Source organism: Streptomyces manipurensis, from assembly GCF_049570255.1.
Classification (GTDB): Bacteria; Actinomycetota; Actinomycetes; order Streptomycetales; family Streptomycetaceae; genus Streptomyces; species Streptomyces manipurensis.
On sequence record NZ_CP186950.1, the window covers coordinates 6,395,735 to 6,511,077 of the forward strand.

The 115,343-nt window shown below is 72.7% G+C and carries 87 protein-coding genes and 2 pseudogenes (2 of these 89 running past the window's edge); 38 read left to right on the plus strand and 51 right to left on the minus strand.

All coding sequences use genetic code 11. The features are described from left to right. From ACPU2J_RS29080 to ACPU2J_RS29095, 4 genes are all read right to left on the minus strand, one after another. Nucleotides 1-3,695: the 5' portion of an amino acid adenylation domain-containing protein gene (locus ACPU2J_RS29080; protein WP_423835018.1), read on the minus strand. The gene continues 3,481 nt to the left of window position 1, outside the view; only the first 3,695 of its 7,176 coding nucleotides appear in the window; its start codon is at nucleotides 3,693-3,695; its stop codon lies off the left edge, out of view. Between the two features lie 20 nt (nucleotides 3,696-3,715). Next, complete coding sequence (locus ACPU2J_RS29085; RefSeq protein ID WP_423834337.1) at nucleotides 3,716-18,025, minus strand: amino acid adenylation domain-containing protein; 14,310 nt, start codon at nucleotides 18,023-18,025, stop codon at nucleotides 3,716-3,718. 192 nt (nucleotides 18,026-18,217) lie between these two features. Further along, a complete protein-coding gene (entS, locus tag ACPU2J_RS29090) occupies nucleotides 18,218-19,546 on the minus strand; it encodes an enterobactin transporter EntS (protein WP_420078926.1) in 1,329 nt (442 codons plus the stop codon). 78 nt (nucleotides 19,547-19,624) lie between these two features. Beyond that, on the minus strand, nucleotides 19,625-19,927 hold the full coding sequence (locus ACPU2J_RS29095) for a phosphopantetheine-binding protein (protein WP_420078925.1): 303 nt from the start codon (nucleotides 19,925-19,927) through the stop codon (nucleotides 19,625-19,627). A 105-nt stretch (nucleotides 19,928-20,032) separates the two neighbouring features. Here ACPU2J_RS29095 and ACPU2J_RS29100 point away from each other — a divergent pair, with 105 nt between their 5' ends. Then, on the plus strand, nucleotides 20,033-20,482 hold the full coding sequence (locus tag ACPU2J_RS29100; RefSeq protein WP_420078924.1) for a GNAT family N-acetyltransferase: 450 nt from the start codon (nucleotides 20,033-20,035) through the stop codon (nucleotides 20,480-20,482). Between the two features lie 45 nt (nucleotides 20,483-20,527). Here ACPU2J_RS29100 and ACPU2J_RS29105 read toward each other — a convergent pair whose 3' ends face one another. The 9 genes from ACPU2J_RS29105 to ACPU2J_RS29145 all read right to left on the minus strand — a co-directional run bounded on the left by ACPU2J_RS29105 (nucleotide 20,528) and on the right by ACPU2J_RS29145 (nucleotide 31,811). Beyond that, on the minus strand, nucleotides 20,528-20,743 hold the full coding sequence (locus ACPU2J_RS29105) for an MbtH family protein (RefSeq protein WP_361593411.1): 216 nt from the start codon (nucleotides 20,741-20,743) through the stop codon (nucleotides 20,528-20,530). 86 nt (nucleotides 20,744-20,829) lie between these two features. Further along, nucleotides 20,830-23,556: a condensation domain-containing protein gene (locus tag ACPU2J_RS29110; protein ID WP_423834338.1), complete on the minus strand. Its 2,727-nt coding sequence runs from the start codon at nucleotides 23,554-23,556 to the stop codon at nucleotides 20,830-20,832. Nucleotides 23,557-23,559: 3 nt separating this feature from the next. After that, on the minus strand, nucleotides 23,560-24,981 hold the full coding sequence (locus tag ACPU2J_RS29115; protein WP_420078922.1) for a lysine N(6)-hydroxylase/L-ornithine N(5)-oxygenase family protein: 1,422 nt from the start codon (nucleotides 24,979-24,981) through the stop codon (nucleotides 23,560-23,562). 411 nt (nucleotides 24,982-25,392) lie between these two features. Further along, nucleotides 25,393-26,313 (minus strand): acetylglutamate kinase, encoded by a 921-nt coding sequence (argB, locus tag ACPU2J_RS29120; protein WP_420078921.1) that lies wholly within the window; start codon nucleotides 26,311-26,313, stop codon nucleotides 25,393-25,395. Beyond that, nucleotides 26,310-26,891, minus strand: a complete 582-nt coding sequence (locus ACPU2J_RS29125; protein ID WP_420078920.1) for an isochorismatase family protein — start codon at nucleotides 26,889-26,891, stop codon at nucleotides 26,310-26,312. Before ACPU2J_RS29125 ends, argB begins: the two co-directional genes overlap by 4 nt. A gap of 71 nt (nucleotides 26,892-26,962) precedes the next feature. Continuing rightward, the gene (locus ACPU2J_RS29130; RefSeq protein WP_423834339.1) at nucleotides 26,963-27,634 is read right to left on the minus strand and encodes a hypothetical protein; all 672 of its coding nucleotides are present in this window, start codon (nucleotides 27,632-27,634) and stop codon (nucleotides 26,963-26,965) included. A gap of 153 nt (nucleotides 27,635-27,787) precedes the next feature. Then, nucleotides 27,788-28,984 carry an FAD-dependent oxidoreductase gene (locus tag ACPU2J_RS29135; protein ID WP_423834340.1) on the minus strand — a complete coding sequence of 399 codons (1,197 nt, stop codon included), beginning with the start codon at nucleotides 28,982-28,984 and terminating at the stop codon, nucleotides 27,788-27,790. Next, complete coding sequence (locus ACPU2J_RS29140) at nucleotides 28,981-30,378, minus strand: FAD-dependent oxidoreductase (RefSeq protein WP_423834341.1); 1,398 nt, start codon at nucleotides 30,376-30,378, stop codon at nucleotides 28,981-28,983. The genes ACPU2J_RS29135 and ACPU2J_RS29140 overlap by 4 nt, the downstream gene beginning before the upstream one ends. Beyond that, a complete protein-coding gene (locus ACPU2J_RS29145) occupies nucleotides 30,375-31,811 on the minus strand; it encodes an FGGY family carbohydrate kinase (RefSeq protein ID WP_423834342.1) in 1,437 nt (478 codons plus the stop codon). Before ACPU2J_RS29145 ends, ACPU2J_RS29140 begins: the two co-directional genes overlap by 4 nt. A gap of 402 nt (nucleotides 31,812-32,213) precedes the next feature. Here ACPU2J_RS29145 and ACPU2J_RS29150 point away from each other — a divergent pair, with 402 nt between their 5' ends. The 3 genes from ACPU2J_RS29150 to ACPU2J_RS29160 all read left to right on the plus strand — a co-directional run bounded on the left by ACPU2J_RS29150 (nucleotide 32,214) and on the right by ACPU2J_RS29160 (nucleotide 35,620). Continuing rightward, on the plus strand, nucleotides 32,214-33,194 hold the full coding sequence (locus ACPU2J_RS29150; protein WP_399816637.1) for a hypothetical protein: 981 nt from the start codon (nucleotides 32,214-32,216) through the stop codon (nucleotides 33,192-33,194). Between the two features lie 188 nt (nucleotides 33,195-33,382). Next, on the plus strand, nucleotides 33,383-34,915 hold the full coding sequence (locus tag ACPU2J_RS29155) for an amino acid permease (protein ID WP_423834343.1): 1,533 nt from the start codon (nucleotides 33,383-33,385) through the stop codon (nucleotides 34,913-34,915). A 138-nt stretch (nucleotides 34,916-35,053) separates the two neighbouring features. Beyond that, the gene (locus tag ACPU2J_RS29160; protein WP_423834344.1) at nucleotides 35,054-35,620 is read left to right on the plus strand and encodes a DM13 domain-containing protein; all 567 of its coding nucleotides are present in this window, start codon (nucleotides 35,054-35,056) and stop codon (nucleotides 35,618-35,620) included. 1,004 nt (nucleotides 35,621-36,624) lie between these two features. Here the strand turns inward: ACPU2J_RS29160 and ACPU2J_RS29165 are convergent. Then, complete coding sequence (locus ACPU2J_RS29165; protein WP_423834345.1) at nucleotides 36,625-37,719, minus strand: hypothetical protein; 1,095 nt, start codon at nucleotides 37,717-37,719, stop codon at nucleotides 36,625-36,627. Nucleotides 37,720-38,214: 495 nt separating this feature from the next. Here ACPU2J_RS29165 and ACPU2J_RS29170 point away from each other — a divergent pair, with 495 nt between their 5' ends. After that, complete coding sequence (locus ACPU2J_RS29170; protein ID WP_423834346.1) at nucleotides 38,215-43,461, plus strand: AAA family ATPase; 5,247 nt, start codon at nucleotides 38,215-38,217, stop codon at nucleotides 43,459-43,461. After that, nucleotides 43,458-44,654 (plus strand): hypothetical protein, encoded by a 1,197-nt coding sequence (locus tag ACPU2J_RS29175; protein ID WP_423834347.1) that lies wholly within the window; start codon nucleotides 43,458-43,460, stop codon nucleotides 44,652-44,654. Before ACPU2J_RS29170 ends, ACPU2J_RS29175 begins: the two co-directional genes overlap by 4 nt. A 198-nt stretch (nucleotides 44,655-44,852) precedes the next feature. Here the strand turns inward: ACPU2J_RS29175 and ACPU2J_RS29180 are convergent, their stop codons facing one another. The 9 genes from ACPU2J_RS29180 to ACPU2J_RS29220 all read right to left on the minus strand — a co-directional run bounded on the left by ACPU2J_RS29180 (nucleotide 44,853) and on the right by ACPU2J_RS29220 (nucleotide 49,694). Then, complete coding sequence (locus ACPU2J_RS29180) at nucleotides 44,853-45,266, minus strand: NUDIX hydrolase (RefSeq protein WP_423834348.1); 414 nt, start codon at nucleotides 45,264-45,266, stop codon at nucleotides 44,853-44,855. 60 nt (nucleotides 45,267-45,326) lie between these two features. Next, nucleotides 45,327-45,962 (minus strand): GNAT family N-acetyltransferase, encoded by a 636-nt coding sequence (locus ACPU2J_RS29185; RefSeq protein ID WP_423834349.1) that lies wholly within the window; start codon nucleotides 45,960-45,962, stop codon nucleotides 45,327-45,329. Nucleotides 45,963-45,979: 17 nt separating this feature from the next. Next, on the minus strand, nucleotides 45,980-46,333 hold the full coding sequence (locus ACPU2J_RS29190; RefSeq protein ID WP_423834350.1) for a VOC family protein: 354 nt from the start codon (nucleotides 46,331-46,333) through the stop codon (nucleotides 45,980-45,982). A gap of 47 nt (nucleotides 46,334-46,380) precedes the next feature. After that, complete coding sequence (locus tag ACPU2J_RS29195; protein ID WP_423834351.1) at nucleotides 46,381-47,250, minus strand: hypothetical protein; 870 nt, start codon at nucleotides 47,248-47,250, stop codon at nucleotides 46,381-46,383. Next, on the minus strand, nucleotides 47,247-48,746 hold the full coding sequence (locus ACPU2J_RS29200) for an MBL fold metallo-hydrolase (protein ID WP_423834352.1): 1,500 nt from the start codon (nucleotides 48,744-48,746) through the stop codon (nucleotides 47,247-47,249). Before ACPU2J_RS29200 ends, ACPU2J_RS29195 begins: the two co-directional genes overlap by 4 nt. A 95-nt stretch (nucleotides 48,747-48,841) precedes the next feature. Then, complete coding sequence (locus ACPU2J_RS29205) at nucleotides 48,842-48,976, minus strand: hypothetical protein (protein ID WP_281277923.1); 135 nt, start codon at nucleotides 48,974-48,976, stop codon at nucleotides 48,842-48,844. A 164-nt stretch (nucleotides 48,977-49,140) separates the two neighbouring features. Next, on the minus strand, nucleotides 49,141-49,344 hold the full coding sequence (locus ACPU2J_RS29210; protein WP_423835019.1) for a DUF6415 family natural product biosynthesis protein: 204 nt from the start codon (nucleotides 49,342-49,344) through the stop codon (nucleotides 49,141-49,143). Nucleotides 49,345-49,347: 3 nt separating this feature from the next. After that, nucleotides 49,348-49,491 (minus strand): hypothetical protein, encoded by a 144-nt coding sequence (locus tag ACPU2J_RS29215; RefSeq protein WP_423834353.1) that lies wholly within the window; start codon nucleotides 49,489-49,491, stop codon nucleotides 49,348-49,350. Then, nucleotides 49,488-49,694, minus strand: a complete 207-nt coding sequence (locus ACPU2J_RS29220; RefSeq protein WP_423834354.1) for a hypothetical protein — start codon at nucleotides 49,692-49,694, stop codon at nucleotides 49,488-49,490. The genes ACPU2J_RS29215 and ACPU2J_RS29220 overlap by 4 nt, the downstream gene beginning before the upstream one ends. A gap of 157 nt (nucleotides 49,695-49,851) precedes the next feature. On the opposite strand from ACPU2J_RS29220, the gene ACPU2J_RS29225 reads away from it, so the two are divergent. Both ACPU2J_RS29225 and ACPU2J_RS29230 read left to right on the plus strand, forming a co-directional pair. Next, nucleotides 49,852-51,165 carry a helix-turn-helix domain-containing protein gene (locus tag ACPU2J_RS29225; protein WP_423834355.1) on the plus strand — a complete coding sequence of 438 codons (1,314 nt, stop codon included), beginning with the start codon at nucleotides 49,852-49,854 and terminating at the stop codon, nucleotides 51,163-51,165. Continuing rightward, nucleotides 51,162-51,983: a class I SAM-dependent methyltransferase gene (locus ACPU2J_RS29230; RefSeq protein ID WP_423834356.1), complete on the plus strand. Its 822-nt coding sequence runs from the start codon at nucleotides 51,162-51,164 to the stop codon at nucleotides 51,981-51,983. Before ACPU2J_RS29225 ends, ACPU2J_RS29230 begins: the two co-directional genes overlap by 4 nt. A 26-nt stretch (nucleotides 51,984-52,009) precedes the next feature. On the opposite strand, the gene ACPU2J_RS29235 is transcribed toward ACPU2J_RS29230, so the two are convergent. Further along, entirely contained in the window at nucleotides 52,010-52,939 is a 930-nt protein-coding gene (locus tag ACPU2J_RS29235; protein WP_423834357.1) for a hypothetical protein, read from the minus strand. 232 nt (nucleotides 52,940-53,171) lie between these two features. On the opposite strand from ACPU2J_RS29235, the gene ACPU2J_RS29240 reads away from it, so the two are divergent. Both ACPU2J_RS29240 and ACPU2J_RS29245 read left to right on the plus strand, forming a co-directional pair. Beyond that, complete coding sequence (locus ACPU2J_RS29240; RefSeq protein ID WP_423834358.1) at nucleotides 53,172-53,876, plus strand: restriction endonuclease; 705 nt, start codon at nucleotides 53,172-53,174, stop codon at nucleotides 53,874-53,876. Nucleotides 53,877-53,938: 62 nt separating this feature from the next. After that, nucleotides 53,939-54,781 carry a PE-PGRS family protein gene (locus ACPU2J_RS29245; protein WP_423834359.1) on the plus strand — a complete coding sequence of 281 codons (843 nt, stop codon included), beginning with the start codon at nucleotides 53,939-53,941 and terminating at the stop codon, nucleotides 54,779-54,781. 307 nt (nucleotides 54,782-55,088) lie between these two features. On the opposite strand, the gene ACPU2J_RS29250 is transcribed toward ACPU2J_RS29245, so the two are convergent. From ACPU2J_RS29250 to ACPU2J_RS29275, 6 genes are all read right to left on the minus strand, one after another. Beyond that, nucleotides 55,089-56,360 carry a PE-PGRS family protein gene (locus tag ACPU2J_RS29250; protein WP_423834360.1) on the minus strand — a complete coding sequence of 424 codons (1,272 nt, stop codon included), beginning with the start codon at nucleotides 56,358-56,360 and terminating at the stop codon, nucleotides 55,089-55,091. A 130-nt stretch (nucleotides 56,361-56,490) separates the two neighbouring features. After that, a complete protein-coding gene (locus ACPU2J_RS29255; protein WP_423834361.1) occupies nucleotides 56,491-56,991 on the minus strand; it encodes a hypothetical protein in 501 nt (166 codons plus the stop codon). A 288-nt stretch (nucleotides 56,992-57,279) separates the two neighbouring features. Next, nucleotides 57,280-58,617: a hypothetical protein gene (locus tag ACPU2J_RS29260; RefSeq protein WP_423834362.1), complete on the minus strand. Its 1,338-nt coding sequence runs from the start codon at nucleotides 58,615-58,617 to the stop codon at nucleotides 57,280-57,282. Nucleotides 58,618-58,750: 133 nt separating this feature from the next. After that, nucleotides 58,751-59,743 carry a thioredoxin-disulfide reductase gene (gene trxB, locus ACPU2J_RS29265; protein WP_423834363.1) on the minus strand — a complete coding sequence of 331 codons (993 nt, stop codon included), beginning with the start codon at nucleotides 59,741-59,743 and terminating at the stop codon, nucleotides 58,751-58,753. Between the two features lie 10 nt (nucleotides 59,744-59,753). Next, nucleotides 59,754-60,173 carry an arsenate reductase ArsC gene (locus ACPU2J_RS29270; protein ID WP_382641125.1) on the minus strand — a complete coding sequence of 140 codons (420 nt, stop codon included), beginning with the start codon at nucleotides 60,171-60,173 and terminating at the stop codon, nucleotides 59,754-59,756. A 49-nt stretch (nucleotides 60,174-60,222) separates the two neighbouring features. Further along, nucleotides 60,223-60,852, minus strand: coding sequence for a low molecular weight phosphatase family protein (locus ACPU2J_RS29275; protein ID WP_423834364.1), 630 nt, complete (start codon nucleotides 60,850-60,852; stop codon nucleotides 60,223-60,225). A 76-nt stretch (nucleotides 60,853-60,928) separates the two neighbouring features. Here ACPU2J_RS29275 and ACPU2J_RS29280 point away from each other — a divergent pair, with 76 nt between their 5' ends. From ACPU2J_RS29280 to ACPU2J_RS29290, 3 genes are read left to right on the plus strand one after another with little or no spacing between them, the layout of a single operon-like run. After that, nucleotides 60,929-61,243 (plus strand): ArsR/SmtB family transcription factor, encoded by a 315-nt coding sequence (locus tag ACPU2J_RS29280; protein ID WP_053625536.1) that lies wholly within the window; start codon nucleotides 60,929-60,931, stop codon nucleotides 61,241-61,243. 49 nt (nucleotides 61,244-61,292) lie between these two features. Further along, entirely contained in the window at nucleotides 61,293-62,078 is a 786-nt protein-coding gene (locus ACPU2J_RS29285; protein ID WP_423834365.1) for an aquaporin, read from the plus strand. Further along, nucleotides 62,075-63,133 carry an ArsO family NAD(P)H-dependent flavin-containing monooxygenase gene (locus tag ACPU2J_RS29290; RefSeq protein WP_423834366.1) on the plus strand — a complete coding sequence of 353 codons (1,059 nt, stop codon included), beginning with the start codon at nucleotides 62,075-62,077 and terminating at the stop codon, nucleotides 63,131-63,133. Before ACPU2J_RS29285 ends, ACPU2J_RS29290 begins: the two co-directional genes overlap by 4 nt. Nucleotides 63,134-63,184: 51 nt before the next feature. Here the strand turns inward: ACPU2J_RS29290 and ACPU2J_RS29295 are convergent, their stop codons facing one another. The 4 genes from ACPU2J_RS29295 to ACPU2J_RS29310 form a co-directional block, all read right to left on the minus strand. Beyond that, nucleotides 63,185-64,000, minus strand: a complete 816-nt coding sequence (locus ACPU2J_RS29295) for a sulfite exporter TauE/SafE family protein (protein ID WP_423834367.1) — start codon at nucleotides 63,998-64,000, stop codon at nucleotides 63,185-63,187. A 174-nt stretch (nucleotides 64,001-64,174) separates the two neighbouring features. Beyond that, complete coding sequence (locus ACPU2J_RS29300) at nucleotides 64,175-64,663, minus strand: N-acetyltransferase family protein (RefSeq protein ID WP_423834368.1); 489 nt, start codon at nucleotides 64,661-64,663, stop codon at nucleotides 64,175-64,177. Nucleotides 64,664-64,668: 5 nt separating this feature from the next. Next, a complete protein-coding gene (locus tag ACPU2J_RS29305; RefSeq protein WP_046776627.1) occupies nucleotides 64,669-65,037 on the minus strand; it encodes an ArsR/SmtB family transcription factor in 369 nt (122 codons plus the stop codon). A gap of 41 nt (nucleotides 65,038-65,078) precedes the next feature. After that, nucleotides 65,079-66,137 carry a flavin-containing monooxygenase gene (locus ACPU2J_RS29310; RefSeq protein ID WP_423834369.1) on the minus strand — a complete coding sequence of 353 codons (1,059 nt, stop codon included), beginning with the start codon at nucleotides 66,135-66,137 and terminating at the stop codon, nucleotides 65,079-65,081. A gap of 370 nt (nucleotides 66,138-66,507) precedes the next feature. Here ACPU2J_RS29310 and ACPU2J_RS29315 point away from each other — a divergent pair, with 370 nt between their 5' ends. The 6 genes from ACPU2J_RS29315 to ACPU2J_RS29340 all read left to right on the plus strand — a co-directional run bounded on the left by ACPU2J_RS29315 (nucleotide 66,508) and on the right by ACPU2J_RS29340 (nucleotide 71,970). Then, nucleotides 66,508-67,872 carry an NAD(P)-binding domain-containing protein gene (locus ACPU2J_RS29315; RefSeq protein WP_423834370.1) on the plus strand — a complete coding sequence of 455 codons (1,365 nt, stop codon included), beginning with the start codon at nucleotides 66,508-66,510 and terminating at the stop codon, nucleotides 67,870-67,872. Between the two features lies 1 nt (nucleotide 67,873). After that, nucleotides 67,874-69,121 (plus strand): MFS transporter, encoded by a 1,248-nt coding sequence (locus tag ACPU2J_RS29320; protein ID WP_423834371.1) that lies wholly within the window; start codon nucleotides 67,874-67,876, stop codon nucleotides 69,119-69,121. A 463-nt stretch (nucleotides 69,122-69,584) separates the two neighbouring features. Beyond that, a complete protein-coding gene (locus ACPU2J_RS29325) occupies nucleotides 69,585-70,196 on the plus strand; it encodes a DUF5753 domain-containing protein (protein WP_423834372.1) in 612 nt (203 codons plus the stop codon). A 291-nt stretch (nucleotides 70,197-70,487) separates the two neighbouring features. Next, entirely contained in the window at nucleotides 70,488-70,910 is a 423-nt protein-coding gene (gene panD / locus ACPU2J_RS29330; RefSeq protein ID WP_420078882.1) for an aspartate 1-decarboxylase, read from the plus strand. Nucleotides 70,911-70,975: 65 nt separating this feature from the next. Continuing rightward, the gene (locus ACPU2J_RS29335) at nucleotides 70,976-71,335 is read left to right on the plus strand and encodes a GNAT family N-acetyltransferase (protein WP_423835020.1); all 360 of its coding nucleotides are present in this window, start codon (nucleotides 70,976-70,978) and stop codon (nucleotides 71,333-71,335) included. Further along, nucleotides 71,332-71,970 carry an aspartate/glutamate racemase family protein gene (locus ACPU2J_RS29340; protein ID WP_423834373.1) on the plus strand — a complete coding sequence of 213 codons (639 nt, stop codon included), beginning with the start codon at nucleotides 71,332-71,334 and terminating at the stop codon, nucleotides 71,968-71,970. The genes ACPU2J_RS29335 and ACPU2J_RS29340 overlap by 4 nt, the downstream gene beginning before the upstream one ends. A gap of 318 nt (nucleotides 71,971-72,288) precedes the next feature. Here the strand turns inward: ACPU2J_RS29340 and gndA are convergent, their stop codons facing one another. Further along, entirely contained in the window at nucleotides 72,289-73,734 is a 1,446-nt protein-coding gene (gene gndA, locus ACPU2J_RS29345) for an NADP-dependent phosphogluconate dehydrogenase (RefSeq protein WP_423834374.1), read from the minus strand. Nucleotides 73,735-73,918: 184 nt separating this feature from the next. On the opposite strand from gndA, the gene ACPU2J_RS29350 reads away from it, so the two are divergent. Next, complete coding sequence (locus ACPU2J_RS29350) at nucleotides 73,919-75,211, plus strand: transglycosylase family protein (RefSeq protein WP_365132455.1); 1,293 nt, start codon at nucleotides 73,919-73,921, stop codon at nucleotides 75,209-75,211. Between the two features lie 90 nt (nucleotides 75,212-75,301). On the opposite strand, the pseudogene ACPU2J_RS29355 reads toward ACPU2J_RS29350, so the two are convergent. After that, nucleotides 75,302-76,048, minus strand: a pseudogene (locus tag ACPU2J_RS29355) (DMT family transporter); the annotation flags it as partial. Between the two features lie 270 nt (nucleotides 76,049-76,318). Here ACPU2J_RS29355 and ACPU2J_RS29360 point away from each other — a divergent pair. Next, entirely contained in the window at nucleotides 76,319-77,806 is a 1,488-nt protein-coding gene (locus ACPU2J_RS29360) for an SDR family NAD(P)-dependent oxidoreductase (RefSeq protein WP_423834375.1), read from the plus strand. A gap of 15 nt (nucleotides 77,807-77,821) precedes the next feature. On the opposite strand, the gene ACPU2J_RS29365 is transcribed toward ACPU2J_RS29360, so the two are convergent. Continuing rightward, complete coding sequence (locus ACPU2J_RS29365; RefSeq protein ID WP_420078878.1) at nucleotides 77,822-78,319, minus strand: metal-dependent phosphohydrolase; 498 nt, start codon at nucleotides 78,317-78,319, stop codon at nucleotides 77,822-77,824. A 313-nt stretch (nucleotides 78,320-78,632) separates the two neighbouring features. Here ACPU2J_RS29365 and ACPU2J_RS29370 point away from each other — a divergent pair, with 313 nt between their 5' ends. After that, nucleotides 78,633-78,806: a hypothetical protein gene (locus ACPU2J_RS29370; RefSeq protein WP_423835054.1), complete on the plus strand. Its 174-nt coding sequence runs from the start codon at nucleotides 78,633-78,635 to the stop codon at nucleotides 78,804-78,806. Between the two features lie 185 nt (nucleotides 78,807-78,991). Then, nucleotides 78,992-79,975, plus strand: a complete 984-nt coding sequence (locus ACPU2J_RS29375; protein ID WP_420078877.1) for an NAD-dependent epimerase/dehydratase family protein — start codon at nucleotides 78,992-78,994, stop codon at nucleotides 79,973-79,975. On the opposite strand, the gene ACPU2J_RS29380 is transcribed toward ACPU2J_RS29375, so the two are convergent. Next, nucleotides 79,961-81,400 carry a lipase maturation factor family protein gene (locus ACPU2J_RS29380; protein ID WP_423834376.1) on the minus strand — a complete coding sequence of 480 codons (1,440 nt, stop codon included), beginning with the start codon at nucleotides 81,398-81,400 and terminating at the stop codon, nucleotides 79,961-79,963. The genes ACPU2J_RS29375 and ACPU2J_RS29380 overlap by 15 nt on opposite strands. A 157-nt stretch (nucleotides 81,401-81,557) precedes the next feature. Here ACPU2J_RS29380 and ACPU2J_RS29385 point away from each other — a divergent pair, with 157 nt between their 5' ends. The 4 genes and pseudogenes from ACPU2J_RS29385 to ACPU2J_RS29400 form a co-directional block, all read left to right on the plus strand. Next, nucleotides 81,558-82,757, plus strand: coding sequence for a DUF6777 domain-containing protein (locus ACPU2J_RS29385; RefSeq protein ID WP_423834377.1), 1,200 nt, complete (start codon nucleotides 81,558-81,560; stop codon nucleotides 82,755-82,757). Nucleotides 82,758-82,764: 7 nt separating this feature from the next. Next, complete coding sequence (locus ACPU2J_RS29390) at nucleotides 82,765-84,828, plus strand: SpoIIE family protein phosphatase (RefSeq protein ID WP_361593481.1); 2,064 nt, start codon at nucleotides 82,765-82,767, stop codon at nucleotides 84,826-84,828. A 119-nt stretch (nucleotides 84,829-84,947) separates the two neighbouring features. Beyond that, nucleotides 84,948-85,808: an Fpg/Nei family DNA glycosylase gene (locus ACPU2J_RS29395; protein ID WP_423834378.1), complete on the plus strand. Its 861-nt coding sequence runs from the start codon at nucleotides 84,948-84,950 to the stop codon at nucleotides 85,806-85,808. Between the two features lie 26 nt (nucleotides 85,809-85,834). After that, nucleotides 85,835-86,203 (plus strand): annotated as a pseudogene (locus ACPU2J_RS29400) (hypothetical protein); the annotation flags it as partial. A gap of 76 nt (nucleotides 86,204-86,279) precedes the next feature. Here the strand turns inward: ACPU2J_RS29400 and ACPU2J_RS29405 are convergent. The 5 genes from ACPU2J_RS29405 to ACPU2J_RS29425 form a co-directional block, all read right to left on the minus strand. Then, a complete protein-coding gene (locus tag ACPU2J_RS29405) occupies nucleotides 86,280-89,372 on the minus strand; it encodes a WD40 repeat domain-containing protein (RefSeq protein ID WP_423834379.1) in 3,093 nt (1,030 codons plus the stop codon). Next, nucleotides 89,369-90,220, minus strand: a complete 852-nt coding sequence (locus ACPU2J_RS29410) for a serine peptidase (protein WP_399816613.1) — start codon at nucleotides 90,218-90,220, stop codon at nucleotides 89,369-89,371. Before ACPU2J_RS29410 ends, ACPU2J_RS29405 begins: the two co-directional genes overlap by 4 nt. Then, a complete protein-coding gene (locus tag ACPU2J_RS29415; protein WP_399816611.1) occupies nucleotides 90,217-92,241 on the minus strand; it encodes a hypothetical protein in 2,025 nt (674 codons plus the stop codon). The genes ACPU2J_RS29410 and ACPU2J_RS29415 overlap by 4 nt, the downstream gene beginning before the upstream one ends. 233 nt (nucleotides 92,242-92,474) lie before the next feature. Next, nucleotides 92,475-92,939 carry a hypothetical protein gene (locus ACPU2J_RS29420; RefSeq protein WP_361593645.1) on the minus strand — a complete coding sequence of 155 codons (465 nt, stop codon included), beginning with the start codon at nucleotides 92,937-92,939 and terminating at the stop codon, nucleotides 92,475-92,477. Between the two features lie 240 nt (nucleotides 92,940-93,179). Next, the gene (locus ACPU2J_RS29425) at nucleotides 93,180-93,725 is read right to left on the minus strand and encodes a sigma-70 family RNA polymerase sigma factor (RefSeq protein ID WP_361593487.1); all 546 of its coding nucleotides are present in this window, start codon (nucleotides 93,723-93,725) and stop codon (nucleotides 93,180-93,182) included. Nucleotides 93,726-94,090: 365 nt separating this feature from the next. Between ACPU2J_RS29425 and ACPU2J_RS29430 the strand changes: the two genes are divergently transcribed. Then, nucleotides 94,091-95,296, plus strand: coding sequence for a CapA family protein (locus ACPU2J_RS29430; protein ID WP_423834380.1), 1,206 nt, complete (start codon nucleotides 94,091-94,093; stop codon nucleotides 95,294-95,296). A 42-nt stretch (nucleotides 95,297-95,338) separates the two neighbouring features. Here ACPU2J_RS29430 and ACPU2J_RS29435 read toward each other — a convergent pair whose 3' ends face one another. Then, nucleotides 95,339-95,812: a universal stress protein gene (locus ACPU2J_RS29435; protein WP_420078871.1), complete on the minus strand. Its 474-nt coding sequence runs from the start codon at nucleotides 95,810-95,812 to the stop codon at nucleotides 95,339-95,341. 79 nt (nucleotides 95,813-95,891) lie between these two features. On the opposite strand from ACPU2J_RS29435, the gene lysX reads away from it, so the two are divergent. Together lysX and ACPU2J_RS29445 are read left to right on the plus strand one after the other, a co-directional pair. Then, nucleotides 95,892-99,194, plus strand: coding sequence for a bifunctional lysylphosphatidylglycerol synthetase/lysine--tRNA ligase LysX (gene lysX, locus ACPU2J_RS29440; RefSeq protein WP_420078870.1), 3,303 nt, complete (start codon nucleotides 95,892-95,894; stop codon nucleotides 99,192-99,194). Nucleotides 99,195-99,295: 101 nt separating this feature from the next. Beyond that, nucleotides 99,296-100,180, plus strand: coding sequence for a polysaccharide deacetylase family protein (locus ACPU2J_RS29445; RefSeq protein ID WP_365071038.1), 885 nt, complete (start codon nucleotides 99,296-99,298; stop codon nucleotides 100,178-100,180). A 75-nt stretch (nucleotides 100,181-100,255) separates the two neighbouring features. Here ACPU2J_RS29445 and ACPU2J_RS29450 read toward each other — a convergent pair whose 3' ends face one another. Beyond that, nucleotides 100,256-100,918 (minus strand): class F sortase, encoded by a 663-nt coding sequence (locus ACPU2J_RS29450; protein ID WP_420078869.1) that lies wholly within the window; start codon nucleotides 100,916-100,918, stop codon nucleotides 100,256-100,258. A 374-nt stretch (nucleotides 100,919-101,292) separates the two neighbouring features. On the opposite strand from ACPU2J_RS29450, the gene ACPU2J_RS29455 reads away from it, so the two are divergent. Next, on the plus strand, nucleotides 101,293-101,811 hold the full coding sequence (locus ACPU2J_RS29455) for a hypothetical protein (RefSeq protein WP_399816602.1): 519 nt from the start codon (nucleotides 101,293-101,295) through the stop codon (nucleotides 101,809-101,811). A 144-nt stretch (nucleotides 101,812-101,955) separates the two neighbouring features. Here the strand turns inward: ACPU2J_RS29455 and ACPU2J_RS29460 are convergent, their stop codons facing one another. The 3 genes from ACPU2J_RS29460 to ACPU2J_RS29470 all read right to left on the minus strand — a co-directional run bounded on the left by ACPU2J_RS29460 (nucleotide 101,956) and on the right by ACPU2J_RS29470 (nucleotide 103,720). Beyond that, nucleotides 101,956-102,609: a hypothetical protein gene (locus ACPU2J_RS29460; protein ID WP_420078868.1), complete on the minus strand. Its 654-nt coding sequence runs from the start codon at nucleotides 102,607-102,609 to the stop codon at nucleotides 101,956-101,958. A gap of 183 nt (nucleotides 102,610-102,792) precedes the next feature. Then, nucleotides 102,793-103,563 (minus strand): hypothetical protein, encoded by a 771-nt coding sequence (locus ACPU2J_RS29465; protein ID WP_420078867.1) that lies wholly within the window; start codon nucleotides 103,561-103,563, stop codon nucleotides 102,793-102,795. A 31-nt stretch (nucleotides 103,564-103,594) separates the two neighbouring features. Next, the gene (locus ACPU2J_RS29470; RefSeq protein WP_360880681.1) at nucleotides 103,595-103,720 is read right to left on the minus strand and encodes a hypothetical protein; all 126 of its coding nucleotides are present in this window, start codon (nucleotides 103,718-103,720) and stop codon (nucleotides 103,595-103,597) included. Nucleotides 103,721-104,640: 920 nt separating this feature from the next. Here ACPU2J_RS29470 and ACPU2J_RS29475 point away from each other — a divergent pair. Together ACPU2J_RS29475 and ACPU2J_RS29480 are read left to right on the plus strand one after the other, a co-directional pair. Further along, complete coding sequence (locus tag ACPU2J_RS29475) at nucleotides 104,641-105,486, plus strand: SAM-dependent methyltransferase (RefSeq protein WP_420082310.1); 846 nt, start codon at nucleotides 104,641-104,643, stop codon at nucleotides 105,484-105,486. Further along, nucleotides 105,483-107,726 (plus strand): putative bifunctional diguanylate cyclase/phosphodiesterase, encoded by a 2,244-nt coding sequence (locus ACPU2J_RS29480; protein ID WP_389070846.1) that lies wholly within the window; start codon nucleotides 105,483-105,485, stop codon nucleotides 107,724-107,726. Before ACPU2J_RS29475 ends, ACPU2J_RS29480 begins: the two co-directional genes overlap by 4 nt. Before the next feature lie 91 nt (nucleotides 107,727-107,817). Here the strand turns inward: ACPU2J_RS29480 and ACPU2J_RS29485 are convergent, their stop codons facing one another. After that, nucleotides 107,818-108,894, minus strand: coding sequence for an FAD-dependent monooxygenase (locus ACPU2J_RS29485; RefSeq protein ID WP_365138517.1), 1,077 nt, complete (start codon nucleotides 108,892-108,894; stop codon nucleotides 107,818-107,820). 127 nt (nucleotides 108,895-109,021) lie between these two features. Between ACPU2J_RS29485 and ACPU2J_RS29490 the strand changes: the two genes are divergently transcribed. Further along, nucleotides 109,022-109,663 carry a TetR/AcrR family transcriptional regulator gene (locus ACPU2J_RS29490; RefSeq protein ID WP_423834381.1) on the plus strand — a complete coding sequence of 214 codons (642 nt, stop codon included), beginning with the start codon at nucleotides 109,022-109,024 and terminating at the stop codon, nucleotides 109,661-109,663. A gap of 48 nt (nucleotides 109,664-109,711) precedes the next feature. On the opposite strand, the gene ACPU2J_RS29495 is transcribed toward ACPU2J_RS29490, so the two are convergent. Beyond that, a complete protein-coding gene (locus ACPU2J_RS29495) occupies nucleotides 109,712-110,590 on the minus strand; it encodes a LysR family transcriptional regulator (protein WP_420078864.1) in 879 nt (292 codons plus the stop codon). A gap of 95 nt (nucleotides 110,591-110,685) precedes the next feature. On the opposite strand from ACPU2J_RS29495, the gene ACPU2J_RS29500 reads away from it, so the two are divergent. From ACPU2J_RS29500 to ACPU2J_RS29515, 4 genes are all read left to right on the plus strand, one after another. Continuing rightward, nucleotides 110,686-111,390: a succinate dehydrogenase gene (locus tag ACPU2J_RS29500; protein WP_420078863.1), complete on the plus strand. Its 705-nt coding sequence runs from the start codon at nucleotides 110,686-110,688 to the stop codon at nucleotides 111,388-111,390. A gap of 2 nt (nucleotides 111,391-111,392) precedes the next feature. Next, on the plus strand, nucleotides 111,393-113,342 hold the full coding sequence (locus ACPU2J_RS29505; protein ID WP_423834382.1) for a fumarate reductase/succinate dehydrogenase flavoprotein subunit: 1,950 nt from the start codon (nucleotides 111,393-111,395) through the stop codon (nucleotides 113,340-113,342). Next, nucleotides 113,339-114,085, plus strand: a complete 747-nt coding sequence (locus ACPU2J_RS29510) for a succinate dehydrogenase/fumarate reductase iron-sulfur subunit (protein WP_136231111.1) — start codon at nucleotides 113,339-113,341, stop codon at nucleotides 114,083-114,085. Before ACPU2J_RS29505 ends, ACPU2J_RS29510 begins: the two co-directional genes overlap by 4 nt. A gap of 157 nt (nucleotides 114,086-114,242) precedes the next feature. Next, nucleotides 114,243-114,896 carry a hypothetical protein gene (locus ACPU2J_RS29515; protein WP_389070856.1) on the plus strand — a complete coding sequence of 218 codons (654 nt, stop codon included), beginning with the start codon at nucleotides 114,243-114,245 and terminating at the stop codon, nucleotides 114,894-114,896. Nucleotides 114,897-114,957: 61 nt separating this feature from the next. On the opposite strand, the gene ACPU2J_RS29520 is transcribed toward ACPU2J_RS29515, so the two are convergent. After that, nucleotides 114,958-115,343 carry the 3' end of an ABC transporter gene (locus ACPU2J_RS29520; protein WP_423834383.1) on the minus strand. 2,026 nt of this gene lie beyond the right edge of the window, so 386 of the gene's 2,412 nt are visible here — the last part of the coding sequence; its start codon lies off the right edge, out of view — the gene reads right to left on this strand; it ends in the stop codon at nucleotides 114,958-114,960.

A 115,343-nucleotide genomic window follows, 5' to 3' on the forward strand; every position in this document is an offset into this window, starting at 1 on the left:
GACTCCGCGCCCCGGGCGCCGTACAGGGCGAACAGCTCCTCGAAGAACAGCGACTCCGACCAGCCGTCGGTCAGGATGTGGTGCTGCGTCACGCACAGGATCCACCGGTCGGCGGCCATCCGGACGAGCGTCACGCGCACCAGCGGCGGCGCCCCCAGGTCGAAGCGCTCACCGGCGTCCGCGAGGGAGAACTCCCGCAGCGCCGCCTCCTGCCCGTCCCGGTCCAGGTCCGACCAGTCCAGCTCCCGCCACGGCAGCTCCCACGTGTCCGGCACCACCTGCACGGGCTGCGGCAGCCCTTCGTGCCGGAAGCCGGAGCGCAGGTTCGGGTGGCGGCGCAGCAGGGCCTCGAAGGCCTCCCGCAGCGCCGGCGCGTCGACCTCGTGGAGCAGCTCCACGAAGTTCTGCATCAGGTACACGTCCAGTGCCCGGTCGTCGTACTGGGCGTGGAAGTACAGGCCCTCCTGGAGCGGGGACAGCGGCAGCACCTCCGCCACCGAGCTGAACGCCGCCTCCAGCGAGGCCCGTTCGGCCTCGGACAGGTGCACCAGCGGGCCGGTGGCGGCCAGCAGGCCGGAGCCGTCCGCCGCGTCGCCGGCGGTGCCCGCGGACGCCGCCATGCGGGCCGGCGTACGGTGCTCGAACACGTTCCGGGGGGTGAGCAGCAGGCCCTCCTTGCGGGCCCGTGCCACCAGCCGGATCGAGACGATGCTGTCGCCGCCGAGGGCGAAGAAGTCGTCGTCGGCGCCGACCCGTTCCACTCCGAGGACCTCGGAGAAGACCGCGCACAGCGCCTCCTCGCGGGGGCCGCGCGGGGCCCGGGAGGAGGCCCTGCCGGTGAGGACCGGCGCCGGGAGGGCCGCGCGGTCCAGCTTGCCGTTGACGGTCACGGGCAGCGCGGGCAGGACCACGACGGCGGACGGGACCAGGAATTCGGGGAGGCGCTCCGCGAGCAGCTCGCGGGCCCGTTCCGGGTCGGCGGTGCCGGTCACGTAGCCGACCAGGCGCTTGACGCCCGGGGTGTCCTCGCGGACCACCACGGCGGCCGCCGACACCCCGTCCAGGGCGGCCAGCGCCGCCTCGGCCTCGGCCGGCTCCACCCGGTGCCCGCGGATCTTCACCTGGTCGTCGGCGCGGCCGAGGAACTCCAGCTCCCCGTCGGGCCGCAGCCGTACCAGGTCGCCCGTACGGTACATGCGCCCGCCGGCCGGGCCGAACGGGTCGGCGAGGAAACGTTCCGCCGTGGCGGCGGGCCGCCGCAGGTAGCCACGGGCCTCACCCGCGCCCGCGAGGTACAGCTCGCCCGGGGTGCCCTCCGGCACCGGCCGAAGCGCGCTGTCGAGCACGTACGCCGCGGTGTTCCCGATCGGCCGGCCCACGACCGGCGTCGCGGACGCGGACAGGTCCGCCGCCAGCGCGTCGACCGTGTACTCCGTCGGCCCGTACAGGTTGACCGACATCACCCCGGGCGTCTCCCGGACCTGCCCCCACAGCGCGTCCGGCACGCCCTCGCCGCCGAGCAGCAGCAGCCCCGGCCGGTGTGCCTCCCGGTCCAGGAGTCCGCACTCCAGCAGGGCCTGGGCGTGGGTGGGCGTCACGTCGAGGGCGTCGATGCGCCGGTCGCGGACGTACGCCACGGTGAACTCGGCGTCCCGCCGCTCGGCCTCGTCCAGGACGTGCAGCTCGTGCCCCAGGACCAGCCAGAACAGCTGCTCCCAGGAGGTGTCGAAGGAGAACGACGCGGTGTGCAGGGCGCGCAGCCGCCGCCCGCCCGCCGCGGCCACCGCCGGGCCGAACACATGGGCCGCGTGGTGGGCGTACAGCGCCGCGAGGCCGCCGTGGGTGACCACGACCCCCTTCGGCACACCCGTCGAACCCGAGGTGTGGATCACGTACGCCGGGTGCCCCGGCAGCGGGCGGCGGCGGGCCGGGACACCGGCGGCCGCCGCGGCCTCCAGCGCCGCACGGGTCCCGGCGGCGTCCAGCACGATCCGCTCGGCCCCCGGGCCGTCCGCCGCGGGCAGCAGCGCCTGCGCCGCCTCCGTGGTCAGCACGCACACGGGACGGGCGTCGTCCAGCATCAGCGCCAGCCGGTCGGCCGGGTGGTCCAGGTCCAGCGGCAGGTAGGCGGCGCCCGTCTTGAGCACCGCGAGCAGGGTGGCGACCGCGTCCGCCGAGCGGGGCACCGCCAGCGCGACCACGTCCTCCGGCCCGACCCCGCGCCCGGCCAGCAGTCCGGCCAGCGACTCCGCGCGGGCGTCCAGCTCGGCGAAGGTCAGCCGCCGTCCGCCCGAGACCACCGCGACCGCGTCCGGGTCCGCCGCGGCCCGCTCCGCGAAGCGGTCCGCGACCGTACCGCACGGGACCTCGACGACCTCGCCGCGCAACCCCGGCCGCAGCGCCGCCGGTTCGCCGTCCGCGAGCAGCCGCAGCGCGCCCACGGGCGTCTCCGGGTCCCCGGCCAGCTGCTCCAGCAGACCCGCCAGCCGGTCGGCGATCCGGGCGGCTGCCCGCGCGTCGAACAGGTCCGGCCGGTACTCGACGGCCAGCTCGGCCCGCTCGTCCAGGTTCACGGCGAGCGTCAGCGGATAGTGGGTGCCGTCCCGGGCCTCGACCCCGGCGACCCGCACCCCGTCGGACAGCGCCGGCCGGGCCGACGGGTCCACCGGGTAGTTCTCCACCACGACGAGCGTGTCGAACAGTTCGCCGCCGCCCGCCTGCTTCTGGATCAGCCGCAGCCCCAGGTGGTGGTGGGCCAGCAGGCCGTTCTGCTCGTCCCGGAAGCGGCGCACGAGCCCGCCCACGGTGTCCCACGGCCGGGCCGCCAGCCGTACCGGCACGGTGGTGATGAACAGGCCGACCATCGACTCGACCCCGGGTATCTCCTCGGGCCGCCCGGACACGGTCAGCCCGAACACCACGTCGTCCCGCCCGGTCAGCGAGCCCAGCAGCAGCCCCCAGGCCGCCTGCACCAGCGTGCTCGGGGTGGTGCCCAGCCGGCGGGCCGCGCCCGTCAGCCGGGCGGTGGCCTCCGCCGACAGCTCCAGCCGGTGCACGCCCGGACGCACGGCCATCCGGCCGGTGTCGGCGGCGGCGACCAGCGTCGGCCCCTCCAGACCGGTCAGCGCCTGCCGCCAGGCCGCCTCCGCGGCCGGCGCGTCCTGCGCCTTGAGCCACCGCAGGTAGTCCTTGTACGGGCGCACCGGCGCGGGCCCGCCCGGCCGGCCGTCGGCCTCGTACAGCGCGAGCAGGTCACCGACCAGCAGCGGCATCGACCAGCCGTCCACCAGGATGTGGTGGACCGTCACCACCAGGAGGTGGTCCTCCGGGCCGCGCCGCGCCAGCAGCAGCCGCAGCAGCGGCGGCCGGTGCAGGCTGAACCGGCGGTTCAGCTCGGCCCGCTCCGCCCGGCGCACCGCCGACGGCGACGGGTCGTCCGACAGGTCCACCCGGTCCAGCGTGAACGGCACCTCCGCCGGCACGAACTGCACCGGCTGGGGGACGCCCTCGTGCCAGAACCCGGCCCGCAGGTTCGGGTGCCGTCCGAGCAGCGCGGCACCCGCCCGCTCCAGCCGGTCCGCGTCCACGGGCCCGGCCAGGGACACCGACACCTGCACGGTGTAGACGTCCGGCGCGGCGCCGTCGTAGAGGGAGTGGAACAGCATGCCCTGCTGCAAGGGGGACAGCGGGAGCATGTCCTCGATCTTGGCCTGGGTCACTGCTGGGCCCTCCACATGTCTTCGAGCATCGTGATCTGGTCCTGGTCGAGGTCGACCAGGTCGAGGTCCGAGGGGGTGTACCCCCCGGTGGTGCCGTGCGCCGCCCATGCGGCCAGGGCGTCCACGGCAGCCAGGAAGCCGTCCGCGAGCTCCCCGACGGCGTCCTGCGGGACGGCCTCGCCCGCCCACGTGAACGTCGCGGTCAGTTCCGGCCCGTCCGGGCCGTCACCGATCTCGGTGGTGATCTCCAGCGGGTGCGACAGCGGCAGCAGCGGATCGGGCCGCGCCGCCAGGGCGTCGCCCTCCGCCGCCGGACCCCAGTCGGGATCCGCCGTCCCGGTCTGCCGGCCCAGGTAGTTCCACAGCACCTCGGGCCGGGCCGCGCCGTCGAACAGCCGCGCCGTCGCCGGGTTCGCGTAGCGCAGCAGACCCGCGCCGACCCCGCCGTCCGGTACCTGCCGCAGCAGCTCCTTGACCTCCTTCAGGGCCGCACCCGCGTCGTCCCGCCCGGCCAGCACGCCGGCCGCGTCGTAGGACCGGGCCGTCACCCGCAGCGGATGGATCGCCGTGAACCAGCCCACCGTCCGCGTGAGGTCGGCGCCCGGCAGCAGCTCCTGCTCCCGGCCGTGGCCCTCCAGGTCCACCGTGAAGCCCTCGCCGTACGCGAGTCCCCTGCGGGCCGCCAGGTCGCCGACCGCCAGGGCCAGCGCCGTCAGCAGGGTGTCGCCGACCGTGCCGTGGAAGGCCGTCGGAACCTCCCGCAGCAGCGGCGCCGTCCGGTCCGCGGACGCGCGGACGGTCAGCTTCCGGGCGGTGGCCACCGTGTCGGTACGGGCGTCCAGGGCCCGGTGCGCCAGCAGCGGGGCCGTGGCCGCGGAGGCCGCCAGCCAGTGGTCCAGCTCGGCCGTCCGGCGCGGGGCCTGGGCCTCGGCGAGGAGGTGCCCGGTCCAGGTCCGCAGGGAGGTCGGCACCGGCTCCGGCTCGGGCCTGCGGCCCGCGGCCGCCGCCTCGTACGCCGCCCGCAGGTCCGGCAGCAGGATCTGCCAGGACACCTCGTCCACCACCAGGTGGTGCGCGGCCAGCAGCAGCCGGCCCGAGGCGTCCGGACCACGGTCGAAGTGGACCGCCCGCAGCATCACGCCGGACTCCGGGTCGAGCAGCCGGGACACCCGGCCGGACTCCCGCGCCAGCAGCTCGCGCAGCGCCCCGTCGTCCGCCCCGGCGGCGTCCACCGTGTCCAGTACGGCCTCGGCCGTCACCGCGCCCACGGGCCGTACCTCGGCGCTCCACACCCCGGCCCGGGCCACGGTCAGGGTCTGCCGCAGCCCGTCGTGGTGGTCCAGGACGGCCTGGAGCGCGGCGCGGAGCGCCGTCCGGTCCGTGCCGACCGGCAGCCGCACCAGCCTGGCCTGCGCGAACGAGGCGAACGGGCCGCCGCGTTCGGCCAGCCACTGCGCCACCGGCGGCAGCGCCAGCGGGCCGGGCCCGCCGTCGGCGGGCCGCACCGGGGCGGCCGTCGCACCGTCGCGTCGGACGGCGACCCCCGCGAGGGCGGCCGGGGTCGGGTGCTGGAACACCTGCCGGGCGGAGATGGTCAGCCCGGCCTTCCGGGCGAGACCGACGAGGCGGATGGAGACGATGCTGTCGCCGCCCAGCTCGAAGTAGTTGTCGTCCGGGCCGACCGCGGGCAGTCCCAGCACCTCGGCCACCAGGGCCCGCAGCACGTCCACCGGCTCGGCGCCGGCCAGGGGGGCCGGGGCGGCGGCGGTAGCGGCGGCGGCCACGGCCGCGGCCGCCGCCGCGGGCAGGGCGGGCGCGGGGAGCGCCTTGCGGTCGAGCTTGCCGTTCGCGGAGAGCGGCAGCCGCTCCAGGGTCACGAACGCCGACGGGACCATGTACTCCGGCAGCCGGGCGGCGGCCAGCGCCCGCAGCTCCTCCACCTCCACGGTCCGGCCCTCGGCGGGCACCACGTAGGCGACCAGCCGGCGCACGCCCGGGGTGTCTTCGCGGAGTTGGACGGTGGTGTGGGTGAGGTGGGGGTGGGTGGTGAGGGTGTTTTCGATTTCTGCGGGTTCGATGCGCAGGCCGCGGAGTTTGATCTGGTGGTCGGTGCGGCCGAGGTAGTGGAGGGTGCCGTCGGGGGTCTGTCGGACGAGGTCGCCGGTGCGGTACATGCGGCTGCCGGTGGGTCCGTGGGGGTCTGCGGTGAAGCGTTCTGCGGTGAGGTGGGGTCGGGTGAGGTAGCCGCGGGCGAGTTGGGTGCCGGCGAGGTAGAGCTCTCCGGGGGTGCCGGGGGGTACGGGGTTGAGGTGGGTGTCGAGGACGTAGGTGCGGGTGTTCCACACCGGCGTACCGATCGGAGCGGTCGCCTCGGAGCAGTCGCGCGTGGTGCCGTGCGCGGTGACGTCCACGGCGGCCTCGGTGGGTCCGTAGAGGTTGGCCAGCTCGGCGTCCTGGGCGTTGTGCTCGTGGAACTGCGTGGTCAGGTCGGTGGTGAGGGCCTCGCCGCTGCACACGACCAGGCGCAGGGCCGGGGTGCTGCCGACGGTGTGCTCGGCCAGGTAGGCGCCGAGCATCGAGGGCACGAAGTGGCAGACCGTGACCCGCTGTTCCGCGATGAGGGTGTTGAGGTAGTCGGGTTCCTTGTGGCCCTCGGGTCGGGCGATGACGAGCGGGACGCCCTGGGCGAGGGGCCAGAACAGCTCCCAGACGGAGACGTCGAAGCCGGTGGGGGTCTTCTGCAGGACGCGGTCCGCGTGCGTCAGCCGGTAGGCGTGCTGCATCCACTCCAGGCGGTTGACGATCGCCTCGTGTTCGACGAGCACGCCCTTCGGCCGTCCCGTTGAACCACTCGTGAAGATGACGTAGGCGGGGTGGCGGGGCAGCAGCGGCCTCGTCCGTTCCGCGTCCGTCACCGGACCGTCGGCCCGGCGGGCCAGCTCCGCGTCGGCCTCGGCCGAACCGAGGACCACCCGCGGAATCTCCGGACCCGTCGGCAGCAGCGCGGCCGAATCCCCGTCCGTCAGCGTGAGCACCGGGCCACCGGTGTCCAGCAGGTACGTCAGCCGGTCCCCGGGGAGGGACGGGTCGAGGGGGAGGTAGGCGCCTCCGGCGCGGACGACGGCGTGGAGGGCGATGAGGAGGTCGGTGGAGCGGGGGAGGGCGACGGCGACGATGGACTCGGGTCCGACGCCGCGGTCGATGAGGAGTCGGGCGAGGCGGTTGACGGCCGACTCGAAGTCGGGCCGGGACAGTTCGGTGCCTTCGAAGACGAGGGCGGGGCCATGGGCCGCGGGGGCTCCGGCGCTGACCAGGTCGGCGAGGGTGGCCGGTCCGTCCAGGGTGACGGCGGTGTCGTTGAAGCCGTGCAGGACCTGCTCGCGCTCGGCCTCGTCCATCAGCGCGATCGCGGACAGCCGGACCGTCGGATCGGCGGCCACGACGTCCAGGAGGCGCACCAGCCGGCCCGCCAGGGCGGCGACCGTCGGCTCGTCGAACAGGTCCGTGGCGTACCGGATCCCGCCCTCGAAGCCGCTGTCCGCCCGGAAGGTCCCGAAGGCCAGCTCCAGGTCCACCTTGGCGCCGCCGGTCTCCACCGGGAACTCCTCGGTGGGCACGCCGAATAGCTCGCGCAGCTCGGCCGCCGGCTCCGCCGAGTGGTAGGTCACCATCGTCTGGAAGAGCGGATTGCGGGACCGGGACCGCTCGGGTCCCACCGCCTCCACCACGGCCTCGAGGGGCAGGTCGGCACGGGCGAACCCGGCCAGCGCCGTGTCCCGCACCCGGCCCACCAGCTCGGCGAAGCCCGGGTCCCCGGACACGTCCGTCCGCAGGACCAGGGTGTTCAGGAAGAAGCCGACCAGACCGTCCAGCTCCTGCCCGCCGCCGCGTCCCGACACCGGGCTGCCGAGCGGGATGTCCTCACCCGCGCCCAGCCGGTGCAGCAGGGCGGCCACCGCCGCGTGCACCACCATGAACGGGGTCGCACCGGCGCCCCGGGCCAGCCGGATCAGCCCGTCCGCGGTCGCGGCGCTGACGGCGAAGGGCACCACACCGCCCCGGAAGGTCGGCTCCGCCGGGCGGCCGCGGTCGGCCGGAAGGGCCAGCTCCGCGGGGGCGCCCGCCAGCGCCTCACGCCAGTACGCGGCCTGCGCGGCCGCCACCGACCCGGCGTCGGAGGGCTCGCCCAGCAGCTGCCGCTGCCACAGCGCGAAGTCCGCGTACTGCACCGGCAGCGGGGCGAACTGCGGCACCCGGCCCGCCGTACGGGCCGCGTAGGCGGCCGATAGGTCGGCCAGCAGCGGGCCGGTGGACGCCTCGTCGGTGGCGATGTGGTGCAGCAGCACGAGCAGCACCGCCTCGTCCGGGGCCGCCCGCAGCAGCGTCACCCGCAGCGGCAGGTCCCGCTCCAGGTCGAAGACGTGGCCGCCCGCGGCCACCGCCTCGGCGCCGAGCCGGTCGGCGGGGACCTCCCGCACGTCGAACGGCACCACGGCCCGTTCCGCCGGCAGGACGCGCTGGTAGGGCTCGCCCTCGTGCTCGGCGATCACGGTGCGCAGCACCTCGTGCCGCGCCGCCAGGTCCTGTACGGCCTCGCGCAGCGCGTCCGTGTCGACGGGTCCGCGCAGCCGCACCGCGACCGGCACGTTGTAGACGGTGCCGGTGCCGCGGAGCGCGTCCAGCAGCCACAGCCGGTGCTGGGAGTACGACAGCGGCGGCCGGCCGGCGCGCAGGGCGGGCGCCCCGGCCAGGACGGGCAGCGGGCGGGCGTCGCCCGCGGCCCGTCCGGCCGGCCGCGCGGCCAGCAGGGCCGGGGTCCGCAGCTCGAACACGTCGCGTACGGCGCAGTCGCCGCCCAGGGCCTCGCGCAGCCGGGCGGCCACCCGGGCGGCGAGCAGCGAGTGCCCGCCGAGCGCGAAGAAGTCGTCGTCCGCACCGACCGCCTCCCGGCCCAGGACGTCCGCGAACACGCCGACGGCGATCTCCTCGCGGGCGTCGCGCGGGGTCCGCGAGACGGTGGCCCCGGGCAGCTCGGGCGCGGGGAGCGCCTTGCGGTCGAGCTTGCCGTTCGCGGAGAGCGGCAGGGCGGGCAGCGTCACGAAGAAGCTCGGCACCATGTACTCGGGCAGCCGGTCCGCCGCCCACGTGCGCAGCTCCGCCGCGCCGGGCTCCGCCAGCCCGGCGGCCACGACCACGTACGCCACCAGGTGCTGGACCCCCGGGGTGTCTTCGCGGAGTTGGACGGTGGTGTGGGTGAGGTGGGGGTGGGTGGTGAGGGTGTTTTCGATTTCTGCGGGTTCGATGCGCAGGCCGCGGAGTTTGATCTGGTGGTCGGTGCGGCCGAGGTAGTGGAGGGTGCCGTCGGGGGTCTGTCGGACGAGGTCGCCGGTGCGGTACATGCGGCTGCCGGTGGGTCCGTGGGGGTCTGCGGTGAAGCGTTCTGCGGTGAGGTGGGGTCGGGTGAGGTAGCCGCGGGCGAGTTGGGTGCCGGCGAGGTAGAGCTCTCCGGGGGTGCCGGGGGGTACGGGGTTGAGGTGGGTGTCGAGGACGTAGGTGCGGGTGTTCCACACCGGCGTACCGATCGGGGCGCTGGGAGACTGCGCACCGGCGGCGGCCGTCATCGCGGTGACATCCACGGCGGCCTCGGTCGGGCCGTAGAGGTTGGCCAGTTCGGCGCCGTGGGTGTTGTGGGCGTGGAAGAGCTCCACCAGGTCGGTGGTGAGGGCCTCGCCGCTGCACACGACCAGGCGCAGGGCCGGGGCGCTGCCGACGGTGTGCTCGGCCAGGTAGGCGCCGAGCATCGAGGGCACGAAGTGGCAGACCGTGACCCGCTGTTCACCGATCAGCTCCGCCAGGTACGCCGGCTCCTTGTGGCCCTCGGGTCGGGCGATGACGAGCGGGACGCCCTGGGCGAGGGGCCAGAACAGCTCCCAGACGGAGACGTCGAAGCCGGTGGGGGTCTTCTGCAGGACGCGGTCCTCGGCGGTGAGCCGGTAGGCGTGCTGCATCCACTCCAGGCGGTTGACGATCGCCTCGTGCTCCACGAACACGCCCTTCGGCCGTCCCGTCGAACCACTGGTGAAGATCAGGTACGCGGGGTGGCGGGGCAGCAGCGGCCTCGTCCGTTCCGCGTCCGTCACCGGACCGTCCGGCAGGGCCGCGGTCTCGGCCGCCGTCCCCGCCGCGTCCAGCAGCACCACGTCCATCCCGTCGGCCGCCGGTACGGCCGCCGCCGAAGCGGTGTCGGTCAGCAGGCACACCGGACGGGCCGTCGCCGTCATGTACGTCAGCCGGTCGGCCGGCAGCGACGGGTCGAGGGGGAGGTAGGCGCCTCCGGCGCGGACGACGGCGTGGAGGGCGATGAGGAGGTCGGTGGAGCGGGGGAGGGCGACGGCGACGATGGACTCGGGTCCGACGCCGCGGTCGATGAGGAGTCGGGCGAGGCGGTTGACGGCCGACTCGAAGTCGGGCCGGGACAGTTCGGTGCCTTCGAAGACGAGGGCGGGGCCATGGGCCGCGGGGGCTCCGGCGCTGACCAGGTCGGCGAGGGTGGCCGGTCCGTCCAGGGTGACGGCGGTGTCGTTGAAGCCGTGCAGGACCTGCTCGCGCTCGGCCTCGTCCATCAGCGCGATCGCGGACAGCCGGACCGTCGGATCGGCGGCCACGACGTCCAGGAGGCGCACCAGCCGGCCCGCGAGGGACATGACCGTCGGCTCGTCGAACAGGTCGACGGCGTACCGGATCCCGCAGCTCATCCCGACCGGGGTGCGCCGGAACAGCACCTCCAGGTCGAACTTGGCGGCGCCCGCGCCGACCTGGCGCTCGGCCGCCGTCACGGCCTCGCCGAACAGGCCGGACGGCATCGGCGTGCCGCCCTCGTAGGCCACCATCGTCTGGAACAGCGGGTGCCGGGACAGCGAACGCTCCGGTGCCACCGCCTCGACCACCGCGTCGAACGGCAGGTCCCCGTGCTCCAGGGCCCCGGCCGCCGCCCGCGACGTGCGCTGCAGCAGCTCCGCGAAGCCCGGGTCGCCCGACAGGTCCGCGCGCAGCACCAGGGTGTTGACGAAGAAGCCGACCAGCGGGTCCAGGGACTCCGCCGTCCGCCCCGACGCGGGGAAGCCCAGCGGCACGTCCTCGCCGGCGCCCAGCCGGTGCAGCAGCGTCGCCAGCGCCGAGGACACCACCGTGAACAGGGTGGTCCCGGTGGAGGAGGCCAGCTCCTCCAGGCGGGCGGCCAGGTGCTCGGGCAGGCCCACCGTCACCGTGCGGCCCTCGTGCGAGGGCACCGCCGGACGGCTGCGGTCCGCGGGCAGCGCGAGCTCGGCCGGGATCCCGGCGAGCGTCCCGCTCCAGTACGCCGCCTGCGCCGCGGCCACCGAGCCCGGTGCGGCCGCGTCGCCCAGCAGCCCGCGCTGCCACAGCGCGTAGTCCGGGTACTGCACCGGCAGCGGGGCGAACTCCGGCGCCCGGCCCGCCGTACGCGCCGCGTACGCCGCGGCCAGGTCCGCCAGGAACGGGCCCGTCGACCACTCGTCGGAGGAGATGTGGTGGAACAGCACGAGGAGGGTGTGCTCCGACGGGCCCTCCGACAGCAGGGTCACCCGCACGGGAAGTTCCCGCTCCAGGTCGAAGGCGTGGCCCGCGGCCGCGTCGAGCGCCGCCTCGGTCTCCTCGCCGCCGACCGCCGTCACGGTGAAGGGCACCTCGGCCGCGGCCGGCTCCAGCACCCGCTGGAAGGGGCCCTCCGCGTCCTCGCCGAACACCGTGCGCAGTGCCTCGTGCCGGGCCACCACGTCGGTGACCGCGGCCCGCAGCGCGTCCGCGTCCACCGGCCCCGACAGCCGTACCGCCAGCGGCACGTTGTACGTGGCCGACGGGCCGTCCAGCCGGTCCAGGAACCACAGCCGCGCCTGGGCCGGCGCCATGGGCAGCCGCTCCGGGCGGACGGCGAGGGCGACCGGCTCCGTGCGGCCGCTGCCGCCCCGGCCGGTCAGCCGCTCCGCGAGCCCCGCCACCGTGCGCGCCTCGAAGACGTCCCGCACCGAGCAGGCCGTACCGGCCGCCCGGATCCGCGCCACCAGGCGCGTCGCCAGCAGCGAGTGCCCGCCCAGGCGGAAGAAGTCGTCCTCCGCACCGACCGAGGCCAGCCCGAGCACCTCGGCGAACACCGCCGCGACGCGCTCCTCGGCCGCCCCGCGCGGCGCCCGGGACTCCCCGGCGGCACGCGGGCCGGGCACGGGCAGGGCCGCCCGGTCCAGCTTGCCGTTCACGTTCACCGGCAGCTCCGGCACGACCACCACCGCGGCCGGCACCAGGTGCTCGGGCAGCACGGCGGCCAGGGCGCGCCGCAGCTCCTCCGGGTCCGCCGACGCGGAGGCCGCGTAGCCGACCAGCTCCGGCAGTCCGGCCGCGCCCGGCAGGTCCTCACGGACCAGCACGGCCGCCGCCGAGACCCCGTCCAGGGCGGCGAGCGCCGCCTCGACCTCGCCCGGCTCCACCCGGAAGCCGCGGATCTTCACCTGGTCGTCGGTGCGCCCCAGGAACTCCAGCAGGCCGTCCGCACGCCACCGTGCCAGGTCGCCCGTGCGGTACATGCGGGTGCCGGGCGCGCCCAGCGGGTCGGCGGTGAACCGCTCCGAGGTCAGCGCGGCACGGCCCAGGTAGCCGCGGGCGTTCTGCTCGCCGGCCAGGTACAGCTCGCCGGGCACGCCCGGCGGCACCGGTCGCAGCCGCGCGTCCAGGACGTGGGCCCGGGCGTTGTCCAGCGGCCGGCCCACCACGGGCGACGGGCTGTCGCCCACCCGCGCGACCAGCGCGTCCACGGTGAACTCGGTCGGCCCGTAGTAGTTGACGGTCTCCACGCCGGAGACCTCGCGCAGCTCGGCCCACAGGCCGGGCGGCACGGCCTCGCCGCCGAGCAGGAACAACGCGGGGCGCCATTCGCCGGCCAGCAGGCCGGCGTCCACCAGCTGCCGCCCGTACGAGGGGGTCACGTCCAGGGCGTCGATGCGGTGCTCCCGCACGTAGCCGACGACGGCCTCGGCGTCCCGGCGGCCGAACTCGTCCAGGACGTGCAGCTCGTGGCCGGCCACCAGCCACAGCAGCTGCTCCCAGGAGGAGTCGAAGGAGAAGGAGGCCGTGTGCACGGCCCGCACCCGGCGGCCCAGCCGCTCGGCGACCGGCCCGTACAGGTCGCGCTGGTGGTCGCGGAAGAGCCGGGTCAGGCCCGCGTGCCGCAGCACCACGCCCTTGGGCAGGCCCGTGGAGCCGGAGGTGTAGATGACGTACGCGGCGTGCTCCGGGTGCACCGCGGCCTGCGGCAGCGGCGCGGCCACGGCCAGCCGCTCCACCGTCTCCGGGGCGTCCAGGACCAGCGCGGGCACGCCGGGCACCCGGCCGGCGGCGGAGCCGGTGGTCACCACGCACACGGGCGCGGCGTCGTCGAGCATGAAGGCCAGCCGGTCGGCCGGGTGGTCCAGGTCCAGCGGCAGGTACGCGGCCCCCGCCCGCAGGACGGCGAGCAGCGCGACCACGGTGTCCGCGGAGCGCGGCACGGCCAGGGCGACGACGGTGTCCGGGCCCGCGCCCGCCTCCACGAGCAGGGTCGCCAGGCGGGCGGCCCGCTCGTCCAGCGCGGCGAAGGTCAGCCGGTCCGCGCCCGCCACCACGGCGAGGGCGTCGGGGTGCGCGGCGGTGCTCGCCGCGAGCACCTCCGTCACCGATTCGGGGGCGACGGGACGGCCGGTGGCGTTCCACCGCTCCAGTGCCGCGAGCTCGGCGGAGTCCAGCAGCTCCCAGGCGGAGACGGGCCGTTCGGGGTCGGTCACGGCCTCGGCGAGGATCCGCAGCAGCCGCTCGGTGAACGCCTCCGCGGTGGCCGCGTCGAAGAGGGCGGTCGCGTAGAAGACCTCCAGCTCCAGGCCGGTGCCGTGGGCGGAGTCGGAGAAGGTGACGTCGAGGTCGAACTTGGCGGCGCCGGGGTCGATCCGGTCCACGCGTGCAGGCAGCCCGAAGAGGGTCCGCAGGTCCTGGCTGATCGTGCTGTGCGAGACCATCGTCTGGAACAGCGGGTGCCGGACGGGGGACCGCTCGGGCGCCACCGCCTCCACCACCGCGTCGAACGGCAGGTCGGCGTGGTCCAGGGCGGCCAGGTCGGCGGCCCGCACCCGGGCCAGCAGCTCGGTGAAGGTCGGGTCGCCGCCCAGGTCGGTGCGGAGCACCAGGGTGTTGACGAAGAAGCCGACCAGGTCGTCGAGGGCGCTGTCGGAGCGGCCCGCGACCGGCGTGCCCAGGACGATGTCGTCGCCCGCGCCGAGCCGGTGCAGCAGAGCCGCCACGGCCGCGTGGACCACCATGAACACACTGGTGCCGCTCTCGCGGGCCAGGTGCCGGATGCCGTCGCCGACCGCGTCCGGGACCGGCCGGTAGACCATCGCGCCGGCCGCCGCCTCGGCCGCCGTCGCGGGCCTCCCGCGGTCGGCGGGCAGGGCCAGCTCCTGCGGGGCGCCCGCGAGCACCTGCCGCCAGTGGGCGGCCTGGTCCGCGGCCAGCGACTGCGGGTCGGCGGGCGAGCCCAGCAGCTCGCGCTGCCACAGGGCGTAGTCGGCGTACTGGACGGGCAGCGCGGTGGACTCCGGGGCGCGGCCCTCCGTCCGCGCGGCGTAGGCGGCCGTCAGGTCGGCCAGGAAGGGGCCCATCGACCACTCGTCGGAGGCGATGTGGTGCAGCAGCACCACCAGCACGTCCCCGGCGCCGTCCGTGCGGACCAGGGTGACCCGGACGGGGGCGCCCGCCGCCAGGTCGAAGCGGTGGCCGAGCGCCGCGTCCACGGCGGCGTCCACCCCGCCGCCGTCGGTCTCGGTCACGCGCAGCAGCACCCCGGAGGCGTCGGCCGGCAGGATCCGCTGCGCGGGAACGCCGTCGTGCTCCTCGAACACCGTGCGCAGGGACTCGTGCCGGGCGACGGTGTCGGTGAGGGCCGCGGCCAGGGCGGCCGCGTCGAGCCGGTCCTCGAACCGCACCGAGAACGGGATGTTGTAGGTGGTGGAGGGTCCCTCCAGCTGGTGCAGGAACCACAGGCGCTGCTGCGCGTACGACAGGGGCAGCACCTCCGGGCGCTCGGCCGCGGCGGGGGAGCGGCGGGCCGGCGCGGACCGGCCGGCCAGCCGGGCGGCGAGCGCCCGCGCCGTCCGGGCCTCGAACACGTCGCGGATCGCGCAGCCGGTGTTCAGCGCCGACCGCAGCCGGGCGGCGGCCCGGGAGGCGAGCAGCGAGTGCCCGCCGAAGGCGAAGAAGTCGTCCTCCGCGTCGAGTTCCGGCATCTCCAGGACGTCGGCGAGGACACCGGTGACGATCTCCTCCCGGGCCCCGCGGGGCGCCCGCCCGCCACCCTGGCCGGCGGCTCCCGCAGAGGGCGCGGGCAGCGCCTTGCGGTCCACCTTGCCGTTGGCGGTCAGCGGGAAGGAGTCCAGCACGACGACCGTGGCCGGGACCATGTAGGCGGGCAGGACCTCCGCGGCGGCGCGCCGCACCGCACCCGGGTCGGGGGCGGTGCCGTCCGCTCCGCGGGTGACGTAGCCGACCAGCAGCTGCCGGCCGGGCTCGTCCTCCCGTACGAGGGCCACGGCGCGGCCGGTGCCGGCGGCCGCGGCGAGCGCCGCCTCCACCTCGCCCGGCTCGATCCGGTGCCCGCGCAGCTTCACCTGGTCGTCGGCGCGGCCGACGAACTCCAGCCGCCCGTCGTCGTCACGGCGCACCAGGTCGCCGGTGCGGTACATCCGGGAGCCGGCCGGGCCGAACGGGTCGGCGGTGAACCGCTCCGAGGACAGGGCCGGGCGGCCCAGGTAGCCGCGGGCCAGCTGGGTGCCGGCCAGGTACAGCTCGCCGGCCCGCCCGGCGGGAACGGGGCGCAGGGCCGCGTCGAGGACGTGGGCGCGGGTGTTCCAGAACGGCACGCCGATGGCCGGCACGCCGATGTGGTCCGCGTCGAGGTCGGCCGAGGTGGCCCACACGGTGGCCTCGGTGGGGCCGTAGACGTTGGTGACGGACCGTGCGGTGCGGGCGAGCCGCTCGGCGAGCGCGGCGGGCAGCGCCTCACCGCCGACGAGGACCCGGGTGCCGTCGAGCGCGGTGGGCCGGCCGTCCTCCAGCAGGGCGTGCCACAGGGAGGGGGTGGCCTGCATGACGGCGGGCCGGTGGGTGTCGACGAGGGCGGCCAGGGCGGCCGGTTCGCGGACGGTGTCCCGGTCGGCGAGGACGATGGTGGCCCCGCACAGCAGGGGGGTGTGGATCTCCAGGACGTGGATGTCGAAGGAGACGGTGGTGACGGCGACCAGCCGGTCCGCGGGGGCGAGCGCCAGCACCTCGGCCTGCATGTGCAGGAAGTTGGCGAGGGCGTCGTGCGGGACCACGACCCCCTTGGGCCGGCCGGTGGAGCCGGAGGTGTGGATCACGTACGCGGGGTGGGCGCCGGTCAGCGGCGCGCGGCGGTCGGCGTCCGTGACGGGGCCGTCGGCGAGGTCGGCCAGCGCGGCCAGGGTGTCGGGGGCGTCCAGCACGATCTGCTCGGTGCCGGGCGCCAGCGGGGCGAGGGCGGCGCTGTCCAGGGTGGTCAGGACGCACACCGGGCGGGCGTCCTCCACCATGAACCGCAGCCGGTCCGCCGGGTACTCGAGGTCCAGCGGCAGGTAGGCGCCGCCCGCCTTGAGCACGGCGAGCAGGGACACCACCAGGTCGGCGCCGCGCGGCAGGGCGAGCCCGACGAAGGACTCGGGGCCCACGCCCCGCCCGATGAGCAGCCGGGCGAGCCGGTCGGCGCGCGCGTGCAGTTCGGCGTGGTCGAGGACGGTGTCCCCGGCGATCACGGCGGGGACGTCGGGGTGGCGGCGGGCGGCCTCCGCGAAGGCGGCCACCACGGGCCCGGCCGGGACCGCGCGTTCGTCGCCGCCCCCGACGGCGGTCACGAGGGCGGCCGGGCCGAGCAGGTCGGGACGGCCGACGGGGGAGTCGGCCCCGGCTTCGGCGCAGCCGGTCAGGAAGTGGGCGAACTCGGCGACGAGCTGCGCCGCGGCGGCCGGGCCGTAGGCGTGCGGATTGGCATCCAGCTCCAGCCGGATCCGGCCCTCGGCCTCGTCGTGGTACACGCCGAGGGTGAGGTCGTCGACGGGGCCGGCGGCCACGTTGTGGACGGTGGCGGGTGCGCCGGCGAAGTCCAGGCCGTAGTCGAAGGCCTTGACGTTGAGCATGGGACCGAAGGTGGCGGAGCCGTCCGCGTGCCCCGCTCCCAGGGCGCGGCGGATGTCCTCGGCCCGGTGGTGCTGGTGGCGGCGCAGGTCGCGCACCCCGGCCGCGACGTCGGCGACCAGCCGGCCGAAGGGGAGTCCCGGATGCACGGCCACCCGTAGCGGCAGCACGTTGACCACCATCGCGGGCACGCGCAGGGCGGCGGAGCCCAGACGGGCCATGGCGGGCAGGGACAGGACGACGTCACGGGAGCCGCCGGCCCGGTGCAGCCAGGCCGCGAACGCGGCGGTCACGGCGTCGGCCCAACTGGCCCGCACGGTGCGGGCGGCGGCCAGCAGCAGGCCGGTGGGGCCGGGGCCCAGTTCGGCGTGCGCGCGCAGGAAGGAGTGCGCGGCGGGGTGCGCGGCGCCGCTCAGCGGGGACGGTTCGGGGAGTCCGGCCAGCCGGTCCTGCCAGTGGGCGAGGTCGGCGGCGTGCCGCTCCGAACCCCGGTAGGCGGCTTCCTCGTCGAGGACCGCGGACAGGCCGGGGAACGGGGAGGGGCCGGGGTCGCGGCCCTCGGCGAGCGCCGTGTACACCTCGGCGGTGCGCCGGGACACGAGCGAGAACCCGTAGGCGTCGAGGGCGATGTGGTGGACGCGCTGGTACCACAGCGTCCGGTCCGGGGCGACCCGGTGCAGGCTGAAGCAGTACAGCGGGTCCCGTGCCGGGTCGACCGGGGTGGCCATGTCACGGTGCATCAGGGACAGGGCCGTGCCGTACGGGTCGTCCTGCTCGGCGTGGTCGAGCACGGGGACCACGACCGGGAGGCCGGCCGGGTCGGCCGGGACCACCTGGTACGGCTCGCCGTCGGCGTCCTCCCCGAAGGCCGCGGTGAGGGCGTCGCACTCGGCGACGGTGCGCCGCAGCGCGGCGGTGAACAGCTCAGGGTCCACCGGGCCCTGGATCTCGACGTACTGGCCGACGTTGAAGACCGGGGATTCCGGGTCGAGCCGCTGGCCGTACCAGACGCCGGTCTGCGCCCCGGTGAGGGGGAGACGCTGGGGGATGCGGTCGCTCATGGATGGTGCTCCAGTGGTCGTCGGCGGGACCGGGACGGCGGTCGGCCGGGGTGTACGGGGGCGGTGCCGGGGTGCGGCCGCGCGGGGTGCCCCGGGGCGGCGTCGCGGACCGGCGGTGCCGGTGGGCGTGCGGGGCCGCGGTACGGGCGGGGCGGGCCGTGGTGGTTCGGGTGGGGTGGGCGGGGCCGGCGGTCAGACGCCGGCCGCGGCGGGGGCGGCGGTGCCGGGCGGGGCCTCGTCGCCGCGCGGGCCCTGCTCGTCCTCGTCGAGGGCCGACCGGGAGGGGAGGGTGGCGTTGCGCAGACCCGGCACGGCCACGGCCACCGCGACGGCGGCGACGGCGCAGACCGCACCGTTGACGATGGCGGCGCCGGCGGGGCTGAACCAGCGGGCGATGGCAGCGACTTCGGCGTCGCCGGCGATGCCGCCGGTGGTGCCCTGGGCGGTGATCACGCTGATGACGCGGCCGCGCATCGCGTCCGGGGTGTGGTGCTGCACGAGGGCGTACTCGAGGATCTCGTAGACGGTGCCGGCGGCGCCGCCGACGGCCAGCAGGGCGAAGGCGAGCACGGCGCTGCCGCTCAGTCCGAAGCCGAGAGTGGCCAGGCCGCCGGTGAACGCGGCCATCAGCAGGAGGCGTCCGGGGCGGGCGGCGCGGCCGAGCCAGCCGCTGGTGGCGGAGACCAGGACGGCGCCGACGGCCGGGGCGGTGTAGAGCAGGCCGAGCATGACCTCGCCGCCGCCGAAGCGGCGGTCCACCATCTCGGGGAAGAGCACGACGGGCACGTTGAAGATGGCGGTGACTCCGCCGAGCAGGACCAGGCCGCCGACGACGCGGTCCTTGAACGCGAAGCGGAAGCCGGCCAGCGGGGAGCGGGAGCCCTTGCCGCCGTCCTCGTCCTCCTCGTCGGCGCCGCCGGGGGGCAGCGGCCGGACCCGGGTGATCAGGAGCGTGGTGACGGCGGTGGTGACGGCGGTGAAGGCGAAGACCGGGCCGGTGCCCCACAGGGCCAGCAGCACGCCGCCGAGGAACGGGGCGGTGACGGAGCCGATCTCGCCGGTGAGGGACATCAGGGCGCCGGCGGCGGGCAGCTGGTCGTCGCGGACCAGGCCGGGGGCGGCGGCCATCAGCGCGGTGACGCTGACGCCGGAGGCCAGCCCGTCCCAGGCCACGCAGAGGTGGATGGCCCACAGGGAGGGGTCGGGCAGGAAGGCGTTGACGGCGAGGCCGGCGAAGGCCAGCGCCGCGGCGCCGCGCGCCCAGAGGATCAGCGTGCGCCGGTCGGTGCGGTCGGCCATCATCCCGCCCCACAGGGAGCCGACCAGCACGCTGATGCTCATGATCATGCTGACCACGGCCACCTGGAAGGTGGACCGGCTCATGTCCCAGACCTGCGCGGACAGCGCGACGGTGGCCATGCCCAGGCCGAACAGCGACACCACGCGGGCGATGAAGACCGCGCGGAAGTCGGGGGAGGCGCGCAGCGGTTCTATGTCGATGACGAGGTCGCGCAGGGACACGGCGGGCTCCGATGGAAGGTCGGGGACGGGGGCGGGTCGAGAGGTGGGGCGAGCGGTGGGGCGAGCCGGCCGGTCCGGTCAGGACGCCGGCGCGAGGAGGTCGGCCCACTCGCGGAGGGTGGGACGCTCGGCGAGGTCCACGAACGCGATCTGGGCGCCCTCGGTCCGCCAGCGCGAGACGAGGGACATCAGACGGATCGAGTCGAGACCCTGGTCGAGCAGGTTCTCGTCGGGGTCGATCTCCTCGGGCTCGGCGCACAGGACGTCGGCGACGTCCTGGATCAGCCGGTCGAGTCCGAACGGGCCCTCGGGGAGCGGGTTGTCGCCCGTGTCCGCGGTGGCGGCCTGGAGGGCGGTGGTGTCGGGGGACGTGGTGGTCATGGCGGGTGGCTTCCTCGTTCGGGGGACAGGGGCGGCCGCCTCACCATCAGATGACTTAGGTAAGGCTAACCTAATTCTGTGATTCCAGTTGCAGCAGATCTCCCCGTGGTTCCGGTCAGGCCGGCCCACCTCGGAGACGCACACGCTCTCTTCGCCCTCTCCCGGACCTTCGTGGCCTCCGGAGAGCTGCGCCCCCGCCCCCTCGGTCACTACCTCGCGAGCGTCGGGGAGTTCCTCCTCGCGGAAGGCATCACCCCCGGCACGCCGGCCGGGTGCGTCGCCGTACGGGACGAGGGCGCGGGAGCGGCCGTGCTCCACAACTTCTGTGTGGCGCACGGCAGTCAGGGCATGGGGATCGGGTCGGCGCTGTTCCGGGCCGCGCTCGCGCGGGCCCGGCGGTACTCGGCCGCCCGGGTGTTCACGGCGACGACGGGGTCCGCCGTGCTGTTCGTACGGCACGGCTTCGTCCCCGTCGTACCCGAGCAGGCCCCGGCCGCCTGGGCGGCGGCCCTGGACCCGGCCCGGGGGTCACGGGTCTACGCGCTGACCCTCTGACGGGTGTTCCGGGGGCGGGGTACGGGACCCCCGCCCCACGGAGGCTCAGCGGGCGGCGTCCGCCGCGACCAGGGAGGCCGGGCGCATGTCCGTCCAGTTCTCCTCGGTGTAGGCGGCGCAGCCCTCACGGCTGTCCTCGCCGTGCACGACGCGCCAGCCGTCGGGCACCGCGGCGAAGGCGGGCCACAGCGAGTGCTGGTTCTCGTCGTTCACCAGCACGAAGTAGCGGGCGTCGTCGTCCTCGAAGGGGTTGGTGGCCATCGGGGTGTCTCCTCGGGTGGGTCGGTGGATCGTCAGGGGGGAAGGAAGGGCGGGCCGGGCGGCGGTGCGCCGGTGCGGCCCGGCCCTCAGGATTCGGCGGCGAACCGCGCGGCGAGAGCCGTGGCGGCCTCGGACAGCGCGGCCGCCTCGGCGGCGCCGAACAGGGCGGTGGACCAGCGCCACCGCACGGTCACGTGGTGGCCCCCGCCGGGGGCCGGGCGGACCTCGGCGGTCAGCTCCACGGGCCCGGTGAGCGGCGGTTCCCCGCCGGAGGAACCGGGCGCGGGCCACTCCTCCTCCGGGGCGGGGCCCCAGCCGGGAGCGGCGTCCGGGGCGCACGGTGCGGTGCGCCGCCGGTACACGACGCCGCGGCCGGGCGAACCGGCCCGCAGCGCCGAGGTCTGGGGGTTCAGGTGCCGCAACTGCTCCTGGCCGCGCCCCTCGTCCGGTACGGCCGCCAGCAGCAGCCGGACGGCACCGGGACCGTCCGGACCCAGGGGGAGCCGTACGCCGTGCACCGTGGACAGCGGACCCATCGTGCGCGGGGCCGACGGGGGACGCGGGAGCTCGACACCGACCGGCAGGCAGCTGCCGTCGTGCAGCCGGGCCCGGCCGACGGCGGCCCGGGCGAGCGCGGCCAGCAGGGCCACGTCGACCGGGTGCGGCTCCGCAGGGCCGGCCGGGACCTCCAGCCGGGTGACGGTCCGGTGGCCGCCCTCGGCCGCGGGCCAGGACCGTGCCGCGGGACCCTCCGACAGCCGCGTCCAGTACGGCAGCTCCCCCACCCGGGCGGGCGACTGCGCCCGCGTGGCCAGGGCGGCGGCCCAGGCGGTCAGGCCGCCGGGCTCGCCGAGCGCGGCCGGCGGGGCGCCGGCTCCCGTGCCCGCGAACCACGCGTACAGCACGGGCAGTTCGTCGAGGACCAGCTGCCACGAGGCGTCGTCGACGCACAGGGCGTGGGCGGTCAGCAGCAGCCTGCCCGGCTCGGCCGGACCGGCGTCGAACCAGGAGGCCCGCAGGACCGCGGCCGAGGACGGGTCCAGGGCCGCCCCGGCGGCCCGCGCCGCCGCCGTGGTCAGCCGCTCCCGGGCGGCGGCGTCCAGGCCCTCCGCCGGGTAGCGGCGCAGGATCGCGGGGTCGGTGACGGCGGGCGCCGCGTCGGCGGCCCGTACCTCCTGGCTCCAGACGCCGTGCGCCCGGTGCAGGGCCAGCCGCAGCGCCGGGTGCCGGCGGGCCAGGGTGCCCAGGGCGCGGCGCAGCGGAGCCGTCCGCAGGCCCGGGGGGACGGTCAGCAGGACGTGCTCGTGGGCGCGTTCGGCCGGACCCGCGGCCTCGCGCAGCCGGTGCGCGGCGGGCAGCAGGGTCAGCGGCCCCTCCTCCCGGTCCCCGGCCGGAACGGCCAGGGCGCGCGGGGCGGCCGTCGCGACGGCGTCCGCGGCGGGCCGGCCGGTGGCCGCGATCCGCCCGGCGGGCGTCCGCGGCTGCCGGGCCAGGCCGGTGAGCAGGGCCGCGAAACCGGCGGCCTCGGACTCCAGTTCGGCGAGCCGGTACAGCGCGGGGTTCGCGTCCAGGTCGAGGCGGAGCAGGCCCTCGGCGGAACGGGAGGCGGAGACCGCGAGGTCGTCCACCGGCCCGGAGGCCAGGCTGACGACCCGGCCCGGAACCCCGGCGAAGTCGAGCTCGGTCTCGAACGGCCGCAGGTTGACCAGCGGACCGGGCACCCGGGAGCCGGCGTGCCCGGGCCAGACGGCCCGGGCCACGTCCGTGCCGCGGACCCGCTGGTGGCGCCGCAGGAAGGCGGTCTCCGCCGCCGCCCGGGCCAGCAGCTCCCCGAAGGTGTCGTCCGGTCCGGCGGCCACCCGTACGGGCAGGATGTTCACGGCGGCGGCCGGGACCCGCAGGGTGCCGGGCGCGGTCCGGGCCGCGGCGTACACGGCGAGGACCGCCTCCAGTGCCCCGGTCCGCGCGGTGGTGTGCGCGGCCGTGGCGGCGAGCACCGCCTCGCCCCAGGTGACCCCCGCGTCACGGGCGGCGGCCTCGACGGCGGCGGTGTCGGCCCGGTCGAGGACCACGGTGGCGCGCAGCGCCGTGTCGGCGGGCGGCGCGCTGCGCCCGCGCAGGGGCGCGGGCGGCAGGACTCCGGCCAGATGCCGGGTCCAGGCCGCCAGGTCGGTCCGCCGCTCTTCCGAGTCGGCGTACGCGCTCTCCGCCTCGACGAGGGCGGTCACCGGGGCGAACGGCGAGGGGCCGGGGGGCAGTCCGCGGACGGCCGCCGTGTAGAGCTCGGCGATGCGGTGGCCCAGCAGGGCCAGTCCGTGCCCGTCCACGGCGAGCTGGTGGAAGAACTGCACCAGCAGGTGGTGCTGCGGCCCGACGGCGACCAGGACGCTCCCGGCCAGGTCGGGGACGTCGTCCGGGGCCGGCGGATCGGTGAGCAGGTCCAGCCGGGGCGGGCAGGCGAGCTGTCCGCGCACCAGGCCGAGGGCGGCGGCCACCGGGTCGGCGGCCCCGGAGGTGTCGAGCAGGGCGGGCCGGCGCGGGCGTCCCGGGGTGCGTACGGGTGACTGCCGCGGGCCGTCGTCGCCGTGGGTGAGCCGGAAGCGCAGCCAGGGGGCCTCGTCGAAGGCGCGGGCGACGGCGTCGCGGAGGGCCTCGGTGTCGACGGGGCCGACCAGTTCGACGTACTGCCCGACGTTGTGGCCGGCGTAGTCGGGGGCGGCGGTCTGCGCCGCCAGGAACTCGGCCTGCGCGGCGGTCAGGGGCACGGCCTCGGCGGCGGCGGGGGCCGGGGCGGGGGAGGAGGTGGCGGACACGTGTCAGCTCCGGGAACCCGTGGGGTGGGGGACGGCCGCCGCTGCCGCGGCGGGCCGGTTGCGGCCGGTGCGGACCGCGCGTTCGGCGCCGCTCAGCAGCAGGGAGTCGCAGATCTCGCCGGACCGGACGGCCAGGGTGGACAGCAGGGAGGAGGTCAGGCCGTGGGTGTGCTCGGTCCCGGCGCCCTGGAGGTAGATGCCGGCGCGCAGCCGCGGGGTGGTGGCCACGCGGTGGTCCCGGCCGATCCGCAGCCGTCCCCGGCCGTCGGTCAGACACTCCTCGACCAGGTCGCCGAGGAGGTCGCGCGGGTCGGGTGCGCGGTAGCCGGTGGCGTACACCACGGCGTCGCAGGGGAGTTCGGCGGTGGTGCCGTCGATCAGGGAGCGGACGGTGGCGACCGCCCCGGCGGCGTCCGTGCGGACGTCCGCGACCTCGCTGGTGTTGAGGATCCGCAGCCGTTCGGTGCCGGAGACCTTCTCCTGGTAGACGGTGCGGTAGAGCTGGGTGATGAGGTCGCCGTCCACGACGGAGTAGTTGGTGTTCGCGTGGTAGCCGAGGAGGCGGTCCTTCACCTCGTCGGGGGCCGTGTAGAAGGCGTCCACGGCCGCCGGGTCGAAGATCCGGTTGGCGAAGGGGCTGTCGTCCGCCGGGCTGTAGCCGTAGCGGGCGAACACGGCGCAGACCTCGGCGTCGGGGAAGGTCCGGTGCAGGTGCTCGGCGGCCTCGGCGGCCGACTGGCCGGAGCCCACGACGGCGAACCGGCGGTGGGTGAGACCGGGCAGGGAGCGGGTGCGGTGCAGCAGCTCGCTGTTGTGCCAGATGTGCTCGCCGCGCTGCACGCCCCCGGGGAGTCTGGGCACCAGTCCGGTGCCGAGGGCGATGTTGTGGGTGTACAGGGGCGTGTCGGCCCCGTCCGCGCCGGTGCCCCCGGCCGGGTGGTGGTGGACCGCCAGCACCTCGACACCGTCCCCGTCCCCGTCGCCGTGGCCGGCGGTCACGCGGGTGACCTCGCTGCCGTAGGAGACCCGGTCGGTGAAGTTCTCGGCGCACCAGCGGAAGTAGTCGTGGAACTCGATCCGGGTGGGGAAGAAGGTCTTCTGGTTGATGAAGTCGGCCAGCCGGCCGTGCTCCTGCAGGTACTGCAGGAAGCTGTACGGGCTGGCCGGGTTGCGCATGGTCACCAGGTCCTTGAGGAAGGACACCTGCATGGTGGCGCCGTCGAGGAGCATGCCCGGGTGCCAGCCGAAGGTCTCCTGGCGTTCGACGAACGCCGCCCGTACGGCCTCGCCGGCGGGCCGCCCGGCGTTGTGTTCGGCCACGGCTATCGCCAGGGCCAGGTTGGCCGGGCCGAAGCCGATGCCCACCAGGTCTCGGACATCGGGGAACCGTTCCCCGGACCCGGTGTGCGTATGTGGTGCGGACATGCCCATCCTTCCTCGGACTTACCCGGATATTTAGGTAAGGCTGACCTAACGTCACTGATGGTGGCGGGTGTGTCAAGCCACCCGGAGCCACTGGCGGAAGGCGTGGCGAAGTCGCCAACTGCCTTTGATTACATGGCAATTCGCTGATGTGGAAGATCCGTCCGAAGGGCGGGGCGGCGTGCCGCCCGGACTCCCTCCGGGCCCGCCGAGCGGCGGGAATCAGCCGCCGGAGATCCCCGGAAGCCGGGAACCACGGGCCTGCGGCCGGCGCGGGGCGCCCTGGGCGCGCCCGCTCCCGACCGTGCGGCGCGCGCCGTCCGCCCTTCCGGTGGAAGCCGATTTCGGGACGTCCCGTTGGATGTGGTCGGCCTCCGGCTTGGACGGCCCGGGGGCTTCGCCCCGGGCCGGGCCTCAGTGCCGCCCGGGTGCCGGGTCGGGCACCACGCGGGTTCCCGGGGGAGTCTCGCCGAAGACCCCCAGCAGGGTGTGTGGCACCCGCCCGTCCAGGACGTGCGCCGTCGCCACCCCGCCCCGGACCGCCCGCAGGCAGCCCTCCATCTTCGGGGCCATGCCCCCGTCCAGTGAGGGGAGCAGCGCGGCCAGTTCGCCGGCGGTGAGCCGGTCCACCACGGTGGTGCCCCGCGGCCAGTCGGGCACGAGCCCGGCCACGTCCGTGAGCACCACCAGCTTCTCCGCGCCCAGGGCCGCGGCGAGGGCGGCCGCGGCGAGGTCGGCGTTGACGTTGTAGATCTGGCCGTCCGTGCCCCGTGCCACCGGCGAGACCACCGGGATCCTGCCGCGGTCCAGCAGGGCGCACACGGTGTCCGGATCCACGTCGGTCACCTCGCCGACCAGACCGATGTCCACTTCGCACCCGTCCACGAGCGCCGGGCGCCGCACGGCCGTGAGCGTGCGGGCGTCCTCGCCGGTCATGCCGACGGCGAAGGGGCCGTGCTCGTTGACCAGCCCGACCAGTTCGCGCTGGACCTGGCCGGCCAGCACCATGCGCACCACCTCCATCACCTCGGGCGTGGTGACCCGCAGGCCGGCGGTGAACGTCACCTCCAGGTCCAGCCGTCGCAGCAGCGCGCTGATCTGCGGGCCGCCGCCGTGCACCACGACCGGCCGGAGCCCGGCGTACCGCAGCGAGACCACGTCCGCGGCGAACGCCCGTTTCAGCTCCTCGTCGACCATCGCGTTGCCGCCGAACTTCACCACCACCGTGCGGTCCCGGTGGCGTTCCAGCCAGGGGAGGGCCTCGATCACGGTGCGCGCCGGAGCGGCACCCGGGGTGCCGCCCCGCGCCGCGGGTGAGGGGTGACGGATCGTCATCGGCCTGCCATTTCCTGGATGAGTGAGCGGGTGGTGCGGACCACGCCCCAGCGGGAAGCGGTCCAGCGGAGGGCGAGGGCGTGGTCCTCGGGACCCGCGTCGGCGACGGCGTCCGCGGCCACGAAGGGCTGGATGCCGTGCATCCGGGCGTCGGCGGCCGTCAGCAGCACCCCGCCCGCGGCGTGCAGGCCGCACAGGAGCAGCTGGTCGCGGCCGGTGACGGCGAGGACGCGGCCGAGGTGGCTGCGCAGGAAGGCGTTCTCCCGGACGTATGTGATGACGTGGTCCCCGCGCTCGGGGACCAGCGGGCCGTCCGGGGCCGGTCCGGGGTCGCCGCCCGGTGCGTGACCGAAGACCACGGGCATCCGGCTGTTGCGGGCGGCCCGGCGCAGCGCGGCGGCGTTGGCGAGCAGTTCGGCGCCGGGCGCGGCGGTGGCCGGGAACGCCCGCAGGAACTGCGGCTGCATGCCGAGGATCAGCAGGGCGGCCCGGCCCGGTTCCACGGTCCAGGCCTGCGCCGACGGCGGGACGGTGGCCTCGGCGGGCATCGGATAGGGCGTGACGTCGGGCAGGTGCATGACCGGGGCTCCCCCTCGTGCGGGGCAGCCGGTCGCCGCCGCCCCATCTTGTTAGGTAAGCCTAACCTAACCTACTCGGTGGGGGAGAGCATCGGATCGTCCAGCCGCACGAGCCGGTAGCGGCGCTCGCCCGCCCCGCCCTCCGCCTCCGTACGGCGGGCGGCGCCCACCGCACCCGCGCGCGCCGTACGGGCCTCCCTGGCCCCCCGCGCCGTCCGGGCCGTCCGCGCGCGCATCCGCTGGGCCGCCTCCAGGAGCGACTCCACACCGGGGGTGGTCTGCCGCAGCCGGTTGAACCGGCGGATCGACAGGCCCGCCAGCCGTCCGGCCACCGGCCAGGACGCGCCCCGCCCGACCGCGTCCAGGACCACTCGGAGCATCGCGGGGGTCGCCCCGCCGTCGGCCGTCAGTCCGTGCCCGGCCGCGAGCGCGCTCGCCGCCCGCAGTGCCGTCGCGAACGCCGGATCCTGCTCCATCCAGCCGCGCAGCATCCGTTCCGGAACTCCCGCCGCGACGGCGATCGCGGGTTCCCCCAGCCCCTGGGCCGCCGCCCGCAGGGCCTCCGCCATCCGGGCCACGGTGTCGTCCCGCTGGCTCGGCGGACGCCCCAGGGCGTCCCGCAGGGCGTGCTCGACCTCGTCCCGGGCGGCCAGCCAGGCGACGACCCGCGCCGCGCTCTCGGCCCGTTCGGCCGGTCCCGCCGCCCCGGCCCGTACGGCCGGGCCGGCCATGTTCTCGTACACGGTCAATCCCCGTTCGGTCAGGTTCACCTGACACTCAAGAATCGGCCGTCGGCACCCCTTCTGTCCGCCGGATCGCCGTCCGGGGGCCACGCGGACAAGGCGGTTGGAGGAATCTGGCCTCTCCGTTGTCCGGGCCGTACGGGCGCCGGGACCTCAGCCGAGCCCGAGGACCACGGGCCCGCCCGTCGGGTCGACCCGCTCCGACCAGCCCGGCACCAGCCGCAGCGAACGCGACGGCGACGTCCGGCCCGGCACCCGGCGCCGCCACAGCAGCCGGCCGTCCTGGGCCACCGTGACCACCGGCGCGCTCACCGCCGTCCCGGAGCGGAGCAGCAGCGGGCGGCCGGCCGTGCCCGGGTGCCGGTTCGGGGACACCCACACCAGCGGGGCCCGCACCAGCAGGGCCGGTCCCGGATCCGGCCACGCCGTGCCCGACAGGTGTTCCAGCACCGCACCCGCGGCGGCGGCGCCCTCGGCGGCCGCGGTACCGGCCCGCTCGATCCCGCGCAGGGCGTTGCCCACCGCGAACACCCCCGGCACGGCGGTGCGGAAGCACCCGTCCACGGACGGGCCGCGGGTGCCCGGGTCCAGCGGGACGCCGCCGCGGCGGGCCAGCTCGTGGTCGGGGATCCAGTCGCCGGTGAAGACCACCGTGTCACAGGCCAGCCACCCCGTGCGGCCGTCCTCGTGCCGCAGCCCCACGCCCGACAGCCGTCCCCGGCCGCGCAGTTCGGCCACGGCCGTGCGGGTGAGCAGCGGAACCCCCGCCGGGGCGGCGCCGCGCGGCCGCTCCGTGACCACCGCCACCACCTCCGCGCCCGCCCGCCGCAGGGTCCGTACGGCGTTGCGGGCCACCGGCTCACCGCCCACCACCACCGCGCGGCGGCCGACGTCCTGCCCGTACAGGTGGACGGACTGCTGCAGCTCCCCGGTGGTCAGCACGCCCGCCGGGCGGGAGCCCGGCACCAGCCGAGCGCTGCGCGGCCGTTCCCGGGCACCCGTGGCCAGCACGACCGCCGGGGCCGTGATCCGCTCCAGCCCGCCGGGCCCCGTCACCTCCAGGGACAGCGGCCCCGCCCAGCCGGTGGCGGTCACCCCGGTACGGACCACGGCTCCGGCCTCCGTCGCGGCACGCACCGCACGGCGGGCGTACTGCGGACCGCCCAGCACGAGCCTCTCCGGCAGGGCGCCGAACCCGCCGTACAGGCAGTGCCGCGGCACTCCGCCCGCCTCCTGCTCCCGTTCCAGGACCTCCACCCGGACGGCGCCCGCCAGCCGGGCGGCCAGGGCCAGCCCGGCCGGTCCTGCGCCGACGACCAGGACGTCGACCGTACGGTCGGCACGGCTCACCGGCGGAACTCCTCGAACAGCGCGCGGACGGCGGCCCCGCAGTGGAAGCCCTGGCAGCGGCCGGCCCGCGCGCGGGTGCGCCGCCGCAGCCCGTCCGGTGAAGCGGGCGGGATCGTCCCCGCCAGCGCGTCACGGATCTCCCCCCGGGTCACGCGCTCGCAGTGGCACACGATCCGCCCGTACTCCGGGTCCGCCGCGATCAGCCGCGCGTCCCGATAGGGCCGCGGGAACGCCTCGCCCAGGTTCGGCATCCGCACCGGCTCCAGCTCCCGGGCGCCCGCCACCGGCAGGCCGCCCTCCGCGAGCAGCTCCACCACGTGGGCGGCGATCGCCAGGGACGCGGTCAGGCCGGTCGACCGGATCCCGCCCACCGCGACGTAGCGCTGCGCCGGATGCGAGCGGATGGCGTAGTCCTCGTGCTCGGTCGCCGCCCGCAGCCCCGCGTACACGGCGGTGACCTCCTCCTCCAGGAGCGCCGGGAGGATCCGCCGGCCCTTCTCGCGCAGCAGCGCGAGCCCCTCGGCCGTCGATCCGGTGGCCGTCCGGTCGTCCAGGTCCTCGGCGGTGGGGCCGAGCATGACGTTCCCGTACACGGTCGGCGACACCAGCACCCCCTTCCCGAGGGCCCCCGGCACCGGCAGCAGGATGTGCCGCACCAGCGGGCGCGCCAGCTCGTCGAAGACGATGAGCTGGCCGCGCCGGGGCGTGACCGTGAAGTCCGCGTGACCGAGCATCCGGTCGACCGTGTCGGCGTGCAGACCCGCCGCGTTGACCAGGTGGCGGGTGCGCAGGGCGCCCCGGCCGGTCCGCAGCACGTGCGGAGCGCCGGGGGAGACCGACTCCACCCGGCAGCCGAGGTGGAGGTCGACACCGGCGCGGACCGCCTGCGTCGCGTAGGCGAGCGTGGTCGTCCACGGGCAGATCACCGACTCTCCGGGGACGTCCAGCGCCCCGAGCACGCCCGGCCCCAGCCCCGGCTCCCGGGCCCGCACCTCCTCGGCCGGGACGATCCGGGCGGCGCGGTAGCCGTTGCGCTCCGCCTTGGCGGCGAGGCCGGGCAGTGCGGCACGCTGCTCCTCGTCCCAGGCCACGAGCAGCGCGCCGAGCGGCTCCACCGGGATGCCGCTCTCGGCGGCGTACGAGGCCAGCAGCCGCTGTCCCTCCCGTACGAGCCGTGCTTCCAGGGAGCCGGACACCGCGTCGAAACCGGTGTGCAGGATCGCGGTGTTGGCCTTGGAGGTGCCGTCACCGACGTCGTCCGCGGCGTCGAGCAGGGCGATCCGCAGCGGCAGCCGGGCCAGCTCCCGGGCGATCGCGGAGCCCACCACCCCGGCGCCCACGACCGTCACGTCGTACGCGCCGTCCGGCAGGGCGCCCCCGGTGGTGACGGTCACGGTGTCGCGTCGAGCAGGGCCGCCACCGCCGTACGGAACCGCTCGCGCCGCCCGGCGGCCGCCTCGGCCCCGCAGCGCGGCTCGTACACCGCGGACGGCTTCCACCGCGGTACGGCCTCGGCGACGCGCAGCGAGGGGTCCAGCCCGAGACGGGCCACCGCGCCGACGCCGAGCGCGGTCACGTCCGGCAGCGCCGAGACCTCCACCGGGATCTGCAGCAGATCGGCCTGGGCCTGCATGAGGAGCGCGGAGCGGGTCAGCCCGCCGTCGACCCGCAGGGCGGTGAGCGGAGTCCCCAGGTCGGCGGCGGCCGCGTCGGCGAGCTCCGCCACCTGGGCGGCGATCCCGTCGCACAGGGCGTGCACGAGGTGCCCGGCCGTGGTGTCCAGGCCCAGACCGGTCACCGAGCCCCGGAGATCGCCCCGCCACCAGGGGGCGGCGAGCCCGGCGAGCGCCGGGACGAAGGTGACCCCGCCGGCGTCGGCGACCCCGGAGCCCACGGCGTCGATGTCCTCGGCGCCGGAGATCACGCCCAGGTCGGTGAGCCACCGGACGGCGGAGGCCGCGGTGAACACCTGCCCGTCCAGGCAGTAGTCGGTCCGCCCGGACAGCCGCCAGGCCACGCAGCCGACCAGCCCGTGGGAGCTGTGCCGGGGTGCCGGGCCGGCGTGCGCGAGCAGGAAGGCCCCGGTGCCGTACGTGCACTTGGCGGTGCCCGGAGCGGTCACGTCCTGGGCCAGCAGCGCGGCCTGCTGGTCCACGAGCAGCCCCGTCAGGGGGAGTTCGGGTCCGAAGGCGGTGGTGGTGCCGACCCGGGTGTCCGCGTCGACGACCTCCGGCAGCCGCTCGTCGGCCAGACCGAAGGCGTCGAGCGCCGGCCCCGACCAGCCGACGGTGTCGAGATCGAGCAGCTGGGTGCGCCCCGCGGTGGCCGCGTCCGTGACGAACGCTCCCGTGAGGCGGTGCACCAGCCACACGTCGCTGGTCGTCACGACGCCTCGCCCCGTGAGGTGGCGGCGGATCCAGGCCATCTTGGGGGCGGCGAAATAGGGGTCCAGCGGCAGGCCCGTGATCTTCCGCAGCGCCTCCGCGTGCGGCTCCAGCCCGGTGCAGAGCTCCTCGGCACGCCGGTCCTGCCAGACGATCGCGTCGGTCAGCGGCTCACCGGTCGCCGGGTCCCAGGCGAGCACGGTCTCACCCTGGTTGGCGAGGCCGACCGCCACCACCGGTTCGCCGGCCGCCGCCAGCGCCGCGCGTCCGGCGTCGACCACGGAGCGCAGCAGCTCGCGGGGGTCGACCTCCACCCGGCCGCCGGGCAGGTGGCGCGGGCGTACGGGCGCGGAAGCGGAGCCCACGACCCCGCGTACCGGACAGACGACGAGGGCCTTGGTCCCCGACGTTCCTTGGTCGACGGCGAGCACCGGACCCGTCATCACCGCTCCGTCCCTGGTGTGTCGGCATGGTCGATCTTCGCCGGGAAGCCTTCACCAGCGGATCCCGCGCGTCAAGATCCGCCCGGAGCGCCGGGCCCTTGCTGACGCAAGTTCATATCCCCGCAATGGCCTGAAAGTTGCGTTCGGACAACTCTCCGCGTGCGAATGCTCACACTCGCTCTATAGTGATCGCCGATCAACGGGAAGGATGCCGACCGTGGGTCAACGGCGGTGGTTGAACGAACAGTTCTTGTCACGGGGCGTGCACTCCCGCTGCCGGTACGGCTGCAGGGCGGCAGCCGGCCGCCGGACGGACCCCACCCGCCACCCGATCTGAGGACTGATGACCACGACCACCGCAGCACGCGGCCGCACCGGCCGCCCGACGACCGGGACGAGGTGATGGCGGGCGGAGACTTCCGGCCCGTCTACCACCCCGCCGGTCACGACAACGCCTTACGCGTCGCCGTCCAGGACCTGCGCACCGGCCGCTGGGTGTCGATGGCGCAGCTCCTCGCGCGGACGGACGACTGGGGGCTGTGGACACAGCGCACCCAGGTCCTCGCGGCGGTCGCCGCCGGATCCGACGTGGTCCAGGCCTGGCGCGCCGAGGAGCCGCACAGCGTCGCGGCCGTCGTCATGCACATGCGGGTCAGCGTCGAGCGTGCCGTCCGCGCGCACCGCGCCGGCCACCCCCGCACCCCCGAGCTGTGGCAGGAGGCCTGGCAGGCCTGCCGGACCACCGCCGGCATCAGCCCCGCCGACCCCGCGCCCTGGGTCTGCCTGCTCGCCCTGGCGCTCCTCGACGAGCACCGCCAGATGGAGGAGCACCGGCTCGCGCCGCCCGGACCGATGCTGCCGCACGGCCCCTGGGGCATCCTCGCGGAGGCGGACAAGCGCGACCCGCACAACCGCGAGGCCTACCACCGCATGCTCCAGTTCGTGTACGCGGGCCCGCCGGGCCCGCCCTCCGGGGCCGCCAACTTCGTGCACTGGGCGGCCGGTTCCGCTCCCCCCGGCTCCGCCGTGCACGTGCTCCCGCTCTACGTCCAGGTCGAGCGCTACCGCCGCGAACGGGGCCAGGAGAGGGCGCTCGACCTGCACTGGGTCGCCGAGGACGCCGTCCGTGACGCCCACCACGCCCTGCACACCTGGTTCCGCTACGCCGATCCCGAGCGCTCCTCGCCGCTCGACCTCAACCACCTAGCCCACGCCCTCTGGGGCGCCCTCCAGTTCGAGGAGGCGGCGCGCGTCTTCGACGCCATCGGCCGGTACTGGACCACCCTCCCGTGGGCCCACCGCACCCGCGACCCCGCCGACCAGGCGCTGGCCGAGGAGGTGTTCCTCCAGGCCAGGTCCCGCAGCCTGGCCGACCGGAACTGAAGCCGGCCCCGACGGGTGACCGCGCACGCGTCCCCGGACCGCGTACCGCCCGCCGGGCACCGGGACCGCGTACCGGAGACCGCCCGCCGCCCGTGCGCCCGGTGACCGCGACCCCTGCCGTACCCGCTCCACTCCACACCCCCGAGCACCACCGTCCCCCCTGCGCCACCACCCCCGGAGGTACCACCATGTCCCGCACCGCGTGGGCAGCTCGCCAGGACCGCAACCCCCCACCCCACCAGGACGAGGAGGAACGCCTCAGAGAGCTCGGCTACCAGCCCGTCCTCGCCCGCCGGATGGGCGGGTTCGGCAACTTCGCCATCAGCTTCTCCGTCATCTCCGTCCTCTCGGGCTGCATGACCCTGTACGGCTTCGGCCTGGGCACCGGCGGCCCCTCCGTCATGCTGTGGGGCTGGGTCGGCGTCGGCCTGTTCGTGCTCTGCGTGGGCCTCGCCCTGGCCGAGGTCACCAGCGCCTACCCCACCTCCGGAGCCCTGTACTACATGGCCGACCGGCTGGGCGGCCGCCGCTGGGGCTGGTACACCGGCTGGCTGAACCTCCTCGGCCTGCTCGGCGCCATCGCCGGCATCGACTACGGCGCCGCCCTGTTCACCGGCGCCTTCCTGAACCTCCAGTTCGGCTTCGTGCCCACCCCCGGCTCGACGTTCCTGATCTTCCTCTGCATCCTGCTGCTGCACGCCACGCTCAACCTCTTCGGCGTCCGCCTGGTCAGCGTCCTCAACTCCATCAGCGTCTGGTGGCACCTGACCGGTGTCGCCGTGATCGTCGGCGCCCTGGCCTTCATCCCCGACCGCCACCAGTCGCCCTCGTTCGTCTTCACCGAGTTCGTCAACGACACCGGCTGGGCCAACCCCTTCTACGTGGCCGCCATCGGCCTGCTGCTCGCCCAGTACACCTTCTCCGGGTACGACGCCTCCGCGCACCTCTCGGAGGAGACCTCCAACGCGTCCGTCTCCGCGGCCAAGGGCATCGTCCGGGCCATCTGGGTCTCCTGGATCGCCGGATTCGCCCTGCTCGCCGGCCTCACCTTCGCCATCCAGGACTACGCCGCCGTCCAGAGCACCGCCACCGGCGTACCGCCCGCCCAGATCTTCCTCGACGCCCTCGGCTCAGGCGGCGCCACCGCGCTGCTCCTTGTCGTGATCGTCGCCCAGCTGTTCTGCGGCAACGCCGAGGTCGCCGCGGCCAGCCGGATGGTCTTCGCGTTCAGCCGCGACAACGCCCTGCCGGGTTCGGCCCTGTGGCGGAAGGTCAGCAGCCGCACCCAGACCCCGGTGCCGGCCGTGTGGCTCTCGGTCGCCGTCGCCGGCGTCCTCGCCCTGCCGTCCCTCTACTCGGCCACCGCCTACGGCGCCGTGACCGCCATCAACGTCATCGGCATCACCCCGGCCTACGCCATCCCGATCTACCTGCGGCTGCGCGCCGGCAACCGCTTCCAGCCGGGCCCCTGGACACTGGGCCGCTGGAGCAAGCCGATCGGCTGGATCGCCGTCGTCTGGGTGGCGCTCGTCACCGTTCTGTTCTGCCTGCCCCAGAAGTCCCCCGTCACCGTCGACTCGATGAACTACGCGGTGATCGCCCTGGCGGTGGTCCTCGTCCTGGCCAGCGTCTGGTGGTACGTCGCCCGGCGCTCCTACGGCACCCCGGCCGCCTACGGCAACGCCCGCGAGCAGGCCGAGATCGCCGAGGGCATCGTCTGACGCCACCCGGCCGCCGGGCACGGGCCCGCCGTGCCCGGCGGCCGTAATACCTGCGTAATGGCCTTGCGCCCCCGGCGTGCCGTTGAATGCGGTGGGACGGGACACCTCCCGTCGGGCACGGAAACGGGGAGTTGCGGGATGAAGCTGTGGCAGGGGCGGCGCGGAGTGCTGACGGGAGCCGTCGGACTGGTCCTGGCGGCCGCCTTGGCGGCGGGCCTGTACGTGTTCCAGCCGTGGAAGCTGTGGCAGGACGAAACGGTGAGCGAAGCCCTCCCCGGGGCCACCGCGGGCGCCGCCCCCGCCGCGAAGGGATCGGATCCCGCGCCGGGCACCCCCGCGCCGGCCCCCGGGCCGCGGAGCATCGCGGAGGGTTCCTTCATCAGCCACGAGCACGAGACCCGGGGCAAGGCCAGGATCGTCCGGCTCGCCGACGGCTCGCACGTGCTCCGGCTGGAGGGCCTGGACACCAGCAACGGGCCGGACCTGCGGGTCTGGCTGAGCGACGCGCCGGTGAAGGAGGGCGTCGCGGGCTGGCGGGTGTTCGACGACGGCCGCCACGTCAGCCTCGGCAAGCTCAAGGGCAACAAGGGCGACCAGAACTACGAGATCCCGGCGAACGTCGACCCCGCCTCCTACGGCAGCGTCACCATCTGGTGCGACCGCTTCGACGTCTCCTTCGGCGCGGCGGCCCTCGCCGCGACGTAGACGCCGGCCTCCCGCCCACTGCGGCCCCGCCCCCCCGACCGACCCGGCGAACCGGTTGGTCGGACGCGCCTGTTGTCACCGCCCGGAGCGACAGCTGGTGCTTGGCCCGGCTCGACGATTTCCCCGACGTGGGGCCTCTGGTGGTCGTCCGGAGGGTGCACGTCCATGGGATCACCTCGGGGGACGGGCAGCGGCCTCGGGGCGCGCGCCGTGGGGCGGGGACGCCTTGGCGCCCCGGCCCGGGGCGGTGTGCCGCGTGCACCCATGAACGCGCGCCGGCCGCACCCCGGGCAAGGCCCCGGCCGAAGGAGGGCGGAACCCGGCGCAGGACCCCCGGCCACGGCGGAATCCGGCCCCGCCCCGCCCACCCCGAGGCCGATCCGGCGCCTCCCGTCCGGGCCGGGCAGCGGCCACGCGGCGGGGCGGCCGGAAAGGACCGGCGCCCCCTGACCGGGCAGGGGAATCGTTGTAGGCTGCGGAGAACGCACTTGACCTGCATGAAGCGGGCAGGTAGCCGACATTCCGGGAGTTTCTCGATGCTTCGTACCATGTTCAAGTCCTACATCTGACATTTGGACGTTTCCGCAGGTCAGCGGCGTGACGGCGGGCCTCTGGTCAGCAAATGGTCAGCATCAGCCCCTTGGGTTGTTCACGGGGCACACCAGTCGGCAGTCGCGCATGTTGCTGGCGCAGGGCCGTGCCGGTGCGTCGTGACGGCCTCTGTCACGTGGAACCCGACGTCGGTGAGGCCGCGCCCGGCCGTCCTCGCCAGCGACACGGGTGCAGTCATCCACCGGACGACGACGGCGGCGACAGCCCTCGTCTCCTTAGTTCAGCGCTGGCGGTTCGGGCGGTTTCGAACGCGGCCGAACCGGTTCCAGAGCCACCTGGAGGGTTGGCCAGGGGCCTGCACTGTATTCCTGCCGGATTATCGCCGCGGTTTGTTCCCGGGCCAGGGAGGGATCGGTGATTGGGACAGACCTGCATGGCAGTTTGGCGGCTACCTAGTTTTCGCACCAGGCGCTCATGCGGCTGGCAACATGAGCCGTGTGGTCCGCGAGTTGCTCGTACAACGCTTGTGCTTCATCCACAGAGAAATAGGCGTCTAGGAGACCGTAGAGCGGCGCCTGGAGGGAAAGCCGTTCTTGCACGTGCCATGAGGGGCGGTAGTGAACCAAGGTGTTCCGGAACCCTCCGTGGGCCTGGAGGATCAGGTTGCTTGTCGGGGAGTCGAGGACGCCCTTCAGCAGTGATCGGTCCGGCGGGCGGAGTTGGGCTCCGTACTCTTCATCAAGCTTGCGGAGACTGGAGAGCGCGTGGTGGAGCGTGATGTACCGCAGCTTCCACAAGGTGATCGCTGAGGAGGGGTTGCGGTCGTCGGTGACGAGGACACTGGTCGTGTTTAGCGCACAGGTCATGGCTGCCAGGGATGCCTTGATCTCCTCTGGCAGGATCGGATCGAAGCTTCGACGGTAATACTTCTCTGCACGTACCTCTGTCTTGGTCAGGTCCGTCTCCTGCACGGTGTCGAAAAATGACTGTCCTTCCCAAGGAAGTCCGTCTGCCGCTGTGGCGATATAGCTGCCCTGTTCCACGGCGATGGCGTGGAGTTTGGCGCCAAGCATCTCGGAATCCTTGAAAGCTTGCGGGGGGAAGGCGAGGAAGAAGCTGGCGGTGTGGGAGGTGGAGACGAGCCTGCCGCGAAAACGCCACAGGACGAGGTCCTTTTCCAGCGGCCGGGCCAGCGGTAGCCAGGTATTGTTCAGGAACTCCTCGCGGTGCTCGTCGACGATGCGCCGGAAGTCGGCGCCAATGTCGTCCAGTTCCTTGTACTTGTCGTCGTATAGCTTGACCGATTGCCGAGCGCGCTCGATGGCAGGTGCGTAGTCATAGGCAAGTGCGTCCGAGAGGTCGGGAGCGATGTGGCGAAGCGCCCGGTGGGACTCGTGGATGATCAGGCACATGTAGTTGTGCATGCAGAAGATCGGGACGACAGCCAGTCGTGGGGCGGCTGTGATGCTGCGGGCGAAGCGTCGCAAGAACATGATGTCCTGCGCGATCAGCGCCAGGGCTATGTCGTTGCTGGGGGTCGTCGTCACTGGTGCTCTTCTCCAAGTGCAAGAGGCGGGTGCTGCCTCCTGCTGTACGGCATCAGTCCCGCAATAGGGTCGGTCCATGGACCAGTCGTGCAGGGCATCGTGTCAGCAATCTGTGCTGCCACACAGCAGGGTTTCGAGGCGGGGGCCGCTGCGTGCACTGCGGCGGTCCGCCTTCGGCGCAGAGCCGTGGGACGTCTCGCGGTTTCGTGGACCCACTGCCGTGCGGGATGCCAGCAGCTACAGCGGCATACTTTGAGGGAGGGAAGCGTGAGGACTGCTAGCAGCGCATGCGGGCCGCGAAGGCAGATGTCGTTCGTGAACGAGGCGCAGTCAACGCACAAGCGGATGCAGTCGGATCCCTACGCGATCTCGCTGTCTGCTTGGTAGCTACAAAGGCTATGTACCGACAGCGGTGGGGCTGCTGAGGTTAGAGTTCGCTCAGACTCATGCCCGGGGCCGACGTCCCTGTGAAGCCAGGGCGTGCCGGAGGTATGTGTGGACCTGCGCCCGACGCATCTTGGTTATGCCTATCAGGATCTACTCACCGCGCTGCGTCTGGTGGATCTGACGGTGGGACGTGCGAGGTCGGTGCTCGTCGACACGAAGATGTTCGCTGGGGACCGGTTCGACGACATCACCTGCGAGTGGGCCGACGGCAGCCGTGAGCGGCTGCAGATCAAGCACACGACTCACGATCGCACGTTGTCGCTGAAGAGTTTCACCAAGGACCAGCGCGGCCTGCAACTGGATCTGCTGTTCGCCTCCGTCAGTCAAGATCTGCAGACGGATCCCCGTACCTCGCACCGCCTCGTGGTACGCGACACGGAACCGGATGACCCTGATCTATCCCAAGTTCTGCAGCCTCTCAGCGGGAGCAGCGACCCGGGTCCAGCGCTGTTGGGGCTCAGCAGCAGGCGCTTCCGATTCAGCCCCACTGCACTGCGGGAACGCGAGCCGTGGCGGTCGATGCTCGTCGACATGGACGATGACGTGCTCCGCAGCGCATGCGCCTCTTTGATCGTCGACACGGGTGTACCAGCATGTTCGCTCAACGTTCGCGAGCCAGGGCCGGCCGAGGCTGCATTGCTGCATCGCGTCCGGGACGAACTCGGCGCCGGCCGGCCGCCGAACCGGGATCGTGCACCTGAAGATGTAGCCTTGGCCCTTATCGAGGCAGCTAAAGAGGCCCGTGCCAGAGCGGGAACGGTGGCTCTCGAGAGCTTGTTTCCCCGGATGGCTTTGAGAGTCGACTTCGGGGCGGCTCAGGAAGGGCACCCTGTGGACCGTGCCGCGGAGGTGACCCGTCCGACGGTTCTTACGCGCATGATGGCCGCCCTCGAGAGTGCGGCTCGCTCGGGCGGTGTCGTCGTTGTCACCGGTGGTCCTGGCGTCGGTAAGTCCTGGTTGTGCGAGCAGCTCGGTGATGCGCTCGGGGACACCTGGGTCGCTGCGAGGCATCACTGCTGGCTCGGAAGTGATGACGAGCGGCTTCGTGATCGTGTCCTGACCGAAGTGGTGATCGGCAGTCTTCTGCAGCAGTTGCAGACAGCGGTCCCAGAGGCTGTGGCGCAGATCAGACCACGCTACGCGGCCACCTCCGAGACGCTCTCGGCGGCAGTTACAGCCGTGCGTAGCCTGGTTCCGGATCAGCCGGTGGCGCTGATCGTGGACGGTCTCGACCATGTCAGCCGGGTCCTCGGGAGCATCACCGGCAGCGCGTTTCAGCAGCAGTCGGACCCGGCCGCCTCCTTGGTGGAGGAACTCGCTGCCCTCAGCCTGCCTCCAGGTGTCGTCCTGGTCCTTGCCAGCCAGCCTGGCCTCCATCTTCAAGCCCTGGGCGCCCATGCGGAACACCTGACGGTCCCTGCTCTTGATCGTGGAGAGCTGTATGCGCTGGCGGATCGGCTGGGTGTCTTGTCGGCCCTGGCGGAATCGGGCTCAGAACAGCCATCCGCTGACCTTGCAGAGGCCGCTGTCGGGCTGATCGATGAGCGCTCACGGGGAAATGCCCTCTATGCCACGTACCTATGCCGACAGGCGGTGGGACCGACACCCGTCGTGGCATCGCTGTCGGCACGAGACGTTGCTGAGGACCCTCTGGAGCGTCTGCGCGCGGTCCCTTCCTCAGCACAAGACCTTGACGACTACTACGACTACCTTCTCAAAGGCCTTACCAGCGAACAGCGGCAGGCCGTCAGCATGCTTGCCATCTGCGACTTCGCCGTCACCGCGCAGGAGCTTGGAGAGATCTTCCCGCTGCCCGGTCCGATGCTCGGCGCTGCGCTGACGAGTGTGGCACCGATTGTCGCGCAGCAGCCGGGCATTGGCGGGCTGAAGATCCACCATGAGAGTTTCAGCCGCTTCATCCGGAAGATCGACAGCAACCAGGGATGGGTCGATCTCGTTAGGAAACAGGCTGCCGCTTGGCTCACCAGGCGTGGGTTCTTCACAGACCCGCGGGCATTTCGGCACCTGCCGGAGCTTCTGTCCGCCCTGGGCCACGACGAAGAGCTGGCCTCTCACATCGGACCAGATTTCCTCTCCCGAGCGATTGCCGGTCTGCAGCCCCCGCAGGCCATCGTCCACACCTTGACCGTGGCCGCGCAGCGAGCGGCAGTCCGGAGCGACTGGTCCACACTGGTGCGCTGCGTCGAACTCAGCCGGGCCCGGGTGACCTACGAGCAAGAGGGCCTGCCGGGCTCCCTCGTGCCGTACGCCGACGTCCTGGTGACACTGTGTGGAGCCGACCGGGTGGCAGCGAGCCTGATGTACGAGGGCGAGCGCACCATGATGGCGCGATGGGGCCTGCCGCTGTGCGCGGCTGTCGATCGTGCTGGCTTGGCCGCACCGTGGGAGACGTACCTGGCGGCCTGGGACGAGGAACGCGACGACAATGTCCGTTACGGCTCTGACATTGACGACGCTGTGTTCCTCGCGGAGCTGCGTGGACGGATCAGGCAGCCACGCAGGAACATCGACGGTGATGCCGCGCCGCGTCCTGTCGCGCAGAGAGTGGCACAGTTCTTTGACCAGGAGAATCTGCCGGCTGTTGAGCGTGCGCTGGGCGTAGTGCTGGAGTGTTTGGGGCACGAGGCTCTGATGGCGAGCGTGGAGCTCATTGAGCGTGCCGACCGGCGTGTGGCTGTTCTGCTGTGTCTCGCCGACGCGCGGGCCGACGCTGCAGGAGAGCTGCCTTCGGCACGCATGCTGGCCGCAGCGGCTTGGGCGAGTGGGCCGTGCGACCCGCGGCGTCTGCTCCGTCACGGCGTGCCCGCGGAGGATCTAGTGCATGACGTTTTCTCTGGCGGCATCACCGATGATCTTGAAAAGGCGACGCGGGAGGTGCTGGTAGACCGGGCAGGCGACCTGCCGGCTCCGGTGAACAGGTGGCTCTCGCTGCTTGCCGTGGCTCATGTCTGCGACCGGCAGGCCGCGGCCCGATTGGTTCCGCTCTTTGAGGGCGTTGGTTTCTACCGCGCGTGGCTGCGCTTTACCGTGGCGACCCTGGGCCTGCGCCACGACGTCGAAGCTGGCGTCATCCCAGCCGAGACGGCTTCTTTGACCGCCCGTGTGGCACTTGAGCATCTGGCCCAGCACAATCAGCCGTTCGCGGGCCAGCCCAAGGCAAGCGATCTCGGCGGCATCCACAGACTGGTGCGGGAGGTACTGCACGATGCCGTCGTCGTGCTCCAGGACCAGGACGTGGCGCCGGGCATCGCAGCCTTGCAAGCCATCAGCCACGGAACCACCACATCCCTCATGGGCATGGCCGGGAGCGGGCCCCTCATCACGACGGAACTGGTGTCCCTGCTCGCCGCGAGCGTCGGTCGGGTTGGAGCCGGTATCGTGCGTGAACTTATGGCTACCCTGCGCGCAGCACAAGCAGGCCGCCGGGCGTTGTATGCGGAAGACGCGGACTTCGAGCTGGAAATGGCCCGCGTGAGTCTCGCCTGCGGCGATCTGCCAGCAGCGCAGGAGTGCTGGGACCGCGCCGCCCGGTTCATGGGCGCATATGGCGGCCACAAGGACGCCACCATCAGCGAGCTGCTCGATCCATTGACCGTGCTATTCCAGGCCGAACCTGCTCGGGCCCGTGAGAGGCTCGCCCGCTCGCAGCCTCTCACCTACCTCGTCTCCCAGCACACCAACGGACGAGGCACCAGTGGAATTCCCCATACATGGTGGGGCCTGCTGGCCCGCTTGGATCCGCAGGCCGCCGCACAACTGGGAGCCCGTGTTCTACTGACCGAGCCCGGCCTACCCGACGCCCGAGTGGAAGAATCCCATCACCAGCTGCTCGCCACACAGGTCGACACAGCCGACCCCGTGATCCTGGCCACGCTGAGGATCGCTGCCGGCCACGCGGGCCAGAGCCTCGACACCGACATCGCTCTTCTCCACAGACTTGCGAACCTACCCCGCGACGATGCGGCACGGGCACAGCGACTGCTGCCGGTACTAGCCAACGCGATCACCGCCACCTACGACGACCAGAGCATGGTCTCCACCTCTCGCAGTGTCGGAGACCCACCATCCACGGCACTGTCCGCGGCAGCGCAGCAGTGCGGCGGTGAAGGTGGTCCGCTGTGGTCACCGAAGCAGGCCACGACCAAGACTTCTCGCAATTGGTACGGTCCCGAAGGGCGCTATGCCACAGACGCCTACCTGCACGCGCAACAGCGCCCCACACTGCCAGGAGGTGCTGCCGGCGCCTTGGTCGCAGTACGTGACTACGACGACAAGCCATACAAAGCACCTCCCGGCCCCCGGTGGTCGGCAGACGCCCTCGCCAATACAGTCGGATGGAGGCTCCTGGAGATCGCCGACCGACACGGCACCGATGCGGCGACCCGACTGCTGCACCGGCTTGCCGACGACACGAGTGTGTACAAGCCGCGTGAGCTTCTGGCCGATATCGCCACCGGCCTCTGCCTGCGCCAAGAGGCTGCCCCCGACACCCTCGGCACGCTCGCCGCTACGGCTGGCGCGCTCGCCTTCACCACGATGCGGGGAGGAGGCGGATGGCGCTCGTTCGCGGGCAAAGACAGGCTCGAGCTATGGCAGCAAGCCCACAGGGCGGATCCCACCACCGCAGTCAGCCTGCTCGCCAACCAAGTGGCACGCGCCGTGGCCAGCGCCTCATACGACCGGACGATTGGTGTCAGCCAGGCCCTGGTCTCCGCCTTCGCCGCACAGGCCCCGCTCGACCGGACGCCAGGCGCCGACGCGCTCTCCTGCTGGGACGCAGCCTATGAAGTGATCGCCCACCGCCTACCCGGCGACGCCCGTCTCGATGACGGCGTCTATCAGCCGAGCCCGGAACCGACCGCACAGCAAAACATCGACACCGCGCTGTGCACGCTTGCCCTGGCCACCCTTGCTCTACCCGAACGCGGCGACAAACGCCGCGCCTTGATCGCGGCAACTGTGTTGCTGGCGAGCCGCCCCGGTCAAGCCCAGACCGCAATCGCGAACGTGCTTTCCTTCTCCCTCGGTGCCGGGCCACTAACCTGGCTCCTGTCCGTTCTGTGTGACCACTTGCCACCGGACCCCCTGGACGCAGCACTCCTCGACCGACTCGTTGCCTTGTGTACCAGTGACATGCTGTCCGTCCGGGCCGAAGCCGCTGCGATCCTTACGCGTGCCGGGCATCAGCCTCCTCCGCCCCCCGCAACACCGGCCCACCCGACACTCACACGTGCCGTAAGTGCGGTCTTTTCTCGTAGGGAAGGCACGCCATGACGAACTTCCAAGAGGCAGCGACCGAGATCGTCGATCATCATCTGGCGACCCGTCTGATCTCCGCGGGTGATCCTCCAGGACTGCACGAGACCGTTGTCGACCTCGTCACCGAGGCATTCCCCCAGCACGTTGAAGCGCTGATGGGGCACCAGCTGGACTCGCTCACCCATCCGAGTGGGACTCAATGGCCCGATGCCTACCTTGCTGACGAAAGTGCTGCCGAAGACGCACTTCAGCAAGCTGCGGCCGGGCTGCGCGTCGCGCTTGCCCAAGCCGGACAGATGAGCGGTAATGCGCAGATCTTCGAACGCAAGACTGCCGCGCGACTACGCGACGATCCACGAGCGGCGCTGCGCGCGGAGCTGGCCCGCGTGCCGCGGCCCCTCACTCGCCCGCAGATTCTGGAGTGGTCACTCGACCCTGCCCCCTGGTACACAGAAAGCCGCAGCGAACCTGGCGTCTGGCCACCTGTGGGATTCGAGTCAGTTTCCGGTCAACGACGGTTGCCGGACGGCGTCGAGGCACTCCCTCGTGTGAGCAGCGGCCCCCACGAGGGATGGGTACAAATCGGTTTCACCGAACGGCAACTCACCCCTGCACGCCGGTATCCAGATGAGCCCGCCCGCCAGATACAGATCATCGTCGGACTGGAGGCTGGCGGCAGTGATACGCCGGCCAGCCCCCTGCCCCTCGCTAAAGCTCCCTGGCAATTGTGGACGCGCCCGCTGCGGCATCTGGCGCCTCACCTTGTCGACACGGGCGCGGCAATAAGGCATATCAGCACCACAGACCAACACTTCGTGGCTCTGACCGATGCCAGCACCACCACGCTAGTCAACGCGCCCCTTCCCTCATACGGCCTGGGGCTACCTCACTTTGTCCTCGCACCGGCTGTCAGCGTCATCGCTGCCCTCGGCCTCGAACCTACAGAAGGAGTCTGTGGTTTCAGCCTCAACGACGCGCAAGGAGAAGCACTGGTCGGTCGTCAGTGGCGAGGCCACCTTGTCCACGACGGGAACTACAGCCCTCTGCTGCCCGCGATCGAGGGGGCAGATCTGCTGATCCGACCCGACTTGTTTACCCACCTTCACAACATCGTTGGCGCCGCTCGCTGTCACGTCGGTCTCAGAGTGGTTCTCAAGCCAACAGAGCAGCTCAGCGCCATCGCCGACGAGGACGATCGAAACCACTGATAACGTCGGCGGTGAAGGTGGTCTTCGTGGCCTGGGTGCCGCACCTCGGACGCCTGTATTAGCAGCCCATGGTGCACCAGAATGCCTGGCGAGCCTCGGGTACTGCTGCGGCTTCGAAATGGTGCTGTGCCAGAATCTGACGATCAAGGATGCCGGGGCCATCCGGTCTCACTTCCGCCATCCGGTAGGTGAAGCTCACTACTCGTTCAACGCCGAGTCGAGGTGTTCCTGCACCGGCTCGAACAGGCCGTACGGGACATACTGCGGGATCTCTGCATGGGCGACCCACGCCAGCTCGGCGAGCTCGTCGGTGTCCGCCACGTGCGCATTACCGCCGACCGCCTCGCAGGCGGTATACGACATCTGTCGGCCGGTGGCCGGGTGGATCCGCTCGCCGAGCAGCTTCACCGCTTTCACGGCAAGCCCCGTTTCCTCCTGGGTCTCCCGTACGGCGGCGTCCTCGAGGGCTTCGTTGGGCTCGACCTCGCCGGCCGGGAACTGCCAGGAGAGCTGGCCCTCGCTGACGCGCCGCCGGACCATCAGCACGCGGCCTTCGTGCACCACGATGGCCGCGGCGATGCCCGGTCGCTCCTCAGCGCTTTGCTGCGTCACGTCTACTCCTCCAGGGGGCCGGGATGGGCCGGAAGGTCGTATCGACGCCCAGTGGGCCAGTCAGCGGAAGAGCGGGATGCAGTCAGGCAGCCCGGCTATTCCGACAGGCACCACGCTGGCGTAGCCCTGCCAATCGGCCGCCTCTATGACCTCCTCGTGGGCGTCGTAGGGGCGGCCGTTGACGGAGATCCGGTGGACGCCGTTTGGGCGGTAGCCGAACTTTCGGGACACCGCTCGGGAGGCGGCGTTGTCGGCGAAGGCGGTGGAGGTGACGCGGGCGGCGCCGAGGCCGTCGAAGGCGAGGGCCAGGGCTGCGGCGCGCATCTGGGTGCCGTAGCCCTGGCCTTGGAAGCGGCGGCCGAGCCAGAAGCCGGTGCGGGCTTCGCCGGTGGTGGCGAAGTCCCGGGCGGAGAGGTTCTGCTGGCCGATGACCTGGCCGTCGTGGAAGACGGCCAGGAGGAGCCGCCAGTTCTCGCGGGTCCAGTCGCCTCGCGCCCACCAGTGGTTCTGTACGACGTTCCTGGCCCGCTCGGCCGGCGGGGCGGAGGCCCAGGGCTGCGGGAAATACACAGCGCCGTCGGGGACGACCCCGTCGGCGGCCACCTGGGCGAGCGCATCGAGATCGTCGTCCGAAGGGAGTCGCAGCACGAGGTCGGCAGTGGTGAGCCGGAGGGCGGTGAGGGGCCAGTGGCGCATGCGTGGGCTCCGAGGGTTCAGGGTCCGTCGAGTCCGAAGACGGTGCCGAACGGGTCGATGAGCTGGCAGATGCGCCGGCCGGGCTCCACGTCGAGGGGGCCGCGGTGGTGGGTGCAGCCCGCTTCCAGGAGGCGCTTGCGTTCGGTGTCGAGGTCCTCGACGGACCAGTAAGGGACGGTGCTTCGCCCGTGGGCGTTGGCTTTGGGGGACGCCTGGTGGAAGCCGAACTCGAGTCCGTCGAGGTCAAGCCAGGCGTAGACGGCGGTGCCATTGATGTCGAGCTTGACCTCGGCTTCGAAAATGTTGCCCCACCAGCGGGCGGCGGCTTCGGGGTCGTCGACGAAGATCATGACGGTGCGGATACCGCGCACTTGGGATTCTCCTTGCGTCGGGAAGTGGCACGGTACCGCCGGGGTGGTCACTCGTGGGCGCCGTGCAGGGAACGGAGGCCGGTGGCTGCGGCGAACGCCGCCAGGGCGCATATGAGGTCGTGATCGTTCCACTGGGCGCCGAGTTCTCGTGCGTGGTGCAGGTAGGCGTGGCGTACCCAGCGCGGGGACGGGTGCCCTTGCTGGCCCGCCATGTGGGCGAGGGTGATCAGGTCGGGCAGTCCGGTGATGTCCGGGCGGAGGGTTTCCGCGTCGATGAGGGCGAGGTGCCCGTCGGCGCGGCGGCGGACGTGTTCCGGCTTGAGGTCCAGGTGGCCGAGCGGTACGTGGCCGGGTCCGTGGGCGTCGGTGACGAGCTGGAGGAGCCGGCGCCAGTCGTCGGGGCGGGTGATCCAGTCCGGGGACGGGGCGCCCAGGGCGGCTCTGGTGTGCCAGAGGGCCATGGTTTCGGCGACCTCGGGCTGCCAGCGGGCGGACGCGGTGTGGATGCGAGCGACCGCCCGGACCAGCTCGTCGAAGGCGTCGGCGCCCGAGAGGGTGACCTCCTCGCCGAGGTGGTCGACCAGCAGCGTGCGCGACGTATCGCAGGCACGGTGGAGGTCCGGCAGGACGTTCTCGTCGGCCAGGAGTTCGTAGGCGAGGACTTCGCCGAGGTAGCCGGCCTCGTCCGCGTGCCGCTTCAGGACCCGGCGGGGAGGGGCGCCGAGGGCGAAGACGGCTGTGCGGTAGCGGGCGGTCAGGCAGCGCACCGGTCCCGGCTCGCCCGCGTGGTGGCGCGCGAGGATCACGTACGCCTGGCGCTCGGCTGTGGCGTGGTCGGTGGTGAGCGGGTTGGCCAGCCACCCGTCGGGCCGCGTGCGGGCGGCGCCGTCCAGCGGCCCGGCGGGGGCGGTGCTCATGCCGCGGGCTCCTGGGGGATGCCCAGGGTGGCCAGGCTGTGGGCGTAGCAGCGGGCGGCGAGGTCGGGCCGCTGGTGCTCGCCGTAGATCGCGAAGAGGGCATAGACCGGGGAGTCGAGGTTCTCGCCGATGTGCCAGCCCTGGTACGAGCCGCCGACGACGTCCCAGATCTGGGCGCGGCCGAGGAAGACGGCGGCGAAGTCCTGGAAGTAGATCTCGATGCCGAAGGGGTGGGCGGCCATGGCCTCTTCCCGGCTGGTCGTGGCGATCTTGTCCCAGGTGGGGCCGGTGATGTTCCAGGCGTACGAGTCGATCTCGCCGGGGCGGCCGGGCGGGTCGAGGAGGCGCAGGATCGCGCGGTGCGCTCCGAGAGGGCCGGCGAGGTAGTCGTGGATGCTGGTGGCCAGGGCGCCGGTACGGGTGGCGATCAGCTCCCGGGCGAGCCGGGGAAGCTCTTCGGCCACCAGGGCGTCGGCCTTCTCCCACTCCTCCTTGGCCAGGGCCGGGGTGACCGGGGTCGGCTCGACGTGCTGCGGGGAGTCGAGGAAGTTGGCGAGTGCGGCGAGCGCGGACTTCTCCGCCACGGGGTCGGGGGTGACCCAGGGGACGCGGGAGGTGGTGACAGGGCCGTCGCCCGACGGGACGGTGAGGCGGTCGCCGGGGCGGGGGCCGTGGACGCGGAAGAGGTGCTGGAGCTCGTTCGCGGTCGCGGCCAGGGCCTTGTGGTCGGCATAGAGGAACGGGCCGTGGGGGCTGCGGGGCGCGGTGAAGCCATTGCCGCACAAGGCGACGTCCCGTACGCCGTCCAGGGGCTTGAGGTAGTCGATGAGCAGGCCGTTGAGGATCTGGAGGCCGGTGGTGCGGTTGCGGGGTCCGTCCATGCCGGGCAGCAGGTTGTTGTCCGCGCCGAGGGCCCCGTACGGGACGGTCTGGGCGTTGTTGGAGACCACGGCGAGCCGGGGCGGGGTGAGGGTGCCCTGGGCCAGCTGCTCGATGTAGAGGTCGGAGACGTCGGCGTCGACGCCGATGAACACGTCGTTGCCGGTGGTGCCGGACAGGCGAACCAGGGGCTGGGAGACGCGCTTCTCCCAGAAGAGGGTGCGGGCGCCGGCGGGGTAGAGGGTGATCTCGATGTCGCCGACGTTCAGCGGCTGGGTGTGGTCCACGCGGTGCACGGTGAAGCCCAGGGCCTCGATGGCGTCGGTGACGGCGGCCGGGGTGGTGGTGCCGGTGTAGACGGGCACCGTGCGGGCGAGGAGGTCGAGGGAGGGGAGGTGGAAGTGGTCCAGGTGCTCGTGGCTGAGGATCACCGCGTTCGGGCCGGGCATGCCCTGGGTGTCCACGGTGCGGGGCGGCCAGATCTCGAACTCCAGGCTCCCGGCGCCGAAGGCGGGCGCGAGGATCGGGTCGAGGAGGACGGAGGAGAGGCCGTCGGTGATGTGCCAGGTCTGGTGGCCGAGGAAAGTCAGTTCCAGGCCGACGGGGGCTGCTGCCATGACGAACTCCTTTGCGCGGTCGGGAAGGGTGCGGGGGTGGCGCGGAGGGGGACAGCGGACGTCCCCCTCCGCGCCTGTGTGCGGACCGGCAGGGCCTACCGGTGGTAGGTGGTCGGGGAGTTGTGGGTGGTGCCGGTGGCGGCGAACGCCGTCACGCGCTGCTGGAGCCGGCGGACCGCCTCCGCGGTCACGGGCGTACTCGGCTTCGTCTGGGGCTTGGGTCGGTTCATGACGTGCCTCCATCACTTCGGTTTCTCGACGGTGCGGATGCAGCCGCCGTGCCCCGCCGCTGCAAGCGGCGGGTGGTCAGTGTTCGGTGGCGGACAGGAGACTGCCGACGACGGCACTGCAGAGGATCACGTAAACGATCACGGCGATCCGCTGCCGCACTGCGTCACCACCAGGTCGGGTCCTGCGGGGCCCGGTCGGTGGCGCTGATATTCCGCGACACCTGGCGTTCGACCAGCAGGACTCGACAGACGCGGGCGAGAGCCCGCATGTGAATCCAGGCCCCGAGCCGCCCATGACCGGGTCCGTGCGACAGGAGGAGCCCGGCATCCGTACAGGCTTGGCTGCCACCGCCCCGCTCGCAGAGCAGGAGCTAGAGGTAGCCGTGCAGAAGGGCTGTGGCCTCCCGTACGTCGCCGCCCTGTATCCGGTAGGTGTTGGGCGTGAGGACACGGACGCACAGGGTGCGCATGGTGGCCGCGGGTACCGGTGCCGGGGTGGCGGGCTTGGTCGTCATGCCGGGTGTCCCGCAGCCGCCTCCCGCATCCCGATCGCCCGATCCATCTGCGCGTACAGGACCTCCAGCTCGGCGGGGGCGAGGACCAGGGTCGTGGTCTCGGTGGTGCCGTCGAGTCGGTGCAGCGCGATCGGCAGCGTGGCCTGCTGCTCGCCGTGGTTGTACGTGATGTCGCGCCGGACCGTAGTTGCGTGGGTGATCACGAGGGCTCTCCCGGGGGCTGTCTGAGCGGGGGCTGCAGTTCAGTCAACTCCGCTGCCAGATCACCGAACAGGGCATTTCACTAGGCACGTTGTAGGCACGGGCCAAGCGGATTCTCGCTAGGCTTCCGGGCGCCCAACTCGACCAGCGGACGGCGGGATGATGGCGAACGAGATCCTGCGCCGACTGAGGCGCGAGCAGCGATGGACGCAGGCCCAGGCCGCCCAACGGGTGTGCACACAGGTCCAAGCGGCCACAGGCCGTTACCCCGAACTCGATGCGAATTGGATCTCCCGGCTGGAACGCGGAGCGATCACCTGGCCCTCGGGCGACTACAGGGCGGCGCTGTGCGCGGTGTTCGGTGTCTCAAGCGAGGCAGAGCTGGGCTTGCACCCGAAGGGAGAGCCGACCGGCAGAGCTTCCGCGTATGAGGCCTCTTCGGCGCTCGGCAATGAGGCGAGCAGCCTCCAGGCCGATACGGAGCTGTCAGCACGGCTCGCCCGACATGCGGCAGCTACCAACGTCAACGAATTGGTGCTGGAGCAGTTCGACGCCGACCTGGAGCGTCTCGCCAGAGACTTCGTCAGCCGGCCCCTGTCCCTGCTGGTCCCGGAGATCCGCTCCCTGCGCACGGACGTGTTCCGATTACTCGAGGGACGCCAGCATCCTGGTCAGACGCGACACCTGTACGTGCTCGCAGGCTGGTTGTCCGGCCTCGCGGCGCACGTGTCCCTCGACCTCGGCCACCAGCCCTCCGCCTCCACCCATGCGCGGACGGTGGTGCAGTGCGCGGAGATCGCGGAACACCCGAGACTGCGAGCCTGGGCACGCTCATTCCAGTCGCTGGCCGCTTACTGGACGGGCGACTACAGGCGAGCCGCAGATCTGGCACGGGCCGGACGCGAGGACGGCCGGGGGCCGGGCTCAGGAACGCTCACGGCACGACTGCTAAGCCTGGAGGCCCGTGCCCTCGCAGCCCACGGAGACGGCCGCAGCGCGTTGCGCTCCCTCGCACTGGCCCATGACGCCCGCAGCAACGCGGAACGAGACGAACTGCCAGGCGTCTTCGCCTTCCCCGAGGCCAAGCAGTGGGCCTACACGGGCACCACGCTGCTTGCCATCGACGGCGACGAACAAGTCCAGCGGGCTATAGCGGCGTCCAACCGCGCCGTGGAGCTGTACCAGGCCGGGGCTGAAGGCGACCGGTCCTCCGGAGACCTGCACGCCGCGCATCTGGACCTGGCGACCGCATACCTGGCGAGCGGCGAAGTGGAAGGAGCCGGTACGGAACTCGCCGCGGTCCTCGGCGCGGATCAGTACACCGCGAGCATCACCATCAGGCTTCGCAAACTGGGCACGCTCATCGGCAGCGGGCCGTACCGTGACTCACGGCCGGTGATCGATCTTCGGGAGCACATCCGCGAGGTAACCGACCGGCCCGCTCTCGTCAGCACACCCACGGAGCCGCGATGACCACCCAGCCCACGAACGACCCTTCCGTGACCGACCGGCACCTGCTCTCCACCCGGGCGTACGGCACCGGCCAGCACCTTGCCGCCCGCCAGTCCCTCTACCAGTGGCAGACCCCGCGACACGACCTCCCCGGCATCGTCGTCGACGAGCTGGCCGGCATCCGTGGGGCAGTTGCGGACGTGGGCTGCGGCAACGGCAAGTTCGTACAGCGGGTACGCGCCGACCGGCCGGACCTGACCGTTCTCCCCATGGACATCTCTCCCGGCATCGTGGCAGGCGTCGCCGGTGCCGTGGCCGGCGACGCCCAGAGACTCCCGATCGCGGACGGGGCTCTGGGCGCAGTACTGGCCATGCACATGCTCTACCACGTCGAGGACCAGGCCCGAGCCACCCAAGAGCTGGGTCGTGTCCTGGCCCAGGGAGGCATTGCCATCGCGTCCACGAACAGCCGGACGGACAAGCAGGAACTGGAGGACCTCTGGCGACGAGCCGCCGGCGACGTCCTCGGCGTCGCTGAGGGACCGGCACGCGTCCAGCTCTCAGCCCGCTTCACCCTGGAAGACGCCCCGGTCATCCTGGGCGCCGTCTTCGATGATGTCCGCACCATCCCTCTCCCAGGCGTGATTGAGGTGACCGACGCCGCGCCCGTGGTCGCCCACCTGGCCTCGTACGAGGCATGGGCCGACCAAATGGGCGTGCCGTTCAAGGAAACGATCGAACGGGCCCGCGAAAGGGTGGGCGAGACCATCCGGGCAGAGGGCGCATTCCGAATTACCTGCCTCGGCGGAATCCTGGTCTGTCGCGTGGCGGGCGGGTAGGCCGCGGCCTTCCGCCCAAGGAGCGCTCAGGGGCCCGGCTTGAAGAGGTCGAGGATGGGGAGGTAGCGAGCCCAGTTGCTGCCGAACAGCGCCATCATGATCAGCACTGCCCAAGCGGTTCCTGCGGCAACCGTTGCCATGTCGGCAAGGCCGAGGGAGGCCAGCCCGACGACGCCCCCGGCGATCAGCACGACAGCCGCAGCTACACGGAGCACCTCTCGGTCGCGGACCGGCTGCTTGCCCTCCAGCGCAGGCTTGGGGAGGAGAGATCCGATGTGGCCGGCCACATGTTGCTCGGCGATCGTCGCGGCCAGACCGGCGATCTCGCTGAGCACCGCCGCGTGATCATCGTGTCCCAAGGTGGCCTCTGCTTCTCGTAGCTTGGCGACCACCTGACCGGCGTGGACCTTCAGCTCTCGGCGCCGGGGGGACAGGAAGGCAACGGTCCCGGAACGGCGATGCGCCCGCATCACGTCCCCCTCAAGGCGGCGCAACGCCGTCCCAACCGCGGACAACTTCTCCGCCCGCTGAGCATGGCTGGCGCCATACGCCTCGGAGCAGGCTCTGATCGTTGCCTTGCACTCCAAGGTGAGCAGGTTGCGGACGAACGGCAGACCGGCCCCTCTCGTCTTCACGCACAGCTTCATGAGCAACGTGACCGTAATTGCCCACGCCGCGGCCCAGCGCCAAGGCGGGGCGTGCTGTCGGTAGAGGCCCAGCACGATGACGAAGTACGCGACCGCGAGATAGGCAAGCATGGTCGCAGCGAGGATGAAGACGAACCACGGGACTTCCGCTGCGTACGTGTGCCGTAGAGCTACCTTCAGTCGCGGTGGAATGGGCCACCATCCGTATCCCAGCCGATCAAGGTCGGCGCGGAGTTCCGCTATCGCCTCGTCGCCCCAGCGCCGTGCGCGCCGGCCCCACCGCGCCCGTAACGAGATGTTCAGACGCATGGCTGCGAGCATGCCACCCATCACCGACAGTGGTTGCCTCGCGACTGATGCCGGTTCCATCAACAGCACAGTCGACAGCCCTCTCTGCTGACCTCGCACGAGGGCGAACCTCATTCTGAAACGGCCAGTATCGGGGCCCTGCTGCCGGGAGATGAGCCATGGCCAACAGGCGCTCTTACGCCTACGGAGTTCCTCACCCACACTGGCGGCCGACACCAGGGGGAGGAAACGGGTGGCAGCTCGTAAGCCGAAGCGCCGGTCGTCCCGGCGCAAGCGCAGGGACGACCGGCTCGCTGCGGGAGCCGTCGGAAGTATCGCTGTCCTCGGCGTGCTCACGTCGTCATGGGCCGTGATCTGGCCCTACCTCGTCGGGACTCTGGTCATCGGGGCGGTGACCGCGGGAGGCTGGTGGCTGTGGAAGACCGACCGGCTCATCCGCAGCGGTGACCGGACGTGGCGCCATGAGGACGCGGTCAACACTGGCCACCGGACGCTCACCGAAGTCGACGCGATGGACGGAACGGACTTCGAGGAGTTCGTGGCCGGCCTGTGCCGACGGGACGGATGCACCGACGTGCGCCGGGTCGGTCGCTCGCACGACGACGGCGCGGACGTCCGGGGACGACTTCCCGACGGCCGGACCATGGTGATCCAGTGCAAGCGCTACAACCCGAAGCGGAAGATCTCCAATAGCGAGGTCCGCAACCTCCTCGGATCCCAGGTGCACTTCGGCGCCGACGTTGCGATCTTCGTGACCACCACCTACTTCAGCGGCCCTGCCGAGCGCTGCGCCGTGCAGAACGGCGTCATGGCCGTCCACCGCGACCACCTCGGCCTGTGGAACAACGGCGCCGCACTGTCCGCCCTCGCCTCTGTCAACGGCTCCGGCCAGGGAGACCGCCAACACCGGGCCCGCCGGAAGAAGACGTACGGGTAGCCGGAGCTGCGGATTCTGCCGTTGACGGCCTCCAGACGTCGTCGGACTGGCTCAATGGACTCATGGAGATCGGGGAGCGCTGGGCCTATCGAGCAAGGCCGAAGGAACTGGGTGGTGCACTGCGCCGAGTGGAGATCGTCCGAGTGGGCGGTGCCGGCAGATCCGGGAGCGTCCATGTGCGCTTCTTGGATGGTGACGCGGCCGGCCTCCAGGAATGGGTGAGCCCCAGCTGTCTGCTCGTGCTCTGGGCTGACGTCGACGACTTCCGGGCGGACGACGCGGCGGAGCTGGCCCTGGCGGAGGCATCGAGGGCAGTGCGGGGAAGCGCCGAATTCGAGGCGGCCCGGATGATCCTCGGCCTCGTCCGACCCAAGGGCCGACTACGCCTGCGTAAGGCGGTAGCCGACGCGGGCGTCCTGGAGCTTGGGCACCTCGATGAGACCGCGCCACTCGTCGGCATGGACGCTGCCCAACTGCGCAACGACCCCATGCTCCACGAGGACCGCAACGGCTGCTCCCTGGCGGGCTGGCCGATCACCGAACGGATCGCACGCCAGGCCGCCCTGCGGCTGGCCGACGAGATCCTCCCGGAGGTCGACCAGCGCCAACAAGCCATGGAAGAGGAACGCGACCGGTCTTCCTGGTATGGCTACCAGCGAGGGGACGACCGGAAGCTGGACGCGGAGAAGGAAGCCCTGCGCACCGTGAGGGAATGGTGCGGACAGGAGAAGGCAGAGCGCCACGACGAGCTGGTGGCCCTGAGGGAGGAAGTGCTACGACTTGGGGAACTGGTCGAGCGTGCCGTGAAGGCGCTTCGCGACCGGGGCCACGGCGTCATCGCCTCCACCATTGAGCGCGACCTGGGCGTCCATATCTCCAGCCTTGGTCCAGACGTTCGTCGCTGAACGCCCGCGAGCGCTCCGGCTCCGGCCGTACCTCCGGCTGGGCCGGGGCGGGCTTCGCCGGCGGCTTCTCCTTCTCGGGACGATGCGGGTGCCAGCCGTTGAGGAACGGACGAAGCTGGTCCCCCGTCGGCTCCGCGTGGAAGTTCCGCCCGCGGAGCCCCTTGCGGCTCAGGACGGGATCCAGCCGGTCTGCCTCTGACCGCCCCCACGCCGACCACTCCCGAAGGCTCCCTGCCTCGGCTGGGTCGTCCGCCTGGTCAGCGGCCTCGTCGAGTGCGTCGCAGAAGGCCCGGATCTCACCGGCGGCTCACCATTGGTCCAGAGCCGTCCCGAACGTCTCGGCCCGCGCCGCGTCCACCGCCTTGATCGAAGCCACGCTGACCGCGGCCTCCCACTTCTCCTGACGCCGCTGCCGCTTCTCCGCTTCTAGCCGTTGGCGCTCGGCTTCCTGCCTCGCCCGCTCCTCCTGCAGCCGACGCTGCTCCGCCTCGCGCTCCTCCCTCAGACGGCGCTGTTCCGCCTCGTACTTCAGCCTGGCCCGCTCCTGCTCCTGCGCCCGTGCCTTCAGTACCTTGAAGACCGCATCGATCTGGTCTTCCAGCAGTTTCCCCTCGGTGTCGGCCCACTCGGTCTTGATGCCGAGGCGCAACTCGAGCTCCCCGGACGGCTCGAACCGGTGCGCTGGCGTCACCCGCTGCCAGTCATAGGTACGCCGGCCCGGCTGCTTGGGCACGTACCGGACCTGCCGCTGCCGCTCACGGAAGCTGATCTCGTACGTGATGCCATGGACGGTGAGCAGCGGCCTCGGCTGTTTGCGCTTCCTGGACACCGTGATCTCGCCATGGAGGGTGAAGGCGCGCTCGGCGAACAGCCGGATCAGAGAGAGAACCCGGGGGAGTACCTCTTCCGAGACCTCGAAGGCGCTGTGGTCCTTCTCGACTGCGGCGATCACATCGTCGATGTCGGTCAGAGTCCTGCTGCGCGCGAGCCGGATGCGGTTCCACTCGGTGTCATCCTCGCCGCTCACCCGGAGCAGCCCGAAGCAGATGTCTCCCTTGGCCCGCCCGGTGTACTTCAGGTGGTACTCCTCAGGAGCGCACTGCCTGGCCGCATCGAAGGCCCGCCGGTACCGGGCCCGCTCGGCCTCACCCGGGTCCGGGATGCGCAGGAAACGCCCAGCCTGCTGCACCTCCGCGATCAAGGCCGCCCCGATGTCCGCTGGGGAGGGCTGCCGAACCTTGGCCGCACGCTGCACACGCCGTTTGGGTTCGGCTGGGCTCTTGGGCTCGGGACGCTCAGACTCTTGGGCCGCGGCAGCGGTCGCAGCCGTCTGGGACCTTCGAGGCGCGGGTTCAGGGCGGTCCGGGTGATGACCGTGCTGGAGGTAGAAGCGCCCGGCATCGGAAATCTCCGCCTGCCACCGCCCGCCTGCCTGCGGCATGGTGATGAGGCCCCGCTCCTTCAGGACGCGCGCGGTGCGAGCGAGCTCCGGCGAGTCGGAGGCGACGGGTTCGGCGCCCTCGCCAATGCGCTTGAGGAGGACAAGCTGACGATCGTTGAGCGGCGTCCAACGGTGCATGTGATCGTCGTACCGTCACTGATCCCGCCAGCACAAGCCGTGGGTGGATCGAAGTGCCAGACCAGCTGGACTGACTTCCACTCCTCCTGCTCCCCCTGTGTCCTCTGGGGCCGGCGCGTGCGCGCTGGGTTCAGGCGGCGTCGCTTGCGACGGACGGATGCCTTCGCGGGCCGAACACGGTATTGAAGGCGCGGCAGTGCGTCGTAGGTACGAGCAAGTACGGCGCGCCCGAGCCGGTTCGGACCGAGCGGGGGCCGGTCTGTCCCGCTGTGAGGGCGTCGTACGGGGTGAGGACGTCGAGGTTGTCGAACACGTAATAGAGGGGCAGCTCGGTCCAGGCGACGAGCTGGAGGTGTGCGCGGACCGCGGAGCTTTCGATGGCGTGACGGTGCGTCGCCCGACTGGTCATGCTGCTCTTGCAGTCGATCATTGCGACGTGCCCCTCCTTGGCGGCGAGGAGGTCGGGAGTCCAGCGGAGGGCACTGTCGGTCTTTCGGAGCGCGGCTTGAACGGGGTGGGTGAGGACTCCCTGTCCCCACGGGTTGACCGCCCATCCGCGTGCGGTCAGTTCCTCGGCGATGCGCTGCTCGTGGGCGTCCCCCACGGCCTTCCTCTGCTGAAAGCTCGGCATGAGGTGAAGTGTTGCGCAGCTCGCTCCGGTCAAAACGAGGGGCGGCTGCAGACCGGCCAGGCGGAGCCCCGCAGAACCCGTCCGTCTGCGTTCGACGGCGTCCGCCCCAGTCCGGCTGCGTCTCAGTGTGTCTGGACGAACTTGGCCGGAAGTCGTCCGCGCAGGGCCTACTTTGCTCCGATGGTGGTCTGCCCCAGCAGGCTTGGCGCCCCGCTGTCGGCCACATGCCGGTCATCCGAGACCTTCGGGGAGCCGACGCGCTCCCCGAAGGTCCGACGGCATTCGCGGTCAGCTGAGGCGAAGTCGGCGCAGGGCCATGACGGTGCCGTCGGGGTGGAGGGAGACGGGACCTCGCCACCTGGCGTCCCAGGGGTCGGTGTCCCAGGAGTCGCGGAGGGCATGTGCCTCGTGGCGGTACTGCTCGACCCTGCCGTCACGGAGGTGGGCGAAGAGGTCTTCCGCCAGGCCGGAGAATGCTTCCACGCGGACGCCGTTGAGGCGGAAGACGTGGTCGGTGCCCACGAACTTCTTGCCGTGGATGGTGTGGGTGACGTCTTGGACGATGCCGGTGCCGGCGTGGGTGAAGGTTTCGAAGTGGCCCTTGCCCTGGCGCTTGGTGAGGTACCGGGCCGTGGGTTCGCCGCCTCCGGTGAAGGCCATCAGGCCGGCGGCGTCGGCCTGGGCGAGCACCCGGCCGAACCAGCCGCACTCCTCGGGACGCACGTGGTAGCCGACCGGTGGTTCCTCGTTCGGGCCGATCGGGGCGTCGATGCCGGGACGGATGCTGCGGTCTTCGATGGGAGTGTCGAGGTGGAGATCCTTCGCATCCCAGAGCGTGCCGTCGCCCGGGGCGTGGAGTCCGTAGAGCGTGATGCTCTCGCTCTTCTTGGGGAGGGTGGTGCCGAACACGAAGGCCGGCGTCTCGTTGTACGGGCCGATGTGGATTCCCTCCACGTCGGCGGAGGCGGTGGCGAGCTGCTTGTGGACCTGGGCGGCGTTGCCGTGGGTGCCCTTGCACGTGACCGGGATGACCCGCGAGGGTTCGTCGGGGCGCCAGACCTCCAGGAAGAAGGTCGGCCGACGCGGGGCGCTGCTTCGTCCGGCCTCTTTGCCTGTCAGCGTCCAGCCGGCCCGCATGGCTGTTTCGGCGTCGATGACCGAGACCGAATGGTCCGGATACTGCGCCGCGAGCACGCGTCGGGTGAGTGCCAGGGCGAAGCCGATGCCGAGCTCGCCCGACTGGGTGGCGGCGTAGTGGCGCCTGGGATTGCGGCCCTCAGTGGACAGTGCCATGTAGCGGCCGTCATTGCCGGCGAGGGCTTGGCAGTACTTCAGGCTGGCCCAGTGCTCGGCGAGCCCTCGCCCGGCTCCTTGGCGGGCGAGGACGTTGGCCCGTCCCAGGGAGTGCAGGACGTCCCAGGGGGTGAGCTGGAGCGATATGCCGAGTGGCTTGATGGGTAAGGGCCGGAGTTCTGGCTTGCGGCGGAGAGGAGCCTGACCCTTCTCCCGTTTGGCCTTGTCGTCCGTGGTCGCAGCTTTCGCAACGCTGCCCGCGAGTTCCGGTGTCGAGTGAACGGCCACGTTCCATGGCTGCGCGAGATCCCTCAGCACGTCTGCTCGCTTCAAGCTGCTTCCCCCTACGTCCGTACGGGTGTTACAGGCCAACGTCGCAAGCTACGTGGGGGAGTAGGGGCGCATGAAGGGCGTAAGCGCGCACATCGCCGATGTCGGCCCCCATCTTTGGATGGGGGCCGACCAGTCAGGCGTTGACCTGCGCCATGTCGGCGTCCGCGCTGCTGTCGCTCAGGGCGGCGAGGTAGCGCTCGGCGTCGAGGGCCGCTGCGCAGCCGGATCCGGCTGCGGTGATGGCCTGGCGGTAGGTGTGGTCGACGACGTCGCCGGCTGCGAAGACGCCGGGGATGTTTGTACGGGTCGAGGGCGAGGCGACTTGGATGTAGCCCTCGTCGTCGAGGTCGACCTGGCCGGTGAAGAGTTCGGTGCGGGGGTCGTGTCCGATGGCGATGAAGAGGCCGGTGACGTCGAGGTCGCGGAGCTTGCCGGTGAAGGTGTCTCGCAGGACGACGCCGGAGAGCATGCCGTTGGTGTCCTTGATCTCGGCGATTTCGCTGTCGAAGGCGAAGGAGATCTTGTCGTCGGGGAACGCCCGGTTCTGCATGACCTTGGAGGCGCGCAGGGTGGAGCGGCGGTGGACGATGGTGACCGAGCGGGCGAAGCGGGTGAGGAAGGTGGCCTCTTCCATGGCGGTGTCGCCGCCGCCGACCACGACGATGTCGCGGTCGCGGAAGAAGAACCCGTCGCAGGTGGCGCACCAGGACACCCCGCGGCCGGAGAGCTCGTCCTCCTTGGGCAGGCCGAGCTTGCGGTAGCCGGAGCCGGTCGCGATGATCACGGACTTCGCGCGGTGGACGGTGCCTTCGGAGTCGGTGACTTCCTTGATGGTGCCGGTGAGGTTCACGGAGACGATGTCGTCGTCGATCATCTCGGCGCCGAACTTCTCGGCCTGGGCCCGCATGTTGAGCATGAGGTCCGGGCCGTCGATCCCGTCGGGGAAGCCGGGGAAGTTCTCCACCTCGGTGGTCGTGGTCAGGGAGCCGCCGACGAAGATGGAGCTGCCGAACAGCAGGGGCTTCAGCTGTGCGCGGGCGGTGTAGAGGGCGGCGGTGTATCCGGCGGGGCCGGAGCCTATGACGATGACGTCGCGGACGTCGTCGGTCGGGGTCGTCTCGGTCACGTCGTGTGCCTCAGGCCTTCGACTTGGCGTCGATCTCGGCGATGAGGCCCTCGATGAGGCCCTTGATCTCGTCGCGGATGGGGCGGACGGCCTCGACGCCCTGGCCGGCGGGGTCCTCGAGCTGCCAGTCGAGGTAGGTCTTGCCGGGGAAGTACGGGCAGGCGTCGCCGCAGCCCATGGTGATGATGTAGTCGGACGCCTGGGCGGCCTCGGGGGTGAGGACCTTGGGCTTCTGGTCGGAGATGTCGATGCCCAGCTCGGCCATCGCGGCTACGGCCGAGGGGTTGATCTGGTCGCCGGGCATGGAGCCGGCGGAGCGGACCTCGACGCGGTCGCCCGCGAGGTGGCGCAGGAACCCGGCCGCCATCTGGGAGCGGCCCGCGTTGTGGATGCAGACGAACAGGACGGAGGCGGCAGGAGCGGAGGACATCTGTTCTTCCTTGGGGTGAGGCGACTGCGGTGGGGATTTGTGGGGGCTTCTAGGGGGCGAGCTGGGTGAGCAGCTCGGTGATGCGGGCGTCGATGGCGTCGCGGATGTCGCGGACGACGGCGATCGGCGCTCCGTCGGGATCGGGCACGGGCCAGTCGAGGTAGCGGCGGCCGGGGACGACGGGGCAGGCGTCGCCGCAGCCCATCGTGATCACGATGTCGGCGGCCTGGACGACCTCTTCGGTCAGCGGCTTGGGGTAGGCGTCGGCCAGGTCCGCGCCCGCCTCGGTCAGCGCCTGCGCGATGTGCGGCTCGACCTCGTCGGCCGGGTGGGTGCCGGCGGAGGAGACGGTCACCGCATCGCCGGCCCGGTGGGCCAGGAGGGCGGCGGCCATCTGGGAGCGGCCGGCGTTGTGGCTGCATACGAAGAGCACGCGGGTTGGCCCGCTCGTCAGCCCTTGGGTGTGGGCGAGGGCGTCCAGGCGGTCGGCGGTCAGCCGTTCCGCGAGTATGACGAGGTGGGTGCGGATCCGGGCGTGCTCGGCGAGCCGCGTGTACGAGTCGGCGAGCAGACCCAGCACGGTTTCCGGTGCGAAGCGGCCGGCGTACCGGGTGGCGAGACGGGCGGCCCCGGCCGCCAGGCGTTCGTCCGGCAGGAGGGGCGAGGAAGGCGGGGGCATGGCGTTCCCGTTCAAAGGAGCCAATAAGGTCAGCTCGGGCTGGTGTCAGCCCCAACTGATGTGACAGTATCAGTCCATGATGACGTCAGTCGACACTGATCTGCTCCGGGTTCTGGCCGACCCGCTCAGGCTTCAGATCGTGACCCTGCTCGCCCGCGAAACGCTCTGCACCACCCATCTCGTGGAGGAGACGGGTGCCAAGCAGACGAACCTCTCCAACCACATGAAGGTGCTGCGGGAGGCGGGGGTCGTGGAGACGGAGCCCTGCGGGAGGTACATCTACTACCGCCTGCGCCCGGAAGTCATCGAAGCCCTCGCCGGTCAATTTGCCGACCTCGCCCAGACCGCGCGAGCCACCGCCGAAGCGAACCTCAAGCGGTCCTGCCCATAGGCCCTCGCGCCTTGTCCGCCCTGCCTCACCTGCCCGAGGAGAACCTGCCGTGACCGCCACCGAGCCCGCCGCGAGCGACGCCATAGCCCCCGCCGAGGCATCGCCGCAGCCCGCGCCCGGCGCGACCCCGCCCCGTACCCCGCTGATCGCCCGCGCGGCCGCCGAGCTGGTCGGCACCGCCGCCCTGGTCGCGATTGTGGTCGGCTCCGGCATCCAGGCTACCGAGTTGACGCAGGACGTCGCGCTCCAGCTGCTGGCTAACTCCACCGCAACGGTCTTCGGCCTCGGCGTGCTGATCGCCCTCCTCGGGCCGGTCTCCGGCGCCCACTTCAACCCGGCCGTCACCCTGGCCGAGTGGTGGACCGCCCGACGCGGTGGCGCCGGCGTCAATGCCCGCGAGCTCGCCGTCTACGTCCCCTCGCAGATCGTCGGTGCCATCGCGGGCGCGATCCTGGCGGACGCGATGTTCGGCGAGCCGCTGGTGAAGTGGTCGCAGCACGACCGGTCCGCCGGCAACCTCCTGCTCGGCGAGGTCGTCGCCACCGCGGGCCTGATCCTGCTGATCTTCGGCCTCGCGCGCACGGACAGGCTCCGCTTCGCCCCTGTCGCCGTGGCCTCGTACATCGGCGCCGCGTACTGGTTCACCTCCTCCACCTCCTTCGCCAACCCGGCGGTCACCGTCGGACGCGCCTTCACGGACACCTTCGCCGGCATCGCCCCTGCCTCGGTGCCCGGCTTCGTCGCCATGCAGCTGATCGGTGCCGCGGTGGGCCTGGCGCTGGTGGCGGTCATCTTCATGCGCGGCAAGACCGGGCAGGACAAGCCCGCGGTATGACGCAGCGCACCGACGTGGTGGTGATCGGCGGCGGCCAGTCCGGGCTTGCCGCCGGCTACCACCTGCGCCGCCTGGGCATCGAGCACGTCATCCTCGACGCCCGGACGGCGCCCGGCGGAGCCTGGCGGCACACCTGGGACTCCCTGCGCCTGTTCTCCCCGGCCGAGTACTCGTCCCTGCCCGGTCGGCTCATGCCGGTCCAGCCCGGCGAGACCTACCCGGACGCGCAGCACGTCGTCGACTATCTCGCCGACTACGAGAAGCGGTACGAGCTGCCCGTGCAGCGCGGGGTGTGGGTGGAAGCGGTCCACCGCGACGGCGCCTTCCTGCGCGTCGCGACGGACAGCGGCGACTGGCAGGCCCGCGCCGTCGTCAGCGCCACCGGCACCTGGACCCGCCCCTTCCTCCCGGCAGTCCCCGGCCGCCGCGAGTACACCGGCCGCCAGCTCCACACTGTCCAGTACCAGAGCCCCGCCGAGTTCTCCGGACAGCGGGTCATCGTCGTCGGAGGCGGCAACTCCGGCGCGCAGATCGCCGCCGACCTCGCCCGCCCCGGTATCGACCTGACCTGGGTCACGCAGCGCCCGCCCCGCTACCTCGCCGACGACATCGACGGCCGAGCCCTCTTCGACCACGCCACCGCCCGCCGCCGCGCCTTGGACGAAGGCCGCACCGACACCGGCGGAGTCGCCTCCCTCGGCGACATCGTCGCCGTCCCGCCCGTACGCGCCGCTCGGGATGCCGGACTCCTGGCCGCGAAGCCGATGTTCAGCCGTCTCACCGCCTCCGGCGTTCAGTGGGCCGATGGCACGGTCACGGAAGTCGATGTGGTCATCTGGTGCACCGGCTTCCGGCCCGCGCTTGCTCCCTTCTCGGCCCTGCGCCTACGTGGCAGCCGAGGGCACATCGCCACCGTTGGCACCCGGGCGGTGGACGAACCGCGCCTGCACCTGCTCGGCTACGGCGACTGGACCGGCCCCGCCTCCGCCACCCTCATCGGCGTCGGCCGCCCCGCCCGCGACGCAGCCCGGGAGATCCGCGACCTGCTGGCCTGACCTGACCACCCCCGGCTTCAGCGGGCGGGAAGAGCCGAAGGCCCGGTGACATCAGTCGTGCCGGGCCAGCTTGTATGCGGAGACGAGAAGGATCACGGCCAGTGCGGGGATCAGGACCAGGTCCGGGAACACTCCGAGGAGCAAGCCGCCCAAGACCGCGCCGGCGATCGAGCCCGCAGCCATGATCGTGGTGAACCGGAGGTTGGCGCCCAGTACGGCGAAGCTGCCGTCGCGGCTGTAGCGGGCGAACGCGACGAGCATGGTCGGCAGGGACACCAGCAGGGAGAGGCTGCCGGCGGTCTTGATGTCCTGTCCGAAGAGCAGCACGATCGTCGGGATCAGCAGTTCCCCGCCGGCGACGCCCATGATCGCCGCGACCACGCCGATGCCGAAGCCGGCCGCGATCCCGGCGGGAATCTGGGCCCACAGCGGCAGGTCGAGCGTGGCCAGGGTGGTGGTGTGCGTGAGGACCAGGGCGGCCGCCATCAGCACCATCAGGGCGGACAGGACCTTGTACAGGGTGGCGGAGCGCATCCGGACGGCCCAGGAAGCGCCGGCCCACGCACCGAGCAGGCTGCCGGCCAGGAGATTGGCCGCGACGGGCCAACGGGCGGCCACCTCGGCGGCCGGGACCGCGGCCAGCCGGGCGGGGAGCGCGACCAGGACGACGACCAGGCTCATCGCCTTGTTGAGGATGACCGCCGAGAGGGCGGCGAAGCCGAAGAGGCCGATCAGCAGCGGCAGGCGGAACTCCGCGCCGCCCAGCCCGATCATCCCGCCCAGAACACCGATCGCCGCGCCTGCCGCGAACACCGCGGGTGCTGTGTGTGTCGGGCGGAGGCTATCGAGGCTCGATTCGGTACGCATCACGGCATCCTTGCTGGTCACCGGCCCTCCCGCTACGGCCAGGCCCCAGCTTCGGGGAATGCCACCGGCTGGCGGAACGGGACTCGTCGAGACCTCCGAGCCGCAGATCCCTCCGCCCTGCCCGGCACCCGCAGCCCTCGGCGCTGCCTGACCCACCTGTGCCTGCGTGAGCCGCTACGTCAGGACGGGGCTGCGGCGCTCCAGCAGGATCACGTCCCGCCAGACCCCATGGTGGCGGCCGATCCGTTCGCGGGTGCCGATGATCCGGAACCCGGCGCGCGCGTGCAGGGCGAGACTGGCGTTGTTCTCGGGGAAGATCCCTGACTGGATCGTCCAGATCCCCGCCGCCTCCGTGGAAGCGATCAGCGCATCCAAGAGGGCGCGGGCGACGCCGTGGCCGCGGGCTTCGGGGTGGACGTACACGGAGTGTTCGACCACGCCCGCGTACGCACACCGGTCAGAGACCGTGCTCGCAGCGACCCAGCCCAGCACCCGGCCGCCGTCGTCGAGGGCGACGAAGCGGTGGCCGGGCAGCTTGGCCTTGTCGAAGGCGGCCCAGTCGGGGGCCTGGGTCTCGAAGGTGGCGTTGCCTTCGTCGATGCCAGCCTGATAGATGCCCAGTACCTGCTCGGCATGCTCTGGGAGAAGTACCTCGATCCGCATCCCGGTCACGCTGCCTTCGCCGCGCCGGACAGCAGCGCGCCCATGGCGGCGAGGACGGACGGCTCGACCCGGTAGTAGACCCAGGTCCCGCGCCGTTCGGAGGACAGCAGGCCGGCTTCCTTGAGCTTCTTGAGGTGGTGGGAGACGGTGGGCTGCGAGACGCCAACGTCCGAGATGTCGCACACGCACGCCTCTCCGCCCTCGTGGGAGGCGACGGCGGAGAACAAGCGCAGGCGCACCGGGTCGCCCAGGGCCTTGAACATCTTCGCCGCGACCTCGGCCTCGTCCGCCGACATGGGGCGTTCGTTCAGCGGGGGGCAGCAGGGCGCGACGGCCTCGGGCTCCAGGAGCGGCAGTACCTTCGCATTCGACATGCGTCTATGTTGACACATGTCGAACCAGAGTGGCAGGGGTCTCAGGCGTGGGCCAGGTAGGCGGCCAGGCGGCGTGCCGCCCGCTCGGCGTCCCGGCCGACGCCTCGCAGGGAGTTCGAGGACAGGCTGCGCTGCCACTCCAGGCCGACGAAGGCCAGGCCTGGGTGTGCGGGGGAAGCGCCGTCCCGGTGCCGGGGCCGGCCGGAGGTGTCGAGGGCGCCGTCGAGCCCGGCCAGGTAGGGCAGGTCCGGGCGGTAGCCGGTGGCCAGGATCAGCGCATCCAGTCTCTCGGTGGTGCCGTCGGTCCAGGTGACCTCGTCGCCGTCCAGGCGCTGGAACATCGGGCGCCGGTCGGGGATGCCGGCCGCCAGGGCGGCGCGGTAGCGGCCGTCGTCCAGGACCGGCTGGCCGGGCGGGGTCCGCAACAGGCGCCCCAGCGGTGCGGTGTCGAGGCCCGTGCGGGTCAGCCAGAAGTGCAGATCCCTCCCCAGCAGGTGCTGGCGGGCGAACTTCACCGGCGCCCGCGTGGCCAGCGTGGTCCGGCTTTCACGGGCGAGCTCGGCGGCTATCTGGACCGCGGAGTTTCCCGCCCCGACCACCACGACCCGCTGGCCGGCGAACGCGGCCGGGCTGCGGTAGTCGGCCGCGTGCAGGACCTGCCCGCCGAAGGTCTCCAGGCCCGGCAGGTCGGGGTGGTGGGGGCGGCCGAACCTGCCCGAGGCCGCGACCACCGCCCGCGCCGACAGTCGCCCGCCGCCCTCCAGTTCGACCGTGAATGCGCCGCCGTCGGCCAGGACCGCGGCCACGCGCTGCCCGGTGCGGATATCGGCCTGCAGGCGGTGGGCGTAGGCGGTCAGGTAGGCGACGACTTCGTCCCGGTGCGGGTAGCGGTCCGGATCCCCGCCGAACGGCATGCCGGGCAGTGCGCTGAACCGGGCCGGGGAGAAGAGGGTCAGGCTGTCGTAGTAGCGCGGCCACGAGCCTGCGGCCTGGTTCGACGCCTCCAGTACCAATGGCTTCAGCCCTCCCGTGGCCAGTGCGTTCGCGGCTGCCAGCCCAGACTGCCCGCCCCCGATGACGGCGACTTCCACGTACTCCACGGCAACCTCCGATAAATAGATGAACGTCTATGTTGACGTCTATCGATACAGGTGCCATGCTGATCACGCAAGCCATCGACAAACTTCGAAACACCAGGGAGTCGTCATGAACGAGTCGGTCAACCCCAGCCCGAACCACGCCGAGACGGCGGCTTCCTGTTGTGGCCCCGCCCCGGCCGCGCGCACCGCAGAGGTGGCTCCCGCCGAGTCCTCACCGTGTTGTGGCACCAGCGAGGGCGCGGAATCTGCCGGAGCCTGCTGCGACCCCCAGTCCAAGCGCGAGGCCGTCGCTACCGGCGCCGGCTGCTGCTGACCACCCGAGCCCCGCCCTGCCCACTTGCCCGCCCCGCACAAGACCCGGAGACCTGTCATGAGCGAGAACACCACTGAGCTGCCCGTCGTCGTCATCGGGGCCGGCCCCGCCGGACTCGCGGCCGCCGCCCACCTCGTCGACCGCGGCCTGGAACCCCTTGTTCTGGAAGCCGGCCCCGTCGCCGGATCCGCGGTCCGCGAGTGGGCCCACGTGCGGCTGTTCTCCCGGTGGGGCGAGGTCGTCGACCCGGCCGCCGAGAAGCTCCTCGCTCCGACCGGCTGGGTCAAGCCCGCCGAGGACACCTACCCCTCCGGCGGGGACTGGGCCGAGCGGTACCTGCAGCCGCTGGCCGACGTCCTGGGCGAGCAGGTGCGCTATGACGCCCGTGTCACCGGCGTCTCTCGCACCGGCCGGGACCGCATCGTCGACGCCGACCGCGAGGCCCAGCCCTTCGTCGTCCACTACGAGAGCGCCGAAGGCCGTGAGCAGCGGGTCTTCGCTCGTGCGGTCATCGACGCGTCCGGCACCTGGTCCACCCCCAGCCCCGCCGGCGGCAGCGGCCTGGCGGCTCTCGGCGAGAAGGCCGCCGTAGACCGCATCACCTACCGCGTCCCGTACCTGAAGGACCCCGCCGTCCGTGCCCGGTACGCGGGCAAGCGCACCGCGGTCATCGGCTCCGGCGCCTCCGCCTTCACCGCCCTCGCCTACCTGGCTGACCTCGCCAAGGCCGACGACGGCACCGGCACGCACGCCACGTGGATCCTGCGCCGGGGCATCTCCGGCTCGACCTTCGGCGGCGGCGAGGCGGACCAGCTGCCCGCCCGCGGCGCCCTGGGCCTGGCGGCGAAGGCCGCGGTCGACGGCGGCTACGCCGACGCGGTCACCGGCTTCCGCACCGACACCGTCGAGCGCGACGAGGCCGGCCGCGTGGTCCTCGTCGGGGAAGACGGCCGCCGCCTGGACGCGGTGGACGAGGTCATCGTCCTGACCGGCTTCCGCCCCGACCTGTCCTTCCTGGCCGAACTGCGCCTCGGCCTGGACGAGCGCCTGCAGGCTCCGGTCGAGCTCGCTCCGCTGATCGACCCGAACCAGCACTCCTGCGGCACCGTCTACCCGCACGGCGTGAACGAGCTGTCCCACCCGGAGAAGGACGTGTACCTCGTCGGCATGAAGTCCTACGGCCGCGCCCCGACCTTCCTCGCCATGACCGGCTACGAGCAGGTCCGCTCCATCGCGGCCCACCTCGCCGGCGACCACGAGGCCGCCGAGCGCGTCGAACTCACCCTCCCCGAAACCGGAGTCTGCGGCGGCGCCGGCCTCTTCGACGAGCCCGCAGCCGCGGAGGAGACCGGTGGCGGCTGCTGCGCGGCCCCGGCCACCCTCACCATCGGCGCCGCTCCCGTATCCTCCGGCGGCTGCTGAGGTGAGCAACCTTCAAAGCGGCGTGGCCGCGACCGGGACGGGGGTCCGGTCGCGGCCACGCGCCGTCCTGCCCGCCCTCTGCCTCACCCAGATCACCAGCTGGGGCATCGTCTACTACGCCTTCCCCGTCCTCAATCCCGCCATTGCCGCGGACACCGGCTGGAGCACGGGCGCCACCACCGCGGCGTTCTCCGCCGCCCTCGTCGTCTCCGCCATAGCGGGGATCTACGTCGGACGCGTCCTGGACCACCGCGGCCCTCGCCTGGTCATGACCACAGGCTCCGTTCTCGGCGCCCTGAGCCTGCTGCTGATAGCCGCGGCCCCCAACCCGGCCGTCTTCTTCGCGGGATGGCTGCTCGCCGGAACAGCGATGGCCGCCACCTTCTACCAGCCGGCCTTCGCCGCCCTCACCCGCTGGTGGGCCCCCGACCACGTCCGCGCCCTCACCATCGTCACCCTCGCAGGCGGCCTCGCCTCCACCGTCTTCGCGCCCCTGACCGCGATCCTCGCCGACCGCATGTCCTGGCGCGCCACCTACACGGTGCTCGCCGGGATCCTCGCCGTCCTGACCGTCCCGGCCCACGCCCTCGCCCTCAAAGCCCCTTGGCCGCCGGCTCCTCCGAGTCCGCCGCACGTCAATGGCGGGCACGAACAGGTGGTGCGCAGCCGGGCGTTCTGGATGCTGGCCGTCACGTTCACCCTGTCCGCGTTCGCGATGTACGCCGTCGTCATCGGCATCGTCCCCCTCCTGATCGAACGCGGCTACACCACCACCCAGGCCGCATGGGTCCTCGGCCTCGGCGGCGCCGGTCAGACCCTTGGCCGGACCCTGTACGCGACGCTCGCCCGCCGCCTGGGTGTCACCGCCCGCACCGTCACCCTGATCGCGCTCGGCGCCCTCACCACCGCGGCCCTCGCCGCCGTGGCTGGCCCGTATGCCCTACTCGTCGCCGTCTCCGTCCTCGCCGGGGTGATCCGAGGGAACCTCACCCTCCTCCAGGCCACCGCAATCACCGACCGCTGGGGCACCACCCACTACGGCCGACTCTCCGGCCTCCTCGGAGCACCCGCCCACGCAGCCGCCGCCCTCGCCCCCTTCGCCGGCGCAATCTTGGCCGGCCCGCTCGGCGGCTACCCCGCCCTGTTCGCCTTGCTTGCCGGGCTGGCGGTCACCGCTGCCGTTACCGCCCTCGGAGCCCGCACGCACCACCCCGAGGGTGAGGTGACAATCTCCGTCGGCGTGAGCTGAGATCGACACCCTGGGACACCACAGGCGGGTGCCCCGACACGGCGGACTCCTCGTCCGCGGCGGACAGCTAAAGGCAACGGCCCATGCCGCATTACACCTTGAGTCAGGCCGTGCGCCTGCGGGGCATCAATCCCGACACGGCCCGCCGCTGGGCCGACTCGTCCGCGCAGAACGGTGCATGGACCGAAGCTCGCCGCTACACGGGCCGCGTACTTCTCGCCAAGGCCCGCCTCCACTCGACCGAGACAGGAACCGACGAAACTGTCCTGCCCACCAAACTCACTGCATAGCCTCAAAGGAAGTTCGACGAGTGACCGTCGATACACCACTCCGGCGGACGTGACCGGGCCCGCCGGCGTGGCTCGATCGGCGGCCGCCCTGGCCGGTGAAGACGAGCCGCTGTTCCAGGCAGTTCAGGCCATCCCGCTCACCCTAGAGTCGTCGAGCTGTCACGATCGCGGTCATGACGATCCCTCCGCCGGATGCAGCGCCAGGCTGGGACGACCTGCTTCGTGCGGGAACGGGCCCTGTGCAGCAGAGTTTCCTGGACCTTGTCCGGACCACACGTGAGTACCTGGGCTACAGCCCGGAACTGGTCTCGGGTCTGTTGCAGACTCCGGAGTACGCGGCTGCCGTGCTGCGCCTCGTCGTGGACTTCTATGGGATTCCCGACGACATTGAGGCAGGGGTGGCTGCCCGTACGGCTCGCGCGCAGTACATCGGCCAGGAAGGTCGCTCCTTCCACATCCTGCTGGGTGAGCAGGCGTTGCACACCGAATTCGGTGGGCCGGAAGTGATGCGAGGCCAACTTCATCGATTGCTGGAGGCGACGGACCTGCCAGGCCTGTCCCTGGGGATCATCCCCGCCCGCGCTCGCCTCCTGGTCCATCCGGGAGGCAGCTTCTCGATCTTCGACGACAGCAGGGTCGAAGTCGAGGGATATCGCGGAGCTGAAACGATCACGAATCAGGACCGGCTTGCCTTGTTCCGCAAGGCGTTCGTTCTCCTCCGGTCCTCCGCTGTCTACGGACAGGCCTCCCGGGACCTGATCGAGTCCGCGCTGGCGACGACCTGATGGTTGCCGGGTTACGGAGGAGACGATGCCGACATGCGCCTGATGTGCCGTCAGATATGTCAGCATCTGGTCAGCATCAGTCCCTGGACATTCCGAAGCGGCTATCCGGCTCGACGCCTGGTCGGCGGCGTCACCACGGCCTGGTTCGCGCTGAAGCGCAGGCAGGGAGCCTTCTCGTCAGGAGGGGAACGATGTTCCTTTTAATCTCCGATCTGACGTGCGCCAGTGTAGGGTGAAGACCGCCCTTGACCTGCATAAAGCTGGCAGGGAGCCGTCTTCTAGGAGCTCAAATTGCTGCGCACCATGATCAAGTCCAAGATCCACCGGGCCACCGTCACCCAGGCCGACCTGCACTACGTCGGCTCCGTGACCGTCGACGCCGATCTGCTCGACGCCGCGGACCTGCTCCCCGGCGAGCTCGTGCACATCGTGGACATCACCAACGGGGCCCGGCTGGAGACGTACGTCATCGAGGGCGAGCGTGGATCCGGGGTGATCGGGATCAACGGCGCCGCCGCCCACCTCGTGCACCCCGGCGACCTCGTCATCCTCATCAGCTACGCCCAGGTCGAGGACGCCGAGGCACGGGCGCTGAAGCCGCGCGTCGTGCACGTCGACGCGGACAACCGGATCGTCGAGCTGGGCACCGACGCCTCCGCGCCGGTGCCGGGCAGCGACCAGGAGCGCAGCCCCTACGCCGTGGCCGCCCGATAGGAGACCGACGCATGACGGAGAAGGCCGGGAAGCCGGAACAGGCCGAGCAGACGGGGAAGACGGGGATGGCGGAGAACCGGGGCGGCGCGGTCGACTTCCGGGACGAGCGCGAGAAGGGCCTGCTGCTCGCCCTCGAGGACGGCACCACCATCGGCCGCATCGCCTACTTCGTGCTCGCCGAGGACCCCCACGCCCTGGTGGCGGTGCACACCGTCGTCGAACCGGGCCACGAGGGCCGGGGCATCGCCGGCGGCCTGGTGCGGACCTTCTACGGGATCGCCGCGGCCGAGGGCGTGCCCGTCGTGCCGCTGTGCCCCTACGCGGCGAGCTGGGCCGCCAAGCACCCCGACGAGGCGCCCGCCGCCTCCGAGGAGCTGGTCTCGGCGGCCAAGGCGCAGCTCGCCGCGGACCCCGGGCTGCGGTGACGCGTCCCGACCTGACCCTGCTGCACACCTCCCCCGTACACGTCCCGGTCTTCGACGCCCTGCGCGACCGGGACCGTCCGGGGGCGGTGCTGCGGCACCTGGTGGCGCCGGAGCTGCTGGACCGGGCGATCGCGCAGGGACCGGACGCCGTGGCTCCGGCGCTGCGCGGGCTGCTGGCGGGCTCCGCCGCCCCGGTGCTCGTCACCTGCTCGACCCTCGGAGCCGTCGCCGAGTCCCTCGCCCCTGACCTGGGCGTGCCCGTGCTGCGCGTGGACCGGCCGATGGCCGCCGACGCGGTGCGCCGCGGCGGGCGGATCGTCGTCCTGGCCGCCCTCGAGTCCACGCTCGCGCCGACCCTGGGCCTCCTGGCACAGGAGGCCCGGACGGCCGGGATGCGCCCTCCGTCCGTCCGTGCGCAGCTCGTCGCGGGGGCCTGGGAACGCTTCGCCGCCGGAGACCCGGCCGGCTGCCACGCCCTGGTGGCCCGGGCGGCCGACGAGCTCACCGGTGCCGACGTGGTCGTCCTCGCCCAGGTCTCCATGGCCGGCGCGGCGCGGCTCACCACCACACGCGTCCCGGTGCTGACCGCACCCGGGCCGGGGCTCGCCGCGGGCCTCGCCCTGGCCGGCGCCTGAGGCGCCCACCGCAGACGGCACCCCCGACGCGCCCCGACGCGCGGATGTGCCCCGACGCGCAGGGGTACGGGCGCGGGTACGGCGCATGCGCGGAGCTTTCGCGGGAAAATGCGCAGTATGGTGCGAAAACTCGAAGAGACGCAGCCCCCGGCCCCGGAGCCCGATCCGACCCCGGCGCCCGGCCCGTTCCCGGACCCGGAGCCCATCCCGCGCCCCGTGCCGCCCGTACCGGGGCCCGTTCCCGAACCGGACCCGATCCCGCCGCCCCCGGGGCCCGCGCCGGTACCGCAGCCCGGGCCCTGGAGCTGAGCGACGGCGTCAGTCGGTGCGGACCTCGGAGCGGTCGCCGCTCCAGAGCGTGTGGAAGGAGCCCTCGCGGTCCGTCCGCCGGTAGGTGTGCGCGCCGAAGAAGTCCCGCTGGCCCTGGGTGAGGGCCGCCGGGAGCCGCTCCGCGCGCAGCGCGTCGTAGTAGGAGAGCGACGCCGCGAACGCCGGCACCGGGATGCCCTCGCGCACCGCCGTCGCGAGGACCGAGCGCCACCCGTCCTGCGCCGCCCCGATCTCCTCGGCGAACCGCTCGTCCGACAGCAGGCCCGGCAGGTCGGGGCGGGCGTCGTAGGCCGCGCGGATCCGGTCGAGGAAGGCCGCCCGGATGATGCAGCCGCCGCGCCACAGCGAGGCCACCGCCCCGAGGTCCACGTCCCAGCCGTACTCCTCGCTGCCGGCCCGGATCTGGTGGAAGCCCTGCGTGTACGAGACGATCTTCGACGCGTACAGCGCCTCCTCCACCTGCGCCGCGAACGCGTCCGCGGCCTCCGGGGCGAGGGCGGTCGCCTTCGGGCCCGCGAGCCCCCGCGCGGCCGCGCGCAGGTCGGCGTGCCCGGACACGGAGCGGGCGAACACGGCCTCGGCGATCCCCGACACCGGTACGCCCAGGTCGAGGGCGATCTGCACGGTCCAGCGCCCCGTGCCCTTCTGCTCGGCGGCGTCGGCCACGACGTCGACGAACGGGCGGCCGGTCGCCGCGTCCGTGTGGGCGAGCACCTCCGCCGTGATCTCGATGAGGTACGAGTCCAGGCGCCCCCGGTTCCAGCTGCGGAAGGTCTCCGCGATCTTCTCGGGGGAGTAGCCCGCGACCTCGCGCAGCAGGTGGTACGCCTCCGCGATGAGCTGCATGTCGGCGTACTCGATGCCGTTGTGCACCATCTTGACGAAGTGTCCGGCCCCGTCGGGACCGATGTGGGAGGTGCACGGGGTGCCGTCGGCGGCCTTGGCCGCGATCTTCTCCAGCAGCGGTCCCAGGGAGGCGTACGACTCCGCCGAGCCGCCGGGCATGATGCTCGGGCCGAGCAGCGCCCCCTCCTCACCGCCGGAGATGCCCACTCCCACGAAGTGGATCCCCTGCTCACGCAGCTCCCGCTCCCGGCGCCGGGTGTCCTCGAAGTGCGCGTTGCCGCCGTCGATGATGACGTCGCCCTCCTCCAGCAGGGGGGCGAACTCGCGGATCACGGCATCGGTCGGCTCCCCGGCCTTCACCATGATGACGAGGCGCCGGGGGCGCTCCAGCGCGTCGACGAACTCCTTCGCCGAGCCCGCCGCGACGAAGGCGCCCTCGTGCCCGAATTCCTCCACCAGGGCCGTGGTCTTGGCGGCGGTGCGGTTGTGGACGGCCACGGTGAACCCGTTGCGGGCGAAGTTGCGGGCGAGGTTGCTGCCCATGACTGCGAGGCCGGTGACGCCGATCTGGGCCGTGCTGGTGCTCATGTGTGCGCTCCTGCGTGCTTCGGTGTGCGGGCTGTGCCGACGCTACCCCGCCGCCGGCCGAACGGCGCTCCCGCCTCTCGGTGGATTGTCAAGTTCCGCTGAAGAGCGCCCCGTTGCTCCGCTTGCCGTGCAATGATCCCGGCATTACGTTGTGCGATTCCCGATGTCTTCGATGGGGGCTCCCATGGCCGTACGGGGCCGGCACCGCCGGTATCAGCCGAGCAGCATCAACCGGGCCTCGCTGGCCGTCACGGCGGGCGGCGCGGGGATCGCGCTGCCCCTGGTGGGTGCCGGAGCCGCGGAAGCGGCCTCCGTCGACACCTGGAACGAGGTGGCCGCCTGCGAGTCGACGAACAACTGGCGGATCAACACCGGCAACGGCTACTACGGTGGCCTCCAGTTCAGCCAGAGCACCTGGAAGGCCTTCGGCGGCACCTCGTACGCGCCGCGCGCCGACCTGGCCACCAAGGAACAGCAGATCGCGGTCGCGGAGAAGGTCCTGCGCGGCCAGGGCCCCGAGGCCTGGCCGAACTGCGGCAAGCGGGCCGGGCTCAGCCGCGGCGGACCCGCGCCGTCCGTCACCGTGACGGCGAAGCTCCCCGCGCAGCCGGGCGACCGGACCGAGCCCGGATCCGCGGGCGCGAAGGCGACCCCCGTCCGGGCCGAGACGCCGCGCCCGACGGGGACCTCGGTGCTGCCGAACCCGTACGTCGTGGCTCCTGGCGACTCGCTCTCCGCGATCGCCACCGAGCAGCATGTCGAGGGCGGCTGGCAGGCCCTGTACGAGACGAACCGGGCCACGGTCGGCAGCAACCCGAACATGATCTTCCCGGGGCAGCGGCTCACCCTGCGCATCACCACGGCGCCCGCGAAACCCACGAAGCCGGTGCCCCCGCCGCCCGCGCAGAACCCCGAGAAGCCGCCGCGGACGGCCGACCCGGTGAAGCCCGTGGAACCGGCTGCGGAGAAGCCCGCGCCCAAGCCGGCCGAGAAGCAGACGCCGAAACCGGCCGAGAAGCCGGCGGAGAAGCCCGCACCGCAGCCCGCCTCAGCGCAGCAGAAGCCGGCCGGGCAGGGGTTCACCGCCCCCGTCGACGCCGCGCTCGGCACCGCGTACCGCGTCTCGGGCTCCTCCTGGTCCAGCGGTTACCACACGGGCGTCGACTTCCCCGTGGCCACCGGCACGACCGTCAAGTCGGTCGGCCCGGGCCAGGTCGTCTCGGCCGGCTGGGCCGGGGCGTACGGCTACCAGGTCGTCATCCGGCACTCCGACGGCCGGTACTCCCAGTACGCGCACCTCTCGGCCCTCTCGGTGAAGTCCGGCCAGCAGGTCTCCGGCGGGCAGCGGATCGGCCGTTCCGGCTCGACCGGCAACAGCACCGGCCCGCACCTGCACTTCGAGATCCGCACGGCCCCCGGCTACGGCTCCGACATCGACCCGCTCAAGTACCTCCGCGGGCACGGGGTCCGCATCTGACCCGCGCGCGTGCGGCGGCACGGCCGTGAGCAGGATCAGGCCGGCCGCCGCCAGCACGCCGCTGGTCACCGCCCCGGCCGTGCCCGCCGCCCCGAACCGGAAGCCCTCGCCGAACAGCGAGATGCCGACCGCTGCGGCGACCACCGGATTGATCACCGTGACGGTCGCCAGCGGGGCGGTGAGACCGGCGCCCCGGTAGGCCGCCTGGGACAGCAGCAGCCCGGCCGTCGCCAGGGCGGCGATCGCCGTCAGGTCGGGCCAGGTGCCGCTCCCGGCGCCCGCCGTGAAGCCCTCGGCGACCGACTTGGTGAACACCGACGCCATGCCGAACGCGGTGCCGGCGGCCGCCGCCAGCAGCACGCTGCGCAGGACCGCCCGGTGCATCCGGTGCGCGGCGACGAACAGCGTGGCCACCACCGCCCCGGTGACGACGAGCAGGAGGGTGCGCTCCCCGTCCACGAGCGACGGGCCCCCGCGCCCGTCCCCGCCGGTCAGCGCCAGCAGTCCGGCCAGGCCTGCGGTGGCCAGCACCGCACCGCGCCAGGCCGCCGCGCCCGCCCGGCGGCGTACGAGGACGGCGGACATCGGGAGCGCGAAGACGATCGTCAGCGCGCCGAGCGGCTGGACCAGGCTCAGCGGCCCGTAGGCGAGCGCCACCACGTGCAGCAGGGCGCCCAGGCCGTTCAGCCCCACGGCCAGCCACCAGCCCGCCCGGCGCAGCGGCGCGTACGGACGGTCGGGGGTCGTGGCCGCGACCCGCTCCTGGACGATCGCGCCGGCCGCGTACGCCACGGCCGAGACGAGGCACAGGAGGACCGACAGCGCCAGAGCACTCATAAGCTCCACAATGCCCCACCCGTCCGCGCTATTCCTCCGCCCACGGGTGGTCACGGGTCATACTCCCGACGTAGTACGGGAGTACGGGCGGGCGCCGGGGGAGCGCGGGGCGCGACCCGTCCGCGACTCCGCACCGTACGGCACCGGACGCTCTGCGTGACGGCCACTCGAACGGGTTTGTCTCCCGGCGCGTGGGCTCCGTACAGTTTCCCTTTTGAGGACTTCCGCAGCAGGCGGATGCGGACGAGTGATCAAGGAACGGCAGCGGCCATGACGGTGACCGAAGAAAGCCAGGACCAGGGGCAGGCCTACGGGCCGGGCATCGACCCCGAGCGGCTGGCCCTCTGTCTCAGCGTGCTCGAGGAGCTCGACACGATCGACGTCGACCACCCCGACGCCATCACCGTACGCCGCGCCACCGCCGGGATCTACCGCACGGTCAAGCAGCGCCGCCGTCAGGAGCGCCGCGCCTCCAAGACCGCCAACGACAAGGCCGTCACCGAGGCGACCGCCACCGGCTCCGCCGAGCGCATCGACGACGAGACCGAGGGCATCCTGCCCTCCTCGGTCACGGAGGCCGGCCGGATCGCGGGGATACTCCAGCGCCCCCGCTCCTGCTACGTCTGCAAGACGCGCTACGTCGAGGTTGACTACTTCTACCACCAGCTCTGTCCCGAGTGCGCCGTGCAGAACCGGTCCCGGCGCGAGGCCCGCGCCGACCTCGCCGGCAAGCGCGCGCTGCTGACGGGCGGCCGGGCCAAGATCGGCATGTACATCGCGCTGCGGCTGCTGCGCGACGGCGCGCACACCACGATCACCACCCGCTTCCCCAAGGACGCGATCCGCCGCTTCAAGGCGATGGAGGACTCGGCGGACTGGATCCACCGGCTGGAGGTCGTCGGCATCGACCTGCGCGACCCGGCGCAGTCCGTCGCCCTCGCCGACCGGGTCGCGGCGGCCGGCCCGCTCGACATCCTGATCAACAACGCGACGCAGACCGTCCGCCGCCTGCCCACCGCCTACGCGGCGCTGGTCGAGGGGGAGTCCGCCCCGCTGCCCGCCGGCGAGCTCCCCGCCCACCACGTCATCGGCGCCTTCAACTCCGGCGCGGTCGACGGCCTGGCGGCCCTTCCCGTCGGCGTGAGCGGGCTGGAGGCGCAGAAGGTCGCCGACCTCGCCCTCGTCGCCGGCAACGCCAGCCTGGAACGGCACCTCGCCGGCACCGCCATCGACGCGGGCGGCCTGCTGCCCGACGTCGTGGAGAGCAACACCTGGGTGCAGACCATCGACCAGATCTCCCCGGTGGAGCTCCTCGAGACCCAGCTCTGCAACTACACGTCGCCGTTCATCCTGATCAGCGCCCTGCGGCCGGCGATGGCCGAAGCGGCGCGCAAGGCGTCCAGCGGACGGGCGTACGTGGTGAACGTCTCGGCGATGGAGGGCGTCTTCAGCCGCGGCTACAAGGGCGCGGGGCACCCGAACACCAATGCCGCCAAGGCCGCCATGAACATGGTGACGCGGACCAGCGGCCAGGAGATGTTCCAGACCGACCGCATCCTGATGACCTCGGTCGACACGGGCTGGATCACCGACGAGCGTCCGCACTTCGACAAGCTGCGCCTCGCCGAGGAGGGCTTCCACGCCCCCCTCGACCTGGTCGACGGCGCGGCCCGGGTCTACGACCCGATCGTCCGCGGCGAGGCCGGCGAGGACCTGTTCGGCGTCTTCCTCAAGGACTACGCCCCGGCCAACTGGTAACCCGCCCGCTCCGCGCTACCGCGCGCCCGGGACCGGCCCCCTCGGTGCACCGAGGGGGCCGTAGGCGTTCCCGGACCCCCGGCACGACCGGGCCGCGACCAGCTCCAGCAGCGGCCGCCAGTCCTCCAGGACGCCCGCGTCCGGCCCGGCGGCGCCGGCCGCGGCCGCCTCCCGGGCCTGCCGCAGGGAGGCCGCCGCCTCCGCGTCGCCGTCGCCCGCGCCCCCTGCCGAGGTTCCGCCCGGGCCGTTCCCGCCGGCCGCCGCCAGGAGGCCCAGCAGCCGGGCCACCCGCTCGCCCAGCAGGGGCCGGACGGCCTCCGCCGCCAACTCGCCGTGTACCGCGCCGTCACTCGGACGGAGCATCTTTCCGAGGTCGTGCACCAGGCCCGCGAGCTGCAGTTCCTTGTCGGAGGGATGGGAGCGCCGCAGGTGCGCCGCCGTCCGCAGACCGCAGTCGTCGGGGGAGTCGTACAGCAATTGCATGAGCGTCACCACGCTTGTGACGTACGGCACTTGGGCTTCCGTCGCCCTGGAAACCGACACCGCGGGCCCCCTCCGTCGCGCCTCGCACTTCCGGGGTCGAGCAGACCATCCGTCACGTACCCGCCGACCCACGACTTGCTGAACTCGCGACGAAACTGAGAGGGCGCAGCGGATTTTGCCTTCCTATCGAGCGGAGGTCCGCTCATATGTGTACTCTGGGGCATCAAGACGGCCCCCATCCGGGCCGCGCTCCACCAAGGCGCCACCGCGTCCGGAACCCCCTTCATCCCTTGCCCCGGCTCGCGGTCCGCTTGCCGGGTTGCGCGACGCAAAGGAGTGCGCGGTGACTGAAATGTCGAAGCCCGAACCCACGGTGCTGGAGCGGACCGGATCGCGGTCCAAGACCCGCTCCGACGAACTCGGCAGCCTCGAGGTGTGGGCCCGGTCCGCCCCGATCCGGCTGGCCGGCTACGAGGACGACCTGGCGGAGGCCCACATCCTGCCGGGCATCGACTAGACACCGACCCCGCGCGCGCCGCGGGGCCCGGACACCGCGGGCCGCACCGGCCCGCGGAGCGGTACTCCAGCGCCCCCACGTGCGGACAGCACCGGGGGCGCTGCCCCGCCCGGCTTACGCCCTCGGCGTCATCGCCCACGCCGATCACGGCGTCCGCACCCCGTCCGCCGGGGCAGGCTGGACCCATGAAGATATTGCTGCTGGGCGGTACCGAATTCGTCGGACGTGCGATCGCGGAGGACGCCGCGGCCCGGGACTGGGACGTCACCCTCTTCCACCGGGGCCGCCACCCCGCCCCACCGGGCACCCGGACCCTCCTCGGGGACCGCACCGCCCCCGGGGGCCTGGCCGCCCTCGCCGAGGGGGAGTGGGACCTGGTCGTCGACACCTGGGGCGGCGCCCCCACCGCGGTGCGCGACAGCGCCCGCCTGCTGAGCGACCGCGCCGGCCGGTACGCGTACGTGTCCAGCCGCTCGGTGTACGTCTGTCCGGCCCCGGCGGGACGCGCCGAGGACGGGGTCCTCGTGGACGGCTCGCCCGACGCGCCCGAGACCGGATACCCCATGGACAAGCGGGGCGGCGAGCTCGCCGCCCTGGACGCCTTCGGGGACCGCGCCCTGCTGCTGCGGGCCGGCCTGATCCTCGGGCCGTACGAGAACGTCGGCCGGCTGCCCTGGTGGCTGTGCCGCACCGCCCGCGGCGGTCCGGTGCTCGCCCCCGGCCCGCGCGACCTGCCGATCCAGTACATCGACGTGCGCGACCTCGCGCACTGGAGCCTCGGGGCCGCCGCGGCCGGACTCGGCGGCCCCTACGACCTGGTCTGCCCGGCCGGGCACGCCACCATGGGCGGCCTGCTCGAGGCCTGCGTCGCCGCGACCGGCTCCGGCGCCGCATTGCGCTGGACCGACCCGGAGGTGATCGAGGCGGCCGGGGTGGAGCCCTGGACCGAGCTGCCGGTGTGGATCCCGCCGGGCGAGCTCCACGGGCACCTGCACGGCAGCGACGTGTCCAAGGCGGTGGCCGCCGGGCTGGAGTGCCGTCCGGTCGAGGAGACCGTGGCCGACACCTGGGCCTGGCTGAGCGGGCTCGGCGGCCCGGCCCCGCAGCGCCCGGACCGTCCGGCCCCGGGCCTCGACCCGGAGCGGGAGGCCGCGCTACTGGGCCTCTGACGGAGGGGCGTGCGCGAGGCGGGTCGGCGGGAGGTACTCGCGGACCCGGGTGCGGTGCCACCAGGCCCCCGTCTCCCGCAGCTCCCGCCAGGTGGTGTACCGGTAGCGGTACACCACGGCGCGGACGTACACCGGCGGGGCGTCCGGGAACGGATCGTGCCGCAGCAGTCGCAGCGTGTCCCGGTCGCCGGCGAGCAGCCGCTCCACGAACGGCCCGAACCAGTCATCCGCGTAGCCGGGAGAGATCGCCGCGAACCACATCAGCCAGTCCAGCCGCAGGTGGTACGGGGCGAACTGGCGCGGGAGCCGGCGCGGGTCACCGGGCTTCCCCCTGAAGCCGTACTCCCGCCAGTCCCCGTCCTCGCGCGGCACCCGGTCCGCCGTCCCCTCCACCACCACCTCCGTGCGGACCCGCCCGACCGAGCCGAAGGCCCCGTAGGTGTTGACCAGGTGCAGCGCGTCGAAGGAGCGGTTCATCACCTGCCGGCGCGAGAGCATGTTGAGCACCGGGCGGCGGCTGAGGACGAGGACCAGGACGCCCACCGCGCACACGAGCCCCGCGAACCACAGGGGCGGCTGCTGCGAGGCGGCCGCCGGGGGAGGGCCCGCGATCCCGGTGAAGTCGACGGCGGAGGCGGCGAGGGCGATCGTCAGCCAGTTCAGCCAGGCGAAGTTGCCCGACAGCACCAGCCACAGCTGCGTCGCGACGACGATCCCGGCGGCGTAGGAGGCCACCGGCTGCGGGGTGAACAGCAGCACCGGCACGACGAGTTGGGTCACATGGTTGGCGGCGCACTCCACCCGGTGCAGGGGCCGGGGCAGGTGGTGGAAGAACCAGCTGAGCGGCCCGGGCATCGGCTGGGTCTCGTGGTGGAAGTTCAGGCAGGTCAGCCGGCGCCAGCAGGGATCGCCGCGCATCTTGATCAGTCCGGCGCCGAACTCCACGCGGAAGAGCAGCCAGCGCAGCAGCCACAGGACCAGCACCGGCGGCCCGGTCCGCGCGTTGCCGAGGAACACGGCCAGGAACCCCGCCTCCAGCAGGAGCGACTCCCAGCCGAAGGAGTACCAGGTCTGCCCCACGTTCACGATGGAGAGGTACAGCGCCCACAGCACGGCCCACATCGCCATCGCGGCGGCGAGCGGCACCGCGTCGCCGGCCCCGGCGGCCAGCGCGGCGGCCAGGGTCGCGCCGCCCCAGGCGCAGCCGGCGAAGAGCCGGTCGGAGTAGCGCAGCCGGAACAGGCTGGGGGCGCGACGGAAGGGCACGTACCGCGCGTGGCGCGGGACGGGCAGCATGCCGCGCTCCCCGATCAGGGCCCGGAACTGCAGGGCCGCCCCGAGGAAGGCGACGAGGTAGACGCCGGCCAGGACCCGCTGGAAGACCAGCCGGGCGATCCAGTAGTCCGGCGCCGTGAACCAGTCCATCGACTCCAGTATCGGACCGGTCGGCGGGCGGCGGCCATCGCTGCCGCCGCCGGAGGCCTCCGGGGGGCTTCGGCGTGATCCCGCGGCGCTCCGGTTGCGGCTCCCGCGCGGATGCGGCAGACAGGAGGAAGCAATCGGGGCGAAAGGGAGAATCCACGTGAACGGACCGTCACATCCGACACCTCGTCAGGCTTCGCGCCGTCACGCACCGGCGGGAGCAGCCCTCTTCGCGCTCCTCGGCCTGTTCGCGGCGGCCTGCGGCAGCCCCGAGGAGCCGGCGGGCGCCGCCGGAGCGGAGAGCCAGGAGGTCCACCTCCAGGCCGTGGCCACACCCGGCCCCGACCCGTTCACCGCCTCCTCCGCCACGGCCGAGTCCTCCCCCCTCCAGCCCCCGCTGCCCAACCCCACCGGACAGGGCATCCGCACCGTCAACGCCGCCACCCCCGGCCTGTACGGCGGCACCCAGCGGCTCGGCAGCTGCGACGTCGAACAGCAGGTGGGCTTCCTGACCGCGGACAGCGCCAAGGCCCGCGCGTTCGCCCAGGCCACCGCCGTCCAGGAGGAGGAGATCCCGCGGTTCCTGCGCGGCCTCACCCCCGTCGTCCTGCGCGCCGACACCCGCGTCACCAACCACGGCTTCCGCGACGGGCGCGCCGACGCCTACCAGTCCGTCCTCCAGGCCGGCACCGCCGTCCTCGTCGACGAGCACGGCATGCCCCGGGTCCGCTGCGGCTGCGGCAACCCGCTGGGCGCCCCGCGCGCCGCCAAGGGGTCCCCGGTCCACAAGGGAGAACCCTGGAACGGCTACCAGCCCAACCAGGTCATCGTCATCGAACCCACCACCCAGGCGATCACCAACCTGGTCATCGTCAACATCGCCGACAACACCTGGATCGAACGCAAGCACGGCGACGACGGCGCCCAGGACCGCGCCCCCCGCCTCGTGCCCCCGTACGACCCGTCCGACGGCATCCCCGACGGCCCGCTGCGACCCTCCGGCACCCCCTCGGGCACGCCCTGCCCGAGCACACCGGGCACCGGGGCCACCGACTGCGCCACCGCCCCGTCGGCCCCCTCGACCCCGACCGGCCCCGGGACGCCGCAGGACCCGGCCCGGCCCCAGCAGCCGCGGCCCGAGAACCCCGCGGACCCGAGGGAGGCCCTGCCGCCGGAGAACCCCTCCGACCCGCTGACCCAGGACCCGGGCGACCCGGCCCTGCCCCCGGACCCCGACGCGTCCGTACCCGTCGACCCGTACGACCCGTACGCCGAGCCGTACGACCCGAACAGCCCCTACGTCGACCCTGACCTGCAGCGGACTCCCACGGAGGAGGGCTACTCGCTGGAGAGCGCCTGACCGGCCGGTGTGTCATGGTGGACCGGTGCCGACCACCGTATCGCTGCCGGACGACTGGCCCGCACACCCGGACCGGTCGCTCTCGCTCAACCGCATGGGAAGTTTCGACTGGGACCTGGTCACCGGTCTCATGCACATGGACGAAGCCGCCCTGGACGTCTTCGACACGACCCCCGACGCCTACGACGGACGGCCGTCCTCCCTCGGAGAGCGCGTGCCGCCCGCCGAGGCGACCCGCCTGGACGCCATGGTCTCCTCCGCCCTCAAGAGCGGCACGGACAGCTACGGCGCCTACTTCCGCATCCGCTGCCGGGACGGACGGCTGCGCTGGACGCACACCCAGGGCCGCGTCCTGCGCGACGGGGAAGGCCGTCCGTACCGGATCATCGGCATCGTCCGCGACGCCACCGAGGAGCTGAGCCATTCGGCCGAGCGCCTCGGCCTGGACGAGGAGCGGCGCCGCCAGACCACGGTCGTGGAGAGCACCACGGCCGCCCTGGCCCACGCCCGGACCGTCCAGGACGTCATCGACGCGCTCGGCGACGCCCACGGCCTGGAGCGGCTCGGCTCCATGGGCATGGTCATGGGCCTGGTCGAGGCCGGCCGGATCCACCTGGTCGCCGAGGGCCCGGACGGCAGCTTCGTCCCCGGCACCCGCTACACCCGCATCGACGAGCAGTACCCGATGAGCGAGGTCGTCCGCTCCCTCCAGCCGCGCTTCCTCGACTCGGCGGAGGAGTTCGCCCGCGACTACCCGGCCCTCTGGGCGAAGATCTCGTACATGCGGATCTCGGCCGCCGCCTACCTGCCCCTCATCGCCCAGGCCCGCCCCATCGGCGCGATCGGACTGCTCTACCAGGACAAGGACGGCTTCACCCAGGAGGAGCGCAACCTCCTGGTGGCCCTCGGCAGCAGCATCGCCCAGAGCCTCCAGCGGGCCATGCTGCTGGAGCAGGAACACGACCTCGCCGAGGGACTCCAGCAGGCCATGCTGCCCCGCCGGATCCCGTCGGTTTCGGGCGGGGAGATCGCCGTGCGCTACCGCTCCGCCCGGATGGGCCGGGACATCGGCGGCGACTGGTACGACGTCATCCCGCTGCCGGGCGGGCGGGTCGGCGCCGTCATCGGCGACGTCCAGGGCCACGACACCCACGCCGCCGCCGTCATGGGCCAGCTGCGCATCGTCCTGCGCGCCTACGCCGCCGAGGGCCACTCACCCGGCACGGTCATGGCCAGGGCCTCCGTCTTCCTCCACGAACTGGACACCAGCCGCTTCGCCACCTGCATGTACGTCGAGGCGGACCTGTCGACCGGCGTCCTGCAGATGGTCCGCGCCGGCCACATCGACCCGCTGCTGCGCACCCGTGACGGGGACTGCCACCGCCTGCCGGTGGACGGCGGGATGCCGCTCGGGCTGTCCGCCGAGTTCGGACGCCTCGAATACCCGGTGACCACGGTGGAGCTCGACCCCGGCGAAACCCTCCTGCTGTGCACCGACGGCCTCGTCGAACACCCCGGAGCCGACCTCGACGACGGGATACACCTGCTGACCTCCCACGTCCGCGGCGGCCCGGCCGACCTGCAGCTGCTCGCCGACCGGCTGTGCGAGATCGTCGCCGAACGCGGCGGCGCCGACGACATGGCCCTGCTCCTGCTGCGCCGCCGGCCGGCCCCCGCCCCGCCCGGCGGCGGACGCCTCCAGCAGCACGTGGCACCGGGCGACCCGGAGGCCCTCGTGGCCGCCCGCCACATGATCGGCGCGGCCGTCCGCGCGTGGGGCGCGCGGGAGCGGGCCGACGAGATCGAACTCGTCGCGGACGAGCTGATCGTCAACGCCCTGATGCACACCGACGGCCCGGCGATCGTGACCCTGCGCATCCTCGCCGCACCCCAGCGCAGACTGCGCGTCGAGGTCGCCGACCGCTCCAGCGCGCTGCCGCGGCGGCGCGAGGCGGGCGACTCCGGGGTCTCCGGGCGGGGCCTGATGCTCGTGGACCGGCTCGCCGACGTCTGGGGCGTGGAGCCGCGCGGCAGCGGCAAGTGCGTCTGGTGCGAGTTCGTGATGGGCTGAGCGCCGGGCCGGATCCGGGCCGGTCCGGGCCCGGATCCGGCCGGCACCGGTCGGCATCGCGGCCCCGGGCCGAGCAGGGTCGGCTCGCGCTCCGTCCACGGCGACGGCAGGCTGGGACCATGCCGGAGCTGCCCGAGGTCGAGGCCCTGCGCGAGTACCTCGACGAGCACCTCACCGGGCGGGTGGTCGCACGCGTCCTCCCGCTCGCCGTGAGCGTCCTGAAGACCTACGACCCGCCCCCGAGCGCCCTGGAGGGGCAGCGGGCCGGAGCCACGGCCCGCCACGGCAAGTTCCTGGACCTGCGGATCGGCGAGCTCCACCTCGTCACCCACCTGGCCCGGGCCGGCTGGCTGCGCTGGCGGGAGACCCAGCCCGCCCAGCCGCCGCGCCCCGGCAAGGGGCCGCTCGCGCTGCGGGTGGTCCTCGACGGCGGGGACGGCTTCGACCTCACGGAGGCCGGGACCCGCAAGGGCCTCGCCGTGTACGTGGTCCGCGACCCGCAGGAGGTGCCCGGAATCGCCCGCCTCGGCCCGGACCCCCTCGCCGAGGACTTCGACCGGGACGCCTTCGCCGCCCTGCTCACGGGGGAGCGGCGCCGGATCAAGGGCGTGCTGCGGGACCAGAGCGTGATCGCGGGCATCGGCAACGCGTACAGCGACGAGATCCTGCACGCCGCCCGGATCTCGCCGTTCGCCCTGGCATCGACCTTCGACGAGGACCGGACCACCCTGCTGTACGCGGCGGTCCGCGACACCCTGCGGTCCGCCGTCACCCGGGCCCACGGGCTCGCCGCGGGGGAGCTCAAGGCCGAGAAGAAGAGCGGACTGCGGGTGCACGGCCGGGCCGGCGAGCCCTGCCCGGTGTGCGGCGACACGATCCGCTCCGTGTCCTTCGCCGACTCCTCGCTGGAGTACTGCCCCACCTGCCAGACCGGCGGGAAGCCGCTGGCCGACCGGCGGCTCTCGCGCCTCCTCAAATAGCCGGACGCTGCGTAGACTCCCGCACCATGGCCGAGGAGTCCCCGCAGTCACCGCCCCGGCGCGAGGTGGTCACGGGGGTGCCCCGGGGAGCCCGGCGCAGGCCGCCCGCGTACGCCCCGGCCCGGTCGGAGATCACCGAGCAGACCACCGTGGGCGCCACCTACGTACGGGCCCTCATGCGAGGTCAGCTGCGCGCCGCCCTGGTGGCATTGACCGCCCTGGTGGTGCTGGTCGGCCCGCTGCCGCTGGTCTTCGCCCTGACGCACACCGGATCCGGGCCGCCGGTCTGGCTGACGCTGGGCCTGCTGGCGTATCCGGTGATGTGGCTGATCGCCCGCTGGTACGTCCGCACGGCGGAGCGCGCCGAGGCCGATTTCACCGGCCTGGTGACGGACCCGGCGGACCGGCCCTGGTGCCCTGAGTCAAAGATTCACTTGGGCGCGCCTACTGCTGACGGACCTCAGAATCAGATCACTGGGGCCTGATCCGAGAGACAGGCCCTGGCCCTCCGGCCTGCAAGCGGAACCTGCGGTGGAGGCAGTGGCCGCACGGTCGGCCGTGAATGTCCCGCAGTCTTGGCGGGGGTGACGACGGTGCTGGGCGGTCCCCTGCCGGTCGTTCCGCCCGGACCAGGGCGCGCCCTCGCGGTTCGACCGCGTACCCGAGGGGAGCGGTGGGAATCCGGCGGATGAGGCCCTCCTGGATCAAGGCACGGATCGCCGACTTCACGGCCCGGCCGGGTACGTGCCGGCAGAAGTGCGACCCGAGGCTCGGGCCGTGGTGGCCTTCCCATTCCAGCAGGAGCCCCAGAACGGTCACCTGGAGGACGGATCGGTTCGGGCGGCGGCGGACGGGAACGGTGGCCGTTCTCCGTTGCACGGCGAGTCGAGGGTCCTCCTCCTCAGCGGAGAGAGCGGGGTGGGCGGCAGGGACGAAGGCCGCCAGCTCGCGGCCGTACGAGACGGTCAGCACGTGGTCGCTGAACGAGAGCTCCTGGACTGCGTCGGGAAGCCACAACCCGGTGACGCCCTGGCCCGAGTCCGCGTCCCAGAGGCGCACCTCGTTGTCCGGACCGCCGACTGCGACGACGGCGCTGTCCGGTGTGCTCCCGAGCCCGAACACCGGGATGGCCTCGCCCTCGGCGGGAGCGTCCAGACGGACGGCGCTGAGCAGACGGCCGGTCTCGGCATCGGTGACGCGCACACTGTGGTGGTCCGCCCACAGGTGCTGAGACGCCACACGCGGGCCGGAGGGCCCCGCGGTGAAGCGCACCGCGGTGACGCCTGGTGATTTGCCTGCCGGGCTCAGGACGCGCCGGACAGAGCCCGACGCCAGGTTCCACAGGACGACTTCGCCGTCGCTGCGGCCGGTGAGGACCACGGGAGTGTCCCGGATGCGGCCCACGGCCAGGGCCGACACCCCCTCGTACCGGTTCAGCGGGCCGCTGCGGAGGCGGCCCGATCCCAGCTCCCACATGTGGGTGTGGCCCTGGCCGTCGAGCGTCACGAGCACGGGCCGCCTGCTGGATCCCCCTGCCGCCAGGGCGACGACGGGAACGTCCGTCCGCCGGTTCCACAGCACGGACCCGGTGTCGACCAGACGGACGACGATGCCCCGCCCCGAACTCACGGAAGCCGATACGGAACCCTCCCGCGTCGATCCCAGCGCCACGGCGTGTACGGGGCTGTCCCCCGCCATGCGTGCGCTGAGGAGGCTTCCGGTGCGGTTGTCCAGGATGCGCAGCCGGTGGTCGCCGCAGGCGGTGACCACGAGTGGGCGGCCTCGCGGAGTGTCCGAAGCCAGCGCTTCGATGCGCCCCGGATGAACGGCTCCCGCGATGTGTTCCGTCCGGTCGGAGAGGTCCCAGACACGACCGGTCGCGTCGTCGCCGCAACTGACTGCCATCCATCGGCCGGAGTGCGAGAGAGGGGCGAACGCCGCGACTCGCCGGACGGGCGCCGTGTGACCGGTGTAGGTGTGCAGTTCCCTGCCGTTCTCGACGCTCCAGCTTCGGACGGTGTCGTCGGCCGAGGCGGAGAGGACGATGAGTCTCGCCAGGGTGAGTCGGTTTCCCCGTCTCTGGCTGACCGACAGAGCGTGTTGCCGCAGAGCACTTCGATCCGTGTGCCGCTCGTCGAGCTCGGGGTCGACGCCGTCCTGCGTGGGGTGCGGAGCGTAGACCGAGGAGAGGGCCAGAACAGCCCGGTGATGACCCTCCAGTTGGTTCAGTCTTTCCCCCGTGTCGAGGTCCCAGATCCGTACCGTGCCGTCGGCTCCGCCGGTGACCGCCGTGGCGGCTCTCGGCATGGGGTCGGCGTCGTCCTCGGACGGCAGGTGCAATACGTCCAGGTCACCCGGACGTCCCCTGCGGTTGAACGTGAGCGGGGAGCGCCCGGTGACGGCGTCCCAGATTCGTCCGGTTCCGTCGACAAGGGTCGCCACGGCGATGGGGTCCCTGTAGGACCCGCCGCACTCGAGGCCCGTCACCTCGGCAGCGAGCGGCATGGAGTAGAGGGCGCGCCCGTCCCTGAGGGCGACGGCCACCACCTGCGCCGGCGCTTCACCCGTCGCCGCCACGGCGGTGAGCACCAGGGGCTCGGACCGGTTCCAGGCGACGGCGAGCAGCCCACGCGGGTAACCGGACGCGGTGGTGAGCAGCACCCGGGACCGCCCCCGCTCGAAGTCCGTGACGCGGAGCGTTCCGTCGTGGCCGACGCTCACCGAACACAGGCGCCCGTCGTGGAGAAGGGTCTCCAGTCCGGTCACCGGGCCGTCGTGCGCATCGACGGCCGATGAGGCGCGGCCGGTCCGCGCGTCCCAGACACGCAGCCGCCCACGGGTGTCCGCGGTGACGACGAGGGTGCGACCGTCACGCGTGTGCGAGGTCAGTGCGGTGACACCCCCGGTGTGGCCCTTCCACGCGTGGCGCAGGGTGCCGGTGTCGGCGTGGAAGACGCGGACCGTCTCGTCCGCACCCGCCGTGACGGCGAGGGGCTCACCGTCGACCACGGCGAGGGCAAGATGGCCGAGGGGTCGGCTGTGTCCGGTGAGAGAGGCCCGGAGCGCGGGCGAGATGTTGGCGGCGGTGGACCACGCGCACTGCCACGGCGGGTTCTGCTCGTCCGACGGCTCATAGAGGGAACGGCTGATGTCGGGGCGTTGATGGCGTACGGCGTCCACTGCCAGGATGTGGCGTCGCTGTTCGGCCGGTGCCGTGGCGTGGCGCGCCAACGACGTGCGATAGACGGTGAGAGAGGTGTGGTCCCGTCGGCCTGCCGGGGACGTGGCGAGGATGCTGCGCGGGTCGCCGTGGACCAGGAACTCCCAGTCGTGCAGCAGCCGGTCCAGCCCTCCGGCATCGGCCGCGTGTTCGGCCGCGTGCCGCAGGAGATAGGGCGAGGCCCTGTCCCAGTGGAGGACATCGCCGTCCGCGACCTCTGCGGTCAGCAGGTCGAAGACGCGCTGCGCCACCTGACGGCGGGAGACCGCGTTGTCGTCGCCTTTGTCGTCATGGGCGTTGTCGCTGTCGTAGACATCGCCGGTGTCGTCGGCTGCAGTGCTCACGCCTGCTGTGCCCCGGTGGGCTGCGGAGCAGCCATCAACGCGGCCACCTCAGGTGTCTTGAGGTACTCCTCCACATGATGGAAGCGGTAGGTCTGGTGAGCGGAGCAGTGCCGGTCGCTCTCCACCCCGTCGAACCGGGCCGAGATTCCGCGGATCGGCAGTGCGACCAGGTCTCCGGGGTCCGCGAGGTTGGCCCAGCGGCGCACCGCGTCCGGTCGCCGGCCCCGGCCGAGCTCGGGTCCGGGCGTCAACCGGTGGAAGACCGCCTTCGGCAGAGCGAGCGGCGAGCCCAGGGTGATCAGGAGCGGTACTTCCAGGTCCTCGCATTCATGGAGTGCCTCGTAGGCGATGACACTGCCCAGCGAGTGCGCGATCACGACATCGGGGCGATGCGCGGTCAGGGCCTCCCGTACCCGGTTCCGGACTGCCGGACGGGCAGGGCCGGGCTCCAGGTAGCGGTGCACTTCCTTGGCGAAGCGGACCAAGAACCACTCCATGAGGCCGGGGGCGCAGGCCTTGGAGGCGACGATGTCCTGGAGCTGGTCGCGCAGCAGGTAGGTGAGCCACCCCTGGGCGATCCCCGGCGCTGCCGTGGGCGTTTTCAGGAGGGAGAACATGTCCATCAGAATCGTCTCTTCGGAGTCCGAGAGTTCTTCCAAGCGGCCGTCCTCGCCCTGGTGGCCGTGTTCCTGGAGCAGGTCCGCGTAGTAGGCGACGTGCACATCGGCGTCCGGCGTCCCGCCGGCAGCCAGGTGCTTCTCCCAGAGGGCGGACATGTGGCCGGCGACCGTCTCGGGATCTTCGTCCACGCGGAGGTTGCCGATGCCGTGGATGCCCAGGATCTTCATATGGCCTCGCTTCGGGTAGCGCTGTCGAGTGGGTACGGGTGGGCCTGGAGGTAGTCGGCGAGGCCTTGGTGAAAGAGGCGGTACAGGGTCGAGCCGTCGGTTTCGACCCCTGTGCGCAGGTAGAAGGACCCCGCGTCGAGCAGCCCGCGGACGTGCTGCAGGAGGTCTTGGTCCGTTGCGCGCGCGAGGCCGCAGCCGGCTGCCACGTTCGGCGTGGGCGCGAACTCCGGTGCCACGGCCGCGACCGCCTCGGTCGGGAAACCGTCGCCCTTGGCGAACGCCACAGCGGCCAGCACCGCACGGAGGTCCTTGCCGTCGGGGCGTCTGTCGAGGTCGAGTTCGAGGACGTCCGGCAAGCTCCTGGGGACGGTGCGGCCGCGCGCGACGGCGGCATCCACGTTGTCGGGCACCGGCTGGGTGGCCAGGACGTGGCCGAAGATGCGTGCTACGAGGAATGGCCCCCACTCGTGCATGCGGTCCGTTTCCTCGGTGAGCGCCTCGGCCACCGTTTCGGCCAGCGCGGTGCGAATGGGCCGCTGCTCGGGAGGGATGTACTGGGGCAGGGAGGAGAGTCTGCGGAGCATGTGGCTCCGGAGGTCGCTGCGGATCTCCTCGAGCGGCACGTCGTCCAAGTCCAGCAGACCTCCGTCCCGACCTGCCAGGGTGAGCAAGGGACCTGCCGGCCAACGACGCGTGCCGACCAGCAGCCGCACCAGGGACCGTCCGTCCGGACGGACCGCCCCAGCCAGCGGTATCAGCAGTGACTTCATGAGGTCGTCGGGGTCCTCCGCCTCGTCCAGGGCGTCGAAGACGAGGGCGGGTACGGCGGGAAGCGTGCCCGCTTCGGAGATGAGATCGGCGACGCTCCACCGCCGCTCCGGTTCGCTCGGCAGTCTCCATTGCAGGGCGATCGAGGTCATGACCGCGTCGATGTCGCGGCCGCGGGAGTGGATCGCGGCCAGGAGCGGGTTCGGTGAACACACACCTTCCGGACTCTGCGCGCTCAGGTAGGCGCGGATGTCGGGGGCGGCATCGATGACCGCTTCGTGCCCCGAGCAGACCAGAGCGCCCAGGAGCGCCGACTTCCCCGAACCGGGTGCGCCCGTGACCACGCGCAGCCCACCGACCCGGTCGTCGTCCAGCCAGGCCGCCAGCCAATGCAGTTGGGACTGGCGGCCCACGAAGTGGTCGTCCACCCGGTCCATGAAGTGTTCAGCGCCGAGGTCCGCCACGAAGGCGCGCACGGGAGGTACGACGTCGTGCAGCTTCTCCAGGCGGGTGCCGGGGCGCCATCGCGGGTTCGGAAAGAAGGGGAGTTCGGGCAGTTCCTGCGAGACGTCCACGCGCGTGGTGTGGATTCGCTGACTGCTGCCGAGCCCCTCCAGGCTGTTCTGAATGGCTCGGGTGACCCGGTCCCAGCGGACGAAGCGAATCGAGGGTGAGGTGTCGAGACCATGGTCGGCGATCTGTTCCAGGACCTCCGCCACAGCTTCGCTGAAGCGGCCGTCGTAGGCCGGGCGATCGGGGCTCGTCGCCGCGATCACCCAGGCGTTCAGCTCGCCGTCCGGGACCCGGGTCAGTTCGGAGAGGCGAGCGGACCGGCCCGCACGGCACAGATCGATGACGAACAGGGTGGGCTGGGGCTGCTGGTGGGCGATCCTCACCCACTGGCTCACATCGGTGCCAGTGCCGAGCGTCGCGCATGCAGGAACCATGTGGACGTGTTCTAGTCCCGCCGCCGCCGGCGAGCGGTTGAGGTCCGCTGCCGGGGTTCCGTGGGACAGTGCGTGCACGATCCTCGTCGTGCTCGAGTGAACGGCCGCGTCGCTGTGGAGCATCACAGCTCTTCGGTCCGGTTCGGCGACCGACAGAACCTCGTATCCGACGCGCTTGTAGGCGAGGTCGAGCCGGGACATGAGACCTGGGACGAAGGGGAGCCGGGGCCAGTCGGTGTGGCCCGGCGCCGGCTCGCCATGCGGGTCCGCGGTGGTGGGGAACCGCTCGACGCCCATGAGCAGCACTTGCCCCGTGCCCGATTCTTCTGTCCTCACCTGCGCGCTGTCCCTCTCCGATGCGGTCCACCTGGACGTCATGGGAAACGTCCACGACAAGGGTAGGTGGCGGACGGCGGTCCGTCAGAGGATCGGATACCCGCGAGCACTTGCCTCGCCCACCCGTGTCCGAACGTGGGTGGAGAAGGCGTGCGTTGCCCAACTCGGGTCACGGTGAGCTGATGTGTGGTTGCGGCCCGGCCTCAGAACAGGTGCATCGCCAGGTGGCCGAGCGGCAGGCCGAGCTGCCAGGCGGGGGTCCAGACGCGGGCGTTCTCGTCGAGTCCCGGTGGGAAGTCCGTGTGGTCGGGGCGGCCGGGGTCCAGGTTGGTGGCGAACAGCTCGGTGCCGTCCAGCCAGCGCCACGCCGCGCGGGCCAGTTCCAGGTCGGGGTCCTCTCCCCGGCCGTCCTCCCGGGCCTCCTCGCCGAGGGCGAGGAAGCGGGTGTGGACCCAGTCGCGCCAGGGATGTCCGTACGCCGTGAGCGACAGCCACTCGTCGAGCTGCGAGACCACGCGGATCCCGGAGAGTTCGCCGGCGGCGTCCGAGAGGTAGATGGTCAGCGCGAGGGTGTCCCGCCCGGCCCGGAACTCCAGGGTGCTGACCGGGATCAGCCGGCCCGTGCGCAGCAGTTCGTCTGCGATGTACTCGGCGTAGAGCCAGGCCATGGGCACCGCGAGCCCGCCGTCACTGGTGCCGTTCGTACCCTCGGGCTGCACCGTTCCACCTTCTCCCGCGCGTTGGGCGTCCCGTCTTCAGCCCAGAGCCTTCACCGAGGGGCTCGCGCAGTGGGGGTTGTTTACCCAACTTGGACGGTCTGATGTCGCATTCGATGCGCTTTCTGTCCGGTCCGCGACCCTTCACGGCGTTCCGCGACACGTTCGCCGTTCTGTCCCCACGCGGGCGATTCAGGCGCCGAGGCCGTAGCCGTAGCTCTGGAGGTCCTTCCTCAGGGCGCGCAGGGCGTAGTGGGTGCGGGACTTGACCGTCCCCGCCGGAATGCCCAGCTCGGCGGCGGCCTCCGCCACCGAGCGGTCCCGGAAGTAGACCTCCAGCAGCACCTCGCGGTGCTCCTGTCCCAGCGACCCCACGGCCCGCCGGACGTCGATCGCCGTGACCGTCCCGGCGACCGCGTCCTCGGCCGCGGGCGCCGGCGCCTGCTCCAGCCCCTCGGCCTCCACCTCCCGGGGGCGGGAGAGCCGGGCGCGCCGGGCGTCGATCGCGAGCCGCCGCGCCACCGTGAAGAGCCAGGGCCGCAGGGACTCGTGCGCGCCCGTCAGGGCCTCCGGGTGCTGCCAGAGGCGGACCAGGGTCTCCTGCACGAGGTCCTCGGCCCGCTGGGCGTCCCCGGCGGTGAGGCCGACCAGGAACCCGAACAGGGCCCGCCCGTGCTCGCGCTGGAGCGCGGCCAGTGCGTCGGGATCCGTCCGGGGGAGGGCGGGGGACTGCGGCACGAGCGGCTCCTTCCGGGGGTGGGTCGGGGCCGTGACGGCGCCGTCCCGTCCACCCTCACCCGCACGCGGCCGCCCGGGAACCGTCCTGCGCGGGCCGTGCGCCCAAGCGCCCCCGCGGCCCGACGGGCGGCCGTGCCCCGCGGTGAACGGTCGAACGGCGCGGTGAACGGCACGGAGGGGCGGGCGTTCCCGGTGGGGGGACCCGGCGGGCGTCCCCGGCGGGCGGGCTCGTGGGTGGGTGCGGTGTCGGCCGTCGGGGTGGGCGCGCGTCCGGACGGCGGCCCCGCTTCTTGACTTGGTGCGACCGGTTCTGTGGATTGCAGGGGACCGCATGTCGGATTGTCGTACTAATGGGAGCCGGATTGATGATCCCGCGTACCCGGCCGAGGGCGGCGCTCGCCGTCCTGTCGGCCCTCCTGCTCTCGGCCGCCGCCGCCTGTTCTGCCACGGGGCAGCGCACCCCCGCCCGCCTCGGGGACTCCGGCGCGCCCGCGCCCTCCAGCGCCGCGGGATCCCCCGCCGCCCGGGGCTTCACCCTCGTCGCGAGCGGCGACGTGCTGCCGCACACCTCCGTCATCCGTCGCGCGGCGCAGGACGCGGGCGGCGCGGGGTACGACTTCGGGCCGATGTTCTCCGGCGTCAAGGACGTGGTCTCGACCGCCGACCTCGCCCTCTGCCACATGGAGACCATCTACGGCGAGGAGGGCGGACCCTTCTCCGGATACCCCGCCTTCACCTCGCCGCCGCAGGTCGCCGACGGGCTCAGGGCCACCGGCTACGACGGCTGCTCCACGGCCTCCAACCACACCCTCGACGACGGGGCCGACGGGCTGCGGCGCACCCTCGACCGCTTCGACAAGGTCGGCCTGAAGCACGCCGGTTCCGCCCGCACCGCCGCCGAAGCCGCCGCGGTGACCCTCTACACGGCGGGCTCCGCGAAGGTCGCGCACCTCGCCTACACCTACGACACCAACGGCTACCCCCAGCCGGAGGGCATGCCGTGGGCCGTCAACCTGATGAGACAGGACAAGATCGTCGCGGACGCCCGGGCCGCCCGCACCGCGGGCGCCGACGTCGTGCTGGTGAGCCTGCACTGGGGCACCGAGTGGCAGACCGAACCCGACGAGACGCAGATCTCGCTCGGCAGGGCCCTCACCGCCTCGCAGACCGGCGGCCGGCCCGACATCGACATGATCCTCGGCACCCACGCCCACGTCCCCCAGGCCTACGAGAAGGTCAACGGGACCTGGATCGTCTACGGCATGGGCGACCAGGTGGCGGGCGAGATGTTCAACCACTCGGGAGCGCGCGACCTGCGCGGCAATTACGGCTCCATCGGCCGCTTCACCTTCGCCCCGCCCGCAGCGCCGGGACAGCGCTGGCAGGTCACCGCGGCCGAGTTCGTCCCGCAGATGATGGACCTGTCCGCCGGCCGGGTCGTGCACCTCCCCGACGCCCTCGCCGAGGACCCGGACCGCGCGGACTACGAGAGCGCACGCGACGAGATCGCCGCCGCCGTCCTCAGCCGCGGCGCCGCGAAGGACGGCCTGAAGCAGGCGGGCTCCCGATAGCGGCCGGGGCGTCCGGCGCCGGGGCGTCCGGTGCCGGTGGGCTCAGGGCACCACGGTCACGGGCCACTTGCCCGCCTTGACCAGGCGGACCGCAACCGAGCCCACGATCCGGTGGCCCGCCTGCTCGGACGCCCCGACCACCACCGCGTCCGCCATCAGCTCCTGCGCCGCGCTCACCAGCCCGGCGTAGGGGTCCCCGCGGAAGGTGTGGAACTCCCAGCGCACCTCGTAGATGCCCTTGAGCCGCTCCGCCGACGCGCGGATCTCCGCCACCAGCCCCTCGGCGATCTCCCCGGTGGCGTCCGCCACCGGCGCGCCCAGCGCCGCACCCGCCGCCACCACCGGCTGCACGTACACCAGCGCCAGGAGCGCGTTCTGCCGCCTGGCCAGCCCCGCCGCGTAGGCCGCGGCCCGCAGCGAGGAGTCGGAGCCGTCGACCCCGGCCACGATCACCTTCGGGCCGTCGGTACCGCGTTCGAATCCCGTGTTCACGTCCTCCGTCACCCTGCCGAGCATAGGCCGCGGCCCCGGACGGCCCCGCCCCGGCCCACCGCTCGCCGCGCGCACCGGCCCCGCCCTCCCTACAGTGCGAACCATGAGTGCCACCGTGGAGGAGCAGCACGGAACCCGGAACCGCTTCCTGAACCGGGTGCCGGACGGATTCGGCGCGTTCTTCGGGGCGATCGGCCTGCTGTGCGCCCTGCTCTCGCTCTCCCCCACGCTGCGGCGGCTCCTGCGGCACGTCGTCCGCCTCCTCGACCTGATCGTCGTACCGGTCAGCGCGAACCTCGCCTACGCCGTCTTCCTCTTCCTCTTCGCGGCCGCCCTCGGCACCCGCAAGAAGGTCGCCTGGTGGATGGTCATCACCTATCTGGCCCTGCTGATCGTCGACGACCTCCTCGACATCGCCCTCGGCGACTACTGGATCGGCATCTCGTCGATGGCGCTCGCCCTGGCCGCCATGGCCGTCCTGGTCGCCGCCCGCAAGGAGTTCTACGCCGCCTCGCGCCCCGGGGCCCTCTGGCACGCCCTGATCGTGCTCGGCATCGGCATGCTCGTCGCCGTCCTCCTCGGCTGGGCGCTCGTGGCCCTCTTCCCCGGATCCCTGCCCCGGGGCCAGTGGCTGGACTGGGCCGCCAAGCAGGTCTTCGGCGGCCTCTTCTCCGCCCGGCAGTTCGACGGCCGCCCGCCGCGCCCCCTGTACTTCCTGCTCGGCCTGTTCGGCGCAGTCGCCCTGCTGAACGCCGCCGCCACCCTCTTCCGCTCCCAGCGCCTGACCGCCGCGCTCCACGGCGACGAGGAGCCCCGCATCCGCGCCCTGCTGGGCGCGTACGGGCGCGGTGACTCCCTCGGCTACTTCGCCACCCGCCGCGACAAGGCCGTCGTGTTCGCCCCCAACGGCCGCGCCGGCGTCACCTACCGCGTCGAGGCGGGCGTCGCCCTGGCCAGCGGTGACCCGGTGGGCGACCCCGCCGCCTGGACCGCGGCCATCGACGCCTGGCTGGCCGTGGCCCGCCGCTACGGCTGGCAGCCCGCCGTCATGGGAGCCTCCGAGGACGGCGCCACCGCCTACGCCCGCTCCGGGCTCGGCGCCCTCCAGCTCGGCGACGAGGCCATCCTGCACGTCGCCCACTTCGACCTCGACGGCCGCGACATGCGCGTCACCCGCCAGGCCGTCAACCGGGTCCGGCGAGCCGGCGCCACCACCTCCATCCGCCGCCACTCCGCCCTCTCCGAGGAGGAGATGCGGACCATCGTCGACCGGGCCGACCGCTGGCGGGACACCGAGACCGAACGCGGCTTCTCCATGGCCCTCGACCGGCTCGGGGACCCCGCCGACGGCGACTGCCTGCTCGTCGAGGCCTTCGACGGCGAGGGGGAGCTGATCGCCCTGCTCTCCTTCGTCCCCTGGGGCGCGGACGGCATCTCCCTGGACCTGATGCGCCGCGACCGCACCGCCCCGAACGGGGTCATGGAGTTCATGGTCGCCGAGCTGTGCGCCGCCGCCCCCGGCCTCGGCGTACGCCGGATCTCCCTCAACTTCGCCGTCTTCCGCTCCGCCTTCGAGGAGGGCGGCCGGATCGGCGCGGGTCCCGTCCTGCGGCTCTGGCGCAGACTGCTGCTGTTCTTCTCCCGCTGGTGGCAGCTGGAGGCCCTGTACCGCTCGAACGTCAAGTACGGGCCCGAGTGGTACCCCCGGTTCCTCTGCTACCAGGACGCCGGCTCGCTCGCCCGGGTCAGCCTCGCCTCCGGGATCGCCGAGGGCTTCGTCTCCGTACCGAGCCTGCGCACCCTGTGGGGCAACGCCCACCCCAAGGGCGTCACCGCCCCCGCCACCACCGAGGGGCTGCCCTCCATCGAGTCCCTCGGCCTGGACGCGGTGGGCGACGGGGCGCCGGGCGTCCCGGCCGAACGGCTGCCCGAACAGGTCCGCGTCCGCCACGCCAAGCTGGACCGCATCCGCGCCTCCGGCACCGACCCCTACCCCGTCGGCATCCGCGCCCGCACCCACACCGTCGCCGAGCTGCGGGCCGCCCACCCCGGACTCCCGCCCGGCGCGCGCTCCGGGGAGCGGGTCACGCTCGCCGGCCGCGTGATGGTCGTCCGCGACCTCGGCGGCGTGGTCTTCGCCGTGCTGCGCGACTGGTCCGGGGACGTCCAGCTGATGCTCACCCGCGACGAGGCGGGCGCACAGGTGCTGGACTCCTTCACCTCCCAGGTCGACTTCGGCGACCACGTGCTCGTCACCGGCGAACCCGGCGCCAGCAGGACCGGCGAACCCTCGCTCGTGGTGCGGTCCTGGCAGCTCACCGGCAAGTGCCTGCGCCCCCTGCCCGACAAGCGCAAGGGCCTCGCCGACCCGGAGGCGCGGGTCCGCCGCCGCTACCTCGACCTCGTCGCCAGCCCCGAGGCGCGCGACGTGGTACGGGCCCGCTCCAGCGCGGTCCAGGCGCTGCGCCAGGGCCTGCTGGACCGCGGCTACCTGGAGGTCGAGACCCCGATGCTCCAGCAGATCCACGGCGGGGCCAACGCCCGGCCCTTCCGCACCCACATCAACGCCTACGACCTCGACCTCTACCTGCGCATCGCCCCCGAGCTGTACCTGAAGCGGCTCTGCGTCGGCGGCATGGAGAAGGTCTTCGAGATGGGCCGCACCTTCCGCAACGAGGGCGTCTCCTACAAGCACAACCCCGAGTTCACGATGCTGGAGGCCTACCAGGCGTTCGCCGACTACGACGTGATGCTCGACCTCACGCGCGAGCTCATCCAGGGTGCCGCCACCGCCGCCTACGGGTCGCCCGTCGCCCACAAGGCCGGACCCGACGGGAAGCTCGTCGTCCACGACATCTCCGGTACCTGGCCGGTGAAGACCATGTACGGGGCGATCAGCGAGGCCCTCGGCGAGGAGGTCGACGCCGACACCGAGGAGGCCGTGCTGCGCCGGCTCTGCGACCGGGCCAAGGTGCCGCACGGACCCGAGGACACCCGCGGGGACGTGGTCCTGGAGATGTACGAGCGGCTGGTGGAGGAGAGGACCCAGCTGCCCACCTTCTACAAGGACTTCCCCACGGACGTCTCCCCGCTCACCCGCCAGCACCGGAAGGACCCCAGGCTGGCCGAGCGCTGGGACCTCGTCGCCTTCGGGACCGAACTGGGCACGGCCTACTCCGAGCTGACCGACCCCGTCGAACAGCGCCGCCGGCTCACCGCCCAGTCCCTGCTCGCGGCCGGCGGGGACCCGGAGGCGATGGAACTCGACAACGACTTCCTCGACGCCCTGGAGTACGCGATGCCGCCGACCGGCGGACTGGGCATCGGCGTGGACCGGCTCGTCATGTTCCTCACCGGCCTGACGATCCGCGAGACCCTCCCCTTCCCCCTGGTCCGCCACCGCTGACCGGCGCGCCGCCCGGGTGTGCGTGCGCTGATCAGGTGACGGCAGGGGGGCGCGTCCGTGGCTCTCGACTTCTGCGGCGATGTCGTTGATACGTAGTAATAATGAAAAATGACGAGCCGACCGTAGGGCGTCGGGTGCTGCTGCGTACCGCCGTCTTCGCCGGAGTCGCAGCCGCCGGACTGATCATCTCCGGCAACGAGACCGGCACCCCGGGCACCGCCGGTGCTCCCGGAACCCCCGGAGCCCCGGGCCCCGCCGCAGGAGCACCGGGCTCACTCGCCGGCCGGATCCCCGAGAAGTCCTACCGGCTCCGCCCCATGACGGCCGAGGGGCCCCTGAGACCCCCCGCCGTCAGACCGGCCGTCCGCACCCGCCCCATCCTGGAGCTGCCGGCGGACGCGAGCACGGCGAGCTCGATGGTCCTCACCTTCGACGACGGGCCCGACCCCCGCTACACCCCGGCCATCCTCGACACCCTCTCCCGGTACGGGGTGCGCGCCATGTTCTTCGTCTGCGGGGAAATGGCCACCGAGCACCGGGACCTGCTGCGCCGCATGGCCGCCGAGGGCCACGTCATCGGCAACCACACCTGGACCCACCCGCTGATCCCCAAGCTCGGCCGGCCTGCCCTCGCCGCCGAGATCGGCCGCACGAGCGAGGTCGTCGAGAAGACCGTGGGCGAGGCGCCGAAGTGGTTCCGCGCGCCCTACGGTGCCTGGAACCGGGCCGCCTTCGAGATCGGCGCCGAGCTCGGCATGGAGCCCCTCGCCTGGACGGTGGACAGCCTGGACTGGGAGGAACCGGGGGTCACCACGATCGTCGGACGCGTCCTGCGCGGAGCCGGGCCCCGCGCCATCGTGCTGTCGCACGACGCCGGCGGCGACCGCTCGCAGAGCGTGCACGCCCTCTCGGCCTACCTGCCCCAACTGCTCGCACGGGGCTACCGGATGACCCTGCCCACCCTGCCGGCGCTGCCGCCGCGCTGACGCGGGAGGGACGGCGCCGGCCCGCCGGCGGGGGAGCGGTGCGGGAGAACGGGGGCCGGGGCGACCGGCCCCCTGTCAGCGGGCCTCCACCATGCGCGCGAAGACCACCACGTTGCCGTCGTAGCCACGGGACTTCGAGTAGCCGCCGCCGCAGGTGATCACCCTGAGCTCCGCGTGCCCGGTGTCCCCGTACACCCGGGCGCCCGGGAAGGCGTCCTTGGAGAACACCTCCACGCCGTACACCTCGAACACCGCCGTGCGCCCGTCGTACCGCTCCACCTCGATCCTGCTGCCCGGCTTGACGGAGCCGAGGCCGTAGAAGACGGCCGGGCCGTCGGCGTTGTCCACGTGGCCCACGATCACGGCCGAGCCCCGCTGGCCCGGCGAGATGCCGTTCAGGTACCAGCCGGCGAGGTTGCGGTCCTGCGGCGGAGGCGCGTCGATCCAGCCCTCCGCGTCCAGCCCGACGGTCATCACCGGCGCGTCCACGTTGATCGTGGGGATCCGGACGCGCTGGACCGACGAGTGTTCCAGCACCTCCATGTCCGCGGGCGGTCGCGGCGGGTTCGCCGGCAGCTGTCCGGCCGTCACCGCGACGGCCGAGGCCGCGGTGGGCTGGGGCGGACCGTCGTCGATGTTCACGCCGTTCCGCACCATGGCGAGGCCGGTGAGCATGACCAGGGCGAGCACGCCCCACGGTGAGCGCCTTCGTGACTGCCCGGTCTCGTCCTCGCCCATCGCTCTCCCTTCCCGACGCGGGGGTCCCGACCCGCGTTCCCGTCCCACCCCTGTACGCCCTACGTCACGCACGCTAAGGCCGAGTCGGCAGGTCGGCGACAGGGGAGGGGCGAACGGGTGGCCGCGGCCGGGAAGGAGGCCGAAGGGGCCGGACGGGGTGCGCCCATCCAGGTAATCGTCACATAAATGCCTGACGGGTCGTGACCTGCGGATCCGTCAGCTCCGCGGTCCGATCTTCGGCGTGTCGCTCAACCGGGCGGCCCAAAGCCTGAAATGCGGAGGTTGCGGTGCGACCGGAGGGTTCGACGTGGGAGGCGTTCTCGTCGATCATCCGGGGCCGACGCTCCGGGGCGCTTCCCGCTGGAGGTTCCACCATGCGTGTTCTGCGCGCTCTTACCGTGACGGCGGCCGCCTGCGCCGCCCTGGGCCTCAGTGCCCCGCTCGCCTCCGCGAACCAGGATCCCGGGGGCCGAGGTGGGAACGGGGGCGGCAACGGCCCCAGCAACATCTCGGTCAACCCGTACGCCGTGCACCAGGGCTCCACGATGCAGGTGAGCGCCGCGGGCTGCGGCCACGGCGGCACCGTGACCTCGCACGGGAACTTTCCGCCGGCCAACCTCTCCGCCGGGTCGATCGGCTTCGCGACCGTCCGCGTCTTCAACCACGCCTCGCCCGGGCACCACACGCTGTCGGTCAAGTGCAACGACAGCAACCTGGTCGCCACGCACCGCTTCACCATCCTCCAGGGCAACCCCTCGCAGGGTGGCATCGGCGGATCCTTCGGCCCGTCCACCGCCGAGACGGCGATCGGCGCGAGCCTGGTCGGCGCCGCGGCCCTGGGGGCGGGTGCCCACGTGCTGCGCCGCCGCCGTCCGCAGCGCAGCCGCACCTGAGCCGAACGCCTCCCCGGTCAGGCGCCCCCCGTCCCGCCGGTCGCCCCGAGCCCCTGCCAGGGCTCGGGGCGACCGGCGGTGGCGGGGGAGGAGGGGGAGACGCGCGCCGGCCGGCCGGGGCGGCCGGCCCGGTGTGCGCCCGCCTCAATGGCCGTGGCCGGAACGGCGTCGCCGCAGGGCGTACGCGGTGCCACCTGCGGCGGCGAGGAACAGGGCGGCTCCCGCGCCGAGTTCCAGCGGGTCCATGCCGGCGACACTGCCGCCCAGTCCGCCGCGGACACCGCGGGCGGAGGTCACGGCCCCGGACGGCGGCGGGGCGACCCGGGCCGGCGCGGTGGACGTTGCGGTGGCCGGCGCGGTGGCCGACGCTGTGGCCGTCGCGGGCCTGGTGGAACTCGTCGTCGGAGTGGTCGTCCCGCCGGCGATCGTCAGGTCGGCGGAACCGGTCTCGCCGTTGCAGGTGAAGGAGACCGAGTAGAGGGCGCCGCGCCGGGCGTCCCGGTCGACCGTGACCCGCACGGTGCGGCCGCGCTCGATGCTCACGGTGTCGAAGACACCGGAGGAGGCGGTGGCGTAGGCCGCGTTGCAGCCGCTGACGCCGAGCACCACCTGGCCGCCGGGGGCGACGGTCGAGGGGGTGAGGGTGAATCCGAACGAGGTCTGCCGCTGCTGCTGTTCCTGCCGGGACCCGGCCTCGGCCGCGGTCGCCGTGGGCGCGCAGAGAGCGCCGAGCGCGAGGACGGCGCCCGTGGCGCCCGCGCTCAGCAGGGCGGTGGCGGAGGTACGTATCGCACCCATGGTTGGTCCTCCCGATCCCCGAGGAGCAGCCGCGGAACCGTTTCCGCACATGGGGGGTGGTGCGCCTCGATGTCCGCCACGCTAGGTGCGGGCGCGGCGACCCGCGATCAGGAACGGGCGAATGGGGCATGCCCGTGGGCCGAACCGGGGACGGGAGGCCCGTCCCCGGTTTGCCGGGCGGCCTCAGCCGCCGAGGTCCAGGTGGGAGAACTGGTTGAGGAACGGCTCGGCGGTGGCGGAGATGCCCCGCCCGAACGGCGCGTCGAAGTCCCAGATGAGGAACAGCAGGAAGGCGATCAGCGCGCTGAACAGGCCCGCCAGGAGCATTTCCCGGAAGGAACGCCTGATCTGGAGGGTGAAGATCAGCCCCACCGTCACCAGGGCGCCGGCGATCAGCCCGAACCACACCACCCCCGGCATGGTGGCCCCGGCGCTGTCGCCGCGGGCACTGCGCACGTCGTCCACCACCGCGACCTGGTCGACCAGCGGCTGGTAGGCCTGCCCCTCGTGGTCGGTCTGCGGCACGTAGTCGGTGACGTCCCGGCGGATACGTTCCAGCAGCTGCGTGCCGCGGTCCGTGAGCTCGCCCTGTTCCGCCATGACCTTCCACTCGGTGTTCACCACGTAGGTGACGTACGCGTCGACGCCGGCGCGGATCCGCGCCCTGACCTCGGCCGGGTAGACCTCGGACCGGACGCTGATCTCGTGCAGGGCCTGCGCCTCCTGGCGCACGTATTCCTGGGCGGCTCCCCGGCCTTCCCAGACTCCGGCGATCGCGAGGCCCAGCACGATCGCGTAGATCACCCCGATCATCATCGTCATGTACTCGATGACGTCCGGGGTCTCGTTCGGATCGTCGTCCTCGCCGATCCTGCGGTGATTCAAGAAGGCGATGGACAGCACCACGGCACAGGCCGCGGCCATCGCGAGGGACAGGACGAGCCATTCCGACAAGATGACTCCAGATCGGTCGACGGTGGGCGGTTCACCGGGGGCGCAGCGCGACGATCGCGAGCACCGCGGGAGCCGCGGTCAGCAGGGTGAAGGTGACGGGCGAGATGTGGTGCTCTACGGGTTTGCGGGCGGCCGTCCGGTAGGCCGGGCGGGCCACCTGTTTCGGCGCCGGAGTGGCCGCCGGGGGAGGGGGCGGGGGTGCGGGCGCCTCGGCCGCGCGCGGCGGCGCGGGTGCGGGCCGGGGCGCGGGTGGCGGGGGCGGTGCGGGCTTGGGCTGGGGTTTGGGCGCCGCCCGGGGAGGCGCGGGCTTCGGCGGCGGTGCCGGCTCGGGCGGCGGAGGCGGAGGCGGGGGCGGAGGTGGAGGCGGGGGCGGAGGTGGCGGGGGTGGCGGTGGGGGCTCCGGGGTGGGAGGGGGCGGGGTGGGTTTCGGCGGCGGCTTCGGAGTCGGCTTGGGCGGGCACGGAGGCGGCGGCGGAGGCGGGCAGTGGGGGCGTCCGTGGTGCCCGCCCCCGGGCCGGCCGCCACGGTGTCTGCCGTGGTCGGAGCGGCGGTCGTCACCGTGATGTCCACCACCCGCGCGGTCTCCCCGGCCGGCTGCGGTGGCCGCCGCGACCACGGCGGACGCGGTCGGGCCGTCGCCGGATCGGCTCTTCGGGTAGGCGCTGCTATCAGCCACGGCCGGAGTGGTGGCCAAGGCCGCCCACAGCAGGACCGGGACCGCCATCAGGCGCCTGGCACAGGCTCTGTTCACCCGGGGAGCATGGGCCCGCGCGCGCCCGCGCACGCGAGGCTCGGGTTCGGTTCGCCTGAACGGGTGGAGTGTGGACCAGAGAGGTTTGAGCCAGGTTCGGGCCGGTGCGGGACGGCTCCGATCGGCCTCCGGTCAATTCTCAAAAGGGATTTGTCGGTAACGGTCAATCGCCCCTCGGGGGCCGCGCGGCGCCTTTGGTGTGTGACGAAGAACGGATCACCAATTTCCGCTTTTGCTCGCCCTGTTGGGAAATGATCAGTACATTCGGCTCGGACAGGAGTCCGACCGCGGACGGACCGCCGTAGGAACAACGCTTGGAGATCCCGATGGAGCGCCCCGCCTGGGCCCCGCCAGGCATCGACATATCGGTGCCGAGCGTGTCCCGCATCTACGATTACTACCTGGGCGGGTCCCACAATTTCGAGGTCGACCGCCAGGCGGCCCGCAGGGCCATGGAATTCATGCCGGGACTGCCCAAGATCATGCAGGCGAACCGGGCATTCATGCGCCGCGCCGTCCGGCACGCCGTCGCCGAGGGCGTCACGCAGTTCCTCGACATCGGCTCCGGCATCCCCACCTTCGGCAACGTCCACGAGATCGCCCAGGCCGCCAGCCCCGAGGCGCGCGTGGTGTACGTCGACCACGACCCGGTCGCCGTCGCGCACAGCGAGGCGGTGCTCGCGGGCGACGACCGCACCGGTGTCGTCGCCGCGGACCTGCGCAAGCCGCAGGAGATCCTCACCGCTCCCGCGGTCGGCCGGATCCTCGATCTCGACCGCCCCGTCGCCCTGATGCTCGTCGCCGTCCTGCACTTCCTGGAGGACTCGGACGCCCCGTACGAAGCCGTGGCCGAACTGCGCGAGGCGCTGGCCCCCGGCAGCATGCTGATCCTCACCCACGCCTCCTACGAGGGGATCCCGCTCACCGAAGAGATCGCGAGCGGCACCGTCGGCGTCTACCGGGACATCCGCAACCCCCTGGTGATGCGCACCGGCGAGCAGATCCGGAACTTCTTCGAAGGGTTCGAGATGGTGGAGCCCGGGCTCGTCTCCATGCCCGACTGGCGCCCCGACCGCTCGTCGGGAGCGGACGGCGCAGACGGCACGGACACGGAGGCACCGGAGGATCCCTACGCCTTTTCCGGCTACGGCGGCGTGGGACGCAAGGCGTGAGACTTCCGGCACAGACGGCGGGCTCGCCGCACACCGCCGCCGGTCCCGGGTCCGCACCGGGCGGGGCGGCGGCGCAGTCCGCGGCCCCCCACGGCGGCATCGAGGACCGGATCTCGCGCTTCGCGACGATCTGGGGCCGGGCGATCTTCCCGGTCACGGCGACTTCGCTGACCCGTCCCGAGTTCGAACGGCACCTGCTGCCGCTCACCCGGACCCTCACCGAGGCCCTGCACGCCCGGCCCTTCGACGCGGCCGTGGCCCAGCGGGTGGGCGCCGAACTCGTCGCCGTGCACTGCACCGACCCCGAGGCCCTGGCCGGGACCCTCGGTGTGATCGAGTCCTACCTCGTGCTCTACTGCGGCCCCGACGGACTCGAGGGCTCCGGCGTGGAGGCGACCGCCGAGTACCACGCGCGCTGCGCCCGGCTCCAGCACGCCATCGCGGCCGGGTACGCCCGGGCCCTGCGCGAGCGGACACTGAGCGAGCAGGAGGCCATCGCGCGCTCCGCGCTGACCGCCCGCAGTGACGCCCAGCAGGCGCTGCACGCGAGCGAGGAGCGCTTCCGCGCCGTCTTCGAGGGCGCGGCCGTCGGCATCGGCATCGCGGACCTGGACGGCAACGTGCTGGAGGTCAACGACACCCTGCTGCAGATGTTCGGCGGCCTGGAGGGACACGTCCGCAGCCGCAACGTCAGCGAGTGGGGCCACCCGGACGACACCCCGCACGTGTGGCGGATGTACGGCGAGCTGGTCCGCGGCGAACGCGAGAGCTACCGCGTGGAGAAGCCGTACTACCGCCACGACGGGACCGTGCTGTGGACGAACCTGACGGTGTCGCTGCTGCGCGACGCCGAGGGCAAGCCGCAGTACCAGCTGGCGCTGATGGAGGACACCACCGAGCGCCGGCTGCTGAACCTCCGCCTGCGCTACGAGGCCACCCACGACGCCCTCACCGGCCTGCCCAACCGGACGCTGTTCTTCGAGCGGCTGGAGAAGGCCCTCGCAGGCTCGGGCGGCACCCACTACGGGCTGTGCTACCTGGACCTCGACGGCTTCAAGGCGGTCAACGACAGCCTCGGCCACTCGGCGGGCGACCGGCTGCTGGTGGAGGTCGCCGACCGGCTGCAGAGCTGCGCGACCGGCCCCGGTGAGGTCGTCGCCCGGCTCGGCGGCGACGAGTTCGTCGCGCTGACCACCGGCGGCGACACCGAGCAGAAGGTCACCGACCTCGCGGTGCGCATCCTGACGGCCCTGTCCACGCCGATCCGGCTGGAGGGACGGGAACTCACCGTCCGGGGCAGCATCGGCATCGTCGAGGGCCGGGCCAAGGAGCGCACCCCGGCGGAGGTGCTGCGCAGCGCCGACATCACCATGTACCGGGCCAAGGCGGCCGGCGGGAACCGCTTCGAGTTTGCCGACGCCGAGGCCGACGCGCGGGCCATCACCCGGCACGGCCTGACCAACGCCCTGCCGGCGGCGCTGGAACGCGGCGAGTTCTTCATCGAGTACCAGCCGCTGGTCCACATGCGCGACGGCACCGTCCACGGGGCCGAGGCGCTGGTGCGCTGGTCGCACCCGCAGTACGGGGTGCTCGGTCCGGACCGCTTCATCCCGCTCGCCGAGCGGACCGGGCTGATCGTCCCCCTCGGCCGGTGGGTGCTGGAGGAGGCCGTCCGCCAGGCCCGGGTCTGGCAGCACGAGCACGGCGGCTCGGCCCTGCGCATCAACGTCAACCTCTCGCCGACCCAGCTGCACCACCCCGGTCTGGTCGCCGACACCGTGGCGGTGCTGGAGAAGTCCGGCCTCGCCCCGGGTGCGCTGTGCCTGGAGGTCACCGAATCGGCCCTGATAGGGGCCGACGACGAACTGCTGGAACCCCTGCGCAGGCTCGCCGACCTCGGCGTGGACATCGCACTCGACGACTTCGGGACCGGCTACTCGAACCTGGCCAACCTGCGGCGCCTGCCGGTCAGCGTGCTCAAGCTCGACCGCTCCTTCACCCAGGGGATGCAGCAGCAGCCGGCCGACCCCGTCGACGTCAAGATCGTGGAGGGCATCGTCGCCCTGGCCCACAGCCTCGAACTCGCGGTGACCGTCGAGGGCGTGGAGACCGGCGCGCAGGCCGCCCAGCTCCGGGCCCTCGGCTGCGACACCGCCCAGGGCTGGTACTACGCGCGCCCCGGAGCACCGGACCGCATCCACACGCTGTCCCTCTCGGACGCGGTGCCCGCCCCCTCCTGACCGGCCGGGATGCGGGGCCGCGTCCGGACCCGGGGCCGGACCCGGGAGCCGCGGTCGGCTCCGGGGCAGCGTCCGGTCCGGGCCGGCGCGGTCAGTCCTCCCGGCGCAGACCGGCCTCCGTCCCCCGGCCCGGCTCGCGGACGGCGGCGAGCACCCGCTCGTAGCGCCGTGTCGTGTCGGCGAGCAGGTCGGCCGCCACCGGCAGCCGCTCCGCCTCGTAGGCGTCGAGGGCCGCGTCGCCGCCCGGCCCGGCGAGCGCGGCGGACAGTGCCCGCCCGAGGGCGGCCGCGTCCTGGATGCCGGTGTTCATGCCCAGCCCGCCGGCTATCGGGTGGACGTGTGCCGCGTCCCCGGCGAGGAGGGCCCGGCCCTCCCGCAGCCGGGGAGCCATGCGGACGTTGACCCGCCAGGAGGAGAGCCACGTCGGGTCCGAGAGGCGCACCCCGGGCATCCGGGCGTGGCGGTCGAAGATCCGCTGGAAGCCCTCCAGGGAGGGCGGTGCCGCGACGCCCTCGGCGTCGGTCTCGGGCGAGGCCTGCAGCTGGAAGCTGTCGGTGCCCGGCATCGGGCACAGCAGGATCCCGCCCCCGTCGGACGAGAACCACTGGTGCCAGACGTCGCGTCCGAGCCCGTGGGCCCGGACGTCCCCGAGAACCATCGCGGGCTCCCGCTCTCCGCTGCCCTCGAAGGGGATCCCCAGGAGCCCGCGGGTGGTGCTGTGCCCGCCGTCGCACCCCGCCAGGTATCCAGCCTCTATCGTGCCGCCGTCCGCCAGCTCCGCACGCACCCCGTCCGCGCCCTGTCCGATCCCGGTGAGCCGGGAGCCGTACTCGACGCGGACGCCGAGACCGGCCAGCAGCTCGCGCAGCACCTCCTCGACCTGCCACTGGCCGATGAGGAGTCCGCCGTCGACGGTGGTGTCGCCGACGTGCTCCCCGTCGAAGTACTTGCGCAGGGTCGTCGTGGTCCGGCCCAGGGCGGTCAGGCGGCCGGCGACGCCGAATCCCGCGAGGACCCGGAGGCTGTCCTCCTGGAGGCCCTTGCCGCGCGATTCCCGGTGGGGCGCGGCGCGTTGTTCCAGGACGCGCACGGCGGCACCGCGGCGCGCCAGGTCGCAGGCGAGCGTGAGGCCCGTGGGGCCGGAACCCGCGATCAGCACATCGGTCATCGGAAGATCCCCCTCGTCGAGTCGTGTGTCGTCGATCTGTCGGTGACTCAAGGAAAGCGCCTCCGCCGACAAAATGCAACCAAGTCACAAAATTGACCTGGTAATGATTCGGCGTTAGGCTGGGCGCATGGAGAACACGACGGGTCTGCGCGAGAGCAAGAAGCTCCGGACGCGCCACAGGCTGGCTGCCACCGCGCTGGAGCTCTTCCTGGAGCGGGGCTTCGACGCCGTTTCCGTCGCGGACGTCGCGGCCGCCGCCGAGGTGTCCAAGCCCACGCTCTTCCGGTACTTCCCGGCCAAGGAGGACCTGCTCCTCGACCGGTTCGCCGACCACCAGGACGAGGCGGCCCGCATCGTGCGCGACCGGGCGGCGGGCCAGACCCCGGTGCGTGCGCTGCACGCGCACTTCCTCGCGGCCCTGGCGGAGCGTGATCCCATCACGGGCCTGTGCGACCACCCGAACGTGCTCGCCTTCGAGAGGCTGCTCCACTCCACGGAGAGCCTGGAGGCCCGGATCACCCGCTACACCGCCCGCGAGGCCGAGTTGCTCGCGGCGGTGCTCGAAGCCGAGGCGGTCGATCCCCTCGCCGCCCGTTTGGCCGCCGCGCACCTGATCACGGTCCGCCAGGAGCTCGGCCGGGCCAACTGGCGGATGATCGAGGGCGGTCGCAGCGCCGACGAGCAGTACCCCGCGGCCGTGGCGGACGCCGACCGCGCCTTCGGCATGCTGGCCGCCGGCCTGGACGCGACCCTGCCGGAGGCCCGCTGACCGGCCCGCCGACGGGCCCGCGGCCCGTCCGGCGGCCCGTCCGGGAGATCAGTCCACCAGCATCCGCTTCAGTTCCCGTGCCGCGCGCGGCGGGGCCACGTCCGTGCGGTGGGCCAGCGCGATCGTGCGCCGCAGCGGCGAACCGGCGAGACGCGTCGCCCGCAGGCCGGGGCCGGCGCGGTCCGCCACCATGGCGGGGACCACCGCGATCCCCAGCCCGGCCCGCACGAAGCCGAGCACCGCGTCCATCTCGCCGCCCTCCACCGTGAAGACCGGTTCGAAGCCCTCCGCGCGACAGGCCGCCACCGTCAGCTCGCGCAGGTCGTACCCGTGCCGGAACATCACCATCGGCCGGTTGCGCAGCCCGCGGATCGTCAGCTCCCCGCCCCCGCCCGGCGGCGGGAGCTCCGCCGAGGACACGACCACCAGTTCCTCCGTCAGCAGCTCGACCGTGGTGAGGGCCGGGGCCGCCGGGGGCAGCGGCAGGACGATCAGGGCCAGGTCCAGCGCTCCGCGCGCCAGCTCCCGTACGAGGTCCAGCGAACCGCCCTCCTCGATCAGCAGCCGGATCCCCGGATGCGCCGTGTGGAAGGCCCGCAGCACGTCCGGCAGCAGGCCGGTGCACACGCTGGGCGTGGCGCCGAGGCGGATCCGCCCGCGCCGCAGCTGGGCCAGCTCCTGCACCTCCAGCCGGGCCGTGTCCGCGTCCGCCAGGATCCGCCGGGCCAGCGGCAGCAGGGCCTCGCCCGCTTCGGTCAGGGCGATGTTGCCGCGCGCGCGACTGAACAGCTCCGCGCCCAGCTCCCGCTCCAGGGCCTTGATCTGCTGGGACAGCGAGGGCTGGGCGACGTGCACCCGTTCGGCGGCCCGGGTGAAGTGGCGGGTCTCGGCGACGGCGACGAAGTAGAGGAGCTGCTGGAACTGCATCGTCCCAGGTTAGCCCGGGTGATAGAGGGCGGCTATCGAGATGAGCTCCATCATGTCTTGGACCTTTCGGGACCTCCGTCCTTACGGTCATGAGCATGGCTCTGGCAACGCGGACGGATCGACGGCCGTCCACCCCGCGCACCATCTGGGACTCCTCCGTCGGCAAGAAGTCCGTGATGGCGGCCTCCGGGCTGGTCATGCTGGGCTACCTGGTCGTCCACATGCTCGGCAACCTGAAGATCTTCTTCGGCGCCGACGAGTTCAACGGCTACGCGCACTGGCTCCGCACCCTCGGCTCGCCCTTCCTGCACCACGAGTGGGCCCTGTGGATCGTCCGAGTGGTCCTGGTGGCCGCCGTCGTCGCCCACGCCGTGTCCGCCTACCAGCTCAGCCGCCGCGACATCAAGGCCCGCCCGGTCAAGTACGCCCACAAGCGGCGCCGCGCGAGCTACGCCACCCGCACCATGCGCTGGGGCGGCGTCATCCTCGGCCTGTTCATCGTCTGGCACCTCCTCGACCTCACCACCCTCACGGTCAACGAGCGCGCCTGGGCCGGCCACCCGTACGAGAACGTCCTCGCGACCTTCTCCACCTGGTACGGGAACACCGTCTACCTCGTCGCCATGGCGGCCCTCGGCCTGCACGTCCGCCACGGATTCTGGGCCGCCGCCCAGACCCTCGGCGCCGGCCGGGCCCGCCGCGACAAGGCCCTCAAGGCCACGGCCAACGGCCTGGCCCTCGTCCTGTTCGCCGGGTTCGTCTCCGTCCCGGTCGCCGTCATGACCGGAGTGGTGAACTGACCGTGAGCAGCTACGCGAACCACACCACCGGCGAGCCGATCGCCGACACCAAGGCACCCGGCGGCCCCGTCGCCGAGCGATGGGACCGCCGCCGCTTCGAGGCGAAGCTGGTCAACCCCGCCAACCGGCGCAAGCACACCGTCATCGTCGTCGGCACCGGCCTCGCCGGCGGTTCGGCGGGCGCCACCCTCGCCGAGCAGGGCTACCACGTGGTCCAGTTCTGCTTCTCCGACTCGCCGCGCCGGGCCCACTCCATCGCCGCGCAGGGCGGCATCAACGCCGCGAAGAACTACCGCAACGACGGCGACTCGGTGCACCGCCTGTTCTACGACACCGTCAAGGGCGGCGACTTCCGCGCCCGCGAGTCCAACGTGCACCGCCTCGCCCAGATCTCCGTGGAGATCATCGACCAGTGCGTGGCCCAGGGCGTCCCCTTCGCCCGCGAGTACGGCGGCCTCCTCGACACCCGCTCCTTCGGCGGGGTCCAGGTCTCGCGCACCTTCTACGCCCGCGGTCAGACGGGCCAGCAGCTCCTGCTGGGCGCCTACCAGGCGCTCTCCCGGCAGATCGCCGCGGGCAACGTGGAGATGCACGCCCGCACCGAGATGCTCGACCTGGTCGTCGTCGACGGGGTGGCCCGCGGCATCGTCGCCCGCGACCTGATCAGCGGAGAGATCACCACCCACTTCGCCGACGCCGTGGTCCTCGCGAGCGGCGGCTACGGCAACGTCTTCTACCTCTCCACCAACGCCATGAACTCCAACGCGACCGCCGTCTGGCGGGCGCACCGGCGCGGCGCCTACTTCGCCAACCCCTGCTTCACCCAGATCCACCCCACCTGCATCCCGCGCACCGGCGACCACCAGTCCAAGCTCACCCTGATGAGCGAGTCCCTGCGCAACGACGGCCGCATCTGGGTCCCCAGGGCCAAGGGCGACACCCGCCCCGCCGCCGACATCCCCGAGGACGAGCGCGACTACTACCTGGAGCGGATCTACCCCTCCTTCGGCAACCTCGTGCCCCGCGACATCGCCTCCCGCGCCGCCAAGAACGTCTGCGACGAGGGCCGCGGCGTAGGCCCCGGCGGGCAGGGCGTCTACCTCGACTTCGCCGACGCCATCCGCCGCATGGGCCGGGACAAGGTCGCCGAGAAGTACGGCAACCTCTTCGACATGTACGAGCGGATCACCGCGGAGGACCCGTACGAGGTCCCCATGCGGATCTATCCCGCCGTGCACTACACGATGGGCGGCCTGTGGGTGGACTACAACCTGCAGACCACCGTCCCCGGCCTGTTCGCGATCGGCGAGGCCAACTTCTCCGACCACGGCGCCAACCGCCTCGGTGCGTCCGCCCTCATGCAGGGCCTCGCCGACGGCTACTTCGTGCTTCCCTCCACCATCAACGACTACCTCGCCCGCCACCCCCACCGCGACACCGTCGACTCCACCCACCCCGAGGCGGTGGCCGTCGTGCGCGAGACCCGCGAGAGGCTGGAGCGGCTGCTCGCCGTCGACGGCGACCGCACCCCCGACTCCTTCCACCGCGAGATCGGCGAACTCATGTGGGAGTACTGCGGGATGGCCCGCAACGACGCGGGCCTGCGCAAGGCGCTCGAGCGCATCCCGCAGATCCGCGAGGAGTTCTGGCGCCGGATCAAGGTCCCCGGCACGGGGGAGGAGTTCAACCAGTCGCTGGAGAAGGCCAACCGCATCGTCGACTACCTGGAACTCGCCGAGCTCATGTGCCTCGACGCGCTCCACCGCGCCGAGTCCTGCGGCGGCCACTTCCGCGAGGAGTCACAGACCCCGGACGGCGAGGCGGCCCGCCAGGACGACGCCTTCTCCTACGCCGCCGCCTGGGAGTTCACCACCACCGGCGCCGCCCCCGTCCTGCACAAGGAAGACCTCGTCTTCGAGTACGTCCACCCCACCCAGCGGAGCTACGCATGAAGCTCACCCTGCGCGTCTGGCGCCAGCGCGGCGCCGACGCCCCCGGCCACATGGCCTCGTACGAGGTCGACGGGATCTCCGAGGACATGTCCTTCCTGGAGATGCTCGACACCCTCAACGAGGACCTCATCCTGCGCGGCGAGGACCCGGTCGCCTTCGACCACGACTGCCGCGAGGGCATCTGCGGCGCCTGCAGCCTCGTCATCAACGGCGACGCCCACGGCCCCGAGCGCACCACCACCTGCCAGCTCCACATGCGGTCCTTCACCGACGGCGACACCATCGACGTCGAACCCTGGCGGGCCGCGGCCTTCCCCGTCGTCAAGGACCTGGTCGTCGACCGGGGCGCCTTCGACCGGATCATCCAGGCCGGCGGCTACATCACCGCCCCCACCGGCGCCGCCCCCGAGGCGCACGCCACCGCCGTGCCCAAGGCCGACGCGGACTTCGCCTTCGAGCACGCCGAGTGCATCGGCTGCGGCGCGTGCGTGGCGGCCTGCCCCAACGGCTCGGCGATGCTGTTCACCTCCGCCAAGGTCAACCACCTCAACGTCCTCCCGCAGGGATCGCCCGAGCGCGAGACCCGCGTGCTGGACATGGTGGCCCGCATGGACGAGGAGGGCTTCGGCGGCTGCACCCTCACCGGCGAGTGCGCCACGGCCTGCCCTAAGGGCATCCCGCTGCCGTCCATCGCGGCCATGAACAAGGAGTGGCTGCGGGCCGTGCGCAAGGGCCCGCGCTGACCCGGACCGAGGACGGGGGCGGGCGGCGTCGCCCCACGGGGTGCGGGACCGCACCGGCCGCGGGCCGCGGTCCGCGCCCTGCGCCGATCGGCTGACCGGCCGCGCCCGTACCGCGTCGTGCCCCGGCCCCGCCCGGCCCGGCAGCCACAGTGGCTCCATGCCAGAAGCCCCCACCGGGTCCGGACCGCGCCGCAGAGCCGTACTGGCCGCCGCCGCACTCGCCCCCCTGGCCGTCGCCGGCTGCTCCGGCGAGGAGGCGCCCCGCGCCCCCGCGCACGGCCCGGGGCCCGCGCCCAAGGACGCCCTGATCATGGTGATCCGGCACGCGGAGAAGCCGTACGCCGGTGACACCGGCCAGGACGAGGAGGGCGAGGACGATCCGGGCTCGCTCGCCGGCCGCGGCTGGCGCCGGGCCGAGGCGCTGCCCCGGCTGTTCCCGCCCGCCCGCACCGCGTCACTGCCCCGCCCCGCGGCGGTCTTCGCGGCGGGTGGCAGGGAAGGGTCCCCCGCGCGGTGCCGGCAGACGGTGGGTGCGCTGGCCACCGCCCTGCGCACCCCGGTGCGCGCCGAGTTCGCCGTCGGCTCCGAAGCCGCTCTCGCGCAGGCGGTGCTGGCCGCCCGGATGCCCGTACTGGTCTGCTGGGAGCACACCGGCGTGCCCCGGCTGGTCCGGGCCCTCGGCGCCCACCAGGTCGTCGGGGTCCCCGCGGCCTGGCCCGACCGCCACGACCTCGTCTGGCAGTTCACCCGGAGCCAGGGGCGCTGGAGCTTCCGCGAACTGCCCCAGCAGCTCCTGCCGGGCGACGCCTGACCCGCACCGTCCGCCGCCTGCGCCCCGCCGGCCGCCCCGGCCGCGCCGACCACGCCGGTCGTCATCCGGCGTGGCCGGCCCCCGCCCCGAGGGCCCGCGCGAGGTACGGCGCCGTGCGGCTCCCCGCGGCGGCGGCCACCTCCGGCGGGGTCCCGGCGGCCACCACCCGGCCGCCCTCGGCGCCTCCGCCCGGCCCCAGGTCCACCACCCAGTCCGCACCGGCCACCACGTCCATGTCGTGCTCCACGACCACCACCGTGTGCCCGGCGTCCACCAGCCCGTGCAACTGCCGCAGCAGGACCCGCACATCGGCCGGATGCAGGCCCGTCGTCGGTTCGTCCAGCAGGTACAGCGTGTGGCCGCGGCGCAGCCGCTGGAGCTCCGTCGCCAGTTTGATGCGCTGGGCCTCGCCCCCCGACAGCTCCGTCGCCGGCTGCCCGAGCCGCA

Excerpts from the sequence above, each read along its gene's own strand:
- ACPU2J_RS29085 (WP_423834337.1), bottom strand. The coding sequence starts at position 18,025 with ATGAGCGACCGCATCCCCCAGCGTCTCCCCCTCACCGGGGCGCAGACC.
- ACPU2J_RS29095 (WP_420078925.1), bottom strand. The coding sequence starts at position 19,927 with ATGACCACCACGTCCCCCGACACCACCGCCCTCCAGGCCGCCACCGCG.
- ACPU2J_RS29105 (WP_361593411.1), bottom strand. The coding sequence starts at position 20,743 with ATGGCCACCAACCCCTTCGAGGACGACGACGCCCGCTACTTCGTGCTG.
- ACPU2J_RS29115 (WP_420078922.1), bottom strand. The coding sequence starts at position 24,981 with ATGTCCGCACCACATACGCACACCGGGTCCGGGGAACGGTTCCCCGAT.
- argB (WP_420078921.1), bottom strand. The coding sequence starts at position 26,313 with ATGACGATCCGTCACCCCTCACCCGCGGCGCGGGGCGGCACCCCGGGT.
- ACPU2J_RS29125 (WP_420078920.1), bottom strand. The coding sequence starts at position 26,891 with ATGCACCTGCCCGACGTCACGCCCTATCCGATGCCCGCCGAGGCCACC.
- ACPU2J_RS29145 (WP_423834342.1), bottom strand. The coding sequence starts at position 31,811 with ATGACGGGTCCGGTGCTCGCCGTCGACCAAGGAACGTCGGGGACCAAG.
- ACPU2J_RS29150 (WP_399816637.1), top strand. The coding sequence starts at position 32,214 with ATGGCGGGCGGAGACTTCCGGCCCGTCTACCACCCCGCCGGTCACGAC.
- ACPU2J_RS29155 (WP_423834343.1), top strand. The coding sequence starts at position 33,383 with ATGTCCCGCACCGCGTGGGCAGCTCGCCAGGACCGCAACCCCCCACCC.
- ACPU2J_RS29160 (WP_423834344.1), top strand. The coding sequence starts at position 35,054 with ATGAAGCTGTGGCAGGGGCGGCGCGGAGTGCTGACGGGAGCCGTCGGA.
- ACPU2J_RS29175 (WP_423834347.1), top strand. The coding sequence starts at position 43,458 with ATGACGAACTTCCAAGAGGCAGCGACCGAGATCGTCGATCATCATCTG.
- ACPU2J_RS29185 (WP_423834349.1), bottom strand. The coding sequence starts at position 45,962 with ATGCGCCACTGGCCCCTCACCGCCCTCCGGCTCACCACTGCCGACCTC.
- ACPU2J_RS29195 (WP_423834351.1), bottom strand. The coding sequence starts at position 47,250 with ATGAGCACCGCCCCCGCCGGGCCGCTGGACGGCGCCGCCCGCACGCGG.
- ACPU2J_RS29200 (WP_423834352.1), bottom strand. The coding sequence starts at position 48,746 with ATGGCAGCAGCCCCCGTCGGCCTGGAACTGACTTTCCTCGGCCACCAG.
- ACPU2J_RS29205 (WP_281277923.1), bottom strand. The coding sequence starts at position 48,976 with ATGAACCGACCCAAGCCCCAGACGAAGCCGAGTACGCCCGTGACCGCG.
- ACPU2J_RS29215 (WP_423834353.1), bottom strand. The coding sequence starts at position 49,491 with ATGACGACCAAGCCCGCCACCCCGGCACCGGTACCCGCGGCCACCATG.
- ACPU2J_RS29225 (WP_423834355.1), top strand. The coding sequence starts at position 49,852 with ATGATGGCGAACGAGATCCTGCGCCGACTGAGGCGCGAGCAGCGATGG.
- ACPU2J_RS29230 (WP_423834356.1), top strand. The coding sequence starts at position 51,162 with ATGACCACCCAGCCCACGAACGACCCTTCCGTGACCGACCGGCACCTG.
- ACPU2J_RS29235 (WP_423834357.1), bottom strand. The coding sequence starts at position 52,939 with ATGCGTCTGAACATCTCGTTACGGGCGCGGTGGGGCCGGCGCGCACGG.
- ACPU2J_RS29245 (WP_423834359.1), top strand. The coding sequence starts at position 53,939 with ATGGAGATCGGGGAGCGCTGGGCCTATCGAGCAAGGCCGAAGGAACTG.
- ACPU2J_RS29250 (WP_423834360.1), bottom strand. The coding sequence starts at position 56,360 with ATGCACCGTTGGACGCCGCTCAACGATCGTCAGCTTGTCCTCCTCAAG.
- ACPU2J_RS29255 (WP_423834361.1), bottom strand. The coding sequence starts at position 56,991 with ATGCCGAGCTTTCAGCAGAGGAAGGCCGTGGGGGACGCCCACGAGCAG.
- ACPU2J_RS29270 (WP_382641125.1), bottom strand. The coding sequence starts at position 60,173 with ATGTCCTCCGCTCCTGCCGCCTCCGTCCTGTTCGTCTGCATCCACAAC.
- ACPU2J_RS29275 (WP_423834364.1), bottom strand. The coding sequence starts at position 60,852 with ATGCCCCCGCCTTCCTCGCCCCTCCTGCCGGACGAACGCCTGGCGGCC.
- ACPU2J_RS29280 (WP_053625536.1), top strand. The coding sequence starts at position 60,929 with ATGATGACGTCAGTCGACACTGATCTGCTCCGGGTTCTGGCCGACCCG.
- ACPU2J_RS29290 (WP_423834366.1), top strand. The coding sequence starts at position 62,075 with ATGACGCAGCGCACCGACGTGGTGGTGATCGGCGGCGGCCAGTCCGGG.
- ACPU2J_RS29295 (WP_423834367.1), bottom strand. The coding sequence starts at position 64,000 with ATGCGTACCGAATCGAGCCTCGATAGCCTCCGCCCGACACACACAGCA.
- ACPU2J_RS29300 (WP_423834368.1), bottom strand. The coding sequence starts at position 64,663 with ATGCGGATCGAGGTACTTCTCCCAGAGCATGCCGAGCAGGTACTGGGC.
- ACPU2J_RS29305 (WP_046776627.1), bottom strand. The coding sequence starts at position 65,037 with ATGTCGAATGCGAAGGTACTGCCGCTCCTGGAGCCCGAGGCCGTCGCG.
- ACPU2J_RS29315 (WP_423834370.1), top strand. The coding sequence starts at position 66,508 with ATGAGCGAGAACACCACTGAGCTGCCCGTCGTCGTCATCGGGGCCGGC.
- ACPU2J_RS29325 (WP_423834372.1), top strand. The coding sequence starts at position 69,585 with ATGACGATCCCTCCGCCGGATGCAGCGCCAGGCTGGGACGACCTGCTT.
- ACPU2J_RS29335 (WP_423835020.1), top strand. The coding sequence starts at position 70,976 with ATGGCGGAGAACCGGGGCGGCGCGGTCGACTTCCGGGACGAGCGCGAG.
- gndA (WP_423834374.1), bottom strand. The coding sequence starts at position 73,734 with ATGAGCACCAGCACGGCCCAGATCGGCGTCACCGGCCTCGCAGTCATG.
- ACPU2J_RS29350 (WP_365132455.1), top strand. The coding sequence starts at position 73,919 with ATGGCCGTACGGGGCCGGCACCGCCGGTATCAGCCGAGCAGCATCAAC.
- ACPU2J_RS29360 (WP_423834375.1), top strand. The coding sequence starts at position 76,319 with ATGACGGTGACCGAAGAAAGCCAGGACCAGGGGCAGGCCTACGGGCCG.
- ACPU2J_RS29375 (WP_420078877.1), top strand. The coding sequence starts at position 78,992 with ATGAAGATATTGCTGCTGGGCGGTACCGAATTCGTCGGACGTGCGATC.
- ACPU2J_RS29380 (WP_423834376.1), bottom strand. The coding sequence starts at position 81,400 with ATGGACTGGTTCACGGCGCCGGACTACTGGATCGCCCGGCTGGTCTTC.
- ACPU2J_RS29395 (WP_423834378.1), top strand. The coding sequence starts at position 84,948 with ATGCCGGAGCTGCCCGAGGTCGAGGCCCTGCGCGAGTACCTCGACGAG.
- ACPU2J_RS29410 (WP_399816613.1), bottom strand. The coding sequence starts at position 90,220 with ATGAAGATCCTGGGCATCCACGGCATCGGCAACCTCCGCGTGGACGAA.
- ACPU2J_RS29420 (WP_361593645.1), bottom strand. The coding sequence starts at position 92,939 with ATGGCCTGGCTCTACGCCGAGTACATCGCAGACGAACTGCTGCGCACG.
- ACPU2J_RS29430 (WP_423834380.1), top strand. The coding sequence starts at position 94,091 with ATGATCCCGCGTACCCGGCCGAGGGCGGCGCTCGCCGTCCTGTCGGCC.
- ACPU2J_RS29435 (WP_420078871.1), bottom strand. The coding sequence starts at position 95,812 with ATGCTCGGCAGGGTGACGGAGGACGTGAACACGGGATTCGAACGCGGT.
- lysX (WP_420078870.1), top strand. The coding sequence starts at position 95,892 with ATGAGTGCCACCGTGGAGGAGCAGCACGGAACCCGGAACCGCTTCCTG.
- ACPU2J_RS29445 (WP_365071038.1), top strand. The coding sequence starts at position 99,296 with ATGAAAAATGACGAGCCGACCGTAGGGCGTCGGGTGCTGCTGCGTACC.
- ACPU2J_RS29450 (WP_420078869.1), bottom strand. The coding sequence starts at position 100,918 with ATGGGCGAGGACGAGACCGGGCAGTCACGAAGGCGCTCACCGTGGGGC.
- ACPU2J_RS29455 (WP_399816602.1), top strand. The coding sequence starts at position 101,293 with ATGCGTGTTCTGCGCGCTCTTACCGTGACGGCGGCCGCCTGCGCCGCC.
- ACPU2J_RS29460 (WP_420078868.1), bottom strand. The coding sequence starts at position 102,609 with ATGGGTGCGATACGTACCTCCGCCACCGCCCTGCTGAGCGCGGGCGCC.
- ACPU2J_RS29475 (WP_420082310.1), top strand. The coding sequence starts at position 104,641 with ATGGAGCGCCCCGCCTGGGCCCCGCCAGGCATCGACATATCGGTGCCG.
- ACPU2J_RS29485 (WP_365138517.1), bottom strand. The coding sequence starts at position 108,894 with ATGACCGATGTGCTGATCGCGGGTTCCGGCCCCACGGGCCTCACGCTC.
- ACPU2J_RS29490 (WP_423834381.1), top strand. The coding sequence starts at position 109,022 with ATGGAGAACACGACGGGTCTGCGCGAGAGCAAGAAGCTCCGGACGCGC.
- ACPU2J_RS29495 (WP_420078864.1), bottom strand. The coding sequence starts at position 110,590 with ATGCAGTTCCAGCAGCTCCTCTACTTCGTCGCCGTCGCCGAGACCCGC.
- ACPU2J_RS29500 (WP_420078863.1), top strand. The coding sequence starts at position 110,686 with ATGGCTCTGGCAACGCGGACGGATCGACGGCCGTCCACCCCGCGCACC.
- ACPU2J_RS29510 (WP_136231111.1), top strand. The coding sequence starts at position 113,339 with ATGAAGCTCACCCTGCGCGTCTGGCGCCAGCGCGGCGCCGACGCCCCC.
- ACPU2J_RS29515 (WP_389070856.1), top strand. The coding sequence starts at position 114,243 with ATGCCAGAAGCCCCCACCGGGTCCGGACCGCGCCGCAGAGCCGTACTG.